This is a genomic window from Saccharothrix australiensis (genome assembly GCF_003634935.1).
Taxonomy (GTDB): Bacteria; Actinomycetota; Actinomycetes; order Mycobacteriales; family Pseudonocardiaceae; genus Actinosynnema; species Actinosynnema australiense.
Genome location: NZ_RBXO01000001.1, coordinates 1951614 through 2065613 on the forward strand (window position 1 = coordinate 1951614; position 114000 = coordinate 2065613).

Below are 114000 nucleotides of genomic sequence, written 5' to 3' on the forward strand. Positions count from 1 at the left end.
GACCGCCTGCGACCCCCGGCTGAACACCCAGCAGTCGCTGGAGCTCGCCTTCCTGGTCGCGGAGATGCTGCGCAGCTGACCCACCCCGCCCCGACCGTGCCCCGGCGGCCCCGGACCCAGCTCCGGACCGCCGGGGCACGGTCGTGTCCGAGGCCCTGAGCGGTCCGCGCACCGATCGCCGCACCAACCGCCGAGGCCGGCTGAGACCGCCGCGACGGCCGAGGGCGACCGGGCGGGACGGGAACCCGGCCGCGGGCCGCCCGGTGGGCGCGCACCGGGCGGCTGCCGAACGGCCGGGCGCGACCCGGCGACCCTCCTCCCGGAGGTGATCGGGCGACGGGACGGACCCCCGGGGCGCGCGACGGCCGGTGAGCGGGCAGTGGCCGGACAGCGGGCTCTGGCCGGAGCGCTCTGCCGGGTGCACGCGGCAGGGCAGCGGCACGAGGCAGGTCGCGCGAGGAACCGCGGGTGGAGTCGCGGCTCGCACCGGTGGCACGTGACCCGAAGGCGGGACACGGCCTGCCGGCGGAGCGCCGCCGGACCACGGCACGCGGCCGGAAAGCAGGAGGCGGACCGGGGGCGGACGGCGGGCAGGACCAGGGAGGACGTGGCCGGCACGGGAGCGGTGATCGTATCCATGCCGCCACGCTAGCCCGAACATGCGTTCGAAACGAGGGCTGGACACGATCGTGTCGGAAGGACCCCCGATCAGGGGGTCCAGACGGCGATGATGGTGATCTTCGTGCCCTTCGGCACCCGCTCACCTGCCCTGATCGACTGATTGATGACCCTCGCCCGGTCGCGCCCGTGGAGCTGGACGTCCACCTCCAGACCGGCCTTCTCCAGGGTCTCCTTCGCCTCCCTGACCCGCTTGCCCTCCACGTGCGGCACGGTCACCCCGCGATCCGCCGCGATGATCACGGTGACCCGCTTGTCGGTCCCGAGCGCCGTGCCCGCCGCCGGGTTGGTGCGGACCACCCGGCCGCCGTCGACCTCGCCCGACGGCTCCTCCGGACCCTCGACCGGCTCGAACCCCGCCGCCGACAGCTCCGCGAACGCCTCGTCCTTCGTCTTGCCCTTCACGTTCGGCACCGGCTTGGGCTCGACGCCCTTGCTGAGCACGACGACCACCGTGCTCCCGATGTCCACGGCCGTGCCGGGCGCGGGCTTGAGCGTCACCACCTTGCCCTTGGGCACCCGGTCGTCGAACACGTCCGCCCCCGCGTCGAGCCGCGACCGCAACCCGACGGAGGTGAGTTCCCGTTCGGCCGCCGACGCGTCGGAGCCGGGCTGCACCTGCGGCACGACGGGCTTGCCGCGCGACACGACCACCCGCACCAGGTCGCCCTTGGTGGTCTCGATCCCGGCGGCCGGGTCGGTGCGCAGCACCTGCCCCCTGGGCACGCTGTCGCTGTTCTCCGTGGTCACCGCCGAGGTCAGGGAGGCCCCCTCGATGACGGCGACCGCGACGTCCTCCTCCTTGCCGATGACGTCGGGCACGGTGGCGACCCGGCCGATCGTCAGCCACCAACTGGTCAGGCCGATGAGGACCGCGGCGACCAACACGACGCTGAGCCACGTGATGAGCTGCTTCTTGCTGCGCGCCCGCATCTCCTCGTAGAGCTGCTCGGGCGTCTTCTTCTTCGGCGGCCGCCTGGGCCGCGCGGGTCTGGGGCGCGCCGGGCCGGAACGGGCCGCGACCTCCGTCCGGGGATCGCCGTGGGCCGCCTCCGCGACGGGCAACCCGCGTGGCAGCGCGCGGGTGCCCCGGGGGCCGACGGAGGCGGGCCTGTGCACCGGCACCGTCGCCTCGGGGTGCGCGACGGCGCCCACGCTCACGGGCAGCACGCGCTCGGTCTTCGGGTCCACGGCCGCCGACCCCGCCGCGGCCTGCGAGAACGCCGGCACCTCCGGGGCGCCCGGCGCGGCGTCGACGGCAGGCACGTCCGCGGACGCGATCCCGAGCCGGGCCCGCACCGTCTCCACCTCGGACAGGAACGCCTCGGCGTCCGCCGGCCGCAGGAACGGCTCCCGCCGCGTCGACCGGCGCACCAGCTCGGCCACCTCGGCGGGCACACCGGTCACCGCGGGCACGTCCTCGTTCACGTGCCGGTAGGCCACGGAGATGGCCGTCTCGCCGACGTAAGGCGGCGCGCCGGTCAGCATCTCGTACAGCAGCACACCGGCCGAGTACACGTCGCTGCGCGCGTCGGCCGTGCCGTTGGCGACCTGTTCGGGCGACAGGTACGCGACCGTGCCCAGGATCGTGGTGTCGCTGGTGATCCCCGGCGTCGCCACCGCCCGGACCAGCCCGAAGTCGGCGACCTTCACCGCGCCGCCGCGGCCGATCAGCACGTTCTCCGGCTTCACGTCCCGGTGCACGAGCCCGGCGCGGTGCGCGGCGGCCAGCGGCGACAGGACCCGCTCCAGCACGGTCAGCGCCAGCGGGACGTCCAGCGTGCCCCGCGCGGTCAGCAGGTCGCGCAGGGTGCCGCCCTCGACCAGTTCCATCACCAGGTAGACGCGGTCCTCGTCGACGCCCTGGTCGTGCACCGCGACGACGCCGGGGTGGTGCAGGCCGGCCGCCGCGCGGGCCTCGCGCTCGAACCGGGCCACGAACTGCGGGTCGGACGAGAACCGGGGGTCCATGACCTTGATCGCCACGGGCCGGTCCAGCCGCGTGTCGACACCCCGGTACACGGTGGACATGCCACCTCGTGCCACCAGGGCGCCCACTCGATAGCGGTGTTCGAGCAGCCCGCCGATCACGTTCGTCGCCGACCTTTCCACAGCCGTGGATCGTACGGTGGGGTCAGGTTGACCGGTGCCGTGCGCCGGGGCATGCCGGGGCGCGCGTGGGGTCCGTGTCAAAGTCCCATGAAACAGGGGGTGTCCGGCAGTCGACCTTCGGGTGTACCGCCACCACCCGGTTGGCGCAGGGCGTTGCTCCCGGCGTTGTGGCATCGTGGCGCACGTGAGTGCGATTCCTGCCGCTGCGGATGTGCTGGCTCCCGACCTGGAGGTCCTGGACCTCGCCGAGGTCGCCGAGCGCCTCGACCTGCCGGTCAACCGTGTCCACCAGTTGCTGCGCGACGGTCAACTCCTCGCGGAGCGCCGGAACGGTGTCCTCGTCGTCCCCGCCCAGTTCCTCGCCGCCGGAGGCGTGGTGAAGGGGCTGCCCGGCACCATCACGGTGCTGCGCGACTCCGGCTACTCGACCGATGAGATCCTCCGGTGGCTGTTCACCGAGGACGAGACGCTGCCCGGCACGCCCATCGAGGCGCTGCGGGGCGACCGGGGCCGCGAGGTGAAGCGGCGCGCACAGGCGATGGGCTTCTAGATCCGACCGGTCGCGTCCGGGCGGTGCCAGACCAGCCGCCCGGACGTGGCACGGGCCGCCCGCGCGGCCACCAGGCCCGGCAGCGCCACCGCGAGCCGTCGCGCGTTCGGCACCACCACGCGCTTGTCCAGCACGTGGTAGTCGACGGACGCGATCCCGTGCAGGATGTCGCGGTACAGCGTGAGCGCCGTGCGCACGCACGGTCGGGCGACGGGCTGGAGCAGCCGGATGCCCTCCTCCGCCTCCCGGTACACCGCGAAGGTCACCGCCGCGAGGTGCGCCATCGCCCGGCGAACCCGCTGGTCCGGCTTCCCGGTGCGCCGCGACCACGCCAGCAGGCCCCGGTCCACGTCGTAGGCGCGCAGGACGTCCTGCGGCAGGTAGACCCGGCCGCGGTCCAGGTCCTCGCCCACGTCGCGCAGGAAGTTCGTGAGCTGGAACGCGCGCCCCATCGCCGCTGCGGCCGGCTCGGCGTGCCGCTGCGGCGCGACGGTGCCGAACACGGGCAGCAGTTGCAGCCCGATGACGGCCGCCGACCCGTGGATGTACCGGTCGAGTTCCGTGAATGACGCGTACTCCGTCACGTCCAGGTCCATCCGCATGGACGCCAGGAAGTCGGTGAACAGCACCGGGTCGATCCGGTGCCGTCGCGCGGTGTCGGCGAGCGCCGCGAGCACCGGGTGCCCGGTGGGGCGTCCCGCCAGCTCGTCGCCGAGCTGCCGCTCCAGCGCGGCCAGCTCGCGCGCCGGGTCGTGGGACGTGCCGCTGTCGACGATCTCGTCCGCCCACCGCGCGAACCCGTACAGGGCGTGCACGGCGGGTCGCTGCGCGGGCGGCAGGAGGCGGGTGGCGAGGAAGAACGTGCGGCCGTGCCGGGCGTTCAGCTCGCGGCACCGGGCGTAGGCCGCGGCCAACGGGGTCACGTGTGCCCGCCGGGCCGCGGCGGACCGGGTCGCCCGGATCCGACGGGTGCGGCGCTCGAACCGGGGTGCAGGGGAGTCGCGGCCATCGCCACGACATCGTCGCACAACGCGGGTGCCCGCCGGCACGTCGCGCCGGCCACACGGCCCGCACCGGGACGCCGGTCAGCGCGTGCTGCCCACGCGCGGTCTCACCGCCGGCCGCCGCCGCGCGCCGACCGGCCCGGTGATCCGCTGCGCCGCCAGCTTCCCCGAGATCAGCACCGGCGGCACGCCCACGCCCGGCGTCGTGCCGCACCCGGCCAGCACCGCGTTGTCCAACACCAGGTTGCGCGGCCGGAACGGACCGGTCTGGGCGATCGTGTGCGCGGCGGAGAACGGGGTGCCCGCGGCCAGCCCGAGGCCCGCCCAGTCCTTCGGCGTGACCAGCGACTCGACCTCGATCGAGGCGCCGAACCCGGTCAGGCCGCGCTGCTCCAGCACCCGCACCAGCTCGTCGCGGTAGGCCGGGCCGACGCGTGGCCAGTCGATCGGGCCCACCCGCAGGTTCGGCACCGGGGCCAGCACGAACATCCCCCCGCCCGGCGGGCTGGTGACCAGCAGCGACGGGTCGCTCATCAGCGTGCCCCGGCGGGTCAGCTCGTCGAACGTCCGCTCCCACGCCCCGCCGAACAGCAGGGTGTGGTGGGCCAGCTCCGGCCACGTCCGGTCGACCCCGGCGTGCAGCACGACCGCCGACGGCGACCACTTGATCGGCACGGGCCGGCGCGGGCGGTGCCCCAGCAGGCGGTACGACATCGGCAGGTCCGGCGTGAGCACCACGGCGTCGCAGGGGATGCGCTCGCCCTGCGCCGTCCGCACGGCCGTGACCCGGCCGCCGATCCGCTCCAGCCACGCCACCTTGGTGCCGTAGCGCAGGTCGGCGCCCGCGTCGCCGGCCGCCGCGGCCAACGCGTCGGGCAGGGCGCGCATCCCGCCACGCGGGTAGTAGACGCCCGCGACGGTGTCCATGTACGCGATCACGGCGTACGCGGCGAGCGCCTTGCGCGGCGGGACACCCGCATAAAGCGCCTGGAACGAGAACACGCGTTGCAGCCGCTCGTCCTTCAGGAACCGCGCCACCGACGGCCCCAGCCGCGAGAAGCCGCGCAACGCCGCCAACCGCGCCAGGTGCGGCGTGAGCAGGCTCAGCGGCGAGTCGAAGTTCGCCCCGATGAACGCGTCCTTCTCGGTTCGGTACAGGTCCGTCAGCCACGTCCGCAGCGCGCGGTACCCGGCGGCCTCGGCCGGTCCCGCGAACCGCCGCACCTCGGCCTCCATCGCGTCGGCGTCCGCGTGCACGTCGAGCACGCCGCCGTCGGCGAACCGGGCCCGGTAGGCGGGCTCCACGGGCATCAGGTCGAGCCGGTCGGACAGGTTCTCGCCGACCGCGGCCAGCGCGTCCTCGACCAGGTCGGGCATGGTCAGCACGGTCGGCCCGGTGTCGAACCGGTAGCCGCCGAGGTCCAGGCGGCCCGCGCGCCCACCCGGCACGTCGTCGCGCTCCAGCAGGGTGACCCGGCGGCCCGCGCCGAGCAGGTGCAGCGCGGCGGACAGGCCGGCCAGGCCCGCGCCCACCACGACGACGTGGTCCGTGCGTCCGGTGACCGTGCGCATTTCAGTAGGTCCGTTTCGTGGCGCTGATCGCGAGTTCGGCGAGGCGTTCGGCGGCGGCGGGCTCGGTGACCGGCGCCTTGTCCAGCGCCGCCAGCGCGGACTCGGTGAGCGCCGCGATGCGCTCCTCCACCGCGGCCACCGCGCCGACCTCGACCAGCCTGGACCGCACCACGTCCACCGCGGCCACGTCCAGGTCGGGCCTGCCGAGCGCGTCGTGCAGCTCGTCCGCGCCGAACCGCATGCCCAGCGCGACCAGCAGCGTCCGCTTGCCCTCGCGCAGGTCGTCGCCCGCGGGCTTGCCGGTCACCGCCGGGTCGCCGAACACGCCGAGCAGGTCGTCCCGCAGCTGGAACGCCACCCCGATGTCGGTGCCGAACGACCGCAGCCCCTCGACCAGCTCCGGCGACCCGCCGCCGATCGCCGCGCCCATGTGCAGCGGGCGCTCCACGGTGTACGCGGCGGTCTTGAGCCGGTCGATGCGCAGCGCGGCGTCCGGCGAGGCGTCGCCGCGGGCCTGGGTGAGCACGTCGAGGTACTGGCCGGCGAGCATCTCGGTGCGCATGTCCCGCCACGGCAGGCTCAGCCGCCGCAGCGCGTCGTTCGGCAGGCCGGCGGCGAACAGCATGTCGTCGGCCCAGGCCAGCGCCACGTCGCCGATGAGCACCGCGGCGGCGAGGCCGAACCGCTCTGGCTCGCCGAGCCAGTCGTGGGCGCGGTGCCGCCGCGCGAACCGGACGTGCACGGTGGGTCGCCCGCGGCGGGTTTCCGAAGCGTCCATCAGGTCGTCGTGGATCAGCGCGCACGCCTGGATCAGCTCCAGCGAGCTGACCGCGGTGAGCACGGCCTCCGCGAGCGGGCTGTCCGGGTCGCCGCCCGCCGCGCGCCAGCCCCACCAGGCGAAAGTGGGTCGAATCCGCTTGCCGCCGCCCAGGACGAAGTCGGCGAGGGCGTCCACGGCGCCCCCGAAGTTCTCCTCCATGCGCGCACCCAGGTCGCGGCGGTCGGCGAGGTAGCCTGCGAGCGCTGCGTCGACGTGCTTGGGCAGGTCAAGGTCCAACGGGTGGGGCGGCACCCGTCTATGGTCACCTCTGGCCCGCCCGCCCGCCCAACCGGGGGGCTGGTCCCATCCAGTGAACCGACCCTCCCACTGGCCGGCACGGGCACTACGCTGGTGGCATGACGACCGTCGTCGAACGCCTGACCGGGGGGAACCCCGTGTTCTCCGTGGAGTTCTTCCCCCCGCGCGACGCCGCCGACGAGCTGGTCCTGTGGCGCGCGATCCGCGAGCTGGAAGCGCTCGACCCGGCGTTCGTGTCGATCACCTACGGCGCGGGCGGCTCCTCCCGCGACCGCACCATCCGCACCACCGGCCGCGTCGTCCAGGAGACGACCCTGGTGCCGATGGCGCACCTGACCGCCGTGGAGCACTCGGTGGCGGAGCTGCGCAACGTGATCGGCTGGTACGCGGCGGTCGGCGTGCGCAACATCCTCGCGGTGCGGGGCGACCCTCCCGGCGACCCCAACGGCGACTGGGTGCGCCACCCGGAGGGCCTGACCTACGCCGAGGAACTCGTGCGGCTGTGCCGCGAGCTGGGCGACTTCTGCGTGGGCGTGGCGGCGTTCCCGTACGGGCACCCCCGGTCGGCGGACCTGGACACCGACACCCGGTACCTGGTGGCCAAGCTGCGCGCCGGCGCGGACTTCGCGATCGCGCAGCTGTTCTTCCGCCCGGACGACTTCCTGCGGATGCGCGACCGCGTCGCCGCCGCGGGCTGCGACACCGTCCTGCTGCCCGGCCTGATGCCGCTGACCACGCCGCGCACCCTGGCCAAGACCGTGGAGCTGTCCGGCGCGCCGGTGCCGCCGGAGGTGGCCCGGCGGCTGGAACCGCACCTGGACGACGCGGCGTCGTTCCGGAAGGCCGGGATCGACCTGGTGACCGAGACGGGGGAGCGGCTGCTCGCGGAGGGCGTGCCGGGGCTGCACTTCTACACGTTCAACCGCTCCAAGGCGACCCGCGAGGTGGTCGGGCGGCTCGGGCTGGTGCCCGCCCGCGCCTGACGCCACCCCGCCTGACACCACCGCGCGGGGCGACGAGGCCGTCCGCGACGGCCTCGCCCCTCGCGACCGGCGGCGGCGCGGTCGGTTCGGCGCGGCCGTTCAGCGCGGTGGGTTCAGCGCAGCCGGCTCTGGGTCGCCGAGTCCATCGTGACGCCGATGCGGTTGAAGGCGTTGATCGAGATGATCTGCGCGAGCAGCCCGGCGACCTGCTGCTCCTCGAACGTCGCCGCCACCTTCTCCCACACCTCGTCCGGCACGCCGTGCTCGCCGAGCCGTGTCACGGCGTCGGTGAACTCCAGCACCACCCGTTCGGTGTCGGTGAAGAACTTCGACTCGCGCCACACCGACAGCGCGAACAGCCGCTGCACGTGCTCACCGGCCTTGATCGACTCGGCCGTGTGGATGTCGACGCAGTACGCGCACCCGTTGAGGATCGACGCCCGGACCTTGATCAGGTGGGCGAGCGCGGGATCGACGTGCTGCTGGGCGTAGGACTCCAGCTGGAGCAGCGGTTGGTAGACCTCGGGTGCGACCTTGGCGAGATTCATCCTCATGCCAGGGGGACGAGGCGGCGCGCCCGGACGTGACGGCGTCGCGTGCGACCCCCGTCACCACCGGCCCGGCCTCAGGCCAGCTGGCTCCGGCGGCGCGCCACGACCGCCAGCACCACGACGATCAGCGCCGCGCCGCCGGTCAGGCCGGCGACCAGCATCGTCCACGCGAAGTACGAGGGCGAGTTCTCCCCCGCGTACCTGATGGTGGCGCTGAGCATGGTCGCCTCGCCGGGTTTCGGCGACCACGCGATGGTCGCGCCGTCCTCCTCCCGCCCGTTCGTGTCGACGACCTCGCCCGGAAAACTGATCTTGACCTGGATGTCGGCGCGCTCGGGCGGCACCTGGGTCAGGTCGACCGAGCCGTTCAGCGTCACCAGGTCGCCGGACCGGCGGAAGCCGAGCTGGTAGCGGCTGGACGAGGCGCTGGTGGCGATCGACAGCGCGCGGACCTCGTCGAAGGTCAGGCCGTTGAAGAACACCTGCGTGCCGGCGTACTTGTCCGCCCGGTACGGCTGGGTGGTGACCCGGTCCGCCAGGTCGTCGGGCACCTTGAGCTGGGGTCCGGCGTCGTTGTCGTCGGTCTCCGGTGTGGCGGCGACGACCTCGCCGGACACGCGGTCGTCCGGCCCCACCGCCATCGCGGCGTGCAGTCGGACGCACCCCGTCAGCGCGAAGGCCGCGAGGAGGAACACCGGCAGGAGGAGCGCGGAGGCCCTGGGCACCTGGCCATCCTGCCGGCCGGGTCAAAAGTTGACCGCTCGAACGCGGTCGTGAGCCTGGCTAAATACCTGTTGGAGGGACGTGACCCGGAGGTAACGTGCGGCGCATGTCAACCTCTTCGGCCGGCGTGCACGGCATCAGCAACCAGTTCGTAGCCGACTACGCGGCGGCCGACCCGTTGATCGCGACCTTCATCGGCGTTCCCGGCCACGACGACCGGCTGACCGACTACTCGCCCGACGGCCACCGCGCCCGCGCCGAGCTGGCCGCCCGCGCCCTCGCGGACATCACCGCCGCCGAACCCGCCGACGAGTCCGAGGCCGCCGCCAAGTCGGTGTTCCTGGAGCGCGTCGGGCTCGACGTCGAGATCCACGAGGCGGGCCTGTGGGACGGCGCGCTGAACGTCATCGCGAGCCCCGTGCAGAGCCTGCGGGAGGCGTTCGACCTGATGCCGACGGCGACCGCCGAGGACTGGGCGACCATCGCCAAGCGGCTCACGGCCATGCCCGAGGCGGTGGCGAACCTGCGCGCGGGCCTCGCCCACTCCGCCGACCGCGGCCAGGTCGCCGCGCTGCGGCAGGTGATCCGGGTCGCCGAGCAGTGCGACACCTGGTCCGGCCGGTCCGGCGGCAAGTCCTACTTCGCGACGCTGGTCGAGGGCGCGCCCGCGGACGCCGCGCTGCGCACCGACCTGGCGGCGGGCGCGAAGGCCGCCGCCGAGGCGTACGCCGACCTGGCCACCTTCCTGCGCGAGGACCTCGCGCCGAAGGCGCCGAAGAAGGACGCGGTCGGCGAGGACGTCTACCGGCTGTGGTCGCGCCACTTCACCGGCGCCCGGCTGGACCTGGCCGAGGCGTACGAGTGGGGCTGGGCCGAGTTCACCCGGATCGAGACCGAGATGAAGCAGGTGGCGAACCGGGTGCTCGGCGGCTCGGGCGGCACCCTCGCCGAGGCCGCCGCCGTGCTCGACGCCGACCCGCGCTACCTGGTGCAGGGCCAGGCCGGGCTCCAGGCGTGGATGCAGCAGCTCTCGGACAAGGCCCTCCACGACGTCCGCGGCGTGCACTTCGAGCTGCCCGACGAGCTGATGCGGCTGGAGTGCCGCATCGCGCCGCCCGGCGGCGGCGTCGGCGCGTACTACACCGGTCCCACCCCGGACTTCTCGCGCCCCGGCCGCATGTGGTGGTCGGTGCCCGCGGACAAGACCGAGTTCTCCACCTGGCGCGAGGTCACGACCGTCTACCACGAGGGCGTGCCCGGCCACCACCTCCAGGTCGCCACCGCCGTCTACCAGGCGGAGAAGCTGAACAACTTCCAGCGGCTGATGTGCTGGGTGTCCGGGCACGGCGAGGGCTGGGCCCTGTACGCCGAGCGGCTGATGCGCGAGCTGGGCTACCTGGAGGACGACGGCGACCTGCTCGGGATGCTCGACGCGCACCTGTTCCGCGCGGCCCGCGTGATCATCGACATCGGCATGCACCTGGAGCTGGAGATCCCGCGCGGCACCGGTTTCCACGAGGGCGAGCGCTGGACGCCGGAGCTGGGCCTGGAGTTCATGCTCACCCGGACCATCACCGACCCGGCGCACGTGCGCGACGAGATCGACCGCTACCTGGGCTGGCCCGGCCAGGCGCCGTCGTACAAGCTCGGCGAGCGGCTGTGGCTGGCGGCGCGCGACGACGCCAAGGCCCGGCACGGCGACGCGTTCGACCTCAAGGCGTTCCACAAGGACGCGCTGGAGATGGGCGCGATGGGCCTGGACACGCTGCGGGAGCGCCTCGCGCGGCTCTGAACGGCGCGACCGTGCGCCCACGGCCCCGGTGACCGCCCTTTACGGCGTCGTCACCGGGGCCGCTGTTGCATATGCTGCGGGCACTTCAGGGGAGGGGGACGCATGGCCAGACGTCTCGGGCGGTCCGCGTCGGTGGTCGCGGCGGTGGGTGCGCTGCTGTTGTGCGCCGCTCCGGCGTGGGCGCAGGACGACATCGCCGACCCGGCCGAGTGGCGGGTGCGGCAGGAGATCGTGGACCACGCGTTCAGCCAGGTCGGGGCGCGGGAGGACGGTCCCAACGGCTATCCGCGGCGGTACCAGGACATCGATCCGGCCGTGCGGCGCCCCGTGGAGTGGTGCGGGGTGTTCGTGAACTGGGCGTGGACGAAGGCCGGTGTGCCGCAGCGGCCGTCGATGCAGGCCGCGCCCGGCGCGCCCGCCGTCGACCAGGGGCACTGGGCGACCTACTGGCAGAAGTGGGGCCAGGCCAACGGCCGCTGGAAGCCGCTGGCGGAGCGGGACGTGGAGATGGGCGACGCCATCGTCTACGGCAACTACCCGTCGATGGTCGCGCACGTCGGCGTCGTGGTGGAGGTCAACTACGACCGCACCGGCCGGAAGGCCACCCACGTGCGGACCGTGGAGGGCAACGTGAGCGACCGGGTCGTCTACACGAAGTGGCGCAAGCTGTCGGACCTGAACGCGGGCGCGGGCCTCAAGGTCTCGGGGTTCGTGTCGCCGTTCTAGCCGGACCGGTTCCGCCGAGCGGGTCGGGGGCGGTCGTCGCGCGACGACCGCCCGGCGCCCCCTACGGCGGCGGGTTCCCGGTCAGTCCAGCGGCAGGGCGCGGCCCAGCACCGCGAACGGGCGCGGGTCGCCGGTGAACTGGTAGTGCCGCAGCACGTCGGTGAAGCCCAGCCGCCGGTACAGCCGCCACGCCTTGCTCGGCCCCTCCGGGGTGGACAGCAGCACGTGCGACGTCGTCACCCCGCCCAGCAGGCTGCGCAGCAGACCTTCGCCGATGCCCCGGCTCTGCGCGCGCGGCAGCACGTGCAGCTCGGTCAGCTCGAAGTAGTCGTGCATCCACTCCTCGACCGCCTGCGGCCCGGCGACCAGGGTCAGGCCGTGCCGCACCTGCTCGTGCCACCACTGGCCCACCGAGCCCCGGTAGCCGTAGCCGATGCCGACCAGCTCGTCCTCCTCGCCCAGCGCCACCACGCAGCGCCAGCCGTCCCGCAGCATGTGCGCCAGCCACATCGGCGCGCGCTGCTCGGCCGTGCCGGGCGGGTAGTTCATCGCGCTGACGTAGAGGTCCAGCGCCTCGCCGAGCCGGGAGTTCAGCTCGCGGGCCGACAGCTCGACCAGCCGCTGCGACGGCGCGGCGGTCATCGGGCGACCCTCGCCGGTGTGCCGCCGGTCAGGGCGACCAGGCCGGCGTAGGTCGTCGGGAACACGGCGTGCGGGTGCCCGGCGGCGGCCCACACCACCTCGTACCGCTCCAGGTCGACGTCGACGAACGTCGGGATCGGCGCGGGGTGGCCGATCGGCGAGACGCCGCCGATGACCTGGCCGGTGTGCTCGCGCACGAAGTCCGGCTTGGCCCGGTCGATCCGGTCCGCGCCGGCGAGCTCGGCCAGCAGGTCGGTGTCGGCCCGGTGCGCGCCGGAGGTGAGCACCAGCAGCGGGGTGGCCACGCCGTCCCGGACGGCGGCGAACACGAGGCTGTTCGCGATGGCCCCGACCGGCACGTTCACCGCCGACGCGGCCTCGGCGGCGGTGCGGACGGCGTCGGCCAGCACGCGGATCCCGTCCGCTGCCTCGTGGTGGCCCGATTCGGACAGGGCCGCCGCCACCTTGCGGATACCGGGGTGGTCAAGTGCGCTCACCTGTTCATGAGACCACGTGCGGCCGGGTTGAGGAGTGCCGGGTTGACGGGTTACGCTGACCGTGCTCGAACACGTGTTCGAGTTATGCCTTGGTGGTGGGGCGGGGGAAGCGCCCCACCACCAAGTGCCGCCGTCTCCCCGCGGCGGTCGTCGCTGTCCCGACGCCGCGAGGAGGCCGCCGATGTCGACTTCGACCGACTTCCCCAGCGCCCGACGGGTGCCACCACCCCCACCACCGGCCGTCGACCTGCTCGCCCGGGCGCGCGACCGCGTGCGGGAGGCGGAGCACGCGGCCGAACCCGTCGACCGGTTCACCACCGCCTACCTGGGCGCGCTGTGCGCCGCGGCGGCCGTCCTGGCGGCGCGCGGTCGGCCCCGCCGGGGACTGGTCGAGCCGGCCGGGGTGTGGGTGCTGCTGCCCGTGCCGGCACCCGGGCTGCGCGAGTGGGCGGAGTACTTCGCGTCCTGCTCGGCGGTCGACGCGGCGGTGCGGGCGGGCGTCACCCGGCACGTGGACCGACGGGCCGCCGACGACCTGGTGCGCCAAGCGGCGCAGTTCATCGGGCTGGCCGACGCGATCGTGCGCGAGGGCGGACGGTGAGCAGGGGACTGGTCGACTACGGCCGGCTGATCGAGACCGTGGCGGCGGAGGCCGAGTCGCTGGCGTCGGCGGCGGAGGGGCAGCGCCCGGAGCGCCAGGTGCCCGCGTGCCCCGGCCTGAACCTGGGCGAGACCGCGCGGCACGTGGGCAGCACGTACCGGATGGTCACGGCCTGGCTCCGCGAGGGGCGGCAGCCCGTCGCGTGGCAGCAGGACCCGGCGCGGGGGCAGACGCTGTCCGACTACCTGCGGGAGGGCGTCGAGCCGCTGGTCGACGCGCTGTCCGAACGCGAGCCGGACGACCCGTGCGAGACGTGGTGGCCGGCGGAGCGGACGTGCCGCTTCTGGGCGCGGCGGCTCGCGCACGAGTCGACCGTGCACCGGATGGACGTGCAGGCGGCGGCCGGGCTGCCGCTGGGGCCGGTGCCCGACGACATCGCCGAGGACGGCGCGGACGAGGTCCTGTCGCTGTGGCTCGGCCACCGCCTGGACGTGCTGGGCGTGCGGGGCACCCGCGAGGGGACGGTGGCGGTCCGCACCGGCGGCCGGGTGTGGATCACCCGCACCGGGCCGGAGCCCGCGACGACGTGGGAGGCGTCGCCGGAGGAGGCCGCGTCGGCGGACGCGGACGTCAGCGGGCCGCCCGTCCGGGTGTACCGGTGGTTGTGGGGCCGCATCCCGGACCGCGAGGTGGAGACGACGGGCGACCACGACGCGATCGCGCAGCTGTGGGCGTTGCTGCGCCTGGCGACGAAGTGATCCCCGGTTCGCCGCGGCGTCATCCGGCGCCGTCGGCCGCTCCCGCGGTCTTCCGGGCGTCGCCTCGGCGGGCGGCCTCCTGGCGGGGCGGTTCCAGGCGGGGTGCCGCGCCGGCGTTCTCAGCTCGCGGCGGCCGTCCTGTCGGTGGCCCCTGGCAGGATTGGTCATCGGGGGGCCCTCACCCTGCCCTCGGAAGCCCTCACCCCGCCCGTGGCCTCACAGCGTGAGGTCGGCGCTGCCGACCAGGCCGTCCGGGGTGGCGGTTTCCAGTCGGTAGCGGGCCTTGCGGCCGACGATCTCCAGGACCGCCACCGAGTTGCCGAAGTGCGGACCGCTGATCTTGGTCCACGCCACGGGGTCGGCCGGCACGCCCGCCCGGTCGGCCCAGCGGCGCAGCAGCCGGGCCAGCGGCCTGGACCAGGACAGGCGGAACACCGGGCGGAAGATCCACGGCGGGTCGTTGTGCACCGGTGAGCAGACCAGTTGCAGCACCTCGGAGCGCGTCGGCTCGGCGAACTCGGCGCGGGCCGCGTAGCTGTGGTGGACGTCCCCGGACAGCACGCAGACGGTGCCCGGCGCGGTCGGGCCGGAGCCGATGCGGTGGATGAGGCGCGAGAGGCGCTCGAAGGACGCGCGGAACGCGGGCCAGTGCTCCAGGTCGCCCGCCTGGCGCACCTTCTCGGCCAGCCGGCCGCGCGGACCGGGGCGCGCGGCGGCGCGCTCGTTGATGGACTGGAAGTGGCTCAGGCCGTGCGGCATCAGCCACGGCAGCGACGACCCGATCAGCAGGTGGTCGACGTCGCCCTCGGCGTTGCGCTCGATCCAGTCGAACTCCTCGTCGCCGACCATCAGCCGCTCCGGGCCGTCCAGGATGCGCCCGCTGCGGGTGTCGACGACCAGCAACCGCACCCGCCCGAAGTCGCGCCGGTAGCTCCACCGGGTGGACTTGCGGCCGTCCACCTCCCGGTCGGCCTGCTCCGCGAAGTCCTCCAGCAGCGGCTGCACGTCGTGCCCGGCGGCCAGCACCGCCGCGAACAGCTCGTCGCGCGCGAGTTCCGCCGGCGAGAGGTTGCCCAGGTGCTGGTACACCCAGTACGACGCCAACCCCGCGCGGATGCGCTCGCGCCACCACGGCTTCCCGGCCATCTGCGCGCGCCAGGCCCGCGAGGTGTTCCAGTCGTCCCGGATGTCGTGGTCGTCGAAGATCATCGAGGTCGGCAGGACGGACATCAGCCAGCGGATCTCCGGGTCCGCCCACGACTCGTGGTACAGCTCGGCGTACTCGCGGAACGACACCACCTCGCCCGCCGGCTCCGGTCTGCGGCGGGCCAGCCACTCCCGGACGCGGGGCGTCGGCTCGTCCGCGTAGACCTGGTCCCCGAGCAGCAGCAGGGCGTCCGGCCACCGCTCCTCGGGCCAGTCCTTCATCCGCAGCGCGAACGCGTCCAACGCGTCCGGGCCCAGCTTGTCCGCCGTCCGCTGGTCGGGCCCGCCCGCCTTGGCGGCCCGGCACGACCCGAACACCAGCCGCGTCACCCGGCCGGTGCGGATCCTCGGCGCCGGGAACGACGAGCCCGGCTCCGGCCAGACGACCCGGCCGTCCAACCGCACGTCGTAGCGCGTGGTGCTGCCCGGTTCGAGCCCTTCGACGACGACCAGCGCGAAGTGCTGCTCACCGACCTGGAACGTGGGGGCGCGGTTGCCCGCGACGGTGACCTCGCAGGACGCGTCGGTCTCCACCCAGACGGTGGCCGACGTGGCGTCGACGTGTCGCAGCACCGGACCGAGCACCAGTTGCGCCATGGGCGCAGACGTTACCTTCGAGGCATGGCGACGAGGTTGTACGACGTGGTCGTGGATTCCGCCGACCCGGCCCGGCTGGGGCGGTTCTGGTCGGCGCTGCTGGAGCGGGAGATCACCGGCGAGAGCGCGGACGAGGTGGACGTGGCCCTGAGCCCCGGCACCGAGCTGGTGTTCGTGCCGGTGCCCGACCCGAAGACGGTCAAGAACCGCGTGCACCTGGACCTGGCGTCGACGTCGGCGGACCACCAGGCGGCACTGGTCGCGCGGGCGCGGGACCTGGGCGCGCGGCCGGTCGACATCGGCCAGGGCGCCATGCCGTGGGTGGTGCTGGCGGACCCGGAGGGCAACGAGTTCTGCGTCCTGGAGCCCCGCGACGAGTACCTCGACGTCGGTCCGGTGGCGGCGGTGGTGATCGACGCCCTGGACCCGCGGGCGCAGGCGGCGTTCTGGTCGCACGCCACGGGGTTGCCGGTGGTGCGCGAGCACGCGGAGTGCGCGTCCTTGCGGCAGGAGTCGGCGTTCTGGCTGGAGTTCGTGCGGGTGACCGGAGCGAAAGCGGTGAAGAACCGGGTGCACCTGGACGTCGTGCCGCCCGCGGACGGCGACCTGCTGATCGAGGTGGCGCGCTTGGAGTCGCAGGGGGCGGTGCGGGCGGACGTGGGCCAGAGCGCGGTGTCGTGGGTGGTGCTGGCCGACCCGGAGGGCAACGAGTTCTGCGTGCTGACCCCGCGCTGAGACGCGGCCGGCCGGGACCGCGCCGGGCCTTCGGGCAAGTCGCGCCGCCCGCCACACCTGTAGCGGCGAATCCCGCGCCCGCCACGCCACCAGCGGCACATCCCGCCGCTCGCTACGCCCGCAGTCGCAAACCCTTCGGCGTGGCGCGGAATCCCGCCTCCTGGAGGACGCCGGCCAGTCGCGAGCCCAGCGCCACCTCCCCGTCCGCCCGCTGCACCGCCAGCTGCCCGAGCCAGCCGTCGCGCACCGCGCGACCCAGGGCCTGGGCGGCCGCGCGCAGCACGTCGTCCTCCTCGCTGAACGACAGCAGCGACCGCCCGCCGCGCTCCACGTACAGCGCCGCCACGCCGTCGACCAGCACCGTCAGCGCACCGGACTTCCGACCCGGCCGGTGCCTGCCCTCGCCGACCGGGTCGGGCCACGGCAGCGCCGCCCCGTACGGCTGGGCCGGGTCGGCGGCGGCCAGCACCACGGCCTCCGGCGCGCCGACGTGGTCCTGGCCGGGCGGGCGGGACAGGGCGCGCAGGCGGTCGACCGCACCGCGCGCCGCGAACTGCGCCGCGCCCAGCCCCTCGACCACGTAGCCGCGCACCACCTGGCCGGACTCCTCCATCGCCCGCAGCACCCGGTAGACGCCGCTGAACCCGCCGGTCACCCGCTCCGTGTCCAGCGCGCCCCTGGTCAGCACGCCGTGCCGCTCCAGGAACGCCTCCGCCCGCGCGTGCGCCCGCCGCGTCGGGTCGGCCGCGGGCACCACCGCCAGCGACCAGCGCCCGCCCGCGGTCGGCGGGCCGGTGCGGCTGGGCAGGTCCGGTCTGCCCGTCCGCATCCGCGCGTACCGGCCGCGCGGCGCGGTGCGGCGCGGTTTGTGCGCGGCGCCACCGCCGGAGACCAGCGCGCGCAACGGCGACAGCGTGTCGTTCGTGACGACACCCGCCCACACCAGGTCCCACAGCGCGCCCACGACCTCGGCGTCCGTCGTCGGTCCCTGGAGCGACACCCGGTCGACCACCTGCCGGAAGAACAGCGCCCCGCCGCCCAACGCCTCCACCACGGCCGTGTGCAGCGAGGAGTCCGGCGTCGCCTCCGGCACCAGGTCGGGCAGCAGCAGGTCGGCCACGTCGGCGGGCGCCAGCGCGATCCAGCCGTCGCCGCCCGCCAGCGAGCCGCAGCCGGTCCACGTCACCTCGCCGGACGCGGTCAGCTCGTCCAGCAGCGCCGGGCGGTAACCCGGCAGCCGGGCGGGCAGCACCAGCGACTCCACGGCGCTCGCCGGCAGCGGCGCGCCCGCCAGCTGCTCCACCACGGAGTACACGTCGTCCACCGTCGGCGCGCCGCGCGGCCTGCGGCCGACACCGTGCCAGGACGGCAGGAACCGGCCCAGCGCCGCCGGTTCCACCGGCTCGACCTCGGCGCGCAACCGGGCCAGCGACGCCCGCCGCAGCCGCCGCAGCACCTCGGCGTCGCAGTACTCGGTGTGGGTGCCGCCGGGCCGCAGCTCGCCGCGCACCAGGCGGCCGGCGGCCGCCATGCGCTCCAGCACGCCGGTGACCACCGCGACGCCCAACCCGAACCGCTCCGCCGCCTCGACCGCCGGGAACGGCCCGTGCGTCCGCGCGTAGCGGGACAGCAGGTCGCCCAGCGGGTCGGCCACCGGCTCGGTGAACGCCTCCGGCACGCCCACCGGCAGCGCCACGCCCAGCGCGTCCCGCACCCGGCCCGCGTCCTCGATCGCGAGCACCCGCTCCTCGCCCGCGATCCGCACCCGGATCGCCCGCCGCTGCGCCACGAGGTCGGCCAGCCACTCGGGCCGGATGCCGCGCTCCAGCGCCTCCGCCTCCGACAGGTCGCCCAGGAACCGCAGCAGGTCGGCCGCGCCCTCGGCGTCCCGCGCGTGCCGGTCCGGGACGAGCCGCTGGAGGCTGCGCTCGACCTCCTCGACCACCTCCGGGTCCAGCAGCTCCCGGATCGCCTCGGCGCCCAGCAGCTCCGCCAGCAGCGCCGAGTCCAGCGACAGCGCCGCCGCCCGCCGCTCGGCCAGCGGCGCGTCCACCTCGTAGAGGAACATCCCGACGTACCCGAACAGCAGGCTGCGCGCGAATGGCGACGGACCCGGCGTCTCCACCTCCACCACCCGCACCCGCCGCGCGCGCACCTCGGCCATCAACTCGCGCAGGCCCGGCACGTCGTACACGTCCTGGAGGACCTCCCGCATCGCCTCCAGGACCACCGGGAAGCTCTCGTACTTCGCCGCCACGGACAGCAGCTGCGCCGCCCGCTGCCGCTGCTGCCACAGCGGGGTGCGGCGCTTCGGGTCGCGCCGGGGCAGCAGCAGGGACCTCGCCGCGCACTCCCGGAACCGCGCCGCGAACAGCGCCGACCCGCCGACCTCCGCGACGACGACCTGCTCGACCTCCTCCGGGTCCAGCAGCACGTCCTCCGCGCTGGCCACCACCTGCGCGCCGTCCAGGTCGACCGCGTCCGGCAGCCGCACCACGATCCCGTCGTCGGAGTGCGCCGCCTGCACCTCGACACCGCGCCGCTCGCGCAGCCGGGCCGCGATCGCCAGCGCCCATGGGGCGTTCACCTGCGCCCCGAACGGCGAGTGCACCACCAGCCGCCAGTCGCCCAGCTCGTCGCGGAACCGCTCCACCAGCACGGTCCGGTCGTCGGGCACGTGCCGGGTCGCCTCCCGCTGCTCGGCCAGGTACGCCAGCAGGTTCGAGGTCGCCCACGCGTCCAGCCCCGCGTCGGCGGCCCGGCGCGTCGCGCCCTCCTCGTCCATCGAGGACACCTCGCGGAGGAACCTGCCCAGCGCACGCCCCAGCTCCAGCGGGCGCCCCGGCGCGTCGCCCTTCCAGAACGGCATCCGCGCGGGCCGGCCGGGCGCGGGCACCACGATCACGCGGTCGTGCGTGATGTCCTCCACCCGCCACGACGAGGTGCCCAGCAGGAACGTGTCGCCCACGCGCGACTCGTAGACCATCTCCTCGTCCAGCTCACCGACCCGCGAGCCCGGACCCCGTTCCGACGGCGGTGTCATGACCGCGAACAGGCCGCGGTCCGGGATGGTGCCGCCGGAGGTGACCGCCAGGCGCTGCGACCCCGGCCGGCCGCGCAGCTCGCCGTTGACCCGGTCCCACGTGACGCGGGGCCGCAGCTCGCCGAACTCCTCGCTCGGGTAGCGGCCCGCGAGCATGTCCAGCACCGCCTGCAACGCCGACTCCGGCAGCGCCGCGAACGGGGCGGCCCGCCGCACCAGCCCCGCCAGCGCCTCCACCGTCCACGGCTCCATCGCGACCATCGCCACCACGTGCTGCGCCAGCACGTCCAACGGGTTGCGCGGGTACCGCACCGCCTCGATCGCGCCGTCGCGCATCCGCTCGGCGACCACCGCGCACGACACCAGGTCGCCCCGGAACTTCGGGAACATCACCCCGCGCGACACCGCGCCCACCTGGTGCCCGGCGCGGCCGACGCGCTGCAGCCCGGAGGCCACCGTCGGCGGCGCCTCCACCTGCACCACCAGGTCGACCGCGCCCATGTCGATGCCCAGCTCCAGCGACGACGTGGCCACCACGCACGGCAGCCGCCCCGACTTCAGCTCCTCCTCCACCGCCGTGCGCTGCTCGCGCGACATCGAGCCGTGGTGCGCGCGGGCGATCGTCGGCGACCGCTGGGTGGTCAGCCCCGACTGCCCGATCGCCTCGGCCGGGAACCGCTCCAGCTCCAGCGCCTCCTCGGCCAGCTCGTTGAGCCGGGCGGTCAACCGCTCCGCCAGCCGGCGCGAGTTGGCGAACACGATCGTGGAGCGGTGCTGCCGGACCAGCTCCAGCACCCGCTGCTCGACCGACGGCCAGATCGACGCCCGCTGCTCCGCGCCCGACGCCGGCCCGGACACCTCGCCGGTGGGCTCCCCGAGCGCGGACATGTCCTCGACCGGGACCTCGACCCGCACCTCGATCGTCTTCGCGGTCGCCGGCTGGACCACCTTCACCGGCCGGCCGCCGGCCAGGAACGCGGCCACCTCCTCGACCGGCCGGACCGTCGCGGACAGGCCGATCCGCTGGGCGGGCCTCGCCAGCAGCGAATCCAGCCGTTCGAGTGACAGCGCGAGGTGCGCGCCCCGCTTGGCGCCCGCCACGGCGTGCACCTCGTCGACGATCACCGTCTCCACGCCGCGCAGCGACTCGCGCGCCGACGACGTGAGGATGAGGAACAGCGACTCCGGGGTGGTGACCAGCACGTCCGGCGGACGGCGGGCGAACGCGCGCCGGTCCTCCGCCGGTGTGTCGCCGGTGCGCATGCCGACCGAGATCGCGGGCTCGGGGAGGGACAGCCGGTGCGCGGCCTGCCGGATGCCGGCCAGCGGCGCGCGGAGGTTGCGCTCCACGTCCACGGCCAGCGCCTTCAGCGGTGAGACGTACAGCACCCGGCAGCGCTGCCGTGGCTCCTCGGGCGGTGGCGTCGACGCCAGCCGGTCCAACGCCCAGAGGAACGCGGCCAGCGTCTTGCCCGAACCCGTCGGTGCGATCACCAGCGCGTGCTCACCCGCCGCGGCGGCCTCCCACGCGCCCGCCTGCGCCGCGGTGGGCGCGGCGAAGGCCCCGGCGAACCACTGCCGGGTGGCGGGCGAGAAGGCGGCCAGAGCATCCATGCCGTCCATACTGGACCAGGGGTACGACAGTGTTGGATGGCCGCGACTTCGTCGCGGCGGCTCGGCCGCCATTTTGTCGGGCTGTCGCGCCTGATTTCCCGTCGATCGAAAAGCGTGATCGACGGGAAATGAGGCGCGACAGCCCGACGCGGCCTCGCGGGGCGGCGTGTGACAGCCCGGCGTGGCCTCGCGGGGCTGCGTGTGATAGCCCGGCGTGGCCTCGCGGGGTGGGGTGTGATAGCCCGGCGTGGCCTCGTGGGCGGGGCGGTCGTGTGCGGGTGAAGTGTTGTTCGCGGGTGTCCGGGTCGGGTGTCCGGAGACGTCGGTGAGATCATGGGCCCGCGAGGCCGTGACCTTCAGGCGGCCGAGCCGAGGCAGTCCAACACAGCGCGATTCCACACACGAACCTGAGGGGTGGCCGTGCGCGTCCTGTCCGTTGACCTGGGCACTTCCAACACCGTCGCGGTGCTCGCCGCGCACGGCAGGCCGCCCAGGGTCGTCGAGGTGGACGGGTCCGCCACCATGCCCTCCGCCGTGTACTGCGAGGAGGACGGCTCGCTGGTCGTCGGCCGCGACGCCGAGCGCCGCGCCCGCCTCGACCCGTCCCGGTTCGAGCCCAACCCCAAGCGGCGCGTGGACGACGGCGCGCTGCTGCTGGGTGACAACGTCGTGCCGGTCGCGGACGCCCTGGCGGCCGTGCTGCGCCGCGTCCTGGACGAGACCACCCGGCAGCTCGGCGGCGAACCGCCGGACGAGGTCCGCCTCACCCACCCCGCCCAGTGGGGCAGCACCCGGCGCAACGTGCTGGTGTCCGCCGCCCGGCTCGCGGGCGTGACCGGCGACGTCGTGCTGGTGCCCGAACCGGTCGCCGCCGCGTCCCACTACGCCTCGCTGTCGGTCGGCCAGGCGCTGGCCGTGTACGACCTGGGCGCGGGCACGTTCGACGTGGCGATCGTCGGCGCGACCAGGGACGGCTTCACGGTGCTCGCCGAGGACGGTCTCCAGGACCTCGGCGGCCTGGACGTCGACCAGGCCCTGCTGGAGCACGTCGGCCGCCAGGTGTCGCACCGCGACCCGGCGAGCTGGCAGCGGCTGCTGCGCCCCGAGTCGACCGCCGACCGCCGCGCCCGCCGCGCGCTCCAGGAGGACGTCCGCGCGGCCAAGGAGTCGCTGTCCCGGCACGCGCACACCGAGGTGCCGATGCCGGAGCCGTTCGAGGACGTGCTGGTCAACCGCTCGGACCTGGAGGCGCTGGTCCGACCGAGCATGTTGCGCAGCGTGGAGCTGCTGGCCTCCACCATCCGCTCCACCGGGCTCGCGCCCAACCAGCTCGCGGGCATCTACCTGGTGGGTGGGTCGAGCCGGATCCCGCTGGTGGCGACCATGATCGCCGAGCAGGTGCGGGTGGTGCCGACGAGCCTGGACCAGCCGGAGACGGCGGTGGCGCTGGGTGCCCACCACGTGCCCAAGGACGGCGTGACGCCGCGCACCAAGGAGCCGGTGAAGGTCTCCAACGAGCCCGCGACGGTCATCACCAAGCCCGTGACGGGGCCGAACCCGGTGCGGAACCCCACCACGAGCGGCCGGTACCAGACGAACCCGGCGGTGAGCGGTCCGTACCCGGTGACCAACCCGGCGGTGAGCGGTCCGTACCAGGTGAACAACCCCGCCGTGAGCGGCCCGTACCCGGTGGGCAACCCGGCGGTCAGCGGTCCGCACCAGGTGAACTACCCGCAGACCGGGCCGCAGCAGTTCAACTTCCCGAGCGTCACGCCGAGGCCGAAGCAGCCGCAGAAGAAGAAGCCGGGCAAGAACGTCCTCATCGCGGCGGGCGCGGCCGTGGTGCTCGTGCTGGCCGTGGTGGGCGGCGTCCTCGCGCTCGGCGGCTCGGGCGTGCCGAGCCCGCAGGACTGCAAGAACGACACCGAGAAGGACGCCCAGGGCTTCACGCAGTGCCTGCGCCAGCTCGCGGGCGCGGTCCCGGAGGGCCACACGTGCAAGGCGGGCGGCTCGGCCGGCGTGTCGGGCATCAGCGCCATCAAGGGCACCGTGGTGAGCTGTTCGGTCAAGGACGACTACTCGGTGCAGTACATCCTCACCGAGACGGTCACGGGCGCGCAGCAGGGCGCGGAGGCCGTCGTCCGGTCGCTCAAGGCCGACGTGGTGCAGGCGGAGTGGGCGGGCAACGGGCTCAAGGGCAGGTACCGGGCCGCGGCCGACGGCGGAGTCGGGCTGCTGGCGTTCACCGCCGACGAACGGCCGCTGCTGGGGATCGTGACCAAGAGCGGCGGCGGGGACCTGACGGCCGACATGGTCGCGGACTTCTTCGAGAACGCCGTCCAGCCGGGCACCTGACCCGGAGGGGGCGCGGCTGCCCGCGGTGTCGCGGCGGACGTCCTGATCAGCGCTTGTGGTGGTACCACCAGGCGCGGATGCCGACCACGATCGCCGCGACCAGCCCGGCGATGATCACGATCTGGCCGAGCGGCGACGACAGACCTGTTGGGTCATCCATGCTTCGAGGCTAGCGCGCGGCGGCGGCGAACTCGCGCACCCGACCGGTTTCGCCCGCCGTGCGCCAGACGAGGCCCCATTCGACCTCGGGGGCGTCCTCCAGCGGCAGGAAGGTGACTCTCGGCCGGGCGAAGTAGCCCGCCGCGTGCGCGCCCAGCGGGCACACGCCCTCACCGTTGGCGATCACCGTCATGAGTTCCTGGAACGTCGTCAGGGCGCGCCCGCGCTCGACGGGACGCCCCAGCGGGGTCGTGTCCCGCCAGTAGGCGGCGCGGAAGACCGTGTCACGGGCCAGGTCCTCCAGCGTCACGCGGCGCTGCCTGGTGAACGGGTGGGTGTCGGCGACGGCCAGCACCATCGGCTCGCGGAAGACGACGGGACCGGCCGTCAGGTCGGGCTCGGCCACCGGGAACAGCGTGACCAGCACGTCCACCTCGTCGTCCCGGAGCAGCGCGAACGGGTCCGCGAGGGCGGCCTCGCGCACGCGGACCTCGCTGCCGGGGTGACGGGCCCGGTAGCGGGCCAGGACGTCCGGGATGAGGTCGGCCACCGCCGGGGCCTCGAACCCGACGCGCAGCAGGCCCGTACCCCGACCGGCGGCGATGGCGCGTTCGACGCCTTCCCGGATGCGCTGGTACGCCGGCGCCACGTCGTCGCGCAGCCGCCGCCCGATGGGGGTGAGGGCGACGCGGCGGCTGGTGCGCTCGAACAGGGGCGCGCCGATGCGGCGCTCCAGCTGCTTGACGGTCTGGCTGACGCGGGCCTGGGAGACGTGCAGGCGCTCGGCGGTGCGGCTGAAGTGCAACTCCTCCGCCAGGGTCAGGAAGATCTCGATGTCCCGCCGTTCCATAACCCGGAGGTTATCGTTCGATGCGTTACCGGCCGTTGTCGGGCGGGTCGGACCGGACGATCGTCGTACCCATGGAAAACGCGCTGCTCGTCCAGGCCGTGAAGCCCGAGAAGCTCACCGCCGACCCCGCCGCCGTCGTCACCCTGCTCGCCGACCTCGACGGGCTGACCGCCAACCGCTCCACGTTCCTCGACGGCGCGGACGGCGCGCCGCCGCACTTCCACACCCGCGCGTCGGAGCTGTTCTTCGTGCTCGACGGGACACTCCAGGTGCTGCTCGACCAGGACGTGGTCACGCTGGAACGCGGTGACCTCCTCGTGGTGCCGCCCCGCGTCCCGCACGCGTTCGGCGCGCCGCGGGGCGCGGACGCCGACGTCCTGTTCGTCTTCACGCCGGGCATGGGGCGGTTCGACTACTACCGCCTGCTGGACCGCGTGCAGCGCGGCCTGGCCGACCCGGCGGAGATCCGCGCGTCGCAGGACCGCTACGACAACCACTACGTCGACAGCCCGGTCTGGGCCGCGGCGCGCTAGCCTGGGACGGATGCGCAACACGGTGTTCCGCAAGCTGATGGCGAACGAGTTCGGCCAGGTCAGGGCGGAGATGGTGGCCAGGGACCACGTGCTGTCCGCCCTCGGCGGGCGGACCCCCGACCAGGCACTGGAGGCGGGGCAGCCGCCCAAGGAGGTCTGGCTCGCGGTCTGCGAGGCGTTCGACGTGCCCGAACACCGGCGGTGACCGGGCGCGTCGACCGGTGGTCGAACACCTGTTCGGCTATAGTCCCCGACACGACCGGGTGACAAAACCCCGCGGGTGACCCGGTCCCCGCCGAGAAATGTCGTACCCCGCCCGTAACGTCGGCCCCGACATCGCTCAGCGAACCCGACACACACCGAGGTGGACTCCAGATGGCACCACAGGCACCCGACCGGGACAAGGCCCTCGAACTGGCCCTGGCCCAGATCGACAAGCAGTTCGGCAAGGGCTCGGTCATGCGGCTCGGCGAGGAAGGCCGCGCCCCGATCGAGGTGATCCCCACCGGCGCGATCGCGCTCGACGTCGCGCTCGGCATCGGCGGTCTGCCGCGTGGCCGCGTCGTCGAGATCTACGGCCCGGAGTCGTCCGGTAAGACGACGGTGGCGCTGCACGCCGTGGCCAACGCCCAGCGCAACGGCGGCATCGCGGCGTTCATCGACGCCGAGCACGCGCTGGACCCGGAGTACGCGAAGAAGCTGGGCGTCGACACGGACGCGCTGCTGGTGTCCCAGCCGGACACCGGCGAGCAGGCGCTGGAGATCGCGGACATGCTGGTCCGCTCCGGCGCGCTGGACATCCTGGTGATCGACTCGGTGGCCGCGCTGGTGCCCCGCGCCGAGATCGAGGGTGAGATGGGCGACAACCACGTGGGTCTCCAGGCGCGGCTGATGAGCCAGGCGCTGCGGAAGATCACGGGTGCGCTGAACTCGTCCGGCACCACCGCGATCTTCATCAACCAGCTGCGCGAGAAGATCGGCGTGATGTTCGGCTCGCCGGAGACCACGACGGGTGGCAAGGCGCTGAAGTTCTACGCGTCGGTGCGCTTGGACGTGCGGCGGATCGAGACGCTGAAGGACGGCGGCGAGCCGGTCGGCAACCGGACGCGGGTCAAGATCGTGAAGAACAAGGTGGCCCCGCCGTTCAAGCAGGCCGAGTTCGACATCCTGTACGGCCAGGGCATCAGCCGCGAGGGCTCGCTCATCGACATGGGCGTCGACCAGGGCATCCTGCGCAAGTCGGGCGCCTGGTACACCTACGAGGGCGACCAGCTGGGCCAGGGCAAGGAGAACGCGCGGAAGTTCCTGCGCGAGAACCCGGACGTGGCCAACGAGATCGAGAAGCGGATCAAGGACAAGCTCGGCATCGGGGCGACCCTCGACGCCGACGAGAGCGCGCCCGCGCCGGTCGACTTCTAGCGTGGTGGGGCGAGGCGGCCGTGGTCGCGGGGCGCCCCGCGATCCCTCGGCCGACCCGTTCGAGGTCGTGGACTCGCCGGCCGGTCCGGCGGTGCCGGGTGACGGTCACGCCACGTCGGTGGCGGGGGCCGAGGCCCGCGCCGCGTCGGCGGGGCGAACCCGCGACGAGTCGGTGGCGGACACCGGGTCGGTAGTGGGCACCGGGTCGGTGACCGATACCGGGTCGGTGGCGGGTGTCGGGTCGGTGGCGCGCTCCGGGGTGGTGCCGGGCGAAGGCGGCTCCGCCGGGGTGGCGGACGGCGACGGTTCCGGGTCGGTGGCAGCGGGCCGGGGTGGAGCGGGGTCGGCGGAGGTCGATCCGTTCGAGGCGTGGGGCGGGCGCAGGAGCGCGACGGGCGAGGCCGTGCCGATCAGGTCCGCGCGCGGCGGGGCCAGTCCGTCGGCCGACCCGTTCGAGGACTGGGGTCGGCGCAGGACCGAGTCGGGCGAGGCAGTCCCGATCGCGCACGCCGAGGTCTTCGCCGACGCCCCGGTGGGCGGCTCTGCCGACGACCTGGCGGGTGGTCTCGCCGTCGAGCCGGTGAGCGGCCAGGCCGACGGTTCCGCGAGCGGACCGGCGGACGGTCCGGGCGGTGGCTCTGGCGGTCGTCCAACGGGCGGTTCGACGAGCAGCTCGGCGGGTGGCTCGACCGATTGCGGTGCGGGTGGCTCGGCGGGCGACGTCGACGGTCCGGTTCCGGTAGGGCGGGGCGTTGCCGACGGCTCGGCTGGTGACCTGTTCGAGGAGTGGGGGCGGCGGCGGGGCGCTGCCGGTGAAGCGGTTGCCCGCGCGGGCCACCGGGGTGGTCCGGTGGCGGCTGATCCGTTCGAGTCCGCGCGGCCGTCCGAGGGCGAGGAGCGGCGTCGGCGTGGTGGTGGGAGCGGTGGTGCCCGTCGGGGGTCCGGTCGTCGGTCCGGTTCCCGCGCCGGCGGGGAAGCCGACCCGGCCGTCGAGGCGGCCGAGCCGGTCGACCCGGCGAAGGAGCAGCGCAAGGCGACCGACCTCTGCTACGCGTTGCTCACCGCTCGTGCCCGCACGCGGGTGGAACTCAAGGAAGCCCTGCTGCGCAAGGGCATCCGCGAGGAGACCGCCGAACTGGTGCTCGGGAAGTTCGACCGCGCCGGGCTGATCGACGACGCCGCGTTCGCCGAGGTCTGGGTCCGGTCCCGGCACACGCACCAGGGGCTGGGTCGGCGGGCGTTGGCCAGGGAACTCCGGCGCAAGGGCGTCGCCGACGAGGTGGCCGCGGAGGCGGTCGCCGCCGTGGACGACGAGGCCGAGCAGGAGCGGGCGCGGGAGTTGGTGCGCAAGAAGCTCCGGGCGATGTCGGGGCTCGACGACCAGGTGAAGATCCGCCGGCTGGTGGGCGCGCTGGCGCGCAAGGGGTACGGCGAAGGCATGGCCTACCGGGTGGTCCGCGAGGAGCTGCGCGCCGCGGAGATCGAATCCCCGCTGGACGACTACCTGCCCGATTAGCCACCGGTACCCGCGCCGTGCACGCCGGCATCCCGTCGGGTCGCGGGGCGGGCCGTCGCGTTCCGGGGGTGGCCGCCCCGGTCGGGAGCTAGTCCTGCTCGCCCTGCTGGCTGAGCCGCCAGAACTGGCGCTTGCCTTCCTCCCGCACGACCACGCCGATCCGGGCCAGCTCGGTGCGCAGCTGGGCCACGTCCTCGGTCTCGCCCTTCTTCAACGCCTTGGCCCGCGCCCGCAGCAAGGCGTTGGCGGCGGGCGGCACGCCCGGCATGTCCTCCACCCATCGGCGGTACTCGTCGCGGTACGGGTCCTCGGGCAGCCACGGGTAGCCGTGGCGCTGGAAGGCGTCCGCGAGTTCGGCGGTGGGGAGGTCCGAGCTCTCCCGCGCCAGCTCCTCGGTGCCCAGCCCGAGCACCACCAGCTTCTTGCCGTCCAGGAACACCCCGGAGATCCGGGTGCGGTCGAGGGCGCGCTCGTCGCCGCCCCGCTTCAGGACCACCGCCTCGTCGGCCACCTCGACCGACAGCCGCTCCGCCGCGGCGAGGAACGCCACCACCAGGCCGACCAGCACACCCAGGCCGAGCGAACCCAACGTCGCCTGCGGCTCGGGGATGGAGGCGACGAGCCGGAACGGCCCGCGGAACGGCGCCCACGGCAGCGACACCACCCAGTCGGCGATGGCCTGCACGCCCCACAGCACGGCCGCGCCCAGCACCGGGAAACCGACCCACACGAGACCGACCTGCCAAGCCGGTTCGGTGACCGGCGTGGTGCGACGCGCGTTCATCCTCGACACCCCTCCCCAAGTGCGACGGCCAACCTATCGCACGCGACCGTCCTGTTCGGACCGGACCGAGCCGGTGGCGCGCTGATCAGCGGATACCGGCCGAGGCGGCTCGGCGACCGATCACCCGCGGCGACGGTGCACCGACCCGCCGCGGTCGCCGACCGCCCAGGAGGCGCGACCGAGCCGGGTGCCGACCGGCCGGTGAGCGGGCGGGGGTGCCCTCCCCGGTCGAGCGGGAGGGCACCCCCAGGAGGTGGGCACCCCGGACGGCCGCGCGCCGTCCGGGGCGGTGTCAGAGCGCTGCCGCCGCCTTGGCCAGCGCCTCGATGCGGTCGAAGTCGCCGGCCGCCAGCGCGTCCTTCGGCGTCAGCCACGACCCGCCCACGCAGCCCACGTTCGGCAGCGCCAGGTAGCGCGGCGCGGTGTCCACCGTGATGCCGCCGGTCGGGCAGAAGCGCAGGCCGGGCAGCGGGCCGCCGACCGACTTCAGGTGGTCCACGCCACCGGCGGCCTCGGCCGGGAAGAACTTCAGCGCCGTCAGGCCGCGCTCGGCCAGCCGCATCGCCTCCGACACGGTCGCCGCGCCCGGCAGGAACGGCAGCCCCGTGTCCTCCACCGCGTCCAGCACCCGATCGGTCGTACCCGGCGTGACCAGGAACGACGCCCCGGCCCGCGCGGCCTGCTCGGCGTGCTCGGGCGCGGTGACGGTGCCCGCGCCGAGCACGATGTCGGGCACCTCGGCCGCGATCCGCTCGATCGAGGACAGGGCGGCGGGCGTGCGCAGGGTCAGCTCGATGACGCGGATGCCCCCGCGCAGCAGCGCCCGCGCCAGCGGCACGGCCTGGGCGGCGTCGTCCAGCACGACGACGGGGATGACGGGGGACAGCTCCAGCAGATCCGCGCTGGTGGTCACCGGGTTACCTCCTGGTTCGCGCGGCCCGCGAAGTGCGAGGCCGCGATGGGGCCGAAGACGCTCGCGCCCCGGTCGGCGGGTCCGACCGACCGGCGCAGCGCGGCGAACAGCTCACGTCCGGTGCCCGTCCACGCCTGCGCGTCCGGCGGGAAGTCCACCAAATCGCGGGCGGCGAGTTCCGCCGGGTCCACCAACGCCTCCAGCGTGCCGCTCTCGGCGTCGAGCCGCAGCACGTCACCGTCGCGCACCCGCGCCAGCGGACCGCCCACGGCCGCCTCGGGCGTGAGCTGGATGGCGGCCGGGATCTTGCCCGACGCGCCGGACATCCGCCCGTCGGTGACCAGCGCCACCCGGAAGCCCCGGTCCATCAGCACGCCCAGCGCGGGCGTCAGCTTGTGCAGCTCGGGCATCCCGTTGGCCTGCGGGCCCTGCTGCCGCACCACGACCACGACGTCCCGCTCCAGCTCACCCGCCTGGAACGCGGCGCTGAACGCCTCCTGCGAGGTGAACACGCGCGCCGGCGCCTCCACGACGCGGTGCTCGGCGGCGACCGCCGAGACCTTGATCACCGCGCGGCCCAGGTTGCCGGACAGCATCCGCAGCCCGCCGTCGGCCGCGAACGGCTCGGACACCGGCCGCAGCACGTCGGTGTCCAGCGAGCGGCCGGGGCCGTCGCGCCAGGTCAGCACGCCCTCGACGAGCACCGGTTCGCGCCGGTAGCGGTCCAGGCCCGCGCCGGCGACGGTGCGCACGTCGGCGTGCAGCAGACCGGCGTCGAGCAGCGTGCCGACCAGGAACTGCACGCCGCCTGCGGCCTGGAAGTGGTTGATGTCGGCGCTGCCGTTGGGGTAGACGCGGGCCAGCAGCGGCACCACCGCCGACAGGTCGGCGAAGTCGTCCCAGCCCAGCTCGATGCCCGCGGCCGACGCGATCGCCACCAGGTGCATCGTGTGGTTGGTCGAGCCGCCCGTCGCGAGCAGCGCGATCACGCCGTTGACCACGGCCTTCTCGTCCACGACGTGCCCGATCGGGGTGTACTCGTCGCCCCGGCTGATCTCCACGGCCCGGCGCGCGGCCTCCTCGGTCAGCGCGCGGCGCAGCTTCGTGCCGGGCGGGACGAAGCTCGCGCCCGGCAGGTGCAGGCCCATCACCTCCACCACGAGCTGGTTGGAGTTGGCCGTGCCGTAGAACGTGCAGGTTCCGGGGCTGTGGTAAGAGGCGGCTTCCGCTTCCAGGAGGTTCTCCCGCGTCGCCTTGCCCTCGGCGAAGAGCTGCCGCACCCGCGACTTCTCCGAGTTCGGCAGGCCCGAGCTCATCGGGCCCGCGGGCACGAGGATCGCGGGGAGGTGCCCGAACGCCAGCGCCCCGATCAGCAGCCCCGGCACGATCTTGTCGCACACGCCGAGCAGCAGCGTGGAGTCGAACATGTCGTGCGACAGCGCGATGCCGGTGGCCATCGCGATCACGTCCCGGCTGAACAGGGACAGCTCCATGCCCGCGCGGCCCTGGGTGATGCCGTCGCACATCGCGGGCACCCCGCCGGCGAACTGCGCCACGCCGCCCACCGCGCGGGCGGCGTCCTTGATCCACGCGGGGTACTGGTCCAGCGGCTGGTGGGCGGACAGCATGTCGTTGTAGGCCGACACGATCGCCACGTTCGGGCGACGCAGCGCTCGCAGCGCCTCCTTGTCACCCCCTGTGATGCCCGCGAAGCCGTGGGCCAGGTTGCTGCACGCGAGGTCCCGGCGGACCGGGCCCTCGGTGTGGGCGGCGGCGAGTCGTTCGAGGTAGGCGGACCGGCTGGCGGCGCTGCGGGCGGCGATACGGGCCGTCACCTCGGCGACGACGGGATGCACGCTCATGGGTTCGCTGTCTCCGGTGGGGATCACGGGCTGTGGTGAGCCCGGTGGGACGACAGCGCTGGCGTCGCACGGACGGACGTGACAGCACCCACACTATGTCACGACGCATGATCCTCACAAAAACGATTCAGGAGTTGAGACGCGACGCGGCGCCTTGTGGTGCTTGTCACAAGCGCCCGGAGCGGGCAGAGTCGGCACACGGACTCCCAACGGAGGTGCTGCCATGACGTCCTCGGAGATCGTGGAGCTGCGCCGAGCGCTCGGCCAGCTGCGTCACTGCGTCGGTTCCCTGCGCACTCGGTACGGCGACATCGCCGCCGTGCAGCGCCTGGCCAACGACGTCGAGCGGATGGACATCGACGCCATCGAGCTGATGGAGCTGGACAGCACGCCCCGTCCCCGTGAGGCGCCCAGGGTGGAGCGCGAGGTGGTCGTCGTGCCCGACACGCCCTACGACCCCAAGCTCTGGCACGACGCCGACGACGAGGGTCTCGGCGGTTACCGCCACACCTGAACGACCGCAGGCCGGCCCCCGCGACTCGACACGCGGGGGCCGGTTTCGGTTTTCCCGACCCCGACCCCGACCCCGACCTGATCCGACCCGATCCCGGCCCAGCCCCGCCTGCCGCGGCCGTCCGACCCGTCCGACCCGTTCGACCAGGCCGGTCGAGCCGACCCGTCCGAGCCGCCCCGCCGGACGCCGGCCGCCCCGATCGACCGTCCCGACCTGTCCGACCGTCCCCGCCACGACGATGTGGAACCGAGGTGAGGTATGAGGGCGCAGATCGCCCGGCGCACGCTGCGCACGGACCGGTGGTGGCTCCCGCCCCTGGTCACGTTCGCGGGACTGCTGCTGATCTCGATCTACGCGGCGGTGCGCACGTTCATGGGCGACTACTACTGGGTGGACGAGTACCGCTACCTGACGCCCATGTACTCGCCCTGCCTGAGCGAGGAGTGCCTGCCCGCGGCGGCGCACTTCGGTCGCCCGCTGCCGGAGCTGCCGGGCTTCCTCACGCCGCCGGTGGTGATCATCCCGTTCCTGCTCGGCTTCCGGGTGACCTGCTACTACTACCGCAAGGCGTACTACCGGGCGGCGTGGCTGTCCCCGCCCGCGTGCGCGGTGGCCGAACCGCACGCCAAGTACACCGGTGAGACGCGCTTCCCGCTGGTCGCGCAGAACCTGCACCGCTACTTCTTCTACGCGGCCTCGCTCCTGCTGCTGATCAACGTCTTCGACGCGTTCTACGCCCTGAGCGCCGGCCTCGGGCTGGGCAACCTCGTGCTGCTGGTGAACGTGGCGCTGCTCGGCGCGTACACGCTGTCGTGCCACTCGTGCCGGCACATCGCGGGCGGGCGGCTGAAGCACTTCTCCCGGCACCCCGTCCGGTACCGGGTGTGGACGTGGATCTCGAAGCTGAACGCCCGCCACATGCAGCTGGCGTGGGCGTCGCTGATCTTCGTCTGCGTCACCGACCTCTACGTCGCGCTGGTCGCCTCCGGGACGATCGCCGACCTCCGGATCATCGACTGAGGAGCTGGTCTTGCCCGAGGTGGAACGGCATTCGTTCGACGTGCTGGTGATCGGCGCGGGTGGGGCCGGCCTGCGCGCGGCGATCGAGGCGCGCGAGAACGGGATGCGCACGGCGGTCCTGTGCAAGTCGTTGTTCGGCAAGGCGCACACGGTGATGGCCGAGGGCGGCATCGCGGCGGCGATGGGCAACGTCAACGCGGGTGACAACTGGCAGGTGCACTTCCGCGACACGATGCGGGGCGGGAAGTTCCTGAACAACTGGCGGATGGCCGAGCTGCACGCCCGCGAGGCGCCCGACCGGGTGTGGGAGCTGGAGACCTACGGCGCGCTGTTTGACCGGACCGGGGACGGGCGGATCAGCCAGCGCAACTTCGGCGGCCACGAGTACCCGCGCCTGGCGCACGTCGGCGACCGCACGGGGCTGGAGCTGATCCGGTCGTTGCAGCAGAAGGTCGTCTCCTTGCAGCAGGAGGACTTCGCGGCGACCGGCGACTACGAGTCGCGGTTGCGGGTGTTCCAGGAGTTCACCGTCACGGACCTGGTGCAGGACGGTGGCGCGGCGGGTGTCGGCGCGGGCCGCGGCGGGCGGATCGCCGGCGCGTTCGGCTACTGGCGCGAGTCCGGCCGGTTCGTCTTGTTCGAGGCGCCGGCGGTGGTGCTGGCCACCGGGGGCATCGGCAAGTCGTTCAAGGTGACGTCGAACTCCTGGGAGTACACCGGCGACGGCCACGCGCTCGCGCTGCGGGCGGGCGCGTCGCTGATCAACATGGAGTTCGTCCAGTTCCACCCGACGGGCATGGTCTGGCCGCCGTCGGTCAAGGGCATCCTGGTCACCGAGTCGGTGCGCGGCGACGGCGGCGTGCTGCGCAACTCCGACGGCAAGCGGTTCATGTTCGACTACATCCCCGAGGTGTTCAAGGACAAGTACGCCGACAACGAGGGCGAGGCCGACCGCTGGTACGCCGACCCGGACCACAACCGCCGACCACCCGAGCTGCTGCCGCGCGACGAGGTGGCGCGGGCGATCAACTCGGAGGTCAAGGCGGGGCGCGGCACCGAGCACGGCGGCGTGTTCCTGGACGTGTCGACGCGCCTGCCCGCGGAGGAGATCAAGCGCCGGCTGCCGTCGATGCACCACCAGTTCAAGGAGCTGGCCGACGTCGACATCACCGCGCAGCCGATGGAGGTCGGGCCGACGTGCCACTACGTGATGGGCGGCGTGCAGGTCGACCCCGACACGGGCGCTTCGTCGGTGCCCGGCCTGTTCGCGGCCGGCGAGGTGTCCGGCGGGATGCACGGCTCGAACCGCCTGGGCGGCAACTCGCTGTCCGACCTGCTGGTGTTCGGCCGGCGCGCGGGTGAGGGCGCCGCCGCCTACGTGACCGGTCTCGCCGACCGCCCGGTGTGCTCGGCCGAGGCGGTCGCCGAGGCGGAACGCGTCGCGCTGGCCCCGTTCGCCGGCGAGGGCGGCGAGAACCCCTACACGCTGCACGTGGAGTTGCAGCAGGCGATGAACGACCTGGTCGGCATCATCCGCCGCGCCGAGGAGATGGAGGAGGCGCTGCGGCGCTTGGCCGACCTGGGGCGCCGCGCGCGGTCGTTGACGGTGGAGGGCCACCGGCAGTTCAACCCCGGCTGGCACCTGGCGCTCGACCTGCGGAACATGCTGCTGGTCAGCGAGTGCGTGGCGCGGGCGGCCCTGCTGCGCACGGAGTCGCGCGGCGGCCACACCCGCGACGACCACCCCGGCATGGACGCGGGCTGGCGGCGGAAGCTGCTGGTGTGCCGGCTGTCCGGCGACGGGGTCGAGGTCGCCGAGGAGCCGCAGCCGCCGATCCGCGCGGACCTGCTGGCGCTGTTCGAGTTCGCCGAACTCCGGAAGTACCTGACCGCCGAAGAGCTGGAGGGCTGACATGGGGTACCAGGGGCGCTTCAGGGTGTGGCGCGGCGATGCGGACGGGGGAGGGCTGGAGGACTTCACCGTGGAGGTCAACGAGGGCGAGGTCGTCCTCGACGTGATCCACCGCCTCCAGGCGACGCAGGCGGCGGACCTGGCCGTGCGGTGGAACTGCAAGGCGGGCAAGTGCGGTTCGTGCTCGGCGGAGGTCAACGGCAGGCCGCGCCTGCTGTGCATGACGCGGATGTCGGTGTTCGCGGAGGACGAGACGGTCACCGTGACGCCGATGCGCACGTTCCCGGTGATCCGCGACCTCGTGACGGACGTGTCGTACAACTACGCGAAGGCACGCGAGATCCCGGCGTTCAGCCCGCCGAAGGGCGTCGCGCCGGGCGACTACCGCATGTCCCAGGTGGACGTGGAGCGCTCGCAGGAGTTCCGCAAGTGCATCGAGTGCTTCCTCTGCCAGAACACGTGCCACGTGATCCGCGACCACGAGGAGAACAAGGCGTCCTTCTCCGGTCCCCGGTTCCTGATGCGGGTGGCGGAGCTGGAGATGCACCCACTGGACGAGGCGGACCGCGTGCCCGCCGCGCAGTCCGAGCACGGGCTGGGGCTGTGCAACATCACCAAGTGCTGCACGGAGGTCTGCCCGGAGCACATCAAGATCACCGACAACGCCCTGATCCCGATGAAGGAACGGGTCGCCGACCGCCGCTACGACCCGATCGTCTGGCTGGGCAACAAGCTGTTCCGGAGGTCGTGACGGAGGGAGATCCGGGGATCGGATGCGGGGGCGAAGCGCCCTGCGCCGAGCGCGTGCTGACGGTCACCGGCACCCGGTGACCGCGCCGTGCCGCCCGTCCGGGGCGGGCCGGGAACCGGGCGTCGCGTGGCACCGCGACACGGCCTGAGGTGTGCGCGGCGAGGGGCTTCGTCCCACGGGGTTCGCGGTGCCGACGTTCTCGTAGACTCCCCATCCGGATTTCCGGATGACCTGGGGGAACGATGACGGCGGAGACGCACGCCACCGCGATCGCCGCCGCACCCGTGCCGCGGCACCCGGCACCCGGCCGGGCCTTCCGGACCGACATCCAGGCGCTGCGCACCATCGCCGTGATGGCCGTCGTGCTGAACCACCTCTCGCCGACCTGGCTCACCGGCGGCTACGTCGGGGTGGACGTCTTCTTCGTCATCTCCGGCTTCCTCATCAGCTCCCACCTCGACCGGGAGATCGCGCGCACCGGCCGGGTCCGCCTCGCGCGGTTCTACGCGCGCCGGATCCGTCGACTGCTCCCGGCGGCGTTCCTGGTACTGGGCGTCAGCCTCGTCGCGGCCTACTTCCTGCTGCCTTACGACCGCTGGGAGACCAACGCGCACGAGGCGCTGGCCGGTGCGCTGTACGCCGAGAACTGGCTGCTGGCGATCAACTCGGTCGACTACTCCGCGTTCACGTCGGTCGCGAGCCTGGCGCAGCACTACTGGTCGCTGTCGGTGGAGGAGCAGTTCTACCTGCTGTGGCCACTGCTGTTGGTGCTGTTGTTCAAGACCGGGCGCCGCACGGCCCAGGTCGTCGGCATCGGCGCGGTGGGCGTGGCCTCGCTCGCGTTCTGCGTCTACTTCACCGAGGTCTCCCAGAGCCAGGCGTACTTCGTCACACCCGCGCGGGTGTGGGAGTTCGCGATCGGGGCGCTGGTCGCGTTCGGCGGGTCGAGGCTCGCGCTGCCCCGCGTGGCCGCCGAGGCGGCGGCGTTCGCCGGCCTGGTGATGATCGTCGGCTCGGCCGTGCTGTTCGACCACGACACGGCGTTCCCCGGCTTCCTCGCGCTCGTGCCGACCGCGGGCACGGCGCTGGTGATCATCGCGGGTGCCGGGGGCGGCCGCCAGTGGCACACCCCGGTCTCGGCCTCGACGCCGTTCCAGTTCCTGGGCGCCACCAGCTACTCCCTGTACCTGTGGCACTGGCCGCTCATCGTCCTCGCGCCGTTCGCGTTCGGGGGCACGCTGGACGAGGGCAGGCTGACCCTGGTGCACCGGCTCGTCATCCTCGTGGTGGCTGTCGTGCTGGCCTGGCTGTCGAAGGTCCTGGTCGAGGACCGGGGCATGGCCTGGGCACCGCTGGCGGGCAGCACCCGGAACACCTTCGTCGCGATGGTCGCCGGCATCGCCGCCGTCGGCCTGGTCGCGGGCACACTGACCTGGACCTACGAGCGGCACGTCGCCCAGGCGGCCAGGGATCTCCGCGAACAGGTCCTGACCGCGTGCCACGGCGCCGCCGCGCTGTTCCCGGAACGGCACTGCGAGGACCCGTTCGGACCGGCCAGGATTCCCCACCTCGGCCCGGCGAACGCGCCCTGGGGCGCGGGCGCGGAGTGGTGCGCGGACGTCGACCGACACCTGGCCGGCGGCCGCAAGACCACCTCGGTGTGCGACTTCAGCGGCGGCGCGGCGGACCCGACCGTGGTGTGGCTGGTCGGTGACTCGCACGGCGAGCAGTGGCAGGCGCCGCTGCTCGACCTGGCGCGCGAGCGGAAGTGGGTGGTCAACATGAGCCTGCTGGGCGGCTGCCCGTTCGCGCGGATCCCGTTCGTCGGGTACCGGGGCGCCGAGTCGCCCGAGATCGTCAAGCGCTGCACGGACTGGGTCGCCGAGGTCGCCGCGGACATCACCGAGACCGCCCCCGACACGGTCTTCATGTCGTTCTACGCCCGCAGGCAGCTCGCCGGCGACACGTCGGGCCGGACGCAGACCGAGTACTACCGCGACGGCCTGGAGCCGTACTGGCGGCAGTGGACCGACGCGGGCGCCAAGGTGGTGGTGCTGGGCGACCCGCCGCTCAACCACGAGGTCAGGGCGCCGGACTGCGTCGGGACGAACCCCGGAAACCCGGCGGTGTGCGCGGTCGACCGGGATCGGGCCCAGCCCGCCGACCCGCTGGCGGAGGCCGCGCGGTCGACCGGGAACACCGGGGTCACCTACGTCGACATGACCGACTACTTCTGCGACGCGCGCAAGTGCTACGGCGTCGTCGGTGGCGTCGTGGTGTACTTCGACGCCAACCACCTCAACCGCGAGTTCAGCCGCACCTTGCGCCCGGTCATCGCCGAAGCGCTCGGGATCGCACCGCGGTAGGCGGCCGCCTCGGGCTCGTCGAGGCCGGCACGGGAGATCCGACGCGCCCGCGGACCTCCGAGGGCGCCTGTGCGCGGGGCCTCGAACCGCGTTCGGTTCGAGGCCCCACGTTCCGCCAGGGAGCTGTCCGGCCGTCAGGGGCCGTCGAGCACCGCGGTCAGCTGCAGCCGGACGTCGAGCCGCAGCCCTCGCACAGGTAGCAGGAGCCCGCCGGGCGCATCTTCGTGCCGCACGTCATGCACAGCGGCGCGTCGGCGGTCGTGCCCAGGTGGAGTTCGAGCAGTTCCGTGGAGCTGCCGACCTTGACGTCCTGCTGGGGCTTCTTCTTCTCCTCCACCTCGGCCGCGGCCTTGGTGGAGGTGGCGTCCACGGAGGTCCGCAGGCCCTCCAGGTCGACGTCACCGCTGCCGTAGTCCTGCGCCACCTGCGCCGTGCGCTCGTCGGCGGTGAAGATGCCGAGCTGGGCGCGCTTCTCGAACGGCAGGTAGTCCAGGGCCAGGCGGCGGAACAGGTAGTCCAGCACGCTGGTCGCGATGCGCACGTCCGGGTCGTCGGTCATGCCGGCCGGCTCGAACCGGAGGTTCTGGAACTTGGAGACGTAGAACTCCAGCGGGATGCCGTACTGGAGGCCGACGGAGATGGACATGGAGAACGCGTCCATCACGCCGGCCAGCGTGGAGCCCTGCTTGCCGAGCTTGACGAAGATCTCGCCCAGGCCGTCGTCCGGGTAGGAACCGGCGTGCAGGTAGCCCTCCGCGCCGCCGACGGTGAACGACACCGTCTGCGACGGGCGCTTCTTCGGGAGGCGCTTGCGGACCGGGCGGTACTCGACGACCGTCTCGGTCTTCGCCTCCGCGGACGCCTTCGCGGCCTTGCCCGCCGACAGCGGCTGGCCGACCTTGCAGTTGTCGCGGTAGATCGCGAGCGCCTTCAGGCCCAGCTTCCAGCCCTGGTAGTAGATGCCCTCGACGTCCTCCACGGTCGCCGACTCCGGCATGTTCACCGTCTTGGAGATCGCGCCCGAGATGAACGGCTGCACCGCGGCCATCATGCGCACGTGGCCCATCGGCGCGATGGAGCGGTCGCCCATCGCGCAGTCGAACACCTCGTAGTGCTCCGGGCGCAGGCCCGGCGCGTCCACCACGTGGCCGTGCTCGCCGATGTACTCGACGATGGCCTCGATCTGCTCGGCCTGGTAGCCGAGGACCTTCAGGGCGCGCGGCACGGTCTGGTTGACGATCTGCATGGAGCCGCCGCCGACCAGCTTCTTGAACTTCACCAGCGCCAGGTCCGGCTCGATGCCGGTCGTGTCGCAGTCCATCATCAGGCCGATGGTGCCGGTGGGCGCGAGGACGCTGGCCTGCGCGTTGCGCCAGCCGTTGCGCGCGCCGATCCGGATGCAGTCCTGCCACGTGCGGGTGGCGACCTTCTGCACCGCGGCGTCGTTGGCGTGGTAGGTGCGGAGCATGTCGTTCGCCGCCGAGTGCTTGCGGATGACCCGCTGGTGCGCCTCGGCGTTGCGGGCGTAGCCCTCGTACGGGCCGACGACGCCCGCCAGCTCGGCGGAGCGCTTGTACGCCGTCGCCTGCATCAGCGAGGTGATGGCCGCCGCCAGCGCACGGCCGCCCTCCGAGTCGTACGCGTGGCCGGTCGCCATCAGCAGCGCGCCGAGGTTGGCGTAGCCGATGCCCAGCTGGCGGAACTTGCGGGTGGTCTCCGCGATCGGCTCGGTCGGGAAGTCCGCGAAGCTGATCGAGATCTCCATCGCGGTGATCACCAGCTCGACCGACTTCGCGAACAGCTCCGCGTTGAACAGGCCGTCGTCCTGGAGGAACTTCATCAGGTTCAGCGACGCCAGGTTGCAGCTGGAGTTGTCCAGGTGCATGTACTCCGAGCACGGGTTCGAGGCGGTGATCCGACCCGACTCCGGCGTGGTGTGCCAGTCGTTGATGGTGCCGTCGTACTGGATGCCGGGGTCGGCGCACTCCCACGCCGCCTGCGCCAGCTTGCGGAACAGCGCCTTGGCGTCGACGGTCTCGATGACCTCGCCGGTCTGGCGGGCGCGCAGGCCGAACCGGCCGCCGTTCTCGTACGCGTGCATGAACTCGTCCGACACGCGGACCGAGTTGTTCGCGTTCTGGTACTGCACGGACACGATGTCCTTGCCGCCGAGGTCCATGTCGAACCCGGCGTCGCGCAGCGCGCGGACCTTGTCCTCCTCGCGCGCCTTGGTCTCGATGAACTCCTCCACGTCGGGGTGGTCGACGTCGAGGACGACCATCTTCGCCGCGCGGCGCGTCGCGCCACCGGACTTGATGGTGCCCGCCGACGCGTCCGCGCCGCGCATGAAGGACACGGGGCCGCTGGCGGTGCCGCCGGAGGACAGCAGCTCCTTCGAGGACCGGATCCGGGAGAGGTTCAGGCCCGCGCCCGAGCCGCCCTTGAAGATCAGGCCCTCCTCGCGGTACCAGTTGAGGATCGACTCCATCGTGTCGTCCACGGCGAGGATGAAGCACGCGCTGACCTGCTGCGGCGAACTCGTGCCGACGTTGAACCACACCGGGGAGTTGAAGCTGAACACCTGGTGCAGCAGCATCCAGGTCAGCTCGTGCTCGAAGACCTGAGCGTCCTCGTCGGCCGCGAAGTAGCCGTGCTTGACGCCCGCCTCGGTGTAGGTCTTCACCACGCGGTCGATCAGCTGGCGCAGGCTGTGCTCGCGCTGCGGCGTGCCGACCGCGCCGCGGAAGTACTTGCTGGTCACGATGTTCGTCGCGTTGACCGACCAGAAGTCGGGGAACTCGACACCGCGCTGCTCGAAGTTGATCGAGCCGTCGCGCCAGTTCGTCATGACGACGTCGCGGCGCTCCCAGGTCACCTCGTCGTACGGGTGCACGCCCTCGGTGGTGTAGACCCGGTTCACCGTGAGGCGCTTGTCCCCCGCACCGTTGCGGGTGGCCGTCTTCTTGCTGGAGCCACCAACGGTCTCCGTCATTCCCCGTTCCTCTTTCCGCGCGTTGTCGAAATTCCGGTGTGCGACCCACGTCCGGGCTTCCGTCCGAGGCGGTCGCGGCAGGCTTGCGAGCCGAGTTCGTGTGGTGCTGCGGCCGGGTCGGGACCCGGCGAAGCGCGGTTCGGGCATCGTCGGCCGGGCACGGCGAACGGGGTTTCCCGCTCAGGGGCCGCCCCGCCCCGGAGGCGCCGTGCCCTGGTCGTCGCGCCCTAGCCGCGTTGCGCGTTGCGCAGGTCGGCGATCTCCTTCTCGAAGTCCTCCACCGAGGAGAACGAGCGGTACACGCTGGCGAACCGGAGGTAGGCGACCTCGTCGAGTTCTCTCAGCGGACCCAGGATCGCCAAGCCCACCTCGTGGCTGGGTATCTCCGCGCAGCCGGTCGAGCGGATCGACTCCTCGACGCGCTGGGCCAGCAGGTGGAAGGCGTCCTCGTCGACCGGCCGCCCCTGGCACGCCCGACGGACGCCGTTGACCACCTTGTCCCGGCTGAAGGGCTCCGTGACCCCCGACCGCTTCACCACGGCGAGCACCGCTTCCTCGACGGTGGTGAACCGCCGCCCACAGCTGGAGCAGGACCGCCTGCGGCGGATCACCTGGCCCTCGTCGACCTCGCGCGAGTCGACCACGCGGGAGTCCGAGTTGCGGCAGAACGGACAGCGCACGACTGGTCACCCCTCCCCGGCGCAGCACCCATCGCGTTAGCCGACGTGGCGAGGAAAACCCCAACCTGTGGACTAACTACAACGGTGTAACCACTAGATGTAGGGGTCAACCTATGCCTGTGGCCCACGTGGTGCAAGTTGGGGTCCGGCGTGTCGCGGACGACACGGGTGGGTGAAACCGGCTGCGACGTGGCGGTTACGCGGCGGGTGTGGTGGTGGTCGCTCGGGCGTGGCGTGGCGTTCTTCGGTGCGAGCGTGCACCCGGTGCCTCCGGTGCGCCCGGTGCGTCCTGCGCGAGTCGGTGCCGTGCGGCTCGGGGTCAAAGCTTCAAGAGCGTCCTCGCCGGACGGGCAGGCCGCCGAGGATGAGGGCGAAGCTTCAAGCGAAGCTTGAAGCTTCGCGTCGCGTGTCATCCCCGTATGGCCTGGTCAAAGACCACCACGCTGGTGCGGCCAGGTCAAGCGAAGGGCGTGCTTGACCTGGCCGCACCAGCGTGGTTGCCCTACGGGCAGGCCATACGGGGATGACACGCTCGGGTGGAGTGTGCGCGGTGGCGCGGTGGCGTGGGTGGGTTGGGTTGTGGCGTGGGGCGGCGGCGTGAGGAGGTGAGGCGTGAGTGGGCGAGGCGTGAGTGGGCGAGGCGTGAGGAGGTGTCGAGGGGGTCAGGGGGAGGTGGTGCCGCCGTCGGGGACCACCAAGGGTTGGCCGGGGGTGATGGAGGTGGTGTCGAGGTCGTTCAGTTGCCTGATGCGGGCGACCACGGCTTCCGGGTCGCTGTTCGGCGCGGTGCGTTCGGCGATGTCCCACAGGCTGTCGCCGATCTGGACGTGGACCACGGTGGTGCGCTCGGGGACGGTCGTGGCGCCGGAGCCGTGCAGGTAGAGCAGGCTCAGGGTGACGGCGGCCACCACGGCCAGGATCGTCTGGACCGCGAGCTGGACGGCCGGGTGGCGCTTGTCCTCCCGCACCCGGCACGCCGCCGCCTCGGGCGCGCCGTGGACCGCCAGGGGGCGGGCGCGCGGGGTGTGCGGGCGGCGGGTGTCGGCGAAGCTGCGCAGGACCCTCGGTCCGGGCCGCAGTGGCTCGCCCCGGCGCACGTCCTCCGCCGCGGCGCCGTCGACCAGCTCGAATCCCGCCCGTGTGCCTATGACCACCACCATGACGTCCTCCACCGCAGGTCAGCAGATCATGATCGAACTGGTGTTCGATCGAACATCCGTGCGATTGTCTACCACCTCGTCCGGCGAAACGCGAAGGACACGCCGACACTTACTTCGAACAGGTGTTTGATCTGGACGTGGAGTGCGGCTACCTTCGACAACTGAAGATCGACGTAACAGCCGGCCTGGGCGATCGGGACCGGTGAGGAGGGGAAGCACAGTGGCTCGCAAGACCGACGACGACCTGCGCACGGCCGCCGATGCGCCCTCCGTGCCCGAACCCGGGGACATCGCGGGCAACGCCGGGTTGACGCTGCGGCAGCGCAAGGTGCTCGACGTGATCCGCGACTGGTTGGACCGTTTCGGTTACCCGCCCAGCGTGCGGGAGATCGGCGAGGCGGTGGGCCTCACGTCCACCTCCTCGGTCGCGCACCAGCTGCGGGCGTTGGAGCGGAAGGGTTACCTGCGGCGCGACCCGAACCGGCCGCGCGCCGTGGGCGTGCTGCCCACCGAGATCGTGACGGGGCTCGACCCGGCCTCCAAGCCGACCCCCGCCTACGTGCCGATGCTGGGTCGCATCGCCGCCGGTGGCCCGATCCTGGCGGAGGAGTCCATCGAGGACGTGTTCCCGCTGCCGCGCGAGATCGTCGGCGAGGGCGAGGTGTTCCTGCTGAAGGTCGTCGGTGACTCGATGGTGGACGCCGCCATCACCGACGGCGACTGGGTCGTGGTGCGGCAGCAGCCGACCGCCGACAACGGCGACGTGGTCGCGGCCATGATCGACGGCGAGGCCACGGTGAAGACGTTCAAGCGGCGTGACGGGCACGTGTGGCTGCTGCCGCACAACCCCGCCTACCAGCCGATCCTCGGCGACGAGGCGTCGATCCTGGGCAAGGTCGTCGCCGTGCTGCGCCGCCTCTGAGCCGGGTCAGGCCCCGCGCCTGCGGGAGCGGCGGACCAGCAGGCCCGTGAGGGCCAGCGCCGCCGCTCCGGCGCCGATGACGCCCCACGGCAGCGGCCGGTCCTCGTCGGTGGTGGGTGGGGCCGCCGCCGGGTCGCCCTGCGGCGGGGGCGGCGGCGTGGTCGTCGTGGGCGGTGGCGTGGCGAGGGCGGTGGCGTTGGCGACCGCCCGGACCGTCGAGCCGGTGCCCCGGTCGCCGAACTCGGACGCCGAGAGCAGGGTGCCGTCCGGGTCGAAGGCGATGGCCTCGCCCTGCGGCTCGTTCGGCAGCGGGACCCGCACCGGGTCGGACTCCAGGGCCTTCGCCAGGTCGCCGTCGGGCACCGGGAACAGGTAGGCGTCGGTGTAGGTCCGCAGCGCCGCCACCTTGCCGTCGGCGGACATCGCGCCGCCCGTCACCACGCGCGTCACCACCGAGCTCTGCAGCGGGCCGCCGGGGGTGTCCGTGCCGCGGATGCGGACCTTCGCCACCTGCTCCATCGGCGTCGGCGCGCCGACGTCCAGGTCGCCCTTCGGCCGGTAGACCAGGGGCGAGCCGATGGACTCCTTCGTGACGACGTGCGGCACCCCGCGCGCGTCCAGCAGCAGCGCCTCCGCGTCGTGCTTCCCGTCCGGGTAGGTCAGGCGGTAGAGCCTGGACGTGCCGTCCGGGGCGACGGCGTGCAGCGCCACCGTCTCCCGCGACCTGCCGTTGTCGCCCGTGTCTGCCAGCCACAGGGTGCCGTCCGGCGCGAGGGCCAGGTCCTCCACGTCGAACGGGTTGGCGGGCGCCTCGATGGTCCGCGTGATCGCGCAGGTGCGGTCCAGGACCTGGATCTCGACGTGCCCGTCGTCGCTGTCGTTGACCGCGTACCAGCGCTCGCCGTCGGACGCCAGCCCGGACAGCTCCTGGAGCCGCTGGTCCGAGATCCGGCAGACGTCGACGACGGCCGGCTCCGCGAGGGCGGAACCGGCCGTCAGGGCCAGTGTCAGCAGTGCCGGCAGCAACGGTCAGGCACGGCTTCCGTTCACGGCGAACTGCTCCAGCACCCCGGCCAGGTCGGGGCGGACCCTGGCGCTCAGCTCGGTGCCCTCCTCGGTGTGCCGCTCCTTCAGGATCTCGCCCTCGCGGTACACGCGGGCCACGATCTCGCCCCGCGCGTACGGCACCAGCGCGTCCACCACGACCTCGGGGTGCGGGATGAGGCTCGCGACGCGCTCCCGCAGCTCCGCGATGCCCTCGCCGGTGTGCGCGGACACGAAGACCGCCGTCGGGAACAGGTGGCGCAGGCGGGCCAGGCCCAGCTCGCCGACCGCGTCGATCTTGTTCACGACCAGCAGCTCGGGCGGCATCGGGTCCTCGCGGCGCTCGCTGATCTCCGAGATCACCTCGCGCACGGCCGTGACCTGCTTCTCCGGCATCCCGTCCGAGCCGTCGACCACGTGGACCAGCAGGTCCGCGTCGGCGACCTCCTCCAGCGTCGACCGGAACGCCTCCACCAGCTGGTGGGGCAGGTGCCGGACGAAGCCGACGGTGTCGGTCAGCGTGTAGGGCAGGCCGTCCGGCGTCTGCGTGCGCCTGGTCGTCGGGTCCAGGGTGGCGAACAACGCGTCCTCCACCAGCACGCCCGCCCCGGTCAGGGCGTTGAGCAGGCTCGACTTGCCCGCGTTGGTGTAGCCGGCGATGGCCACGTTCGGCACCGCGTTGGCGACCCGCGCGCCGCGCTTGGTGTCCCGGATGACGCTCATCGCGGCGATCTGCCTGCGCAGCTTCGCGATCCGCGCGCGGATGCGCCTGCGGTCGGTCTCCAGCTTGGTCTCACCGGGACCGCGCAGACCCACGCCGCCGTTGCCGCCGCCCGCCCGGCCACCGGCCTGCCGGGACAGCGACTCGCCCCAGCCGCGCAGGCGCGGCAGCAGGTACTGCAGCTGCGCCAGCTCGACCTGCGCCTTGCCCTCCTTGGAGGAGGCGTGCTGGGCGAAGATGTCCAGGATCAGCGCCGTCCGGTCGACCACCTTGACCTTGAGCTTCTCCTCCAGCTGCCGCAGCTGGCCGGGGGACAGCTCGCCGTCGCAGATCACCGTGTCCGCGCCGGTCGAGATCACGATGTCGCGCAGCTCGGCGACCTTGCCGGAGCCGACGTAGGTGGCCGGGTCGGGCCGGTCGCGGCGCTGCACGAGCCCTTCGAGCACCTCGGAGCCCGCGGTCTCGGCGAGCAGCGCCAGCTCGGCCAGCGACGCCTCCGAGTCGGCCGCCGTGCCCTCGGTCCACACACCGACCAGCACGACCCGCTCCAGGCGGAGCTGCCGGTACTCGACCTCGGTGACGTCCTCAAGCTCGGTGGACAACCCGGCGACTCGGCGGAGCGCCGCGCGGTCGGCGAGGGCCAGCTCGCCGGCGGACAGCTCGTCGTGGTCGAGCCAGTCGCTGCCGTGGTGCGTGTTTTCCGTCATTTGCCTCTTATCGTCGCACGTGCCGATGCGGGTGCCGAGTGGTCAATCACCCGGGTACGTCGCCAGGTAGATCGCCACGCGTTCCCCGGCCGGGTCGTCCGGCTCGGCTTCCAACTCATCCAACAACGAACGGAGCCGCCGTTTTAGTTCCGCGGGGTCCACGCGGACCACGAGCCTGCTCTGGCTGAGCCTGCCCGGCGGCACCTCGGCGACCTCGGCGAGGAACGCCTCCAGCACCGCCTCGCGGGTCTCCTGCCGTTGTCCGCCGGAGATCTTCCACGACAGACCGGTCGACAGGTAGGGAATTTCGCGGGCGCCCCGGTTGCCGGTGCGCGCGGGCTGGGGCTCCAGGAAGCCCGTGGCGACGAGTTTGCGCACGTGGTGGAGGGTGGTGGCCGGGTCCTTGCCGAGCCGCGCCGCGATCTCCTGGTTCGTCAGGGCGCGGCCGTGGGTCAGCCGGATGATGCGCAGCCGCACGGCTGAGGAGAGCGCGGCGGCCTCCGCCTCGCTCGCGGGACGTCTGTGCACGGGGACAGCATAAGTGATTGACAGTTTCCAATCACTTCGGCGAGACTCGCCCACCGTGTCCCTCTGGTTGCACCGCGACTTCCGGCTGCTGTGGGCGGGCGACACCGTCAGCCAGTTCGGCTCCACCATCGGCCAGACCGTGCTGCCGCTGCTCGCCGCGGGCGCCCTGGCCGCCACCCCGTGGCAGATGGGGCTGCTGACGGCGGCGAACTCGGCCGCGTTCCTGCTCATCGGCCTGCCCGCCGGGGTGTGGGTGGACCGGATGCGCCGCCGCCCGGTGATGCTCGCCGCCGACGCCGTGCGCGCCGCCCTGATGCTGTCCATCCCGCTGGCCTGGTGGCTGGGCACGCTGACGTTCGCGCACCTGGTCGTGGTCGCGCTGCTGGTCGGTGCCGCGACGGTGCTGTTCGACGTCGCCTACCAGTCCTACCTGCCCGCGCTGGTCGGGCGTGACCAGCTCGTCGAGGGCAACTCCAAGCTCACCGCGAGCCACTCCGTGGCCCACGTGTCCGGGCCTGCGGCGGCGGGTGGTGTCGCGCAGGCCGTCGGCGCGGCCAACGGCGTGCTGGCCACGGGCCTCGGCTACCTGTGGTCGGCGCTGTTCCTGCTGCGCATCCGGGCGGTGGAGCCCGAGTCGCCCGCCGCGGCGGACCGGCCGGGGCTGCGGTCGGAGATCGCGGAGGGCCTGCGGTTCGTGTTCGCCGACCGGTCGCTGCGCGCGATCGTCTGCACCACCGGGACGGCGAACTTCTTCGACGCGGTCGGCACGGCCGTCATGGTGCTGTTCCTGTCGCGGGCGCTCGGGCTGTCGGACGGCGTGATCGGGCTGCTGTTCAGCGCGGCCGGCGTGGGCGGCGTGCTCGGCGCGCTGACCGCGAGCCGGTGGAACCGGCGGTTCGGGCTGCGGGCGGTCTGGCTGTCGCTCCTGGTCACCCAGCCGTTCGGGTTGCTGCTGCCGTTCGCGGGCGCGGACTGGCGGCTCGCGCTCGTCGTGGTCGCGGACTTGGCGCTGGCCTACGGGGCGACCGTCTACAACATCGTCCAGGTGAGCTACCGGCAGGCCATCTGCCCCGACCACCTGCTGGGCCGGATGAACGCGTCGGTCCGGTTCGTGGTGTGGGGCGCGCTGCCGCTGGGCGGGCTGGTGGGCGGCCTGCTGGGCGAGCAGGTGGGGATCATGACGGCGCTGTGGGTGGCGATGGTCGGCCGGGTGCTGGCCGCGGGGTGGGTGCTGTGCTCGCCCCTGCGGAGGCGTGACGCCGTGCCCGCATGACGCCGTGCCCGCGTGACCCCGTCCGCGGTGGCGGGTCCCGCTGTCGGGCGCGGGCGTCACCACTGCGGGCGATGCGGTGGCGGACCGGTGATCACTAGCGTCGAGGGGCATGGCGGACACCACGGTCCTGCGTGAGGGCCTTCGGTTCGGCGAAGGGCCCCGGCACGGTCCCGACGGCCGGTTGTACTACTCCGACTTCTACGACCACGAGGTGCGGGCGCTCGACCTCGACACCGGGGACGAGACCGTCGTGTGCACGGTGCCCGAGCAGCCGTCCGGCCTCGGGTGGCTGCCCGACGGGCGGCTGCTGGTGGTGTCCATGAAGGACCGCTCGGTGCTGCGGCTGGAGGGCGGCGCGCTGGTGCCGCACGCCGACCTGGGCGGCATCGCCACGTTCCACGCGAACGACATGCTGGTCGACCGGGCCGGCCGCGCCTACGTGGGCAACTTCGGGTTCGACCTGCACGCGCTGCTCGCGGAGGGCGGCGAGCAGCGGCTGCTGGAACCCGGCTGGACGGCGCCGGGCACGCCGCTGGCGCTGGTCCGGCCCGACGGGACGGTGTCGACGGCCGCCGAGGACCTGAAGTTCCCCAACGGCATGGGCTTCCTCGGCAACCGGCAGGAGGGTCGGCCCACGCTCGTCGTCGCCGAGACGCTCGCGTTCGCGCTGACGGCGTTCGACGTCGCCGACGACGGCACCCTGTCCAACCGGCGCGCCTGGGCCTCGCTGCGGGACCACTACATCGCCCCGGACGGGATCGCCACCGACGACGAGGGCGGCGTGTGGGTCGCGCCGGCGCTCCAGCCGTACGCCTTCCGGGTGGTGGAGGGCGGGGAGATCACCCGGAGGGTGGAAACGAGCCAGGTCTGCTTCGCGGTGGCGCTGGTCGGGGACCGGCTCGTGTGCTGCACCGCGCCCACCTCGCAGCCGGAGGTGGTCGCCGCCGACCGGCTGGGCAGGCTGGAGGTCGTCCGGCTCTGACGGGCGTCTCGCGGGGGTCCGGCTCTAGAGGGCGTCCCACCAGCCTTGGTCGAGTTCCCCGCGAGCGAGCAGCACCGCCGGGCCGGTGAGCGTCGAGCCGTCCTCGCGGACCACCACCGCGACCCGCCCGCCGGGGACGTCCACAGTGGCCTCCCCGGTGGTCCGGCCCTCCTCGTGCAGCCACCCGGCGACCGCCGCGACCGTCCCGGTGCCGCACGACCTGGTCTCGCCCACGCCGCGCTCGTGGACGCGCATTCGCAGCGCGCCGTCGCCGAGCACGTTGACGAACTCCACGTTCACGCCGCGCGGGAACACCTCGTGGTCGTAACCCGGCTGGTCGCGCAGGTCCAGCGCCGCGACCGGGGTCGACGTCACGCACGCCAGGTGCGGGTTGCCGACGTCCACGGCCACGCCGCCGAACGCCTGGCCGCCGACCCGCGCCGAGGACGCGCCGGTGACCCGCGCGGGCCCCATGTCCACGGTCACCGTGCCGTCCTCGTGCGCCACGACGTCCCGCCGACCGGCGCGCGTCGCCACGGCGATCGTGCCGAGCGGGGCCAGGCCCGCCTCCACCAGGTACCGGGCGAACACGCGGACGCCGTTGCCGCACATCTCGGCGATGGAGCCGTCGGCGTTGCGGTAGTCCATGAACCACGGGCCGAGGTCGGGCCGCACGACCCGCAGCACGCCGTCCGCGCCCAACCCGCGCTGCCGGTCGCACAGCGCCCGCACGCGCGACTCCGTCAGGTCCAGCACGCCGTCCGGGTCGGGCAGCACGACGAAGTCGTTCTCGGTGCCGTGGCCCTTCAGAAACTCCACTCCCACGACGGCCAGGCTACTTCGCCACCAGTTCGAGGACGTCGTCGACCAGACCGTCGGCGCCCGCGTCGAACCAGGTGACCCGCCGGTCGCGGCGGAACCAGGACCGCTGCCTGCGCACGAACCGGCGGGTGGCCTGCGCGGTCTCGCGCGCGGCGGTCGCCAGGTCGTACTCGCCGTCGAACGCCGCCAGCACCTGCTGGTAGCCCAGCGCCCGCGACGCCGTCCGCCCGTCCCGCAGGCCGACGGCCTCCAGCGCGCGCACCTCCTCCACCAGCCCGGCCGCGAACATCCGGTCCACGCGCCGGTCGACCCGCTCGTCGAGCTCGGCCACCGCGCGGTCCAGCCCGACCAGCACGGTGCCGTAGCGGGCCGGACCGGGCTTGGGCAGCGTCGCCGAGAACGGCTGCCCGGTCAGCTCGATGACCTCCAGCGCGCGCACCACGCGCCGACCGTTGGTCGGCAGGATCGCCAGCGCCGCCGCCGGGTCCAGCTCGGCCAGCCGCGCGTGCAGCACCTCGGCGCCGAACACGGCCAGCTCGCCCTCCAACTGCGCGCGGACCCGGTCGTCGGTGCCGGGGAACACCAGGTCGTCCAGCACCGCCTGCACGTACAGGCCGGACCCGCCGACCAGGATGGGCACCCGGCCGGCGGCCAGCACCGACTCCACCACGGCGCGGGCTTCCCGCTGGTAGACGGCCACCGACGCGGGCTCGGTGACGTCCAGCACGTCCAGTAGGTGGTGCGGCACGCCCTGCCGCTCCGCGGGCGTCACCTTCGCGGTGCCGATGTCCATGCCCCGGTAGAACTGCATCGAGTCGGCGTTGACCACCTCGCCGCCCAGGGCGACGGCGAGCCGCACGGCGAGGTCGGACTTGCCGGTGGCGGTGGGGCCGACGACGGCGATCGGGGCGTTCACGCCGTCAAGCCTCCCAGACGGCCACGTGGTAGCCGACGCCGAACGGGACCAGCAGCTCCGACCGGGCGCACCGCCAGGCGCCCGGCACGCCCGCCAGCACCTGCCAGGCGGCCCGTCCCCGCGCACCCAGCTCGTCGGCCAGCGCCGGGTCCAGCGCCGTCAGCGCCGCCGCGTCCGCGCCGGCCAGCGCCGCGCGGACGGCCTCGTCGAACGGCCCGGCCCGGTCGTCCGGCCGGCCCACGGCGGCGTCGCCGTGCCGGTGCGACCCGTCACCGAGCACCAGCAGCGCCCGTCCGGGTGACGCGGACGCCGCGAGCCGGGCCCCGAACGCCACGCAGTCCGCGGTCGGCAGGTCCGGCGGCACGAGGTGCACCCGCACGCTGCGCGCCCCCGCGTGCTCCCGCAGCCACCCGGCGACCAGGGCGGGCAGCGGCAACCCGACCTCCACAGAGGACGGCCGCCGGGACAGCGAGACGGGCACGTCGACGCCGTAGCCACGAAACGATCCGGCAACATTTTCCACCGTTCGGGGACCCGTCGGGTCGACCGCCACCGCCGTCCAGTCGGGGTCGTGTTCTGCCAGTTCCCGTGCCGCGGCAAGGCACGCGGCCCGCACCGCGGCGGTCTCGTCCACCGCCCCGCCGACCAGTTCGGGCACGAGCAGCGGGGGGTGCGGCACCACGGCGACACGCGAGATCATGGCAACCAACGCTACTCATCGGCCACCACCAGTACCGATGCGAGCCTTGACCTGTTTGAATGCGCGCGGGGTACTGGGGACTGTCGAGGAGTCCGCGAGACCGGCACGCAGGGTCGAGCTGACGCCCCAGGTACTCGGGTGCTGGGCCCCGCCATCGGCGGGGCGCCCGTGGTCGGCACGGGCACCACGAAGTGGGCAGGCGAGGAGGAAGCCGGCGATGACGGAGCACGAGACGACACCGGAAGCCACTGGCGACAGTGGCACGGGGGCGGTGGTCGAGGAGACGCGGACGGTGAACACCCCTCCGCCGGTCCCCGTGGCGTCGGACCACCCTGACCGCTGGGGGCGCGTGGACGCGGACGGCACCGTCTACGTCAAGACGGCCGACGGCGAGCGGGTCGTCGGTTCCTGGCAGGCGGGCGAGCCGGCCGAGGGCCTGGCGCACTTCGCGCGCAGGTTCGACGACATCCGCACCGAGGTCGAGCTGCTGGTGACCCGGCTGTCGTCCGGGGCCGGCGACCCCAAGCACGCGCTGACCAGCGCCAAGCACGTCCAGGAGAGCCTGGCGGACGCGGCTGTGGTCGGCGACCTGGCGGCACTGGCCGCGCGCGTCGAGTACGTGCTGGCCAAGGCCGAGGAGGGGCTGGAGGCGGCGAAGGCGGCCAAGGACGAGGCGCGTGCCCAGGCGGGCGCCCGCAAGCTCCAGCTGGTGGAGGAGGCCGAGACCCTGGCCAACGAGTCCACCCAGTGGAAGGCCGCGGGCGACCGGCTGCGGGCCATCCTGGACGAGTGGAAGACCATCCGCGGGGTCGACCGGAAGACCGACGAGCAGCTGTGGCGGCGGTTCTCCAAGGCGCGGGACGCGTTCAACCGCCGGCGCGGTTCGCACTTCGCGGACCTGGACCGGCAGCGCAGCGTGGCCAAGACGCGCAAGCAGGAGCTGGTCGAGGAGGCCGAGAAGCTCGTCGACTCCGACGACTGGGGCCCCACGGCCGGTCGCTACAAGGAGCTGATGGTCGAGTGGAAGGCCGCCGGGCGTGCGCCCAAGGAGGCCGACGACGCCCTGTGGCAGCGGTTCCGCGCGGCGCAGGACGCCTTCTTCGCCAAGCGCTCGGAGGCGTTCTCGGAGCGTGACGCCGAGTTCGCGGCCAACGCCAAGCTGAAGGAGGAGCTGCTCGCCGAGGCCGAGCACATCGACCCGTCCCACGACCTGGAAGCCGCGCGGCAGCAGCTCTACAAGATCCAGGAGCGCTGGGACGCGATCGGCAAGGTGCCGCGCGAGCGGGTCCGTGAGCTGGAGGGCAAGCTGCGCGCCATCGAGGAGCGCGTGCGCGGCGCGGTCGACGCGCAGTGGCGGCGCTCCGACCCGGAGGCGGAAGCGCGGGTCGCGCAGTTCCGCGAGCGCGTCGAGCAGTTCGAGGCGCAGGCGGCGAAGGCGCGCTCGGCGGGCGACAAGCGCCGGGCGGAACAGGCCGAGGCGCAGGCGAAGCAGTGGCGCGAATGGCTGGCGGCAGCCGAACAGGCGGTAGCCACGCGCTAGTCACCACAAAGCCGGACCCCTTTCCCGCCACCGACGGGAAAGGGGTCCGACTTCGTTCAGGGGCAGGCCGACCCGGCCACCCGACAGGCACACCACGGCCGGCTGCGTGTCATCCCCGTACGGCCTGCCCGCAGGGCAACCACGCTTGTCAGGCCAGGTCAAGCACGCCCTTCGCTTGACCTGGCCTGACAAGCGTGGTGGTCTTTGACAGGCCGTACGGGGATGACACGCAGCCAAAGCTTTTCAAGCTTCGAAGAAGCTTGAAAAGCTTGCAAAGCTTCGAAGAAGCTTTGCCCTCATCCTTGGTGGCCTGCCTGTCCGGCGAGGACGCTTTTGTTCGGCTGAGATCCGCGCGGAAGTTCTTCGGTTTTGGCGGGTCAAAGCGGAAAAGAAGGGCGCTCGCCGCTGGGCAGGCCGCCGGGGAGGAAAAACAAAAGCCAAGGCGTCGTGTTCTCCCCGCATGGCCTGTCAAAGGCCACCACAGTCGGTCAGGGGGCGCAAGCGGTGAAGCGTGCTTGCGCCCCCTGACCGACTGTGGTCGCCCTGCGGGCAGGCCATACGGGGAGAACACGAGACCACGGGTCTGTGCTGCGCGGTGCAGTGGGTCCGGGTCGGTGCTGCGCGGTGCGGTGGGGCTGGGCCGGGGTCTGTGCGGGGTGGTCCTGGGTCGGAGGTCGGTGTCGGGTTGTGCTACGGAAGGCCGGCGCGGGAGGCGGCTATGCGCAGCCATTTCACCAGCAGCACGACGATGGCGATCACGGCCAGGATGAGGCCCAGTCCCGGTCCCGGTCCGGGTTGGTGGCCGGTGGTCGTCTGCGTCATCCAGATCGACAGCACGCCGCTCACCGATGCCGCGAACGACGCCAGCGCGCAGACCCAGGCGAGTGCCCAGCGCCGAACGGCCAGGGTGATCGCGGGCAGCAGCACGCCGGCCAGCAGCGACGCGTAGGAGAAGAACTTCGGCATCGCGTCCGCCTCGCCGAGCAGCACCCGGAGGCCCGTGCTGTCCCCGACCCAGGGCAGGACGAGGGACAGCAGGATCGCCAGCACGGCGACGGCGATGGTCAGCGCGCCGGTGCCCGGATCGAAGCGCCGCGCCGCCGAGCGGCCGACGCGGTCGATCTCGTCGCGCAGGCCGGCCAGGTCGTCGGGTTCGTCGCTCATCCGGCCGAACACCCGCCGACGGCGGCCGGCAGGGGCTCCGGTGCGCCGAACTTCGGGAGGCCGAGGGTCACGCCGGCGGTCTTCGGCTTGATGCCCGCCTCGGACCGGTCACCCGCCTTGGTGCGGCGGTGGCTGATCAGGTCGCCGTCCGCGATGAGGTTGTGCGGCGCGGCGTAGGTGATCACGGTCTCGACCACGTCGCCGGGGCGGATGTGGGCGTCGCCGGGTGCGAAGTGCACGAGGCGGCCGTCCCGCGCGCGGCCGGACAGGCGGCGCGTCTCCGCGTCCTTGCGGCCCTCGCCGTGCGCGACCAGCACCTCGACCGTCCGGCCGACCTGGAGCTTGTTCTGCTCCCAGGACAGCTCGTTCTGCAGCGCCACGAGCCGGTCGTACCGCTCCTGCACGACCTGCTTGGGCAGCTGGTCGGGCAGGTGGGCGGCGGGCGTGCCGGGGCGCTTGGAGTACTGGAAGGTGAACGCGCTGGAGAACTTCGCCTCGCGCACCACGTCCAGGGTGGCCTGGAAGTCCTCCTCGGTCTCGCCGGGGAAGCCGACGATGATGTCGGTGGTGATGGCCGCGTCGGGCATGGCCCGCCGCACGTTGTCGAGGATGCCCAGGAACTTCGCGGACCGGTAGGAGCGGCGCATCTCCTTGAGCACCCGGTCGGAGCCGGACTGGAGCGGCATGTGCAGCTGGTGGCACACGTTGGGCGTCTCGGCCATCGCGGCGATGACGTCGTCGGTGAAGTCCTTCGGGTGCGGCGAGGTGAACCGGACGCGCTCCAGGCCCTCGATGCCGCCCGTGGCGCGCAGCAGCTTCCCGAAGGCGTAGCGGTCGCCGAACTCGACGCCGTAGGAGTTGACGTTCTGCCCGAGCAGCGTCACCTCCAGCACGCCCTCGGCGACCAGCGCCCGCACCTCCGCCAGCACCTCGCCGGGACGGCGGTCCTTCTCCTTGCCGCGCAGCGACGGGACGATGCAGAACGTGCACGTGTTGTTGCACCCGACGGACACCGACACCCAGCCGGAGTAGGCGGAGTCGCGGCGGGCGGGCAGGGTCGACGGGAAGGTCTCCAGCGAGTCCAGGATCTCGACCTGGGCCTCGCGGTTGTGCCGGGCGCGTTCCAGCAGCACCGGCAGCGACCCGATGTTGTGCGTGCCGAAGACGACGTCGACCCACGGGGCGCGCTTGACGATCTCGCCCTGGTCCTTCTGCGCGAGGCAGCCGCCGACGGCGATCTGCATGTCCGGGTTCGCGCTCTTGGCGGGTGCGAGGTGGCCGAGGGTGCCGTAGAGCTTGTTGTCCGCGTTCTCCCGGACCGCGCACGTGTTGAACACCACCACATCGGGTGGTGTGTCGCCGTCCGCGGGCGTGTAGCCCGCGTCTTCGAGCATCCCCGCGAGGCGCTCGGAGTCGTGCACGTTCATCTGGCAGCCGAACGTGCGGATCTGGTAACTCCGGGTCACTGCACCTAGTCCTTCCGTCGGAACCCAGGGTAGAGCGTGGGCGTGGGACGATGCGCGGGTGTCGGGAACGCTGCCGCGCGTGCGCGCCGTCGGGGTCGTGCTGGCGCTCGCCGCCCTGTTCGTGACGGCCTGCGGCCGTGAGTTCGACCGCGTCGAGCTGACGATGGCGGCGGGCAGCGACACGGGCGTGTACTACAAGCTCAGCTCGGTGCTGGCCGACAGCTGGACGCGTGATCCGGGCATCCCCCGGCCGCGGGTGGTCGAGACGGCGGGGTCGGTGGACAACCTGGAGCGGTTGCGGACCGGCCAGGCGCAGGTGGGCTTCTCGGCGGCGGACGCGGCGGAGGACGCGCAGGGGGCCGCGCAGGGGGGCGCGGGCGGCCACCGGCTGTACGCGCTGGCGCGGATGCACGACGACTACCTCCAGGTGGGCGTGCGCGCCGACCTGGAGGTGCACACGCTGCGGGACCTGAAGGGCCTGCGGGTCTCGATCGGCGCGCGGGACTCGGGCGTGAAGCTCATCGCCGAACGCCTGCTGCGCTCGGCGGACATGTCGCCGACCGAGGACCTGGATGTCCGGTACCTGGACCTGAACGCGACCGCGGACGCGATGCGGAACGACCAGCTCGACGCGTTCTTCTGGTCGGGCGGCGTGCCGACGGCGGGCGTGACGACGCTGGCGTCGACGGTGCGGATCCGGATGCTCGACCTGCGCGACGTGCTGCCCAACCTGCGCCGCCTGTACCCCGTGTACGGCTCGGCGACGGTGCCCGCCTCGGCCTACGAGCTGCCCGGCGGGCCGGTCACCACGCCCATCACGACGCTGGTCGTGCGGAACTTCCTGCTGGTCACCGACGCGATGCCGGCGGACGTGGCGGAGGCGCTGCTCCGGGGCCTGTTCCACGCGCAGCCCGCGCTGGTCGAGGCCAGCCCGGTGGCGAGGTCGATCGAGGTCAGGTCGGCGATCGAGACGACACCGCTGCCGCTGCACCCCGGCGCGGAGAACTACTACCGGGACGCGAAGGTCTGAGGCAGGGGCCGGCGCCGGGGTCCTAGGCGGTGGGGAACGTCACCGTCACCCGCAACCCGCCGCCCTCGGGCAGCGACAGCCGCACGACGCCGTCCACCCGTTCCACGATCTGCCGCACCAGCGCCAGCCCCAGGCCCGAACCCTGGATGTTCTGGTGCGCCGGTGAGCGCCAGAACCGGTCCGTGGCCCGCTCCAGCTCCTCCGGCGACAGGCCGGGCCCCTCGTCGCGCACCGACAGCTCCACGAACGACGACCGCCGTCGCACGTCGACCCGGACCAGGGTGTCGTCGGGCGCGAACTTGAGCGCGTTGTCCAGCAGCGCGTCCAGCACCGCCTCCACCCCGCGCGGCGGGGCGAGCGCCAGGCCGGCGGGCTCACCGTCCAGCACCAGGTGCACCGACCGGGACGCGGCGGCGGGCTGCCACGCGGACAGCCGCCCGGCGACGGCGCGGTCCACGTCGACCACCACCGGGTCCACCGACGGCGAGCCGGCGCGGGCCATCGACAGCAGCTCGTCCAGGATGCGGTTGAGCCGGTCCGCCTCGTCCAGCGCCGCCACCTGGTGCACCACGGCGTCGCCCGACACGTGGCCCTCCAGGTTGGACAGCCGGAGCTTGAGCGCGGTCAGCGGGTTGCGCAGCTGGTGCGACGCGTCCGCCACGAACGCCCGCTGCGCGGCCAGCACGTCGCCCACGTTCGCCGCCATCTGGTCGAACGACCGGGACAGCTGCCGCAGCTCCGGCGGGCCCGACGACGACCCCACCGGCTGCACGGGCCGGCCGGACACCACGGCCGCGAGCAGCGCGCCGGTCGCGTCGTCCAGCCGCCGCACCGGCCCGAGCGTCCACCGGACCAGGGGCAGCGCGGCCAGCACCGCCAGGGCCAGCACCAGCAGGCTCGCGCCGAGCAGCACGCCCCACCACATCAGCACCTCGGACCGGGTCTTGTCGGTGGGGGAGAACGTCACGACCGCGCCGCGCACCTCGCCGTCCACCAGCACCGGCTCCGCCAGCACCAGCTCCGCCGAGTCCCACGGCATCAGCAGGTCGGGCGCCGCCGGCTGCCGTCCCGCCAGCGCGCCCCGGACCAGGTCGGACACCGGCTCCGAGGTGACCTCCACGCCGGGTCCGGACGCCGCGACCACCAGCCCGGCCCGGTCCAGCAGCGCCACCTTGATCCCGTACAGGTCGTGGTAGCGGGCGAACTCGCGCTCGACCAGGGTGGGCTGGTCGTCGGTCAGCGGTCGCTGCGCCACCGACGCGAACCGGGCGGTGTCGGTGAGCCGGTCGAGGAACATCTCCTGCTGCTCGGCGGCGGCCACCCCGCGCCCCAGCGGCACGCCCATACCCACCAGCACCAGCACCACCAGCGTGAGCACGATGCCCAGCAGCCGCGACCGCACTCAGCCCCCGCTCGAACTCAACCGGTAACCGACGCCGCGCACCGTCTCCAGCAGCGCGGGCCGCCCCAGCTTGGTGCGCAGCGTGGCCACGTGCACGTCGAGGGTCCGGTTCGCGCCCGCCCAGGTGCGGCCCCACACCTCGGCCAGGATGCGCTCCCGCGTGCACACCGCCCCGCCCGCCGCCATCACCAGCGCGAGCACCTGGAACTCCTTGCGCGAGAGCGCCACCGGTTCACCCGCCACGGTGACCTCGTGCCGCTTGAGGTCCACCCGGACGTCCGCCGCCTCGAACACCTCGGTGCCGGTGCCGCCGAGGCCGACCGGGTCGCCGCGCCGCCGCCGCACCGCGTGCACCCGCGCCACCAGCTCGCCCACGTCGTACGGTTTGACCAGGTAGTCGTCCGCGCCGGCGTGCAGGCCGAGGATGCGGTCGTCGATCTCGCCGCGCGCCGACACGACGATGATCGCCACGTCGCTGGCCGCCCGGATCTGCCGGCAGAGCGTGACGCCGTCGATGTCGGGCAGCCCGAGGTCGAGCAGCACGACGTCGACGCCGGCCAGCCGGTCGAGCGTCCCGCGCCCGGTAGCCTGGCGGTCGACCGTGAAACCGCGGCGGGCCAGGGCCGGGACCAGCGCTTCCGCGACGCGGTCGTCGTCTTCGACCAACAGCACCCGCACCGGCGTCCTCCCGAGTTATCGTCGCCTGCCTGTGACAGAGTTGAGACCCTAAGTCTTGCTCAACCGCCTGGACTGGTGTGGTGGCGCACACCTAGGTTTCCGCCAACGTCCGAGGAACCCCCACTGGAGGACTTGATGACCGGCCCCACACCTGCTCCGCCGATGATCCGGATGGCGGGCGTGGACAAGTTCTTCGGGCCGCTCCACGTGCTCAAGAAGATCACGCTGGAGGTGCCGAAGGGCCAGGTCGTCGTCGTGCTGGGCCCGTCGGGCTCGGGCAAGTCGACCCTCTGCCGCACGATCAACCGCCTCGAACCGGTGGAGGACGGGACCATCGAGGTGGACGGCCAGCCGCTGCCCGCCGAGGGCAGGGAGCTGGCGCGGCTGCGGGCCGACGTCGGCATGGTCTTCCAGTCGTTCAACCTGTTCGCCCACAAGAGCATCGTGGACAACGTGATGCTCGCGCCGGTGAAGGTCCGCAAGACGCCCGCCGCGCAGGCCCGCAAGACGGCGATGGAGCTGCTGGAGCGGGTGGGGATCGCCAACCAGGCGGAGAAGTACCCCGCCCAGCTGTCCGGCGGGCAGCAGCAGCGGGCGGCCATCGCCCGCGCACTGGCGATGCGACCCAAGGTGATGCTGTTCGACGAGCCGACCTCCGCGCTGGACCCGGAGATGGTCCAGGAGGTGCTGGACGTGATGACCACGCTGGCCAAGGAGGGGATGACCATGCTCGTGGTGACGCACGAGATGGGCTTCGCCCGCAAGGCCGCCGACCGCGTGCTCTTCATGGCCGACGGCGAGATCGTCGAGGACTCGACGCCGGAGCAGTTCTTCTCCGCGCCGAAGTCCAACCGCGCGAAGGACTTCCTTGGCAAGATCCTGACCCACTGAAGTCCCCTGACCGCGGCGCTGAGCCTGGCGCCGCCAGACCCCGAGGAAGAGCAGGAGAAGCACGATGAGGGTACGCACCCTTGCGGTGGCGCTGCTGGCGGGCGGCCTCGCCCTGACCGCTTGCGGCAAGGAGGGCACCCCCGGTGGGTCGGCCGCGGCTCCGACGCAGCAGGTCGCGAGCGACGTCAAGGTCGAGGGCTCCAAGACGTTCGAGGCCATGACCAAGCGCGGCAAGGTCGTCATCGGCGTCAAGGACGACCAGCCGGGCCTCGGTGTCCGGGACGCGACGACGAACAAGTACAGCGGTTTCGACATCGAGATCGCCAAGCTCGTCGCCGCGCGGCTCGGCTTCGACGACACGAAGATCGAGTTCAAGGCCATCGCGTCCGCGGGCCGCGAGCAGGCGCTGATCAACGGCGACGTGGACTACTACGTCGGCACGTACACGATCAACGCCGGCCGCAAGGAGAAGGTCGGCTTCGCCGGCCCGTACTTCACCGCGGGCCAGGACCTGCTCGTGCGCAAGGACGACAACTCCATCACCGGCCCGGAGACCCTGAAGGGCAAGAAGGTCTGCTCGGTCACCGGCTCGACCCCGATCAAGAACGTGAAGGAGCAGGGGCTCACCGAGGCGGAGAACATCAGCGAGTACCAGAACTACTCGCAGTGCGTCGCCAAGCTCGCCGAGGGCGCCATCGACGCGGTGACCACCGACGACGCGATCCTGAAGGGGTACGCGGCCGAGGAGCCCGACAAGTTCAAGGTCGTCGGCAAGCCGTTCTCCAACGAGCCCTACGGCATCGGCCTGGCCAAGGACGACAAGCCGCTGCGCGACAAGGTGAACGACATCCTGGAAGCCGCGATCAGCGGTGGCGACTGGCAGAAGGTCTACGACGCCACGCTCGGCAAGTCCGGTTCCCCGGCGAAGAAGCCCGTGATCGACCGCTACTGATCGCGGCACCGCGTCCCTGATCCAGCCGGACGCCACCGATCAGCACTGATGGTGGCCGGTGACCTCGCCCCCCGCGGCGGGTCGCCGGCCACTCCCGTGACGTCCCTCGGCGAGGAAGTCCCATGAGCGTCCTTTCCACCTACTCCGACCTGTTCCTCAGGGCATTCGGCACGACGATCCAGCTGTTCCTGTTCTCCGCGGTCGGGTCGCTGGTGCTGGGCACGTTCCTGGCGATGCTGCGGGTCAGCCCCGTGCCGGTGTTCCGCGCGGCGGGCGCGGTCTACGTGACCCTGGTCCGCAACACCCCGCTGACCCTGGTCTTCTTCTTCTTCGCGTTCGCCTACCCGCTGCTCAAGATGCTGCGGCTGGAGCCGTTCCAGGGCGCGGTGGTCGCCCTGACGCTGTACACCTCCGCGTTCATCTGCGAGGTGGTCCGGTCGGGCATCAACACGGTGCCGGTCGGGCAGGCGGAGGCTTCCCGCGCCCTGGGCCTGACCTTCGGGCAGATGTTGTTCAACGTGGTGCTGCCGCAGGCGCTGCGCACGGTGGTCCCGCCGCTGGTGAGCACCCTCATCGCGCTGCTGAAGAACACCACCATCGCGGCCGGCTTCTCGGTGTCCGACGCGGGCTCGATCAGCTACGTGCTGTCCGAGGAGGGCGCGAACATGCTCGTCGGCCTCTCCTGGGTGGCGTTCTTCTTCGTCCTCCTGGTGATCCCGTTGACCCTGGTGCAACGCGCCCTTGAGAAGCGCTGGAGCGTGGCCCGATGAGTTCCGTCCTGTTCGACGTGCCCGGACCGAAGGCGCGGCTGAGGCACCGGCTCCTGGCCGTGGTGGGCGTGCTCGCGGTGGTGGGCGTCGTCGGCTTCATCGGCTACCGCTTCTACGACAGCGGCCAGTTCGAGCCGCGGCTGTGGGAGTGGCTCCAGTACGAGACGGTCCAGCTGGAGCTGCTCGCGCGGCTGGGCAACACGCTGAGGGCGTTCGCGGTGGCCGCCGTGCTGGCGGTCCTGCTCGGCGCGGTGCTGGCGGCAGGCCGGCTGTCCGACCACGCGGTGTGGCGGGTGCCCGCCACGGTCGTGGTCGAGGTCTTCCGCGCCATCCCGCTGCTGATCATGATCTTCATCTTCTACTTCGGCCTGCCGACGGTGGACATCAAGCCGTCGCAGTTCGTCGCCGTCGTCGCCGGCCTGACCCTGTACAACGGGTCGGTGCTGGCGGAGGTGTTCCGCGCCGGCGTGCTGTCCCTGCCGCGCGGGCAGGCCGAGGCCGCGTACGCGCTGGGCATGCGCAAGACGCAGGTCATGGTGCAGGTGCTGCTGCCGCAGGCGCTGCGGGCGATGCTGCCGACGATCGTCAGCCAGCTCGTGGTGCTGCTGAAGGACACCGCCCTCGGCTTCATCATCAACTACAAGGAGCTGCTCGACTACGCGAAGTACCTCGGCACGCAGGGCCAGTTCGGCCGCCCGCTGGTGCCGATGACGATCGTGGTCGCCGCGGTCTACATCGCGATGTGCCTGCTGCTGACGTGGGTGGCGGTGTCGCTGGAGAAGCGCAACCGGCGCAACAAGAAGATCGTGGAGCCGGAGAACCGGGCCGCCGAGCAGGTCGTCCTGTCCAACGCGTCCGGCGTCTGACGGCGTACGCGAAGGGGGGCGCACCCGGCCGGGTGCGCCCCCCTTCGCGTACGCGAGGTCGTCAGTGGCGCAGCAACGCGCCCACGCCCTCCCACAGCTTCGTCTCGTCGGTGACGAGGACCTGCGCGCCGGTCGCCGTGGCCGCGCCGGTCAGCGCCTCGTCGGCGGGCAGCTCGTCCACGTGGTCGACGCCGAGCGCCCGCAGGTCGGCCTCCCGCACCGCGACCATCGCCGGGTCCTCGGCCGCCCACACCGTGCGGCGGCCCAGCGCCTGGTCGGACACCAGCAGCGTGGCGACGTTCGCCTCGCGCAGCGCCGCCACGACGCGCTCCATGCCCTGCACGGCCCGTCCCTCGTCCCGGCCGGACTCGGCGGTGAACTCCTCCACCACGTCGTTGTCCAGGTCGTGCTGGTACTGGGCCACGAGCGACCGCACGGCCGCGTCGAACGAGTCGTCGTCGGCCCCGTCGGCGAGGCTGCCGCTGTCGACCTCGATCAGGACGTCCCGGCAGCGGGCGCTCAGCTCCTCGCGGACGTCCGTGCGGGCCTGCACCTCGCCGCCGAGCACCAGCAGCCGCGCGTTGAGCGTGGTCACCAGCCGGTCGACGGCCTCGGCGACCAGCGCGGCGTTGCGCTGGGCGGTCTCCTCGACCTTGTTCTGCATCCGGCGGTGCGACCAGCCGCCCGCGCGCACCTTGTGCAGCGGGTGCGTGTCGCCCTGCACCTCGGTGGCGACCTCGCCGTGGCCGTCGTAGCCGTGCAGGTCCGCGCCCGCGCGGTCGACGACCACGACGACGTGCGGCAGCGCCGTGCCGAGCAGGTTCGCCAGCGGCAGCAGGTGCGGCAGCCGCGACCAGCGCGCCGTGTCGGCGGCGGGTGGGCGGGGCAGCACGCGGTTGAGCAGCAGCTGCCCGTGCGCCGCGATGAGTGCCCGGCCGGCCTTGCCCACCGCCGGCTCCAGGGCCGCCGCGTCGAGGGCGGCGAGCGTGTCGCCGTCCGCACCCTGCCGCGCCAGGTTCTCGCGCAGCCCGCGCCAGCGCAGCTCCAGCGCCTTGGCCGCGTCCTCCGTGTCGTGCGAGGCGTCCAGGTAGACCGAGGCGAACGGGCCGCGGTCCCGGACGAGCTCTCCCAAGGTGGACATGTCCATGCCTCACGGCTACCCGCGTCGTCCCCGCGTAATCTCGGACCCATGGCCGAGGAACCCGGTGCACTGGTGCAGGCGCGACAGAGTGCGGTGGACCACCTGCTGCGGGTGGGCATCGAGGGGTTCGGACCGTTCAAGAGCGCCCAGCAGATGGCCCGTGACCTGCTCGAAGACGGTTTGACGCGGGACGAGGCGGTCCGCGTCCTCGTCCGCAGGCACGTGGCGGCGGCCGGCATCCAGGGCTTCGCGACGAACCTCGGCGGCCTCATCACGCTGCCCGTGACGCTGCCCGCGAACGTCGCCGCCGCGTACCTGGTGCAGACCCACCTGATCGCGTCCATCGCGGCCGTGCACGGGCACGACCTGGAGAGCGACGAGGTGCGCACGGCGATCCTGGTGTGCCTGCTGGGCAACGCGGGAACCGAGCTGCTCAAGAAGGCGGGCATCAAGGCGGGCTCGAAGCTCACCATGAACCTGATCCAGCGCATCCCGGCGCAGCTGATCCGGGAGGTCAACAAGCGGGTCGGGTTCACGCTGCTGGCGAAGTACGGGACGTCGCGGGCGAGCATCACGCTGGCCAAGGGGGTGCCGCTGGTGGGCGGCGTCATCGGCGGCGGGTTCGACGCGGTGACCACGCGCGCGGTCGGCGGTTTCGCGCGGCGCTTCTTCGCGTCGCCGCCGGCGGCCCCGGAGGTGGTGGAGGGCCGGGTCGTGGAGCGCGAGGTGCTCGACGGCGAGGTCCTCGACGTGACCGAGCACGACTGATCGCCGGGCGAGCCGGGGCTTCGCACGCGGGATCGCCGTCCGCCGGCGCGGTGGCGTCGGGGATCGCGCCCGCACCGTCCTGAGTGGACGGTGCGCCGCGCTGTGGTGTCGATCTCCGGGAAAACCCTTGGCAGCGCCGGTGGGACGCGCTAATGTCATCGGCATGTTCTTCCAGATCTACTCCTGAGGACTTCTTCCTCTGCTGCGCCGCACCCGGCCGTTGAGCGGGTGCCGAGCGCTCATTCCCTGGTGGCCCTAGCGGCTCTTTGACGACCCCCTTTTTCTGCTACGGGGTCGTATGCCTTTTGCACGCCTCGAAAATTTCCAGGAGGCGGTCGTATGCCCACCATGCGCACTGAACCACCCGGCGACGGTCAGCCGAACAACCGGCGAGCCCGGCGTTCGCACGGCGCGTCCCAGCCGCGATTCGGCGGCGGACGAGCTGTCGTCAACCCGCGCCACTACGCCATGCGGCGTCGCTGACCAGCGACTTCGCCCACCTCAGGAGGGGTCCGATGATCAACCAGCAGAACGTTCCCGGTGACGACGAGCAGCCCGAACCGGAGCAGCGCGTCGTCCAGAACCGCCGCGAACGCCGCGGCCACGCCAAGAAGAACGCCGGCGTGAACGTGATCCCCGGCCGGCCGCACCAGGCGAATTTCGTCGGGCGCAGGGTGTTCCGCCGCACCGGCGGCTGAATCCCGCCGCGATTCCGGCGCCGCGACATCGCGCGGTGCCGGTGTGCGCGGAATTCCCGGCCGCTCGCGGCCGGCCTTCCCCTCACCGTCGGCGCCGTGCCGAGTCGCGGCGTCGACGGTGAGTTCGCCGTGCCCACCGTTTCGCGGTGGGCTACCGGCGTTTCCGGCTTTCCCTTCCGGGTTCCGGGTCGTCCGGGTGCCGGCGGGTGTCGGCCCGGTGGGTTCCGGGCCCTGCCGCCGGGGCCGCGCGCGAACTAGCCTGGGGCGGGTAGCACCTGGCCGAGCTCGGGGAGGCGCCGCATGAGGATCGCGGACGTGTTGCGGAACAAGGGTTCGGCGGTGGCCACGGTCGGGCCGGGGGCCACCGTGGCGGACCTGGTGGCGGGGCTGGCGGAGCACAACGTGGGCGCGCTGGTCGTCGTGGGCCCGGACGGCGTCGCCGGGATCGTGTCGGAGCGGGACGTCGTGCGCCACCTGCGCGACCGCGGCGCGGACCTGCTGGGCGCGCCGGTCGCGGAGATCATGACCACCGAGGTGCGCACCTGCTCGCCGCAGGACTCGGTGGACAGCCTGACGGTCCTGATGACCGAGCGCAGGATCCGCCACGTGCCGGTCGTGGCGGACGGCGAGCTGGTCGGCATCGTCAGCATCGGTGACGTGGTCAAGAGCCGCATCAGCCAGCTCGAAGAGGACCAGGACCAGCTCACGGCGTACATCGCGCAGGGCTAGCGCTCCCTCTCCCGCTTGCGGTAGTGCCTGCTGACCCTCGCCCGGTTGCCGCACGAGGGCTTGCACCACTGCTGCTGCGGGTGCGCCTTGACGAAGTACCTGATGCACCGGGGAGCGGGGCAGGCGCGCAGTGCTGCCCGCTCCTCGCTCGCCAGGAACTCGATCACGGCCGTCGCGAGGTCGGCCAGGAGCCGCTCGCCCGGCGTCGCCGAGTCGACGTAGCGCACGCGCGGTTGCCCGTCCCACTCCAGCCGCGCCACCCTGGGCACTCGCGCCGCCGCCCCGTTGACCAGGCGCAGCGCCTCGTCCGGCGGCACGAGGTGCGGGGTGTCCATCCGCTCGCCCGCCGCCGCCGCCCGCGCGAACAGCGACCGGACGGCCCAGCGCAGCGCCACGACCTCCTGCCACAGCTCCTCGCTCGCCGCGTCGAGGCCCGCCCACTCGGCCAGGCCCGCCGGGGTGGCGAGGTCGTCGGCCAGCCCGCCGTGCCCGTCGTGGCGGACGGTGCTCGCGAAGTCCAGCGCCCGGTTCATCCCGGCATCCTAATGGACTTCACCCGATCACCCCGCTACTCTCCCTAACGGACTGAGCTACGTAAACCATTAGGGGGAGTCTTGCTGACCGACCACGACGTGACCGCCGCCGCGCTCGACGCGCACCGCAGGCTCGCCGAGGCCATCGCGGGGTTGACCGACGAGCAGGTCGCCGGCCCGTCCGCGCTGCCGGAGTGGACGCGCGGGCACGTGCTGGCGCACGTCGCGAACGTCACCGCCGCGATGGCCAGGCAGGCCGAGCACGAGGGCACGAAGATCGAGGTCTACGAGGGCGGCAGGCCGGCGCGCAACGCCGCCATCGAGGCCGGCGCGGGCCGCTCGGCCGCCGAGCACCGCGCGGCGATCGAGGCCGCCGTCCGCCGGCTGACCGCGGCGTGGGAGGGCGTGCGCGACTGGGGCTCGCCGATCGCCTACCGCGACGGCACGCTCCTGGACACCGCGTACGTGGTCTGGCGGGAGGCGGAGATCCACGCCTCCGACCTCGACCTCGGGCCGTTCCCGTGGCCGCCGGCGTTCCACGACCACGTGGTGGACTTCCTGTCCTCGCGCGTCCCGGACGGGGTGCGGCTCACCCTGGCGTCCACCAGCGACAGTCGTGAGTGGACGATCGGGTCCGGCGCGCCCGTCGTGCTCCGGGGCCGGTCCGACGACCTGGTCGCGTGGCTCGCCGGCCGCACGCCGAAGGGCGAGCTGACCGGCGAGCCGCCCGCGCTCAACCCGTGGCCGTGACCGGCAGTTCGAGGCCGAAGTCCTCGCGCAGCGCGGTGGCCAGCTCGTCGGGGGTCAGGCTGCGCTTCTCGGACCCGCCGTGCGGGGTGGCCACCGTCAGCTGGTGGTCGGTGATCGCGTAGCGGGCGCGTTCGTCGGTGCGCTGCACCAGCAGCCTGCCGACGAACGCGCTCGCCGGGTTGGTCGACAGGTAGTAGCTGAGGATCGCGTAGTCGGCGGGCGTGCGCGGGTCCTCGGTGAAGGCGTACAGCGACACCCACTCGCCGCCCTGGAACGACTTCAGCGTCCAGACGTCGTCGTCGAGGTCGAGCCGGAACGTCCAGTCGCCCTGCTGCTCGAAGGCGCCCTGCGCCAGCGGCAGCGGCGTCAGCAGCCCGCCGCCGCCGAAACCCACGTCCACCAACCACTTCCGGTCGACGCGCAGCAGCGCGTGGGTGCGCGGGATGTCGCCCTCCCGGCCCAGCAGCACCCGCGCGGCCAGTCCCGTGACCTCGTGGCCCAGCCGCTCCAGCACCGCCGCGAACAGCAGGTTCTGCTCGAAGCAGTAGCCGCCGCGCCGGCGGCGCACCATCTTGTCCTGGAGCGACGGCACGTCCAGCGCGAGCGACGCGCCCGCGCCGATGTCCGCGTTCTCGAACGGGATCGCGCCGAGGTGGGCGCGATGCAGCTCCCGCAGGGTGGTCGCCGGGTCGGCCTCCGGGTCGAGCCGGTGGCCGACGCGTTCCAGGTAGGCGTCGAGGTCGAGCAGTTCACCGTTCCACACCCGGCCAGCATGTCAGCTCGCGGTCGGCGCGGCGGATGCGCTGGATCACAGGTGCGCCCGTGCCGGACCGTTGACAGTGCTCGGTGCGCGGTGGTCTGATGCGTGCGATTGGCAGGTGTCTTGCCGAACCGCCGCCACTGCCCGGTCCCTCGCGGTGGAAGGAGCACGACGTGGGCATCACCCGTCGTTCGATCTTGGCGGGCGCGGCGACCGCGCCGCTGCTCGTCGGTGCGGGCGGCGTCGCCTCGGCCGCCTCGTGGCGGCCCAAGTGGCGCGCCCGGCCCGACGTCGACGGCCTCGGCGCGTTCGAGAGCGTCGAGGACGACCGCGCGGACTCGCACCCCGGTGTCCGGCACATCCACGCGCAGGGCGCGCACTACCGGTTCGACATGCACACGCGCGACCGCGACACGTCGACCGACCGGCAGCGCAACGAGGTCGCGGGCATGAGGACCGACGGCGCGGCCGTCGTGCTGCGCGAGGGGGAGCGGTGGCGCTTCACCTACTCGATGTTCATCCCGTCCAGCCTGCGCGCCACCTCGACGTTCACCCACGTCATGCAGACCAAGATGCCCGGCGTGGGCTCGCTGCCGGTCACCGTGATGTCGTTGCGCCGCACCGGCGGCGCGTCGCGGGTCGAGTTCAAGGTGGTGGAGGGCGACGTGCTGGTCGGCGCGACCGACCTGGCCCCGCTCCAGGACCGGTGGATCGACACCTCGGTCGAGATCCGGATCGGTGACGGCTCGGCGGGTCGCGTCCGCTGGGTGGTGCGCGACGGCGGCACGACCGTGCTGGACAAGACCAAGTCCGGCGTCGACACCTGGCTGGGCGACCGGTTGCGCCCCAAGTGGGGCATCTACCGCTCGCTCGGCGACACCTCCGGCGCTCTCCGCGACTGCCACCTGCTGCTGCGCGACCTGCGGGCGGACAAGTTCGAGTGATGCCGCACCAGGTCGCCGAGGCCACCCGCGGCCTGCCGGGGGTGGGGCGCCGGTGACGCCCGAGGAAGCGGTGGCCGAGCAGGAGCGCCTGCGGCCCCTGGTGCGGACGACGACCGATCCGGAGCTCGTGGTGCGGCACGTGGCCGGGCTGGACGTGTCCTACGCCGACGACGACCGGCTGGCGGCCGCCGTCGTGGTGCTCGACGCGGCGACGCTGGAGACGGTCGACTCCGCGGTGTTCCTGGGCAAGGCCGAGTTCCCGTACCTGCCGGGGCTGTTCGCGTTCCGGGAGCTGCCGCCGCTGCTGGTCGCGCTGGACCGGCTGGCGGTGCCGCCGGACCTGCTGGTGTGCGACGGGCAGGGGCTGGCGCACCCCAGGCGGTTCGGGCTGGCCTGCCACCTCGGGGTGGTGACCGACCTGCCGAGCGTCGGGGTGGCGAAGACGCCGATGGGGCGGTTCGACCAGCCCGCCGACGAGCGGGGCGCGACCACGGACCTGGTCGAGGACGGCGAGGTCGTGGGTCGGGCGCTGCGGACGCGGGTCGGTGTGAAGCCGGTGTTCGTGTCCGTCGGCCACCGCGTCGACCTCGACCGGGCGTGCGCCGAGGTGCTGCGGCTGTGCGTCACGCGCCTGCCGGAGACGACCCGCCGCGCGGACGCGTTGGGGCGTGCTCAGCTCAGGTAGGCCAGTCCGGGGTGCCGTCGGACGTAGGTGTCGAGCAGGCTCCGGGCGGCCGCCAGCGAATCGACCAGGGGGTGCACCGCGAACGCCTTCAGGGCCGAGCGCCGGGTGCCTTCCATGACCAGCCGGTCCACGGCCTTGACCGACAGCACGAGCCCGGCGGCGTGGTCGGGCAGCGGGCTCACCGGCAGCGGTGTCGCGCCGGTCGAGTCGACCGTGCACGGCACTTCGACGACCGCATCGGCGTCCAATGTGGACAGCGTGGAGCCGTTGCGGACGTTGAGGATCAGCGTCGCGCGCTCGTTGTTCGCGATGGCGTGCATGAGTCGGAGGGCGACGTGCTCGTACCCGCCGCCCTCCAGCGTGTCGCGGTCCTGCTTCATGTACGTCGCCTCGCGCTCCAGCCGCGTGGTCTCCCAGTCGACCTCGCCGTCGTAGAAGCGCTGCTGCTGCCGCAGCAGGTACGCGCCCCGGTCGCCGCCCAGCGCGTCCCGCGTGTCGTAGTAGTAGTGCAGGTACTCGTTCGGGATCACACCCAGCGCCTGCAACCACTCCACCCCGAACAGCCGGCCCTCCTCGAACGACCCCAGCGCCACCGCGTCGGCGAGCAGTCGGGGCAGCAGGTCCTCCCCGTCCCGGTGGACGCCCTGCAACCAGCCGAGGTGGTTCAACCCGGCGTAGTCGAACCGGGCGTCCTCGACGCCCAGGGCGCCGGCCACGCGGCGGCACAGCCCGACCGGCGAGTCGCAGATGCCGATCACCCGCGGGCCCAGGTGCTCCGCCATGACCTCGGTGATCAGGCCGGCGGGGTTGGTGAAGTTGATGACCCACGCCTCCGGCGCGAGCCGTGCGACCCGGCGGGCGATGTCGCGCGCCACGGGCGCGGTGCGCAGGCCGTACGCGATGCCGCCCGCGCCGACCGTCTCCTGGCCGAGCACGCCGTGCTGGTGCGCGACCTCCTCGTCGATCGCCCGCCCGGCGAGCCCGCCGACCCGGATGGCCGAGAACACGAAGTCCGCGCCGCGCAACGCCTCGTCCAGGTCGGTGGTGGTCTCGACGCGCGGCCCGCCGCGCAGCACCGACCGGATGGCGGCGAGCCGCGCCGGGTCGACGTCGTGCAGCACGAGTTCGGCCACCCGCCCGTCCGCCACCAACGCCCTGTGCACCAGCGGCACGCGGAACCCGCCGCCGCCCAGGATCACCAGCCTCATGCGTCCCATCCTGCCCCGACGAGCAACCCGATGAAGGCCGACGTCAGCGGATCGGGGTCCTTATGGCAGTACGCGACGAGTTCCCGCCGCACCGGCGGGTCCGGGCGCAGCACGACACCGTCGAACCGCTCCGGGAGCACGTTGCGCGGCACCAGCGCGGGCCCGAGGCCGGCCGCGGCCAGCACCGGCACCGTCGCGGTCTGCTCCGTCCGCACCGCCGCCCACGGCTGGAACCCGCGTTGCCGGCACGCCTCGTCCACCACGTCCGCGAGCCCGTTGTCGGGTGCGTAGTGCACCCAGCCCTGGTCCGCGAACGCCCGCAGGTCGACCGGACCCTCGTGCGGCGAGTCCGGCGGCAGGACCAGCACGAACTCTTCCACGCCCAGGCGCCGGACGAAACCGGGCCAGCCCGCGGGCGACGGCCCGATGGCGACGTCCGCCTGGCCCTCGGCCATCGCCTCCCGCAGCTCGTCGGCGTGCCGGTGCTCGAACAGCCTGATCCGCACGTCCGGGTGCCGGGCGCGCCACGCGCTCAGCACGGGCGGCAGCGCGCCGAGGGTCAGCGAGTACACCGTCGCGACGTGCAGCTCACCGCACTCCAGGCCGCCGGCCCGCCGGGCCGCCGTCAGCGCGCGGTCGGCGTCGGCCAGCGCGGCTCGGGCGAACGGCAGCCAGGCGCGCCCGGCGGGCGTCAGCCGGACGGCGCGGGGCAGCCGGTCCAGCAGCGGCGTGCCGACCGCCCGTTCGAGCGCCCGGATCTGGTGGGACAGCGCGGGTTGCGTGACGTGCAGCAGCTCGGCGGCGCGGGTGAAGGAACCCTCGTCCACGACCGTGACCAGGTACTCGAACTGCCGAAGTGTCATGAGTGCAGTTTATGCTTCCAACAAGCAACATGTCTTGGACTTATGGACCGGTCCGGCCGACGATCGTTTCATGGCACTGAACGAGCAAGCCCGCGCGGCGCTGGAGAAGATGGCGGGCGCGCCACCCGTGGAGGAGTCGACCGTCTACGACGCGCGGCAAGCCTTCCTGGGCTACAAGGAGTTCCAGAGCGAGCCGCTGCCGACCAGGATCGAGCACCTGTTCGTGCCCGGACCGACGGCCGACCTGCCCGCGCGCGTCTACTACCCGCCGGGTGACGGTCCGTTCCCGGCCATCGTGTTCCTGCACGGCAGCGGTTTCGTGATCGGGAACCTCGACGTGTACGACGTGCCGCTGCGGGCGTTGGCGCACGCCACCGGGCACGTGGTGTTCGCGGTGAACTACCAGAAGGCGCCCGAACACCCGTTCCCGGTCCCGCTGGACGACTGCTACGCGGCGACCCGGTGGTTCGTCGACCACGCGCGCGGGCTGGGCGTCGACCCCGGGCGCGTCGGCATCGCCGGTGACAGCGCGGGCGGCACCCTCGCCGCGGCGGTGGCGGTGAAGGCGCGCGAGGAAGGCCCGGCGCTGGCGTTCCAGGTGCTGGTGTACCCGCCGCTGGACACGGACTTCACCACGGAGTCCTACGTGGACGAAGGTGGCGGGTACGGGTTGTCGCGCGAGGGGATGCGCTGGTCCTGGTCGCACTACCTCGCCGGCCGGGAGCCGACCGCGCTCGCCGCGCCGCTGCGCGCGTCGGCACACGGGTTGCCGCCCGCGTTCGTGGCGCTCGCGGAGCACGACCCGGTGCGCTCGGACGGCGAGCGGTACGCCGAGCGGCTGGCCGCGGCGGGTGTCCCGGTGCGGGTGCGGCGCTTCGCCGGGACGATCCACGCGTTCATGCTGATGGACGCGGTGCTGGACGAGTACTCGGTGCTGCTCGGCGAACTCGCGGCCTGGCTGGGTGACCTCTGATGCCGCCGGCGCTGGTCGCGCTGGCCGTCGGGGCGTTCGGGATCGGCACCACCGAGTTCGTGATCGTCGGCCTGCTGCCGCAGGTCGCGGCCGACCTCGGCGTGTCGATCCCGTCCGCCGGGCTGCTGGTCTCGGGCTACGCGCTCAGCGTGGTCGTCGGCGCGCCACTGGTCACCGCCGCCGGCTCCCGGTTGCCGCGCAAGCGTTTGCTGGTCGGGCTGATGGGGTTGTTCATCCTCGGCAACGCGGTGTCGGCGGTCGCCGACGGCTACGCCCTGCTGATGGTCGGCCGGGTGGTGGCGGCCCTGTGCCACGGCGCCTTCTTCGGCGTGGGCGCGGTCGTGGCGGCCGGGCTGGTCGCGCCGGACCGGCGGGCGCGGGCGATCGCCCTGATGTTCACCGGGTTGACGGCGGCGAACGTGCTCGGCGTGCCGATGGGCACGGCGCTGGGGCAGGGGTTCGGCTGGCGGTCGACGTTCTGGGCGGTCGCGCTGCTCGGTGTCGCGGGGCTGGTCGGGATCGTCGCGCTGGTGCCGCCGCAACCCGCGTCCGACGGCCTGCGCGGCGAGCTGGCGGTGTTCCGGCGGCCGGGCGTGTGGCTGGCGCTGGCCACCACGGCGCTGGGCTTCGGCGCGGTGTTCGCGTCGTTCACCTACCTCGCGCCGATGATGACCGAGGTCGCCGGGTTCGCGCCGGGCGCGGTGACGTGGCTGCTCGTGCTGTTCGGGGCGGGGCTGTGCGCCGGGAACGTGCTCGGCGGGCGGGCGGCGGACCGCGACCTGCTACCGAGCCTGTACGCGATCCTGGCCGTGCTGGTGGTCGTGCTCGCGGTGTTCGCGTTCACCGCCGGGTGGCAGGTGTCGGCCGCGATCACCGTCGCTCTGCTGGGGGTGGCGGGGTTCGCGACCGTCGCGCCGTTGCAGACCCGTGTGCTGCAACAGGCCGAGGGCGCTCCGGCGCTGGCGTCGGCGGCGAACATCGCGGCGTTCAACCTGGGCAACGCGGTGGGCGCGTGGCTGGGCGGTGTCGCCATCGACGCGGGGTTCGGCTACACCTCGCCGAACTGGGTCGCGGCGGCGATGGCGCTGGCGGCGCTCGGCGTGGCGGTGGCCGGCGGCCGGGTCGGGATGCCCGCTCCGGCGCGGTGATCGCGGGGGAGGGGCCCGGTCCTGTGCCGGCCGGGCTCCTCGCCGGGCGCGCGGCGTGTTCGGGATCGTCGGTGTGGGGACCAGGGGCCTCCCGCGAGGCTTACCCGTCCCAGTGAACGTGTGGCTCCGCCCGGCGGTGAAGCGGTGATGGGCCCACGCGGGGGCGTGGGAGTCTGCATGCCCCGTCGACGCTGGTCAAGGGCCGATCGGCGGGTCTTCCGGGCCGGTCCACAGAGGACTTTCACGACCACTTGACACATCTTGCGGGGTCGGGGAAGGGTCTGCACAAACCTGTCCTGGACATGATGGGGGAACACCCGTGAAGCGTGTTCGGAGAGCCGTGGTGCTGGCGGCCCTGGCCACCCTGCCGCTGGGCGTGCTGCCCGCGGCGGCCACGGCCGCACCGGAGGGCCCGGTGTTCAAGGATGGCGAGGCGCAACCCGTCTTCGACCCGAAGGACGTGGTGAAGGAGAGCGTCTGGGTGCGCGCGCCGGTCGACAGCGACCGCGACGGGCGTGACGACGAGGTCTACACCGAGGTGGTGCGGCAGAAGGCCACCGACCGGGGCCTCAAGGTGCCGGTGGTGTTCCTCAACAGCCCGTACTTCTCCGGCGGCAACGACGTGGCGAACCACAACGTCGACGTCGAGCTGTACGTGCCGAACAAGCGCGGCGGCCACGACAAGCGCGACGGGTCGGTGTTGAAGGCCGAGGCGGACGAGCGGATCGCGGCGGCCGTCGGTCCCCACGCCGGTCCCATCACCTCGACGCGGTACGAGTCCTACTTCATCCAGCGCGGGTTCGCCGTGGTGTACGGGGAGTCGCTGGGCACCGGCAAGTCGTCCGGCTGCCCCACCTCGGGCGGGCGCAACGAGACCATCGGCTCCAAGTCGGTCGTGGACTGGCTCAACGGCCGCGCCACGGCGCGTGACGCGTCCGGCGCCGCGGTGGCGGCCTCGTGGTCCACCGGCAAGGTCGCCATGATGGGCGTGTCGTACAACGGCACCCTGCCCAACGCGGTGGCTTCCACCGGTGTCGAGGGCTTGGCGGCGATCGTGCCGATCGCGGCGATCTCCAGCTGGTACGACTACTACCGGGCCGACGGCGCGGTGGTCGCGCCCGGCACGTTCCAGGGCGAGGACCTGGACGTGCTCGCCGAGTACGTGTACACGCGGTCGGATCGGGAGATCTGCAAGCCGGTGATCGCGGAGGTCGCGCGGAAGCAGGACCGGGTCACGGGTGACTACAGCGAGTTCTGGGACGAGCGGAACTACGTGAAGGACGCCTCCAAGGTGCGTGCGGCGGTGCTCGCCGTGCACGGGCTGAGCGACTGGAACGTCAAGACCAAGCACGTGGCGCAGTGGTACGAGGCGCTGCGGCGCAACGGGGTCGAGCACAAGATCTGGCTGCACCAGTCCGGGCACACCGACCCGGACACGCTGCGGTCCGCGGAGTGGCGGCGCACCCTCAACCGGTGGTTCAGCCACTACCTGTACGGGATCGACAACGGCATCGAGAAGGAGCCGAAGTCGACCATCCAGCGCGAGGACAAGACCACGTGGGTGGACGAGGCCGACTGGCCGGCTCCCGGTGCCGCGACCGCGCGGCTGCACCCGTGGGCCGGTGGTTCGGCCAAGGGCGCGCTGCGGTCGTCGTCGGTGCCCGGCCGTCCCGTGGTGGAGTCGTTGCGCGACGACTCGTCCAAGCTCGCCGAGGACCTGATCGACCTGCCGAGGTCCGGCAACCGGCTGTCTTACGCGACCCGTGCGTCGGCCACGCCGCTGCGGCTGTCCGGGACGCCGCGGGTGGAGCTGGCGGTGTCGTTCGACCAGCCGGCGGCGAACGTGACGGCGCTGCTGGTGGACCGTGCGCCGGACGGGACCAGCCACGTGATCACGCGCGGGTGGACCGATCCGCAGAACCGGGTCGACCCGGCCAAGACCAAGCCGATCGTTTCGGGGCACACGTACCGGATCGACGTGGAGCTCCAGCCGCAGGACTACGTCGTGCCCGCCGGGCACTCGCTGGAGTTCGTGCTGATCTCCAGCGACTACGACTACACGCTGCGGCCCAAGCCGGGCGCGGGCCTGTCGATCGACCTGACGTCGACGGTGGTGGAGCTGCCCGTGGTCGGTGGGCAGCCGGCGTTGCGCCGTTCGGTTGGTTAGGAATTATTTCACCATCTCAAAACCTGGTTAGTCTTCCACCTCGACGGCTGGGCGTGGTCCGATCACCACACCAGTCGTCAAGGAGGTTGGCAGATGCGCCGCGTGCTCGTCACGGTCCTCGTCACGCCGCTGTTCGGCCTCGTCCTTACGCAGGGCGAGGCGTCGGCGGCGCCGAACTTCCAGCTGCCGTTCCCGTGCAACCAGGTGTGGGAGGGGCAGACCCGCACCAACCACAGCCCCGCGAACTCGGTCGACTTCAACCGCGCGAACGACGACGGCGACCCGGTCGTCGCGTCCGCCGCGGGCACCGTGACCAGGGTCGCGAACGAGGGTGGCACCAGTTACGGCCGTTGGGTGGAGATCGACCACGGTGGCGGCTGGCGGACCCGGTACGCGCACCTGTCCGCGCAGCGGGTGACCGTCGGGCAGTCCGTCCGGCTCGGGCAGCAGATCGGCAACGTCGGCACCACGGGCGGATCGACCGGGCCGCACCTGCACTACGAGCAGCGGCTCAACGGCGCGGACCGGAAGGTCGTGTTCAACGGTGCCGGGGCGTACTACTGGGGTACGCGCAGCTACACGAGCCGCAACTCGTGCAGCGGGGTCACCGGGACCGTGGGGACCGACAGCGGGTCGTCGGTGACCGTGCGGTCGGGGCCCGGCACGGGTTACGCGGCCGTGGGTTCGGTGGCGAACGGCTCGTCGGTGACGATCCGCTGCCAGGTCAAGGGGCAGAGCGTCACCGGCAAGTACGGCACGACGGCCTTGTGGGATCAGATCGGGTCCGGCTACATCTCCGACGCGTACGTGTACACCGGTTCCGACGGTCAGGTCGCGCCTGCCTGCTGACTTAGCGTCCTTCACGCCTCCTTACGGACTCCGTAAGGGGGCGCTTTTCCTTATACGGCACCACCCGAACGGGTGACCGGCCTGAGTTATCCACATTTTCCGATCCGCCAGTGGCCCCTCCACCCACCCCAACCCAAGATCGACCCATGACATCCCTCACCGCCCCTACCAACCGCCTCCACACGCCGGGCGACCTGGTCGCCGCACTGCCGTACCTGCTGGGCTTCCACCCCGTCGACTCGCTGGTCCTCCTGCTGCTGGAGAACGGGACGATCGCGCAGACGCTCCGCGTCGACCTGCCCCCTGAACGCAACGACCGCAGGGTCGCCGAAGAACTGGCCGCGCCGCTCGAAGGCCAGTCCCACTTCCGGGTGGTGGCGTTGGTCATCGGCGGCGGGCGGGGCGACCCACCCGAGGAGTTGCCCCGCGAGCACCTCGTGGCGCACCTGGTGGCGGCCCACGCCTGCGCGGGCGTTGCCGTGACGCGCGCCGTGTGGTGCCCGGCCACCGCCAAGGGCGCGCGGTGGTTCGACTACCACGACCTGGGGGAGACCGGAGCCGTGCCCGACCCGATGGCCACGGCCGTCGCCGCCAAGGCGGTGGCGCGCGGGTACGTCACCCACCGGGACCGGGAGGCGCTGGCCGCCACCCTCGCACCGGACTCGGAGGAGTCGCTGTCGCGGAGGTCCGCCCTGCTCGACCACGTGGTGGCGGAGGCGGAGGCGCACGACTACGACGACCCCGGAGTCATGGTCCGCCACCGCGAGCTGGTCCGGCGGGAGGTGGCGAGGGCGCAGGAGCGGACGTGCCCGCTGACCGATCGCGAGATCGTCGACCTGGCCTACGCGCTGTCCGACCCGTGGGTGCGCGACGCCAGCCTGGCCGAGGCGATCGGCGGGCACGCCCTGGGCGCCGAGCGGCTGTGGACGGAGCTGACGAGGGCGACACCGCACCCGGAGATGGCGGAGCCCGCGGCGCTGCTCGCGTTCACCGCGTACATCAGGGGAGACGGTGCGCTGGCGCGGATGGCCCTGGACCGGGCACAGGAGGCCCTGCCGGGCCACCGGCTGTCCGTGCTGCTGCGCATGGCCCTGGACAACGGCATGCCCCCGTCCACCGTGCGCAACCTCGCCGAACGAACCGCCGACGCACCGTGGTTCCCCACCACCCCCACTCGACCCCCAACACCCACACCCACCCCGCCGTCCACACCACCCGCACCCGCTGCACCGACGCCGCCCGCAACGTCAACGCCGCCCTCGGTGCCGCCGCCTCCTGCCGCTCCGCCGCCGTCCTCGGCATCGACGCCTCTCACCGCTCCGCCACCCCCTGCCGCTCCGCCGCCTCCCGCTGCGGCAATGCCGACCGGTGCATCGCCGACACCCACCACCGCCCCCGCTACAACCACTGCCTCCACCACGACCAGTGCCCCGGCGACGGCCCCTGATCACACCCCGACGACAACACCGACCCCAGCCACCGCGCACATCCCAACGAGCGCGCACCACCCACCGGACAACCGCCACCACCCCGCCGCTCCACCGGCGGTCACCAACTCGACCTCAACTGACTCTGGCGCGAACACCGACACCACCACCGAGGCCGCGACCGCAACGGAGAAAGGCGCGACCAAGGCACCCTCCGCTCCCACCACCAACCCATCAGTCAACCCCGCCCCGACCCCGGCCAACCCCGCCTCCACCCCGAACGCTGCCGGTGAGGAGCCCCAAGCCACCTGACCCACCCCGAGGCCCGGCCTCGCGGCTTCCCCCATCCGCGAGGCCGGGCAGTCCCCAGGACGTGGGCATGCGAGGTGGGGCCTTGGCCCTGGATGTCGGACACCGGGCACACTCCGATCCGGACGATCCGGGTGGACAGGAGTCCCGTTCAGACGGCGATGAAGCACCATCCGCCGGAGTTCAAGGCCGAGGCGGTTGTGCTCTACCGGTGCCGCCCCGGCGCGGCGACCACATCGGTGGCCGACGACCTCGGGATCAACCACGAGACGCTGCGCAACCGGATTCGCCTCGGCGATGCACGATGCACCGGCCCCCACACCGCCGTGGCCGTGTCGCCGTCGGGTTCACCGGAGGACGAGAACGCCGCGCTGCTCAGGCGCATCCGCGAACTGGAGAAGGAGCGCGACATCCTGTGCAAGGCGGCCCGGCACTTCGCGGGCGAGACGCGCTGGTGAGCCGCTTCCAGTTCGTTGACGATCACTGGCACCACCACGGCGTGGAGCGGTTGTGCCAGGTCATCGGCCTCGCCCGGTCCAGCTACCACCGCTGGAAGGCCACCGCGCCCGATCGAGCTGGCCGAGCCGCCGCCGACGCGCGCCCGGCCGCCCGCATCCGGGTGATCCACCGCGAGTCGGCCGGCACGGACGGCGTCTCGCGGATCACCGCCGAACTGCACCACACCCGACACCGCGTCAACCACACACAGGCCGCCCGCGTGATGCGCGAGGTCGGCCTGGCCGGGGTGCGGCTGCGCCGCCGGCACCGCACCACCCGCCGGAGTTCCGGGCCGAGGCGGTCGCGCCCTTCCGGTCCCGCCCCGGCGCGACGATCACATCGGTGGCCGACGACCTCGGGATCAACCACGAGACGCTGACAACCGAATCCGGCTCGACGATGCGCAAAGCACCGGATCGTCGATCGCACCTCAGACCGTGCCGCCGTAGGGCATTGCGCGGGAGAGACGTGCTGGTGAACCGCTTGCAGTTCGTTGAGATCATCGGCGCCGTCACGGCGTCAAGCGGCTGTGCCGGGTCATCGGGGTCGCACTGGGTACCGCGTCAACCACAAGCGCATCGCCTGGGTCATGCGCGGCATCGGCCTGGCGCTGCCGCTGCGCTGCCAGCACCGCCGACGGCACCTGCCTTCACCTGTGCGGTGGAGGCCCCAACGCCGCGAACCAACACGCATCCGCCGCGAACGGCATCAACCCTGGACCGAGCACGTGCGGCCTGACCAACCCGGCGGACGTCCCTGGCCACCGACCAAGAACGTTCACCCGGAACGGCGAACCGACCAGGCGGCACCCGCTCCAAGGCCGTGCTCACCGACGTCGGTCCGGTGCAGATCGACCAGTTGACCACCGGAAGGCTGAGCGGTCGACGTGCGATTCATGAAGCGGTCTGGCCGGCCTGTCGACGGGTGCTGTCCGAGCTACCCGTCGGAATTGATGCGTTGGTGGCTTGCGGCCAGTACCGCGTCGGCCAATTCGGCCGGGGTGAGCCGGTCCGAGCGCAGTACGAGCGTCCCGGCCGGCTGGCGGGCCGCAGCGGCCGGGTCCAGGCGGCTCAGGGCCCACTCCAGGGCCGACGAGCCCGACTGCGGGTTGCCGGGGATCGGTGCGCGGGCGGTGATTCGCTTTTTCAGCACGTCGGCGTCCGCTTCCAGGAAGACGTGCAGGATTTCCTCGCCCGCGTCGGCCAGGCCGCCGAGGATTTCGGCCCGGTAGGCGTCGCGGAGGAGCGACATCGGCACGATGAGCGTCTCCGCGTGGTGCCTGCGCAGCGACAGCGCCGTCGCGACGACCAGCTCCCGCCAACTCGGCAGGTCCTGGAAGTCGTCGTTGGGCGGCACCCACTTCCACAGCGTGATGCCCAGGTCTTCCGGGTCGTACACGACCGCGGTCGGGAGTCGCCGGTGCAGTTCCTGCGCCAGCGTCGTCTTTCCCGCCCCGAACCCACCGTTGAGCCAGATGATCATCCCGGCAACGTATCCAGATCGTCCGCGACACCGCCACCTTCTCCCGACGTCCGCCACGCCCGGACGCCTTTCGCGCGTCCGCCGGGAATACGGGCGAGAGCAGGCGGGAACGGGCATTGGGGTTCGGCGGCGTGGCGGATCGAGGGATCGTTGTTCAGGATGGGCGGGTCTCGCGCTCTGCCGGGTGGTGGAGCCCTGAGGCCGCCCACCTCGCGTGGTCACGGGGTCCACGTGGTGGGCGGCCGTCGGAACGTGCCGCGTGGCTGTCGGCGCAGGTCTCCGCTGGGGTGACCGGCCACCGCTGAGGCAACCGATCACCGCTGGGACAGCCGGTGGCCGGTGTGGTGACCGGCCACCGGCTGATCGCCTGTTAGACGAGGTCCGGGCGTTGCCAGGGCTCGCCCAGCACGTGCTCCGCCAGGAACGCGTAGATCGTCTCGTACCAGACCTTCGCGTTGCCGGGGGTCAGGATCCAGTGGTTCTCCGTCGGGAAGTACAGGAACTTCGCCGGCACGCCGTGGCGCACCAGGTCGAAGTACAGGCGCTGACCCTCGCTGATCGGCACCCGGTAGTCCTTGTCACCGTGGATCACCAGCATCGGCGTCTTGATGTCGGCCACGCCCAGGTGCGGCGAGTTCGCGCTGAGCTGCTCGCGCTGCCGCAGCGGGTCGCCCATCTCGCGGATCCAGTAGTACGAGTCGTCCGTCGTGCCGGTGAACGCGTCCAGGTGCCACAGCGACGCGTGGGTCACGATGGCCTTGAAGCGGTCCGTCCTGGTCGCGATCCAGTTCGCCATGTACCCGCCGAACGAGCCGCCCATCGCCGCCGTCCGGCTGTCGTCGATGTCGTCCCGCCGCACCGCCACGTCCGTGATCGCCATGAGGTCGGTGTACGGCTTCGCGCCCCAGCTGCCCCAGCCCTCCCGGATGAACTCGGGGCCGTACCCGGTCGACAGGGCCGGGTCCGGCATCAGCACCGCGTAGCCGCGCGCCGCCATCAGCCACGGGTTCCAGCGCCAGCTCCAGCCGCTCCAGCTCATCACCGGGCCGCCGTGCACCCACAGCAGCAGCGGCGCGGGCTGGTCCGCCGAGCAGCCCGTCGGCAGCACCAGCCAGGCGCGCACCGTCCGGCCGTCGGCGACCACGGTCTCGATCTCGGTCAGCGTGCCGGGCAGCGACTCGACGACGCCCGGCGCGGGCAGGGCCACGGCCTCCTGGTCGGGCTCGGCCAACGCCAGGCGCACGGGCTGCGCGGGCTGGTCGACCGCGTTGCGCAGCGCGTAGACGTGGTCCCGGCCCACCTGCACGTCGGTGTACGCGCCGGTCGCCGTCAGCTTGATCAGCTCACCCGACGCGAGGTCCAGCCGCCAGATCGGCTGGTGGCCCCGGTACGAGCTGGTGAAGTACACCGCCGCGCCGTCCGGGCTGACGACCGGGTGCTCGGCCTCCTCCGCGAAGTCCGGCGCGAGTTCGGTGATCGCGCCGTCCAGGGAGATGCGCACCAGCGCGTTGCGCCACGGCAGGCTGGGTGTCGAGTCGAACGAGCGGATCGCGATCACGCCCGACGAGTCCGGCAGGAACGCCACCTGCGTGAACGAGTGCCCCTCGGCGTCGGCCAGCACCCGGCTCGACGAACCGTCCGCGGCGGCCACCCGCAGCCGCACCCGCGGGCCGTAGGCGGCGCTGACGTCCACCCGCTCGGTGTGCACCACCCACCGGCCGTCGGGGCTGATGACCGCGGGGTCGTCGAGCCTGGTCGCCGCCTCCGGCGTCAGGTCGACCAGGCCGGTCGCGTCCAGGCGCTCGGCGTCCGGGTCGAACGAGCCGGTGAGCAGCCGCGGGTAGGTCGGGCCCAGGTCCACGTCCCAGTACCGGGTCGGGTACGACTCGTACAGGATCGCGGTGACGCCGGCGTCCTCGCGGGCCTTGCGCAGCGCCTCGTCGGCCTCGCCGAACTCCGCCGTCGGGTGCGCGCCCGCCGTCAGCAGCAGCGTCCCCGCGTCCCGCGCCACCGCCACCCGCTCGACACCGCGGGTCGGGCGGCACAGCTCGCGGGCCTCGCCGACCGGCGGCAGCACCCACAGCGCCGTCCGGTCCTTCTTCTTGCCCTCGTCGGGTTTCGCCGCCTGGTCCGGCCGCGCCGACAGGAACAGCAGCGAACCGTCCGGGGTGAACACCGGGTTCGACTCGCCCTTCGCCGCGCGGGTCAACCGACGCGCCGGGCGCACCCCCGCCGGGTCGACCTCCCACAGCGCGCCCTGCCACGCCTTGCCGTCCGGTGTCAGCTCCGCCACCACGGTCACCAGCCGCGTGCCGTCCGGTGACAGGGCGAGCGACCCCAGACGGGGCAGCGCGGCGTACGCGGACAGGTCGGCGAAGTCGGTCGCCTGGATCGTGCCGCTCATCAGACCTCCTCCCTGGACTGGGTGAACTCCCACGCGTCGCGCACGATGCCGGCCAGGTCCACGCGCTCCGGCTTCCAGCCCAGCTCGGTCCGGGCCTTCTCGCTGGACGCGACCAGCACGGCCGGGTCACCCGAGCGGCGCGGCGCGACGTCGGCCGGGATCGCGTGGCCGGTGACCTCGCGGCACGCGTCGATCACCTGGCGGACGGAGAAGCCGAGACCGTTGCCCAGGTTGTAGATCCGGTGCGTGCCGCCGCTCGTGTGCGCCAACGCCTTGAGGTGCGCGTCCGCCAGGTCCGCCACGTGGATGTAGTCGCGTACGCAGGTGCCGTCCTCGGTCGGGTAGTCGTCGCCGTACACGGCGACCTTCTCCCGCTTGCCGGACGCGACCTGGAGCACGATCGGGATCAGGTGCGTCTCGGTCGTGTGCCGCTCGCCGAACCGCCCGTACGCGCCCGCGACGTTGAAGTACCGCAGGCTCACCGCGGCCAGGCCGTGCGACGTGGCGTAGCCGGTGATGGCGTGGTCGATCGCGAGCTTCGTCGCGCCGTAGGTGTTGGTCGGCCGGGTCGGCGCGGTCTCCACGATCGGCGACCCGTCCGGCTCGCCGTAGACGGCGGCGGTGGAGGAGAACACCAGGCGCGGCGTGCCGTGCTCGCGCATCGCGTCCAGCAGGCGCAGGGACGTGACGACGTTGCCCTGCCAGTACTTGGCCGGGTCCTGCTGCGACTCGCCGACTAGCGACTTGGCGGCGAAGTGCAGGACGCCGTCGAACCCCTCGGCGAGCACCGACCCGATCGCGTCGTCGATGTTCTCCGCGATCAGGCGGACGCCGTCGGGGACCGCGTCCGAGTGACCGGTGGACAGGTCGTCGAGCACGACCACCTCGTGCCCCGACTCGACCAGTCGGGCCGCGCACACGCTGCCGACATACCCCGCACCGCCCGTGACGAGCAGCTTCACCGTGATCCCCGCTTTCGTTTGTGCCTGGCTTCTTCCGTGCGCTTGCTGTGGTCGTGCCGGTCGGCGTCGGCCCCGCCGCCCTCCGCGTGGGCCGGGGCTCGCGTTCACCGCGTCCCGGTGCGCCGTGACCCGGTGCGCGGCGTCCCGGCGCGTCGCCGCCGGGTGCGCGTGGCCCCGGTGCGCGTGAACCCCGTGCGCGGAGGTCCGGCGCGCGAAGGTCCGGCGCGCGGGCTGCTCCGGGGCCGCGGGTCAGGCGTCCCGACCCGCGCCGGCCGACGGCACGGCCGGGAACGTCCTGGGTGTGGGCCAGCCGCGCTCCGCGTACGTGGACCGCACCCGGCGCACCACCGCGTCGTGCCGGTCCACGGGCACCAGCGCGATGGCCGACCCGCCGAACCCGCCGCCGACCATCCGCGCGCCCAGCGCGCCCTCGGCCAGCGCCGACCCCACGGCCACGTCCAGCTCCGGGCACGACACCCGGTAGTCGTCGCGCAGGCTCTCGTGCGAGGCGAGGAGCAGCGGCCCGAGGTCGGCCACCGCGCCGGCGCGCAGCGCGTCGACCGCGCGCAGCACCCGCTCGTTCTCCGTCACCACGTGCCTGACCAAAGGGCCCAGCTCCGCGGGCAACCGGGCCAGTGCGCCGGGCAGCTCCCCGCCGGTCACGTCGCGCAGCGCGGGCACGCCCAGCAGCGCGGCGGCCCGCTCGCAGCCCGCCCGGCGCGCCGCGTAGCCGCCGTCGGTGTTCGAGTGGCTCGCCCGCGTGTCGATCACCAGCACTTCGAGGCCCTGCGCGGCGGCGTCGAACGGCACCTGCTCGGACTTGCCCGACCGCACGTCCAGGAACAGCACGTGCGCCTCGGTGCACAGCAGCGAGGCCGTCTGGTCGAGCAGCCCGGTCGGCGCGCCCACGAAGTCGTTCTCCGCCCGCTGCACCCAGCGCGCGATCTCCGGCCGGTCCTCCGGCACGTCGGCCAGGCCCAGCAGCGCCAGCGCCACCGCGCACTCCAGCGCGTGCGACGACGACAGGCCCGCGCCCGCCGGCACGTCGCCCGCGACGACCAGGTCCGCGCCGCCGGTGACGCCCTGCGCGCGCAACGCCCACGCCACACCGGCCGGGTACGCGGCCCAGCCGCCCACCCGACCCGGTTCGAGGTCCGCGACGGCGACCGGGTCGGCGTGCCGGAACTCGCCGTCGTCGCCCAGCGTCGACACCGCCAGCACGCCGTCGGCGCGCGGCGACGCCGCCACCGCCGTGCGGTGGGGCAGCGCGAACGGCAGCACGAACCCGTCGTTGTAGTCGGTGTGCTCCCCGATCAGGTTGACCCGACCGGGCGCCGACCACACGCCGCGCGGCGCGCCGCCGTGCAGCCGGGCGAAGGCGTCCGCGGCACGCCGGGCCTGGTCGTCGCGGCCCGGACTCACCTGGCCTGCACCAGCACCGCGTGCGCGACCGACGGCTCCAACTGGGCCGTCGCGCCGGTGCCGCCGCGCACCTGGACGACCCTCGCCCCGGCCAGCGCGTGGACCTCCACGGTGTTGCCCGGCACCACGCCGGCCGCCTTCAGCTCGGCCATCAGCTCCGGGTCGAGCTGCACGTGCTCGGCGATCCGCCGCACCTCGACCTTGCCGCCACCGCGCCGCGCCACCTCGTCGACGCGCACCAGGTCGGCCTCGGCGGGCGGAGCGGGCTCGCCGTCGCCCAGCTTGTCCAGACCCGGAATGGGGTTGCCGTAGGGGGACGTCGTGGGGTTGCCCAGCAGCTTGACCAGCTTGCGCTCGACGGCCTCGCTCATGACGTGTTCCCAGCGGCACGCCTCCATGTGGACCTGCTCCCACTCCAGGCCGATGACGTCGACCAGGAGGCGCTCGGCGAGCCGGTGCTTGCGCATCACGGCGATGGCCAGGCCGCGCCCCTGCTCGGTCAGCTCCAGGTGGCGGTCGTCGGCGACGACCACCAGGCCGTCGCGCTCCATCCGGCCCACGGTCTGGCTCACCGTGGGCCCGCTCTGGCCCAGCCGTTCCGCGATGCGGGCGCGCAGCGGCACGACGCCCTCTTCTTCCAGTTCGTAGATCGTGCGGAGGTACATCTCAGTGGTGTCGATGAGGTCGTTCACACCCGCTCCCCTTACGTATGGTGCCAATGCTAGTCGCCCGTTGACGGGTGCAGGATGGTGCCGTGCATCCACTGATCAGCACTGAAACCCTGGCCGCCGCGCTGGCCGGCGCCGTTCCCCCGGTGGTGGTGGACGTCCGCTGGCGCCTGGGCGGACCTCCGGGACGTCAAGACTACGAGGTCGGGCACCTGCCCGGTGCGCACTACCTCGACCTGGACACCGACCTGTCGTCCGCGCCGGGCGCGGGAGGGCGCCACCCGCTGCCGTCCGCCGAGCACCTGCAGCGCGTCCTGCGCTCGGTCGGCGTCCGCGAAGGTCACCCGGTCGTGGCATACGACACGGGTGACGGGTCGGTCGCCGCGCGGCTGTGGTGGCTGTTGCGGTGGGCGGGCCACACCGAGGCCGCGGTGCTCGACGGCGGGTTCGCCGCGTGGGTCGCCGAGGGTCGCCCGGTGACCACCGAGGTGCCGTCGGCGGAGGCGGGTGACGTCGTGGTGCGGCCCGGCGGGATGCCCGTGGTGGACGCCGAGGAGGCCGCCGCGCTCGCCCGCGACGGGGTGCTGCTGGACGCCCGCGCGCCGCAGCGGTACCGCGGGGAGGTCGAGCCCGTCGACCCCCGTGCCGGGCACATCCCCGGCGCGTTGAACGCGCCCTCGTCCGGGCACGTGGACGGCGGGGGCCGCTGGCTCGGGCCGGCCGCGCTGGCCGAGCGGTTCCGGGAGATCGGTGTGCGGCCCGGTGCGCGGGTGGGCGCCTATTGCGGGTCCGGGGTGACGGCGTCGTCGGTCGTGCTCGCGTTGGAGGTGGCGGGGGTCACGGGGGTCGACCGGCCGGCGGAGCTGTACGCGGGGTCGTGGTCGCACTGGTGCGTCGATCCGGCTCGGCCGGTGGCGACTGGGGATGGTGTTGAAGGGGGCGGCGAATCGGAGCGGTCCTGAAGTGAGTTGATGCAGGAAGAAAAGAGGGTGCTCGCCGCTGGGCAGGCCGCCGGGGGAAAGCGAAAAGCGCCGCGTTCTCCCCGTATGGCCTGGTCTGAAGACCAGCGCACTTGGTCGGGCAGGTCGAGCGGAAAAGCGTGCTCGACCCGCCCGGCCGAACGCGGTTCCCTGCGGGCGGCCATACGGGAGAACGCTCTGCCGGAGGTGTGGTGTGGGATGGCCGCGTTTCGTGCGGGGTTTCAGGCGTTGGGGATTTTCTCGAAGCCCTTGGTCGCCAGTTTGAGGGCTACTTCGCACGGGTCGAAGGAGTCGATCGGGGTCACGCTGGCCAGGAAGGCGGGGGTGATCTCGGACGGGTCGTCGGTCAGCATGACGACGACCGAGCAGTCGCCGCCCTTCTCCTTCACCTCGTACGCGGTGTTGCCGCCGACCTCGATCTCGCGCGCCTCGCCCTCGTACTCGGCGAACGTCACCATGAACAGCACCACCGCGAACGGGCTCTCCGTGCTCTGCACGCAGCCCTTCTCGCCGGCCTTCTGCGCGCCGATGGCGCCGGCCACGTCCTCGGGGGACAGGATGTCGCAGTCCTCGTAGCCCGAGGTCTTCTTCTTGGTGCCGATCTTGACCTTGCCGGCGGGCTTGGTGCTGCCGGACTCGGGCGCGCCCTTGGTCGAGGTGTCCTTCCGGTCGCCCGTCGACGACGGCTTGGTCGACGTGGGCTTGCCCGAACCGGTCCGCTCGCCGGTCGCGCCGCCCGCCACCGGCACCGCCGAGCCGGTCACCGTCGTGGCGCACGCGGAGAGGCCGAGCGTGGCGGCCAGGGCCAGCACGGCCGTCAGGGCGGAGGCTCGTCGCAGGTGCATGTCTGTCTGACCCCGTTCCGACGCGCGGGGTTCCATCCTCGATGGCCGCAACCTGGCCCGCCTCGTCCAACCAGACTCTAAGACCTCCCGCGCGGGTGGTCCGCGCGCGTCCACCAAGCTGTGATCACACCACCGGGCGTGCCTTGGGTTAGGTTGCCGGACATGGGCGTCGAAACCGGTCCCGAAGCCGCTGTCGTCTGGGACGAGTCGTTCCTCGCCTACGACCTGGGCGGCGACCACCCGCTCAACCCCGTCCGGCTGGACCTCACGGTGCGGTTGGCGGGTGCGCTGGGCGTGCTGGACGGGGTGGGGCTGGTGTCGCCGTCGCCCGCGCCGGACGCCGAGATCGAGCGCGTCCACGAACCGTCCTACCTGTCGGCCGTGCAGGCCGCGCCGCTGGCCGGCTGGGACGTCGGGCACGGCCTCGGCACGTCCGACAACCCGGTGTTCGCCCGGATGCACGAGGCGTCCGCGCTGGTCGTCGGTGGTTCGCTGGTCGCCGCGCGGCAGATCGCGTCCGGCGCGGCGCGGCGTGCCGTGAACATCGCGGGCGGGCTGCACCACGCCATGCGCGACCACGCGGCGGGCTTCTGCGTCTACAACGACTGCTCGGTGGCGATCTCGTGGTTGCTGGACAACGGTTTCGACCGGATCGCCTACATCGACACCGACGTGCACCACGGTGACGGCGTGCAGGACGCGTTCTACGACGACCCGCGCGTGCTCACCGTGTCGCTGCACCAGAACCCGCTGAGCCTGTGGCCGGGCACCGGACGGCCCTCGGAGCTGGGCGGCCGGGGCGCGGAGGGCACGGCGGTCAACGTCGCGCTGCCGCCCGGCACCCGCGACCCCGGCTGGCTGCGGGCGTTCGACGCGGTGGTGCCGTCGCTGCTGCGGGCGTTCCGGCCGCAGTTGCTGGTCACCCAGTGCGGGGTGGACACGCACCGGGAGGACCCGCTGGCGGACCTCGCGCTGTCCGTCGACGGGCACCGCGAGATCTACCGCACGCTGCGCGCGCTGGCCGAGGAGGTCACCGACGGGCGGTGGCTCGCCCTGGGCGGTGGTGGGTACGAGCTGCTGCGCGTGGTGCCCCGTTCCTGGACGCACCTGCTCGCGACCGTGCTGGACCGGGACGTCGACCCGCGCACCCCGCTGCCCGCCGACTGGGTGGCGCACGCGTCCGGCCGCGCGCCGGACTGGCCGCTGCCGACCACCATGTCCGACGACGCCGACGTGGCCTTCGAGCGGTGGGACGGCGACGCGCGGTCGCCGTTGGACGTCGCCGTGCGCGAGACGCGCCGCGCGGTGTTCCCCCTGCACGGCCTGGACCCCGACGACCCGAGGGACTAGCGGTGGACCCCTACGACTACCCCCGGCACTGGGAGGCCGACGTCGTGCTCACCGACGGCGGCACCGTCCACCTGCGACCCATCACGCCGGACGACGCGGAGAAGCTGCTGGCGTTCCACGGCCGCCTGTCCGAGCGCACCCGGTACTTCCGCTACTTCGGCCCCTACCCCCGGATGCCCCGCCGGGACGTCGAGCGCTTCACGACCGTCGACCACGCCGACCGGGTGGCGTTCACCGCGCTGCTCGGCGACGACATCGTGGCCGTCGGCCGCTACGACCGGCTGGGCGGCGGCGGCTCCGCCGAGGTGGCGTTCGTCGTGGAGGACGCCCACCAGGGGCGCGGCCTGGGCTCGATCCTGCTGGAGCACCTGGCGGCCGCGGCGCGCGAGCGCGGCCTGAGCCGGTTCACCGCCGAGGTGCTCGCCGAGAACGGCCAGATGGTGCGGGTGTTCCGGGACGCGGGCTACTCGGTGAGCCGGGCGTTCGAGGAGGGCGTGCTGCACCTGGAGTTCGACATCGACCCCACCGACGAGTCGGTGGCCGTGGCGCGGGCGCGGGAGCAGGCCGCCGAGGCGCGCAGCGTGCACAACCTGCTGCACCCCCGGTCGGTGGCGGTGATCGGCGCGTCCACCGACCGCACCAAGATCGGGCACGCGGTGCTGACCAACCTGCTGGCCGCCGACTTCCACGGCCCGGTGTACCCGGTGAACGCCGAGCACCGGTCCGTGCGCGGGGTGCGGGCCTACCCGTCGGTGCTGGAGATCCCGGACGACGTGGACCTGGCCGTGGTCGCGGTGCCCGCCGCGAGCGTGGACGAGGTGATGGACGCCTGCCTCGCCAAGGGCGTGAAGGCGCTGGTGGTGGTGACGTCCGGGTTCGGCGAGACCGGGCCGGGCGGGCTGAGCGCCGAGCGGCGGCTCGCGGCCGAGGCGCGGGCGCACGGCATGCGCGTGGTGGGCCCGAACGCGCTGGGCGTGCTGAACACCGACTCCGCCGTGCGGCTCAACGCGACCCTCGCGCCGAGCCTGCCCAGGCGCGGCCGGACGGGGTTCTTCTGCCAGTCCGGCGCGCTGGGCACCGCCATCCTCGCCACCGCCGCGTCGCGCGGCCTGGGCCTGTCGACGTTCGTGTCGGCGGGCAACCGGGCCGACGTCTCGGGCAACGACCTCCTGCAGTACTGGGAGACCGACCCGGCGACCGACGTCGTGCTGCTGTACCTGGAGTCGTTCGGCAACCCGCGCAAGTTCGCCCGCCTGGCGCGCAGGCTGGGCCGCACCAAGCCGATCGTGGCGGTGAAGTCCGGGCGGCACGCGGTGACGCCCGCGCTCGCGGCGACCTCCGTGCCGGTGGACGAGTCCAGCGTGCAGGCGCTGTTCGAGCAGGCCGGCGTCATCCGGGTGGAATCGCTGGCGCAGCTGTTCGACACCGCGCTGCTGCTGGCGCACCAGCCGCTGCCGTCGGGGCCGCGCGTCGCCGTGGTGGGCAACTCGACGGCGATCGGGCTGCTGGCCGCCGACACCGCGCTGGCGCAGGGCCTGGAGCTGGCCGGCGACCCGGTGGACGTGGGCGCGCAGGCCGGGCCGGAGGCGTTCGCCGAGGCCGTGCGGGAGGCGCTGCGCAACCCGGACACCGACGCGCTGGTGGTGGTGTTCGTGCCGCCGCTCGCGGTGCCGGGCGCGGCGTTCGCGCGGGCGCTGCGGGACGTGGCGGGCACCAAGCCGATCGTGTCGACGTTCCTGGCGGTGGAGGGCGTGCCCGACGAGCTGGCCGTGCCGGGACCGGGCGGCGTGCCGGGCCGAGGGTCCGTGCCGTCGTACCCGAGCCCGGAGCGGGCCGTGCTGGCGCTGGCGCGGGCCACCCGGTACGCGCGGTGGCGGTCCGCGCCGCAGGGGCGCTTCACGCGGCCGGACGGCATCGACACCGCCGCCGCGCAGGCGCTCGTCGACTCGCTGGAGCCGGCCCGCGACGGCGAGGTGCGCGCGGACGACGACACCGCCGTGCGGCTGCTGTCCTGCTACGGCGTGGAGGTCGTGCCGTTCCGGGTCGTCTCGTCGGCCGAGGCCGCGGTGGCCGCGGCGGCGGAACTGGGCTACCCGGTGGCGGTGAAGTCCACCGACGAACGGCTGCGCCACCGCACCGACCTGGTGGGCGTGCGCCTGGACCTCACGGGCGACGACGCGGTGCGCGCGGCGTTCGAGATGCTCGCCGAGGTGTCCGAACGGCCCGACGTGTACGTGCAGCGCATGGCGCCCAAGGGCCTCTCCTGCGTCCTCGGGCTCCAGGACGACCCGTCGTTCGGCACGCTGGTGTCGTTCGGCCTGTCCGGTGTCGTCAGCGACCTGCTGGGCGACCGCGCCTACCGCGCGGTGCCGCTCACCGAAACCGACGCGAAGGCGTTGGTCCGCGCGCCGAAGGCCGCGCCGCTGCTGGCGGGCTACCGCGGTGGCGAGTCCGCCGACCTGCCCGCGCTGGAGGACCTCGTGCTGCGGCTCGCGGCCCTCGCCGAGGACCTCCCCGAGGTGCGGGAGCTGGCGCTGGAGCCGGTGCTGGCCAGCGCGGCGGGCGCGTACGTCAGCAGCGCCCGGCTCACCCTGGGCCCGCCGCCGTCCCGGCACGACACGGGTCCGCGCCGACTCCGGTCACCCGGCGCACCGCGCTGATCGCCCAGTGTCAGACCAGGCGGGCCGGCATTGCGCCAGGTGCCGAGCTGAACCGATCCCGGTCGCGCGATGTTGTCCGTTTCCCTGGACGGAAACCTTGTCGGAGCCTAGGTTTCCGGCATCTTACGAGGACCCGAAAAGGGGAAGAATGGCACTGGCATCGCTGCGCGCCGCGGCTGCGGCGGTGTGCTCCACCGCGCTGGTCCTCGCCTCCTGCTCACCGGGCGACGACACGACCGTCCTCGGCAAGGCCCGCGCCGACCGGTTGGTGATCGCCGTGAGCTACGACCAGCCCGGCCTCGGCGTGCGCCGGCTCGACGGCGTCTTCAAGGGGTTCGACGTCGACGTGGCGCGGTACGTGGCCAGGGAGCTCGGCACGGAGAACGTCACGTTCGTGGAGGCCACCCCGTCCCAGCGGGAGAAGTTGCTCACCGAGGGCCGCGCGGACCTGGTCGTCTCCACCTACTCGATCACCGACAAGCGCAAGGAGGTGATCGACTTCGTCGGGCCGTACTTCGTGGCGGGCCAGGACCTGATGGTCAGGCTCACCGACACGCACATCACCGGTCCGGAGTCGCTCACCGCGGGCGTGAAGCTGTGCTCGGTGGAGAACACCACCTCGGCGCAGCACGTGAAGGACCGGTTCGCCCAGTCCGTGGAACTGGTGAATTACCCGAACTTCAGCGACTGCGTCACCGCCCTGCTGGCCGAGCAGGTGGACGCGATGACGACCGACGACGTGATCCTCGCGGGCTACGCGGCGCAGAACCCCGAGCTGCTGCGAGTCGTCGGGAAGCCGTTCAGCGAGGAGCGGTACGGCATCGGCCTCCGCCGCGGCGACGCCGCCGGGAAGGCGAAGGTGACCGCGGCCGTCCAGAAGATGATGGATTCCGGCGAGTGGCGCAGGTCACTGGAGGAGAACGTCGGCCAGTCGGGCTACGCCATCCCCGACGCGCCCAAGATCGTCCCGTGACGCGCGACCACCCCGATAGCGGTCTGACCGGCGCGTTCGAGGTCGTAGGCTCGCCGGGTGCCTGCTTCTCACTTCGTTCCCCAGTACCGCGCGGACGGGCCGGTCCGCGCCGGTATCCCCGAGCACGGCCGGATACCCCGCTACTACGCGGTGAAGACCGAGTTGTTGTGGTTGATCGAGGCACTGGGGGAGGGCACCGCCCTGCCGTCCGAGCGGGAGCTCGCCGAGCGGTTCTCGGTGTCCCGCGTGACGCTGCGCCAGGCGGTGGGCGAGCTGGTGCTGGAGGGCAAGCTCCAGCGCCGCCAGGGCAGCGGCACCTACGTCGCGCCCCCCAAGCTGGTGCAGCCGCTGTCCCTGGTCAGCTACACGGAGGGGATGCGGCGGCAGGGCGTGGCCCCGGCGCGCAGCGTGATCACCGTCGAGCACCTGCCCGCGGACGACGTGCTGGCGCGCGACCTGCGCATCACCCGCGGCGACACGGTGGTGCACCTCGAACGCGTGCTGCTCGCCGACGACGAGCGGGTCGGCCTGGAGTCGACCTACCTGCCCGAGGCGCGCTTCCCGACGCTGGTGGAGGTGTTCGACCCGACGACGTCGCTGTACGCGTGCCTGACCGACCGGCTCGGCGTCGTGTTCGCCGAGGCGGAGGAGCGGGTGGAGACGGTGCTGACGACACCGCGCGAGGCGTTGCTGATCGGCACGAACCCGGCGCTGCCGATGCTGCTGCTGCACCGCGTGTCGTACGACGAGGACGGCGCGCCCATCGAGCGCGTGCGGTCGCTGTACCGGGGTGACCGGTTCAGCTTCGTCGCGCGACTCCGCGCGGAGGCATAGCTTCCGACGTTCGGCCGAACGTCGGGCCGAACAGGTCACGGACCGGTAACCCATCTAGTCCACATCTCCAGTTCACTTCCGCGTCGCAGTGGGGACATGGTCGGTTCGTCACGACCACGCACCGTTCGCGGCGTGCGAGTGCTCATCGTTGGTGGTGGCGTGCTGGGGACCATGCACGCCTGGCAGGCCGTGGAACGCGGCCACGAAGTGGTCCAACTGGAACGGGAACCCGAGGCGCGAGGGGCCTCGGTGCGCAACTTCGGCCTCGTGTGGGTCGGCGGGCGCGCGGCGGGCGCGGAACTGGACGTCGCGCTGCGCGCCCGCGAGCTGTGGGAGCGGATCGGGGAACGGGTGCCCGCGCTCGGGTTCCGGGCCAACGGCTCGCTGACCGTGCTGCGGACGCCCGCGGAGGTGGCCGTCGCGGAGGAGACCGCCGCGCGGGCCGACGCCTCCGAGCGCGGCCTGAAGCTGCTCGACCCCGCCGAGGTCCGGGCGCTGAACCCGGCGGTGCGGGGCGACCTGCTGGCGGCCCTGTGGTGCGAGCGCGACGGCGCCGTCGAGCCGCGCACCGCGCAGCCGGCGCTGCGGGCCGCCCTGGAGGCGTCCGGCCGCTACACGTGGCTGCCCGGCCGCGAGGTCCGGTCGGTGTCCGCCGGCCGCGTCCGGGACGACCGGGGCGACGAGCACCGCGCCGACGTGGTCGTGCTGTGCACGGGCGCGTGGCTCGGCGGCGTGGTCCGCGAGCTGACCGGCGGCGTGCCGGTGCGCCGGGTGCGGTTGCAGATGATGCAGACCGAGCCGCTGGGCGAGCCGTTGACGACGTCCGTCGCGGACGGCGACAGCCTGCGCTACTACCCGGCCTACCGGGGTGCGGCGCTGGACGCGTTGAACAGCGGCCAGCCCCAGCCCGACGTGGCCCGCGAGCACGCCATGCAGCTCCTGGTGGTGCAGCGCCTCGACGGCGGGCTGACCATCGGCGACACCCACGCGTACGACGAGCCGTTCCCGTTCGACACCGAGGACGCGCCCTACGACCACCTCGCGGCCGTCGCCGAGCAGGTGCTCGGCCGGCCGCTGCCCCGCGTCGCCCGCCGCTGGGCGGGTGTCTACGCGCAGTGCCGGGACACCTCGCGGGTCGTGCACCGGGAGCAGGTCGAGCCGGGCGTGTGGCTGGTGACCGGCCCCGGCGGGCGCGGCATGACGTGCTCGCCCGCCATCGCGTCCGACACGGCCGACGAGGTGGGCCTGTGACCTCCCTGGTGGTGTTCGACATGGCCGGTACGACCGTGCTGGACGACGGGCTGGTGGAACGCGCGTTCCGGCGGGCGCTGCCGGGCGCGACGCCCGGCATGGTGGACTACGTCCGGGCCACGATGGGCCAGTCCAAGATCGTCGTGTTCCGCGCGCTGCTGCACGACGAGGCCGCCGCGCAGCGGGCGAACGCGGCGTTCGAGGAGGCGTACGCGGCGCTGGTCGCGGAGGGGCGCTGCGCGCCCGTGCCCGGTGCGGCCGACGTGATCGCCGACCTTCGCTCGAAGGGCGTGAAGGTCGCCTTCAGCACCGGCTTCTCGCGCGCCACGCAGCACGTCATCCTCTCCGCCCTCGGCTGGACCGACCTGGCGGACTTCACGACCACCCCGGCCGAGGCGGGTCGGGGCAGGCCGTACCCGGACATGGTGCTCGCCGCCGTGCTCGGCCTGGGCCTGCCCGACGTCCGCGAGGTCGCCGTCGTCGGCGACACGCCCTCGGACGTGCTGACCGGCCTGCGCGCCGGCGCGGGCGTCGTGGCCGGCGTGCTCACCGGCGCGGGCACGCGCGCCGAACTGGCCGCCGCGGGCGCGACCCACGTCCTCGACTCCGTGCTCGACCTCCCCGCCGTCCTCGAAGGGTTGTGACGACAGTGTTCCCGAAGGTCCCCGGCATCCCGAAGGTCCGGGGCGTCCGCGCGCTGCCGGCCGTCGGCCTGCTCCTGCTCACCACCGCCTGCGGCGGCACGGCCGGTGGCGGCACGGCCGACGACCGGACCGTCACCGTCTACACCGTCGACGGGCTCGCCGGCTGGTACGGCAAGCGCGCCGCCGAGTTCGAGGCCAGGACCGGCATCGCGGTCCGGCTCGTGGAGAGCGGTTCCGGCGAGGTCGTGACCCGCGCCGAGCGGGAGAGGGCCAACCCGCAGGCCGACGTGCTGGTGACGCTGCCGCCGTTCATCCAGCGCGCCGAGGCGGCCGGGCTGCTCGCCGAGTACGCGCCCGCCGGCGCGGACCGGGTCGCCGAGCGCACCGGCCGGTACACCGCGATCGTCGACAACTACCTGGGCTTCATCCGCAACCCGAAGCTCGCCGTGCCCGCGCCCACGACGTGGCAGGACCTGCTCGACCCGCGGTTCCAGGGCAAGCTCCAGTACTCCACGCCCGGTCAGGCCGGTGACGGCACGGCGGTGTTGTTGCAGCTCAAGCACGTCTACGGCGACCAGGGCGCGCTGGACTACCTGGCCAGGCTGGAGAAGAACAACGTCGGGCCGTCGTCGTCGACCGGCAAGCTCCAGCCGAAGGTCTCCAAGGGCGAGATCCTGGTGGCCAACGGCGACCTCCAGATGAACCTCACCTCGATCCGGGACGACAAGTCCGAGTTCGAGGTGTTCTTCCCGGCCGACGAGCGGGGCGTGCGCTCGACGTTCGCCATCCCGTACTCCGCCGGGCTCGCCACCGGCGCGCCGCACGCGGACAACGGTCGGAAGTTCCTGGACTTCCTGCTCTCGCCCGAGGTCCAGCGCACCGTCGCCACCGACGCGATGGGGCTGCCCACCCGCTCCGACGTGCCCGCCGAGGGCCCGATCGCGGAGCTGCTCGCCGGCGTCGAGGTGTGGCAGCCGGACTGGACGGCCGTGGTCGCGACCCTGGACGCCGACCTCGCGGCGTACGCCAAGGCGGTCGGCCGGTGACGCCGGCCGTCGAGCTGCGCGGCGTATCCGTCCACTTCGGACGGACCGTCGCGCTGCACGGCCTGGACCTAGCGGTGGCGCCGGGTGAGACCCTGGCGCTGCTCGGCCCGTCCGGCTCCGGCAAGTCGACCGCGCTCAAGGCCGTGGCCGGGTTCCTCCGGCCCACGTCCGGGCGGGTGCTGCTGGCCGGGCGGGACGTGACGGACACCCCGCCCAACCGCCGCGGGCTCGGGGTCGTCGTGCAGAGCTACGCGCTGTTCCCGCACCTGAAGGTCGCCGACAACGTGGCGTTCGGGCTCCGGGCCCGGCGCATGCCGCGCCGGGCCGTCGCCGAGCGCGTGGAGGAGGTGCTGGACCTGGTCGGCATGGCGGGCTTCCGGGACCGCTACCCGCGCCAGCTCTCCGGCGGCCAGCAGCAGCGGGTGGCCATCGCCCGCGCGCTCGCGATCCGGCCGCCCGTGCTGCTGCTGGACGAGCCGCTGTCGGCGCTGGACGCGGCGCTGCGCGAGGAGATGGTCGCCGAGCTGCTGCGGCTGCGGTCGGAGCTGCCCGACACCGCGATCGTGCACGTGACGCACGACCAGGGCGAGGCGCTGGCGCTGGCCGACCGGATCGCCGTGATGCGGGACGCGCGGCTGGTGGAGGTGGGGCCGACCGAGTCGCTCTACCACCGGCCGGCCGAGGCGTTCACCGCGTCGTTCCTCGGCGCGTCGAACCTGCTGCCGGTGGAGGTGGTGGACGCGGACACGGTGCGGCTCGGCGACGTGCGGCTGGCCGCGTCGTCGGGCGGGCTGCCGCCGGGCGAGGCCGTGGCGCTGGGCGTCCGGCCGCACCGGGTCGGGGTGCGGGAGTTCACCGGGCACGGGCTCGCGGCGCGGCTGGTCGCCGTGCAGTGGCGCGGCACCGGTTTCCGCCTCGACCTGGACTTGGAGCTGGGGCACCGGCTGCGGGCGGAGGTGCCCGCCGTCGAGGGCCTGGCCGTGGGCTCCCGCGTCGAGGTGTCCATCCCGGACGGTTGTCCGCTGGTGCGGGTGGCGTGATGCGGCGGTTGGTCTGGCTGCTGCCGCCGGTCGCGGTGCTGGTGGTGTTCTTCGGCTACCCCCTGGCGCTGGTGCTGCACCAGTCCTTCGTGGCCGACGACGGCGCGATCGGCCTGGCGACCTGGCGGGAGGTGCTGACGTCGGCGGAGTTCGGGCGGGCCCTGGGTCGGACGGCCCTGCTGGCGGTCGCGGCGACCGTCGGGTGCCTGGTGCTGGGCGTGTTCCTGGCCCTGGTGATCGCGTTCGCGCCGTTCCCCGGCGCGCGGGCCGTCTCGCGGCTGGTGGACGTCGTGCTGGCGTTCCCGTCGTTCCTGATCGCCCTGGCGTTCACGTTCCTGTACGGCAGCGCGGGCGTGCTCAACGCCGCGCTGGGCAGCGGGTCGGTGGACTTCCTGTACTCGCCGTGGGGCGTGCTGCTCGCCGAGATCACGTTCTACACGCCGTTCGTGATGCGGCCCGCGTTGGCGGCGTTCAGCCAGGTACCGGGCGCGCAGCTGGACGTGGCGGCCAGCTTGGGCGCGTCGCCGTGGCGGGTGCTGCGGCAGGTGGTGCTGCCCGAGGCGCTGCCCGCGCTGGCGTCCGGGGCCTGCCTGACCCTGCTGCTGTGCATGAACGAGTTCGGGATCGTGCTGTTCGTCGGGGCGAAGGACGTCATCACGCTGCCGATGCTGGTGTACACCAAGGCGATCGTGACGTTCGACTACCCGGCCGCGTGCGTCGTCGCCGTGGTGAACGTCGTGTTCTCCGGCGCGCTGTACGCCCTGCACCGGTGGGTGTTCGCGAAGGGAGCGGGCCGTGCTGCTGTGGACGCGGCGTAGTCGCGCGCTGGCCGTGGCGGTGTTCGCGGTGCTGTTCACGGTCGTGGTGGTCGCACCACTGGCGATGATCGTGCTGGCGTCGGTGGCCGGGTCGTGGAACGGCGTGCTGCCCGCGGAACTCACCGGCGCGCACCTCGCCTCCGCCGTCCGCGGCGACGCCGTGGCCAGCGCGGTGGTGAGCGCCCAGACGGCGGTGATCGCGGCGTTGGCGGCGGTCGTGCTGGGCACGTGGTTGGCGCTGGGGTCGGAACGCGCGCCCGGTCCGGTGCGGCGGGTGGTGGACGCGGCGGCGCACCTGCCGCTGGCCGTGCCGTCGGTGGTGGTCGGGTTGGGTCTGCTGGTGGCGTTCAGCCGGCCACCGCTGCTGTTGAACGGCACGCGCTGGATCGTGCTCGTCGCGCACCTGGTGATCCTGCTGCCGTTCACCTTCAGCGTCGTGTCCGCGGCGCAGCGGCGCGTGGACCCGCTCGTGGCGGCCGTGGCGGCGAGCCTCGGCGCGTCACCGGCGCGCGTGCTGTGGCAGGTGCGGCTGCCCGCGCTGCTGCCCGCGATGTCCGCGTCCGCGTCGCTGGGGCTGGCGCTGTCGATGGGCGAGGTGGGCGCGACGATCATGCTGTACCCACCGGACTGGCGGACGCTCCCGGTGAGCGTGTTCGCGCTGACCGACCGGGGCCAGGTGTTCGCGGCGTCCGCGTCCACCGTGCTGCTGCTGGGCATCACGCTGGTCGGGTTGGTGGCCCTGGGTGCGGTCCGGTCCCGCGCGGCGGAACGCTAGCGACGCGGAACGCCGTCGGCGCGGAACGTTAGCGAAGCGTGAGGTGATAGCGGCCATTGGCAGGCACTGCGGCCTGCCCTTGCGGTAGTACCGTTGGTGCTCGGGAAGTGAGTCCTCCTCACCCGCAACGGCGCGGGGGAAGCGGGGGTGCGCCGTGACGTTCAAAGAGGAGTTCCTGGCGGAACTCGAAGACTGCCTGCGCGGCTACGGCGCCGTGCCGGTGTGCGACCCCGGTGCCGTCGCCCGGTTCATCGACTACGTGCGGCGGCTGCCCGAGGACGACCAGCGGCTGCGGTGCCTCGCGGGCGTCGACCAGGGCTCGGGCTCGTTCTGGAACAACCCCGCCGTCTGGTGGGAGCAGGTGCCGAGGTTCGGTGTCGCGGCGCACGACTGCTCCGACCTGCTCGACCGGATGCTGGACGAGGCGATCAGCGACGAGATCGACGTGCTGGAGATGGAGATCCGGGAACTGCCCGGCTGAGCGCGGAAACCACCCGTGGTGCGTCCGGGTCGCCGGACGCACCACGGGGCGTCTCACACCGACAGCAGGCGGTCGAAGAACGAGCGGTAGCGCCGCAGCGCGAGCCTCAGCTCCTCGGTGTCGGCCTCCCCGCCCGCCTGCCACTGGCCCTCCAACGAGCGCTTGTGCTCGGCGAACGTGGTCGCCAGGCTCTGGATCACCTGCGCCACCAACTCGTCCGCGCGGCGCACCGCGTCGCGGGGGTCGTCCACGAAGTCGGCTTGCAGGGCACGCCACTCGCCCTGGAAACCGTCCGCTTCCCCGGTGGTGAACAGGGGTTCGTCGTCATCGCCGCGCGGCGCGGCACCCGTTCCGGGAGCGGTCGCGTCCCGGTTCTCCGCCGTCCTGTGGTGCCCGGCGGTGGCGTCGGCGGGCTCCGCCGCACCCGTCGTGGTTCCGGCCGTGTCGGTGGTCCCGGTCGCGTCCGGGGAGCCGGACGTCCGCGCATCGGCGTCGTGCTCGTCCACGACCCGCTCGGGCCGGTCCTCGTCCGTGACCCGGTCGGCGGCGCCCATACCCGTCGGGTCGGGGAACCGTTCGCCCGTCGGGGATTCACGGTGACCGCGCTTCTCCGGCGGCACGAAATCGTCGGTGGTGAGGCGATCGGTCATCACCGCGCTCCTTCCGCGCGGTCCCGTCGACCGGCGTCGCGGTCGTCCGCGCTGTTCACCAACAGGTCCTCGAACAGGGTGCGGTAGTGCACCATCGCCGTCCGCAGGTCTTCCGTGGACGCCTCACCCCGGTCCTGGCGCTGGGAGATCGCGTGCGCCTCCCGGTAGTGGTCCAGGGTGTTCGCGTGCTCCACCGAGAGCAGCGAAGCCTGGTGCTCGTACCCCTCGGTGGGGTAGCCGCGCTCGGCCATCAGGTCGGTGACCAACCGGTCCGCCTGGGCGACCGCGGTGGTCGGCGCGTCCACGAACTGCTCCTGGATGCGGGTCCAGTTCCGCGCGTAGCTCTCGCGCGTCACCGGGGTCAGCGGGCGGAGTTCGAGCTTCGCGTGCTCGCGCTCCCGCTCGACGAGCTCGCGCTCCGCCGCCATCCGGTTGTCGCTGCGCGCCAGGGCACGGTCGTACTCCGGCCCGAACTTCGTACGCAACCTCTTGCGCTGCAAGAGGAATCGCAGCAGCACGATCGCCGCCGCGACGACCAGCACGACGACGATGACGCCGATGATGGTGCCGGTGGACATCTGTGCCTCCTCGGGCTTGGCTGTCCACCGGGTTCCCTTGCCGCGCAGGGACAAACCTGCCCTAGCCCTTGACGCACACCACCTGCTTGAGCCTGGTCACGACCTCGACCAGGTCGCTCTGCCGCGCGATCACGGCGTCCAAGTCCTTGTACGCGCCCGGAATCTCGTCCACGACGCCGACGTCCTTGCGGCACTCGACGCCCGCCGTCTGCGCCGCCAGGTCGTCGGCGGTGAACGTCTTGCGCGCCTTGGTCCGCGACATCCGCCGCCCCGCGCCGTGCGACGCGGACTCGAACGAGTCCGGGTTGCCGAGACCGCGCACGATGTACGAGCCGGTGCCCATCGAACCGGGGATGATCCCCAACTCGCCCTTCCGCGCGCGGATCGCGCCCTTCCGGGTCACCAGGACGTCCTCCCCGAAGTGGTGCTCCTCCGACACGTAGTTGTGGTGCGCGCTGATCGGCTCGTCGAACGTCACGTGCGGGAAGTGCGCGCGCAGCACGTCGCCGACCAGGTCGGTCATCGCCGCCCGGTTCCGACGGGCGTACTCCTGCGCCCAGTACAGGTCGTGCCGGTAGGCGGCCATCTCCGGCGTGCCCGCGAGGAACACCGCGAGGTCCGGGTCGGGCAGCTCGGCGTTGTGCGCCAACTCCCGCGCGACCGCGATGTGGTGCTGCGCCAACTGGTTGCCGACACCGCGCGACCCGGAGTGCAGCATCACCCAGACCCGGCCGTCGGTGTCCAGGCAGATCTCCAGGAAGTGGTTGCCGCCGCCGAGCGTGCCGACCTGCCGCACCGCCTTGTCCAGCTTGAGGGACGGCGTCAGCCGGTCGAACGCGTCCCAGAACGCGTCCCGCGCCACGACCGGCTCCTCGTGCATGGCGAACCCGACCGGCACCGCGGCCTCCAGGGCGGTGCGCAGGGGCAGCAGGCTGGCCGGCAGGTCCTCGGCGGTGAGCGAGGTCTTCACCGCCGTCATGCCACAACCGATGTCCACACCGACCGCGGCCGGCGACACGGCGTCCTTCAACGCGATGACCGACCCGACCGTCGCACCCAACCCGTAGTGCACGTCCGGCATGACGGCGACGTGCTTGACGGCCCAGGGCAACGAGGCGATGTTGCGCAACTGCCGGAGAGCCTGCTCCTCGACCTCGGCCGGGTCGGCCCAAAGACGGATGTCGACGCGCGCGCCGGAAATCGTGGTAGCAGTCATGGCACAAATGCTAGGTCCAGGCCACTCGACACGCGATCCGATTTACCCGGCCACACATCCCGGCCAAGCACACACCGAACAGGCACCACCCCTGCTCACGCCGAACAGACCCCGACCCCTGCTCATGCCGGACAGACCAAGACCCACCGCACCGCGCAGCACAGACCTGGTCCCTGCACCGCGCCGCGCAGACTTCTGGTCTCGTGTTCTCCCCGTATGGCCTGCCCGCAGGGCAACCACAGTCGGTCAGGGGGCGCAAGCACGCTTCACCGCTTGCGCCCCCTGACCGACTGTGGTGGTCTTTGACAGGCCATGCGGGGAGAACACGACGCCTTTAAAGCTTTTCCTCCCCGGAGGTCTGCCCAGCGGCGAGCGCTTCTTTAAAGCTTGTGCGGGCGCCTTCCGCGCGGAGGTTCTTCGGTTTGAGCGGGTCAAAGCTTAAAGAAGGGCGCTCGCCGCTGGGCAGGCCACCGAGGATGGGGGCAAAGCTTCTTCGAAGCTTTGCAAGCTTTTCACGCTGCGCGTGAAAAGCTTTGGCTGCGTGTCATCCCCGTACGACCTGTCAAAGACCACCACAGTCGCCGAAGGGGCGCAAGCGGTGAAGCGTGCTTGCGCCCCTTCGGCGACTGTGGTCGCCCTGCGGGCAGGTCGTACGGGGATGACACGCAGCCGCCCGAGGTGTGCCCAGCGGGCGCACCTCGGGCGGTGGTGTCCGGTGTCAGCGGCTGACCGCCTTGCGGTACTGGCGGGTCGCCAAGGGGACGAAGACGACCAGGAAGATCACCACCCAGATCAGGGTGGTGAGCACGGGGTGCTGGAGGGACCACACGTCGGGCGGCGGGAACGCCGGGTTCGTGTTGCCGAACAGTTCTCGGGCCGCCTGGGTGACCGCCGAGACCGGGTTCCACTCGGCGAACGTCTTCAGCACGCCGGGCAGCTTGCTCTCCTGCACGAACGTGTTCGCGATGAACGTCAGCGGGAAGATGGCGATGAAGCTGGCGTTGTTGAACACCTCCGGGCTGCGCACCATCAGGCCCACGATCGCCATGCCCCACGACACGGCGTAGGCGAACAGCAGCAGCAGCGCGAAGCCCGCCAGCGCCTCGAAGAACGACGAGTTGATCCGCCAGCCCACGATGAGACCGGTCACCGACATCACCAGGATGACGATGACGTTGTTCGCCAGGTCCGACGTCGTCCGCCCGATGAGCACCGCCGAGCGCGCCATCGGCAGCGAGCGGAACCGGTCGATGACGCCCTTCTGGATGTCCTCCGCCAGGCCGCTGCCGGTGATGGTCGCGCCGAACACCACGGTCTGCGCGAAGATGCCCGCCATCAGGAACTCGCGGTAGTCCATGCCGGGGATCTGGATGGAGCCGCCGAACACGTACGCGAACAGCAGCACGAACATGATCGGCGACAGCGTGGAGAAGACCAGCAGGTCCGGCACGCGCTTGATCTTGATCAGGTTGCGCTTGGCGACGACCGCGCCGTCACCCAGCGCCTGCACGATGGTGCTCATTCCCCCTGCTCCTCCTGCTTCTCCTCGGCCGCGTGCCCGGTCAGCGCGAGGAACACGTCGTCCAGCGTCGGCCTGCGCAGGCCGACGTCGAGCACCTTGATCGCTTCCGCGTCCAGCCTGCGGATGCCGTCCACCAGCACCTCGGAGCCACCGGAGACCGGCACGGTCAGCCGGTGGCCCCGCTCGTCCACCACGAACTCGCCGATCGCCAGCGGGGCCAGCACTTCCCGCGCCCGCGCCACGTCCTGCGCCGAGCCGAGCGACAGCTCCAGCCGCTCGCCGCCGACCTGCGCCTTCAGTTCGTCGGCCGTGCCGAGCGCGATGACGTGGCCGTGGTCGATGACCGCGATCTTGTCCGCCAGCCGGTCGGCCTCCTCCAGGTACTGCGTGGTCAGCAGGAGCGTGGTGCCGCCCGCGACGAGTTCCTCGATGACGTCCCACATGCCGAGCCTGCTGCGCGGGTCGAGGCCGGTGGTCGGCTCGTCCAGGAACAGCACGCTCGGCTTCGCCACCAGCGCGCCGGCGAGGTCGAGGCGGCGGCGCATGCCGCCGGAGTAGCCCTTCACCGGCCGGTCGGCGGCGTCGACGAGGTCGAACCGGTCGAGCAGTTCCCGCGCCCGTTCGCGGGCGCGCTTCTTGCCCAGGTGGTAGAGCCGCCCCACCATGTCGAGGTTCTCGAAGCCGGTCAGGTTCTCGTCGACCGCCGCGTACTGGCCGGACAGGCCGATCTTGCGGCGCAGCGCCTTGGCGTCGGCGACGACGTCCAAGCCCGCGACCGTGGCCCTGCCCTCGTCGTGCTCCAGCAGCGTGGTGAGCACGCGGACCGTTGTCGTCTTGCCCGCGCCGTTGGGCCCCAGCAGGCCCATGATGGTGCCCTCCGGCACCACGAGGTCGAGCCCGTCCAGGGCGACGACCGACCCGTAGCGTTTGACCAGTCCTTCGGCCACGATTGCGTCTGCCATGACGGTCATGATGGACCTCGGGTACGACAGTCACGCGGCAAATATCACTCTTCCAGCGGAAGTTTTCCCGTGACCAGCGCTTTTCGTGACGCTGGGACACCCCTCGACGTCCCCCGCCCGGCGCAACGCGACCGGAACAAGTTGCGGCGTGAAGGCAAACGGTGTGCGCTGCGTGGGTGACGATCCGCCGAGCATCCACATCGGACCTCCCCGCGATCCTGCCCCTCGTGCGCGAGTTCTACGGCGTGGACGGGCACGACTACGACGAGGAACGCGTGACGGCCGCCCTGGGGCCGCTGCTCGCGGACGACCGGTACGGCCAGGTGTGGCTGTTCGACACCGGCTACGCCGTGGTGACGTGGGGCTACTCGCTGGAGTCCGGCGGCCGGGACGCGCTGCTGGACGAGTTCTTCGTGCGCAACCGGGGCGGCGGCGTGGGCGGGCGGGTCATCGCCGAGCTCGTGGCGGCGTGCCGGGCGGCGGGCGCGCGGAAGGTGTTCCTGGAGACCGAGGCGCCCAACGACGCGGCGCGCCGCTTCTACCGGCGGCACGGCTTCGAGCCGGAGGCGTCCACCTGGATGAGCCGGGTGCTGTCAGACCAGTAAGCGGTCCCGCAGTTCGCGGTCGCGCAGCAGGGACAGCACGGGCTCGTCCAGCACCCGCGCCGCGCCCGGCATCAGGGCCAGCCGCAGCATCGACTGGCACACGTCGGCGAACGGCTGCCACCGCACGGTCAGCACGGCCTCGCGCATCTCGTCGGCCGCGCCGCGGTCCCGTCCCCGCGCCCACCGCAGCAGGCTCGCCACCACGACGCGGCGCGCCTGCTCGCGACCGCGCGTCAGCACCGGCCGGTTCAGCCCGCACACGTCGATGGTCGCCTGCCCCTTGGGCGTCAGCGCCACGTACGTGCCGAGCGCGAGCGTGAGCAGCAGGTGGTCGAACGGGTCCTCGGCGGTCGGGTCGACCAGGAGCGGGGTGCCGTCGCCCGCCAGCGGGAACCGGTCGCGCTTGAGGTTGCTGTTGCACGTCGAGCAGGCGAGCAGGTGGTTGAGCCAGTCGAAGGTGCGCAACGGGTTCCGGGACAACGGCTCGAAGTGGTCGATGTCGGTGCCCTGGCTGTCACCGCAGTACATGCACCGCTGGTGGCCGGGCGCCATGTCCTCCAGCAGCCGCCGCAGCGGCGCGTGCACCGAACGCCGCACCGCGGCCCGCTTCCACGCCGCCCGCGCCGTCCGCACCCGGTCCGGCGCGGCGGTGATCTCGTCGGTCAGCGGGACCAGCCGGCCCGCGAGGTCGTCCGGCAGCGCGGTCCGGGACAGCCGGATCACGGCTCCTCCCGCGCGATGCGGGTCAGCACCTCGTGCGCCCGCGCCACCGGCGAGCTGGTGAGCATCCGCTTCAGCTTCTCGTAACGGCGCACGGCGCGGGCGTCGGCCGTCCCGCCGAGCACGGCGACCTCCAGCGCGACCAGTTCCGCGCGCAGCCGCTCCGCCCGTTCGGAGTAGGGCGTGTCGAGCCCGAACAGCTCGGACAGCACGGCGTCGTCACCGCTGCCGTACACGATCCGCTCGTGCAGCGCCCGGTCGACGACCCTGGGCGGCTCCTGCTGGTCCGGGCCGGGCAGGCGGACGAGGCCGCCCGGATCGGCCGCCTGGCACAGGTACGGGCTGTGCGTGGTGACGATGAACTGCACGTTCGGGAAGTGCTCCTTGAGCCACCCGCCGATCCGCTTCTGCCACGACACGTGCAGGTGCGCGTCCGCCTCGTCGATGATGACGACGCCGGGCGCGGTCAGCGCGAGCCCGCCCGCCTTCGTGGGCTCGGTCCGCAGCGCGCCGTAGGACTCGTAGAGCTGCTTGATGAGGTCGACCACGAGCGAGGCCACCGTCCGGTAGCCGTCGCTCATCTCGCGCAGCGGGAAGCGGTGGTCGCCGTTGTGCACCCACAGGCCGTCCGAGTCGACGCCCTCGATGCGGTAGTCGTCGGGCAGCAGGCCGTCGGACAGGACCGCGAGCGCGACCGTCTTCAGCTCCTCAGCGCCCTGCCTGCGCTCCAGCGACCGCAGGTGCTGCTCGATCAGCCAGCCGACGCCCTCGGCGAGCGAGGCGTCCTCGTGGAACAGGGTGGCCAGCCGGGACACGGGGCCGGAGTTCGACATCAGCCGCTGGGCGTCGTTGGTGGCGCCGACCATGCGCCGGAACGGCCCGTAGGCGGCGCAGAACCAGCCGGTGGGGTTGTCCTGCCACGGACCGCGCGTCGCGGCCGTCCTGCTGCCCTCCAGCTTCTCCCTCAGCGACGGCTGGAGGCCGCGCCGGTAGCCGCGCGGCTCGTCGTCCGGCATCGTCCAGACCAGGCCGGCCCAGAACTCGCCGGACGGCCGCCTGCCCTTGCCCGACCAGCGCTCGGCGTGCTCGTCGCGGGTGAACCGGACCTGGGCGACGGCCTCGCGCCGGCCCGCGGTCACCCAGTTCTCGAAGTCCGGGACCAGGTTGCGGGCCACCGCCGGACCGCCGAGCGCCAGGGCGATCGCGTGCAGCAGGGAGGTCTTGCCGGAGCCGTTGCGGCCGGCGATCACCGTCCAGCCGGGCGCGGTGAGCTTGAGGTCCACTTCGCGGGCGCCGTGAAATCCCTTGATGTTCCGCAGCCGGACCTGCGAGATGTACATGCCGCCGACTGTAGTGGGGAGGGGGGTGGCTACCGTCGGCGTCGCGGGCCGGTGGGGCCGTACGGCGTGGCATGCGTCGCGGGCGCCCGAACCCGCGACCGCGCAGCCCCACCGGCGGGGCTCATCTTATCGGGTGAGTATGCACCTTATGAACGTTCGAACGTGTGAACCGGGAAAGGGTGCGCGCGCCCACTAGGGTGTTCGCAGTTCTTTTCAGCGAGGAGCGATCCGAATGGCAGCTGTCCAAACCCGACGCAAGCGCAAGCTCGGGCAGTTCCTCAACGCGCTGCGCAAGCGCGCGGGCAAGACCGAGATCGACTACCACGCGTTGACCCGCAAGACCCAGTCGACCCTGTCGCGTATGGAGAACGGGTACATCAGTCCGAGTTGGACCGAGCTGGGCGCGCTGCTCGGGCTCTACGGCGCGACAGACGACGAGCGGCGCGAGGCCGAGGCGCTGTGGGAGGACGCGAAGCAGGACAGCACGAGGTTGGCCAACGCCGCCGCCTTCACGCCCGAGGCGCGCACGTACGCGCGCCAGGAGGCGGACGCGGCGGAGGTGCTCACGATCGAGATGATCGTCATCCCCGGACTGCTCCAGACCGCCGCGTACGCCGCCGCCGTCCGCCTGGCGGGCCGGCGGTTCCTGGACCCGTCGGTACCGGTTGACCAGGCGGTCGCGGCGCTGGCGAGCCGCCAGCGCCGGCTGCCCGGACTGCGGCTGCACGCGGTGATCGACGAGGCGGCGCTGCACCGCGCCGTCGGCGGGCGCGAGGTCATGCTCGACCAGTTGTCGCACCTGCTGGAGATGGCCAAGCAGCCCAACATCACCATCCAGGTGATCCCGTTCGGCGCAGGCGCGTACGGGACCATGTCGGGCGGCGGCGCGACCGCGCTCAGGTTCGACGCGGGTGATCCCTCCTCCGTGTACCTGGAGTACGCCGGTGGAGGCAAGTGGGTGGACAATCCCGCCGATGTGGAGAAGTACCTGCTTCACTTCGAGGACATGGCAAGCGAGGTCGCTCTGTCGCCCAAGGAGTCGGCTTCACTGATCAGAAAACTGGCAACCGCACTGAAGGAAACATGAACACGACTAAGACGTGGCGTAGAAGCTCTCATTCAGGCGCGGGCAACAACTGCGTCGAGCTGGCCGTCGACCGCGCGGTCACCGTCGTTCGTGACAGCAAGCGTCCCGGCCCCGAGCTGGCCTTTGCGGACCGTCCTTTCCGCGCGTTCCTCACCGCACTGCGGCATACCTGACCGGCTCACCCCTCCCGCCGACCGCCCGCGGTGCCGCGACCACGCGTCCCGCGGAGCGGGCGGCCCGCACAGTGGACGGTGCCGGCACACCGGCGTCCCGTCCGCGTCCCGTAGGACCGCCCACCTGACCCGGGGGCGGTTTTCCCCGGCCGGTGCCGGTTCCGTCCGGCGACGACGTACCCGGCCGACCGCCCGCGTGGTCGCGCCGACGGCGTCGTCGGGGGCATCCCGCGCCGGGTCGCCGGCGACCGCGGTCGGTTCGAGGTTCCGCAGGACCTCGACGGCCGTGGCGTCGGCCCCGGAAGGCCGAGGCGGGGACCGGACCCACTCCGCGTGACGTCGGACCGCGCCCCGATGGGCCGTTCGTGGCGCGCGTCGACCCCGATGGCTCCGCGCCGCCCGGCGTCCGCCGACGCGCCCGGTCGGGTGATCGCCCCTTCGCCCGGCGCCCCGACGGCCGCGATCGGCTTACCCCACGCCATCGCGAGGACTGCTCGCATCAAAGGGCGTGCGCCGTCGCGGTGTACCCGTTGTCGTCCACAGTGGACTCCGGATCGGTCGGCGGGACGGCGCCGGCCACGGCCCGGTGCCCGCCGAGCGTTCCCGGTGCGCGCGAGGTGGTATGGGTGAGCGGTGCACGACGAGCAGCGGGCCGGGACGCCCGGCGGAGGCGGCGGGCCGGCCGGGCGCGCCCGCGGCGTGCCGCCCGCGCCGCTCACCTCGGTCGCGCCGCCGCTCAAGCGCCTCACCGGTCCGGTGCGCGGACGTGCCGACCTGGTCGCCGCCGTGACCGCCGTGCGCGGCGGCGCGGTCGCGGTGCTGTGCGGCGCGGGCGGTTTCGGCAAGACCACGGTCGCGCTGGAGGTGGTGCGCGGGCTGCCGGACGTCTGGTGGGTGGACGCCTCCTCGGCGGGCAGCCTGTCGGCGGGCCTCGCGGAGGTCGCGCTCCAGGCGGGCGCGGACCCGACCGGCGTGCGGGCGGCCTGGTCCGGCGGTGGCGGTTCGGCGATCGAGCTGCTGTGGCGGCACCTGGACCACCTGACCCGCGACTGGGTGCTCGTGCTCGACGGCGCCGACGACCCCCGGGTGCTCGCGGCGGACGGCCACCGCGTCGGCGACGGCAACGGGTGGCTGCGCACCCCGGACGCGCACGGCACGATCCTGGTCACCAGCCGCGCGAGCGCCGGCTGGCCGCCCGACGCGAAGGTGTTCCCGGTGCGCGGCCTGCCGCCCGCGGACGGTGCGCGGGTGCTGCTGGACCTGGCCGACGCGGGCTCGGCCGCGGACGCCGAGGAGCTGTCCCGCCGGCTGGGCGGCCTGCCGCTGGCGCTGCGGGTCGCCGGGTCCTACCTGGCGGTGGCGGCGTCGGCGCTCGCGCTGCCCGGCCTGGAGGCGCCGACGACGTTCCGGGACTACCGGGCGAGGTGGGAGGAGCGGTTCGCCGAGCTGGCCGACGACGAGACCGCGCCGGCACGGGAGTCGCCCGCCCGCACGTGGGAGATGTCGGTCGACCTGCTCGCCGACCGGGGCCGGCCGCAGGCCCGACCGCTGCTGCGGCTGCTGTCGACGTTCGCCGACGCGCCGGTGCCCGCGTTCCTGCTGGACGCGACCGTGCTCGCCGAGTCGGGGCTCCTGCCCGGTGTGACGGCGGCCAGGCTGTCCGTGCTGCTGCGGGCGCTACAGGAGGTCGGCCTGCTGGACGTGGTCGCGGAGCCGGCCCAGTGCCTGCTGGTGCACCCGGTGATCCGCGAGGCCAACCGGCACCGGCCCGACTACGCCGAGCACCGGGCGCGGTACCGGGGCGTCGCGGTGGACGTGCTGGCCCGCGCGGTCGAGCCGCTGGTCGACGGCGACCCGGCCGCGTGGCCGCGCTGGCACCTGCTGCTGCCCCACGTGGCGGCGCTCGCGCCCGTCGACGACCCCGCGCGCGACCTGGCCGCCGCGGCGCTGCTGAGCCGGGGCGCGGACTTCTGCGCCGAGGTCGGCCGCACCGCCGTCGCCGAGTCGCTCTACCGGCGGTCCATCGCGCTCGGCACGGCGGCGGCCGGCGTCGACCACTGGCACGTGTCGAGCGCCCGCCACGCGCTGGGCCACGTGCTCAAGGCGCGCGGCGACCCGGCCGGCGCGGAGCGCGAGCTGCGCGCGCTGGCCGCCGACCAGGCCGAGCGGCTGGGCGCGGCCGACGCGGCGACCCTCAACACCCGCAACTGCCTGGCCAGGGCGGTCCAGGACCAGGGCAGGTGGGACGAGGCGGAGGCGGAGTACCGGCAGGTGCTGGCCGAGCGGGAACGGGTGTTCGGCCCGACCTCGCCCGCCGCCCTGTCCACCCGGCACGACCTGGCGCACCTGCTGGAGGACCGGGGCGACCTCGCGGGCGCGGAGGCCGAGCAGCGCGTCGTCCTCGCGGCGCTGCGGCGGCGGTGCGCCGAGCACGACGCCGAGGTCGTGTCGGCGCGGTCGCGGCTGGCGGACCTGCTACGCCGGCGCGGCCGGTGGGACGAGGCGGAGGCCGAACTGGTCGACCTGCTCGCGCTCTCGCGGTCGGTGCGCGGCGCGGAGCACCCCGACACGCTCGGCGTGCTGCTGGGACTGGCGGCCCTGCTGCGCGAACGCCGCCGGGTGGACGACGCCGAGCGGCACTACCGCGACCTGCTGGCGGCGTGCACGCGCGTGTTCGGCCCGGAGCACCCGCGCACGCTGACCGCGCGGCACGGCCTGGCGCACCTGTGCCAGGAGCGGGACGACCCGGCGGGCGCGGAGGCGGGGCACCGCGCGGTGCTCGCGATCCAGGAGCGGACGGCGGGCGCGGGCGACCCGGCGACCCTGCGCACCCGGAGCTGCCTGGCCCGGCTGCTGGTGGCGCGGCGGCGGTTCGCCGAGGCGGAACGGGAATTCCGGGCGGTGCTGGAGCACCGCGAACGCGCCTACGGCCCGCGGCACCTGCTCGTCCTCGCGGTGCGCCACCAGCTCGCGCACGTGGCGGAGGCGCGCGGCGACCTCGCGGCGGCCGAGGCCGGGCACCGCGCGGTGCTGGCGGACCAGTCGGCGGCGCTCGGCCCGCTGCACCCGGAGACGCTGATGAGCCACTTCTGCCTGGCGGGCCTGCTGCGCGAGCGCGGGCGGCCGGTGGAGGCGGAGGCCGCGTTCCGCGCGACCGTCGAGCTGGAGACGCGGGTGTACGGGGCGGAGCACGCCAACACCCTGGTGAGCCGCCGCTCGCTGGCCGGCGCGCTGGCCGACCTCGGACGGCACGAGGAGGCGCTGGACGCGTACCGGGAGGTGCTGGCCGCGCAGGAGCGCACACTGGGTGCGGACCACCCGCAGACGGCGCGCACCCGCGACCAGTTGGCGGCCCTGCGCGACCAGGGCGGCGCGCCGGCCTGACTCCCGGCCGAAATCCCCATGACCGTCCTCGGTGGACGGTGCGAGGTCAGTGGCCGACCCGGCGGAGCAGTTCGGTGACGGTGCGCGCGCCGTGCAGGAGCGCGTCGACGACCCTCCGCTCGTGCTCCGGGTCGAGCCTGCTCAGCGGCACCGAGCAGCTCATGGCGTCGAGGACGGGGGAGCGGTAGGGCAGCGCCACCGCGAAGCAACCCACGCCCGGCGTGTTCTCCTCGCGCTCGTGGGCGTAACCGGCGGCGCGGACGTCCGCGAGCTGGGCGTGCAGCGCCTGGTGGTCGACCACGGTGCCGGGGGTCAGCGCCGTCAGGCGCGCGGGCAGGATCGCGTCCACCTCCTGCGGCGTGCGCGCCGCGAGCAGCGCCTTCCCCGGCGACGTCGAGTGCGCGGGCAGCCGCCGGCCGACCCGCGAGACGGCCCGCAAGTGCTGCTCGGACTCCCGGCCGGCGAGGTAGACCACGTCGGAGCCGTCGAGCCGGGCGAGGTGGACGGTCTCGTCGACCTCCCGCCGCACCTGCTCCATCACCCGCGTGGCGACCCGCACGACCGGGTCGTGGTCGAGGTAGGACGTGCCGACGAGCAGCGCGCGGACACCGATGCCGTAGGCGCCCCGCACGGGGTCGGGCTCGACCCAGCCGCGGGCGACGAGGGTCTGCACCAGCATGTAGAGGCTCGACTTCGGGTAGCTCAGCCGCCGGTGCAGCTCGGTCAGCGTCAGCGGGCGGTCGGACGCCGACAGCACTTCGAGCAGCTCCACGGTCCGGTCGGCCGATTTGACCGCGTTCGGCCGGGCGGGTGGCGCGGGGTCGGTCACCGGTCCTCCACGGGGATGTCGGGCGGCTGAGGACACGTCGCTGTGACGATCCTGACAGCGCCGTCCCGAGGTTCACAACCACGCCGCGCGTTCAGGTACGTGAAGGCGGAAGGGATCTTCCGCCGGCCCGTCACCACGGCCGTCCCGTTCGCCTGAACGGGTAAACCCGCGTTCGCCTGAACGGGTAACTGTCAAAAGGGCGGGGCAACCCCGCCGCGCGGTGGCTCCGTCCTCACCACATGAGAAGCCTAGGAACCGCGATCGGTGCCGGTGCGCTGCTGCTCGTCGTGCTGACCGGCTGCGCCTCGACCCAGCCCTCGCTCGACGCGGGCAGCGGCGGTCCGACGCTGACCACCGCACCGTCCAGCCCATCGCCCACCACGGAACCGGAGTTCGAGAGCCCCGTGCCGCCGGGCGCCAAGGAGGTGCCCCCGGACAAGCTCGACGCCTCGGCCGTCCCCGAAGGCACACCGCGCACGGTGTGGAGCGAGGGCGACGGCAGCACGCTGGGCCTGATCGGCCAGGAAGGCGGCTGCGGCAAGGCCGGCGTCGAGATCGCCGAGCAGGGCCCGCAGACCGTCAAGCTCGTCATGGTGGAGACCACGCCGGCGGACGCGGAGGTCTGCACGATGGACATCCGCTACCCGCCGCTGACCGCGCAACTGGACGCGCCGCTGGGCGAGCGCTCCGTGGTGCTCAGCACGCGGCAGGACACCAGGTAGACGTTCACCCCTCCCCCCGGTGCCCGGTCGGCCTGCCCCGTCGGCCGGGCACCTCCCCGTGCAACCACCGGGCGCGGCAGTACCGTCCTACCGCTATGAGGAACGTCAGAGCCGCTGTGGTCCTCGCGGCGCTCGCCGTGGCGGGGTGCGGTGGCGACGGGTCGCCCTCGGCCCCGCCCCCGTTCTCGCCCAGCCCGTCGTCCACGCCGTCGGCCGCGCTGCCGACATCGTTGTCACTGCCCGGCGTGCCGACGGCCCAGCCACCGCCGCAGTCGACCGCGCCGCCGTTGCCGCAGGCCAGGCAGGTGCCCGCGGACCGGGTCGACGCCGGCGCGCTGTCCGACGCCTACCGGCGCGACGTCTCGGTGTCGGCGGACGGCCGCACCGTGCAGGTCTTCAGCGTGTCCGGCGGGTGCAAGCGGGCGTCGGCGGAGGTCGAGGCGCAGTCGGCGGACCAGGTGCTGATCACGCTGGTGACGACGTACTACCCGGCGAGCGGCGAGGT

At 73.0% G+C, this 114000-nt stretch carries 104 protein-coding genes (2 of these 104 running past the window's edge); 58 read left to right on the plus strand and 46 right to left on the minus strand.

Annotation, left to right across the window (positions count from 1 at the left end; translation table 11 throughout):
* Positions 1-79 carry the end of a class II 3-deoxy-7-phosphoheptulonate synthase gene (locus tag C8E97_RS09240; RefSeq protein ID WP_121003470.1) on the plus strand. It extends 1310 nt beyond the left edge of the window, so 79 of the gene's 1389 nt are visible here — the last part of the coding sequence; its start codon lies beyond the left edge, outside the window; its stop codon occupies positions 77-79.
* Between the two features lie 629 nt (positions 80-708).
* On the opposite strand, the gene C8E97_RS09245 is transcribed toward C8E97_RS09240, so the two are convergent.
* On the minus strand, positions 709-2790 hold the full coding sequence (locus C8E97_RS09245) for a Stk1 family PASTA domain-containing Ser/Thr kinase (protein ID WP_121003472.1): 2082 nt from the start codon (positions 2788-2790) through the stop codon (positions 709-711).
* A 184-nt stretch (positions 2791-2974) separates the two neighbouring features.
* Between C8E97_RS09245 and C8E97_RS09250 the strand changes: the two genes are divergently transcribed.
* Positions 2975-3340 carry an Rv2175c family DNA-binding protein gene (locus C8E97_RS09250; RefSeq protein WP_170211706.1) on the plus strand — a complete coding sequence of 122 codons (366 nt, stop codon included), beginning with the start codon at positions 2975-2977 and terminating at the stop codon, positions 3338-3340.
* Here C8E97_RS09250 and C8E97_RS09255 read toward each other — a convergent pair.
* The 3 genes from C8E97_RS09255 to C8E97_RS09265 form a co-directional block, all read right to left on the minus strand.
* Positions 3337-4263, minus strand: a complete 927-nt coding sequence (locus C8E97_RS09255; RefSeq protein WP_121003474.1) for a phytoene/squalene synthase family protein — start codon at positions 4261-4263, stop codon at positions 3337-3339. The two genes, C8E97_RS09250 and C8E97_RS09255, sit on opposite strands and share 4 nt — an antisense overlap.
* 162 nt (positions 4264-4425) lie before the next feature.
* Positions 4426-5916 carry a phytoene desaturase family protein gene (gene crtI / locus C8E97_RS09260; protein ID WP_121003476.1) on the minus strand — a complete coding sequence of 497 codons (1491 nt, stop codon included), beginning with the start codon at positions 5914-5916 and terminating at the stop codon, positions 4426-4428.
* 1 nt (position 5917) lies between these two features.
* Positions 5918-6988, minus strand: a complete 1071-nt coding sequence (locus tag C8E97_RS09265; RefSeq protein WP_121003477.1) for a polyprenyl synthetase family protein — start codon at positions 6986-6988, stop codon at positions 5918-5920.
* A 104-nt stretch (positions 6989-7092) separates the two neighbouring features.
* Here C8E97_RS09265 and C8E97_RS09270 point away from each other — a divergent pair, with 104 nt between their 5' ends.
* Positions 7093-7977 (plus strand): methylenetetrahydrofolate reductase, encoded by an 885-nt coding sequence (locus C8E97_RS09270; protein ID WP_121003479.1) that lies wholly within the window; start codon positions 7093-7095, stop codon positions 7975-7977.
* A gap of 113 nt (positions 7978-8090) precedes the next feature.
* Here C8E97_RS09270 and C8E97_RS09275 read toward each other — a convergent pair whose 3' ends face one another.
* Both C8E97_RS09275 and C8E97_RS09280 read right to left on the minus strand, forming a co-directional pair.
* A complete protein-coding gene (locus C8E97_RS09275) occupies positions 8091-8531 on the minus strand; it encodes a carboxymuconolactone decarboxylase family protein (RefSeq protein WP_246018774.1) in 441 nt (146 codons plus the stop codon).
* A 71-nt stretch (positions 8532-8602) separates the two neighbouring features.
* Positions 8603-9253 (minus strand): LppM family (lipo)protein, encoded by a 651-nt coding sequence (locus C8E97_RS09280; protein ID WP_121003483.1) that lies wholly within the window; start codon positions 9251-9253, stop codon positions 8603-8605.
* Positions 9254-9357: 104 nt separating this feature from the next.
* Between C8E97_RS09280 and C8E97_RS09285 the strand changes: the two genes are divergently transcribed.
* Entirely contained in the window at positions 9358-11043 is a 1686-nt protein-coding gene (locus C8E97_RS09285; RefSeq protein ID WP_121003485.1) for a DUF885 domain-containing protein, read from the plus strand.
* Positions 11044-11145: 102 nt separating this feature from the next.
* Positions 11146-11769: a CHAP domain-containing protein gene (locus C8E97_RS09290; RefSeq protein WP_121003487.1), complete on the plus strand. Its 624-nt coding sequence runs from the start codon at positions 11146-11148 to the stop codon at positions 11767-11769.
* An 81-nt stretch (positions 11770-11850) separates the two neighbouring features.
* On the opposite strand, the gene C8E97_RS09295 is transcribed toward C8E97_RS09290, so the two are convergent.
* Both C8E97_RS09295 and C8E97_RS09300 read right to left on the minus strand, forming a co-directional pair.
* Entirely contained in the window at positions 11851-12411 is a 561-nt protein-coding gene (locus tag C8E97_RS09295; RefSeq protein WP_121003489.1) for a GNAT family N-acetyltransferase, read from the minus strand.
* Entirely contained in the window at positions 12408-12908 is a 501-nt protein-coding gene (locus C8E97_RS09300; RefSeq protein ID WP_121003491.1) for a YbaK/EbsC family protein, read from the minus strand. The genes C8E97_RS09295 and C8E97_RS09300 overlap by 4 nt, the downstream gene beginning before the upstream one ends.
* 181 nt (positions 12909-13089) lie before the next feature.
* On the opposite strand from C8E97_RS09300, the gene C8E97_RS09305 reads away from it, so the two are divergent.
* Together C8E97_RS09305 and C8E97_RS09310 are read left to right on the plus strand one after the other, a co-directional pair.
* On the plus strand, positions 13090-13509 hold the full coding sequence (locus tag C8E97_RS09305) for an SAV_6107 family HEPN domain-containing protein (protein ID WP_121003493.1): 420 nt from the start codon (positions 13090-13092) through the stop codon (positions 13507-13509).
* A complete protein-coding gene (locus C8E97_RS09310) occupies positions 13506-14267 on the plus strand; it encodes a maleylpyruvate isomerase family mycothiol-dependent enzyme (protein ID WP_121003495.1) in 762 nt (253 codons plus the stop codon). The genes C8E97_RS09305 and C8E97_RS09310 overlap by 4 nt, the downstream gene beginning before the upstream one ends.
* 216 nt (positions 14268-14483) lie before the next feature.
* Here C8E97_RS09310 and C8E97_RS09315 read toward each other — a convergent pair whose 3' ends face one another.
* Positions 14484-16070 (minus strand): alkaline phosphatase D family protein, encoded by a 1587-nt coding sequence (locus C8E97_RS09315; RefSeq protein WP_121003497.1) that lies wholly within the window; start codon positions 16068-16070, stop codon positions 14484-14486.
* A gap of 24 nt (positions 16071-16094) precedes the next feature.
* Between C8E97_RS09315 and C8E97_RS09320 the strand changes: the two genes are divergently transcribed.
* A complete protein-coding gene (locus C8E97_RS09320) occupies positions 16095-16805 on the plus strand; it encodes a VOC family protein (RefSeq protein WP_121003499.1) in 711 nt (236 codons plus the stop codon).
* A 112-nt stretch (positions 16806-16917) separates the two neighbouring features.
* On the opposite strand, the gene C8E97_RS09325 is transcribed toward C8E97_RS09320, so the two are convergent.
* Positions 16918-21462 carry an ATP-dependent helicase gene (locus C8E97_RS09325; RefSeq protein ID WP_170211707.1) on the minus strand — a complete coding sequence of 1515 codons (4545 nt, stop codon included), beginning with the start codon at positions 21460-21462 and terminating at the stop codon, positions 16918-16920.
* A 420-nt stretch (positions 21463-21882) separates the two neighbouring features.
* Here C8E97_RS09325 and C8E97_RS09330 point away from each other — a divergent pair, with 420 nt between their 5' ends.
* Positions 21883-23817 (plus strand): Hsp70 family protein, encoded by a 1935-nt coding sequence (locus C8E97_RS09330; RefSeq protein WP_121011182.1) that lies wholly within the window; start codon positions 21883-21885, stop codon positions 23815-23817.
* A 169-nt stretch (positions 23818-23986) separates the two neighbouring features.
* On the opposite strand, the gene C8E97_RS09335 is transcribed toward C8E97_RS09330, so the two are convergent.
* The gene (locus tag C8E97_RS09335) at positions 23987-24826 is read right to left on the minus strand and encodes a LysR family transcriptional regulator (protein ID WP_121003503.1); all 840 of its coding nucleotides are present in this window, start codon (positions 24824-24826) and stop codon (positions 23987-23989) included.
* Between the two features lie 71 nt (positions 24827-24897).
* Between C8E97_RS09335 and C8E97_RS09340 the strand changes: the two genes are divergently transcribed.
* From C8E97_RS09340 to C8E97_RS36785, 4 genes are all read left to right on the plus strand, one after another.
* A complete protein-coding gene (locus C8E97_RS09340) occupies positions 24898-25359 on the plus strand; it encodes a cupin domain-containing protein (RefSeq protein ID WP_121003505.1) in 462 nt (153 codons plus the stop codon).
* A gap of 10 nt (positions 25360-25369) precedes the next feature.
* Positions 25370-25564, plus strand: a complete 195-nt coding sequence (locus tag C8E97_RS09345; protein ID WP_121003507.1) for a DUF3046 domain-containing protein — start codon at positions 25370-25372, stop codon at positions 25562-25564.
* Positions 25565-25734: 170 nt separating this feature from the next.
* Positions 25735-26778 (plus strand): recombinase RecA, encoded by a 1044-nt coding sequence (gene recA, locus C8E97_RS09350; protein ID WP_121003509.1) that lies wholly within the window; start codon positions 25735-25737, stop codon positions 26776-26778.
* A gap of 67 nt (positions 26779-26845) precedes the next feature.
* Positions 26846-28294 carry a regulatory protein RecX gene (locus tag C8E97_RS36785; RefSeq protein ID WP_425470502.1) on the plus strand — a complete coding sequence of 483 codons (1449 nt, stop codon included), beginning with the start codon at positions 26846-26848 and terminating at the stop codon, positions 28292-28294.
* 88 nt (positions 28295-28382) lie between these two features.
* On the opposite strand, the gene C8E97_RS09360 is transcribed toward C8E97_RS36785, so the two are convergent.
* The 3 genes from C8E97_RS09360 to edd all read right to left on the minus strand — a co-directional run bounded on the left by C8E97_RS09360 (position 28383) and on the right by edd (position 31853).
* Positions 28383-29078, minus strand: coding sequence for a YqeB family protein (locus C8E97_RS09360; RefSeq protein ID WP_121003511.1), 696 nt, complete (start codon positions 29076-29078; stop codon positions 28383-28385).
* A gap of 292 nt (positions 29079-29370) precedes the next feature.
* Positions 29371-29991 carry a bifunctional 4-hydroxy-2-oxoglutarate aldolase/2-dehydro-3-deoxy-phosphogluconate aldolase gene (gene eda, locus C8E97_RS09365; RefSeq protein WP_121003513.1) on the minus strand — a complete coding sequence of 207 codons (621 nt, stop codon included), beginning with the start codon at positions 29989-29991 and terminating at the stop codon, positions 29371-29373.
* Positions 29988-31853 (minus strand): phosphogluconate dehydratase, encoded by a 1866-nt coding sequence (gene edd, locus C8E97_RS09370; protein WP_170211709.1) that lies wholly within the window; start codon positions 31851-31853, stop codon positions 29988-29990. Before edd ends, eda begins: the two co-directional genes overlap by 4 nt.
* A 223-nt stretch (positions 31854-32076) precedes the next feature.
* Here edd and C8E97_RS09375 point away from each other — a divergent pair, with 223 nt between their 5' ends.
* The 5 genes from C8E97_RS09375 to C8E97_RS09395 all read left to right on the plus strand — a co-directional run bounded on the left by C8E97_RS09375 (position 32077) and on the right by C8E97_RS09395 (position 38416).
* Positions 32077-32367 carry a hypothetical protein gene (locus C8E97_RS09375; protein WP_121003515.1) on the plus strand — a complete coding sequence of 97 codons (291 nt, stop codon included), beginning with the start codon at positions 32077-32079 and terminating at the stop codon, positions 32365-32367.
* A 258-nt stretch (positions 32368-32625) separates the two neighbouring features.
* Positions 32626-33387, plus strand: a complete 762-nt coding sequence (locus C8E97_RS09380) for a hypothetical protein (protein WP_121003517.1) — start codon at positions 32626-32628, stop codon at positions 33385-33387.
* 10 nt (positions 33388-33397) lie between these two features.
* Positions 33398-35299 carry a fumarate reductase/succinate dehydrogenase flavoprotein subunit gene (locus C8E97_RS09385; RefSeq protein WP_121003519.1) on the plus strand — a complete coding sequence of 634 codons (1902 nt, stop codon included), beginning with the start codon at positions 33398-33400 and terminating at the stop codon, positions 35297-35299.
* Between the two features lies 1 nt (position 35300).
* On the plus strand, positions 35301-36050 hold the full coding sequence (locus tag C8E97_RS09390) for a succinate dehydrogenase/fumarate reductase iron-sulfur subunit (protein ID WP_121003521.1): 750 nt from the start codon (positions 35301-35303) through the stop codon (positions 36048-36050).
* Between the two features lie 242 nt (positions 36051-36292).
* A complete protein-coding gene (locus tag C8E97_RS09395) occupies positions 36293-38416 on the plus strand; it encodes an acyltransferase family protein (protein WP_121003524.1) in 2124 nt (707 codons plus the stop codon).
* A gap of 157 nt (positions 38417-38573) precedes the next feature.
* Here C8E97_RS09395 and C8E97_RS09400 read toward each other — a convergent pair whose 3' ends face one another.
* The 3 genes from C8E97_RS09400 to C8E97_RS09410 all read right to left on the minus strand — a co-directional run bounded on the left by C8E97_RS09400 (position 38574) and on the right by C8E97_RS09410 (position 43248).
* A complete protein-coding gene (locus tag C8E97_RS09400) occupies positions 38574-41408 on the minus strand; it encodes a vitamin B12-dependent ribonucleotide reductase (RefSeq protein WP_121003526.1) in 2835 nt (944 codons plus the stop codon).
* 227 nt (positions 41409-41635) lie between these two features.
* Complete coding sequence (nrdR, locus tag C8E97_RS09405) at positions 41636-42088, minus strand: transcriptional regulator NrdR (RefSeq protein WP_121003528.1); 453 nt, start codon at positions 42086-42088, stop codon at positions 41636-41638.
* Between the two features lie 662 nt (positions 42089-42750).
* Positions 42751-43248 (minus strand): LysM peptidoglycan-binding domain-containing protein, encoded by a 498-nt coding sequence (locus tag C8E97_RS09410; protein ID WP_121011191.1) that lies wholly within the window; start codon positions 43246-43248, stop codon positions 42751-42753.
* Between the two features lie 220 nt (positions 43249-43468).
* Between C8E97_RS09410 and lexA the strand changes: the two genes are divergently transcribed.
* On the plus strand, positions 43469-44170 hold the full coding sequence (gene lexA, locus C8E97_RS09415) for a transcriptional repressor LexA (RefSeq protein ID WP_211346952.1): 702 nt from the start codon (positions 43469-43471) through the stop codon (positions 44168-44170).
* A gap of 6 nt (positions 44171-44176) precedes the next feature.
* Here the strand turns inward: lexA and C8E97_RS09420 are convergent, their stop codons facing one another.
* The 3 genes from C8E97_RS09420 to C8E97_RS09430 are packed head-to-tail and all read right to left on the minus strand — an operon-like array spanning position 44177 to position 47170.
* Positions 44177-45196, minus strand: coding sequence for an esterase-like activity of phytase family protein (locus C8E97_RS09420; RefSeq protein ID WP_121003532.1), 1020 nt, complete (start codon positions 45194-45196; stop codon positions 44177-44179).
* 3 nt (positions 45197-45199) lie between these two features.
* Positions 45200-46642, minus strand: a complete 1443-nt coding sequence (gene hflX / locus C8E97_RS09425; protein ID WP_121003534.1) for a GTPase HflX — start codon at positions 46640-46642, stop codon at positions 45200-45202.
* Between the two features lie 42 nt (positions 46643-46684).
* A complete protein-coding gene (locus tag C8E97_RS09430) occupies positions 46685-47170 on the minus strand; it encodes an ArsR/SmtB family transcription factor (RefSeq protein ID WP_121003536.1) in 486 nt (161 codons plus the stop codon).
* A gap of 55 nt (positions 47171-47225) precedes the next feature.
* Here C8E97_RS09430 and C8E97_RS09435 point away from each other — a divergent pair, with 55 nt between their 5' ends.
* Together C8E97_RS09435 and C8E97_RS09440 are read left to right on the plus strand one after the other, a co-directional pair.
* The gene (locus C8E97_RS09435) at positions 47226-48443 is read left to right on the plus strand and encodes an MFS transporter (RefSeq protein WP_121003539.1); all 1218 of its coding nucleotides are present in this window, start codon (positions 47226-47228) and stop codon (positions 48441-48443) included.
* Positions 48444-48552: 109 nt separating this feature from the next.
* Complete coding sequence (locus C8E97_RS09440; protein WP_121003541.1) at positions 48553-49425, plus strand: SMP-30/gluconolactonase/LRE family protein; 873 nt, start codon at positions 48553-48555, stop codon at positions 49423-49425.
* 24 nt (positions 49426-49449) lie between these two features.
* Here C8E97_RS09440 and dapF read toward each other — a convergent pair whose 3' ends face one another.
* Genes dapF through C8E97_RS09455 form a run of 3 tightly spaced genes read right to left on the minus strand, consistent with a single transcriptional unit; the run spans position 49450 to position 51863 of the window.
* Positions 49450-50250: a diaminopimelate epimerase gene (gene dapF / locus C8E97_RS09445; RefSeq protein ID WP_121003543.1), complete on the minus strand. Its 801-nt coding sequence runs from the start codon at positions 50248-50250 to the stop codon at positions 49450-49452.
* 10 nt (positions 50251-50260) lie between these two features.
* Entirely contained in the window at positions 50261-51163 is a 903-nt protein-coding gene (gene miaA / locus C8E97_RS09450) for a tRNA (adenosine(37)-N6)-dimethylallyltransferase MiaA (protein WP_121003545.1), read from the minus strand.
* A gap of 4 nt (positions 51164-51167) precedes the next feature.
* Positions 51168-51863: a class III extradiol ring-cleavage dioxygenase family protein gene (locus C8E97_RS09455; protein ID WP_121003547.1), complete on the minus strand. Its 696-nt coding sequence runs from the start codon at positions 51861-51863 to the stop codon at positions 51168-51170.
* Between the two features lie 217 nt (positions 51864-52080).
* On the opposite strand from C8E97_RS09455, the gene C8E97_RS09460 reads away from it, so the two are divergent.
* Complete coding sequence (locus C8E97_RS09460) at positions 52081-53403, plus strand: DUF349 domain-containing protein (protein ID WP_121003549.1); 1323 nt, start codon at positions 52081-52083, stop codon at positions 53401-53403.
* A gap of 690 nt (positions 53404-54093) precedes the next feature.
* Here the strand turns inward: C8E97_RS09460 and C8E97_RS09465 are convergent.
* Both C8E97_RS09465 and miaB read right to left on the minus strand, forming a co-directional pair.
* Complete coding sequence (locus C8E97_RS09465; RefSeq protein ID WP_121011194.1) at positions 54094-54567, minus strand: Rv2732c family membrane protein; 474 nt, start codon at positions 54565-54567, stop codon at positions 54094-54096.
* Positions 54564-56033, minus strand: a complete 1470-nt coding sequence (gene miaB, locus C8E97_RS09470) for a tRNA (N6-isopentenyl adenosine(37)-C2)-methylthiotransferase MiaB (protein ID WP_121003551.1) — start codon at positions 56031-56033, stop codon at positions 54564-54566. The genes C8E97_RS09465 and miaB overlap by 4 nt, the downstream gene beginning before the upstream one ends.
* Positions 56034-56091: 58 nt before the next feature.
* Between miaB and C8E97_RS09475 the strand changes: the two genes are divergently transcribed.
* Entirely contained in the window at positions 56092-57063 is a 972-nt protein-coding gene (locus C8E97_RS09475) for a TAXI family TRAP transporter solute-binding subunit (protein ID WP_246018775.1), read from the plus strand.
* 22 nt (positions 57064-57085) lie between these two features.
* Here the strand turns inward: C8E97_RS09475 and C8E97_RS09480 are convergent, their stop codons facing one another.
* Both C8E97_RS09480 and C8E97_RS09485 read right to left on the minus strand, forming a co-directional pair.
* Positions 57086-58465, minus strand: coding sequence for a sensor histidine kinase (locus C8E97_RS09480; RefSeq protein ID WP_121003553.1), 1380 nt, complete (start codon positions 58463-58465; stop codon positions 57086-57088).
* Complete coding sequence (locus C8E97_RS09485; RefSeq protein ID WP_121003555.1) at positions 58466-59143, minus strand: response regulator transcription factor; 678 nt, start codon at positions 59141-59143, stop codon at positions 58466-58468.
* Positions 59144-59305: 162 nt separating this feature from the next.
* On the opposite strand from C8E97_RS09485, the gene C8E97_RS09490 reads away from it, so the two are divergent.
* The 4 genes from C8E97_RS09490 (at position 59306) to C8E97_RS09505 (ending at position 62622) form a co-directional block, all read left to right on the plus strand.
* Entirely contained in the window at positions 59306-60034 is a 729-nt protein-coding gene (locus C8E97_RS09490) for an amino acid ABC transporter ATP-binding protein (RefSeq protein WP_211347213.1), read from the plus strand.
* Between the two features lie 64 nt (positions 60035-60098).
* Complete coding sequence (locus C8E97_RS09495; RefSeq protein ID WP_121003559.1) at positions 60099-60986, plus strand: glutamate ABC transporter substrate-binding protein; 888 nt, start codon at positions 60099-60101, stop codon at positions 60984-60986.
* Positions 60987-61108: 122 nt separating this feature from the next.
* Positions 61109-61756, plus strand: coding sequence for an amino acid ABC transporter permease (locus C8E97_RS09500; protein WP_121003561.1), 648 nt, complete (start codon positions 61109-61111; stop codon positions 61754-61756).
* Positions 61753-62622, plus strand: a complete 870-nt coding sequence (locus tag C8E97_RS09505; protein WP_121003564.1) for an amino acid ABC transporter permease — start codon at positions 61753-61755, stop codon at positions 62620-62622. Before C8E97_RS09500 ends, C8E97_RS09505 begins: the two co-directional genes overlap by 4 nt.
* A gap of 61 nt (positions 62623-62683) precedes the next feature.
* On the opposite strand, the gene C8E97_RS09510 is transcribed toward C8E97_RS09505, so the two are convergent.
* Complete coding sequence (locus tag C8E97_RS09510; RefSeq protein ID WP_147455038.1) at positions 62684-63763, minus strand: Rv2629 family ribosome hibernation factor; 1080 nt, start codon at positions 63761-63763, stop codon at positions 62684-62686.
* Between the two features lie 48 nt (positions 63764-63811).
* On the opposite strand from C8E97_RS09510, the gene C8E97_RS09515 reads away from it, so the two are divergent.
* The 3 genes from C8E97_RS09515 (at position 63812) to C8E97_RS09525 (ending at position 65958) form a co-directional block, all read left to right on the plus strand.
* Entirely contained in the window at positions 63812-64531 is a 720-nt protein-coding gene (locus C8E97_RS09515; protein WP_121003567.1) for an EcsC family protein, read from the plus strand.
* A gap of 515 nt (positions 64532-65046) precedes the next feature.
* The gene (locus tag C8E97_RS09520; RefSeq protein ID WP_121003569.1) at positions 65047-65229 is read left to right on the plus strand and encodes a hypothetical protein; all 183 of its coding nucleotides are present in this window, start codon (positions 65047-65049) and stop codon (positions 65227-65229) included.
* A 300-nt stretch (positions 65230-65529) separates the two neighbouring features.
* On the plus strand, positions 65530-65958 hold the full coding sequence (locus tag C8E97_RS09525) for a CBS domain-containing protein (RefSeq protein ID WP_121003571.1): 429 nt from the start codon (positions 65530-65532) through the stop codon (positions 65956-65958).
* Here the strand turns inward: C8E97_RS09525 and C8E97_RS09530 are convergent.
* A complete protein-coding gene (locus tag C8E97_RS09530) occupies positions 65955-66491 on the minus strand; it encodes a CGNR zinc finger domain-containing protein (RefSeq protein ID WP_121003573.1) in 537 nt (178 codons plus the stop codon). The genes C8E97_RS09525 and C8E97_RS09530 overlap by 4 nt on opposite strands.
* Before the next feature lie 81 nt (positions 66492-66572).
* Here C8E97_RS09530 and C8E97_RS09535 point away from each other — a divergent pair, with 81 nt between their 5' ends.
* Positions 66573-67241, plus strand: coding sequence for a maleylpyruvate isomerase family mycothiol-dependent enzyme (locus tag C8E97_RS09535; RefSeq protein ID WP_121003575.1), 669 nt, complete (start codon positions 66573-66575; stop codon positions 67239-67241).
* Here C8E97_RS09535 and C8E97_RS09540 read toward each other — a convergent pair.
* Complete coding sequence (locus tag C8E97_RS09540) at positions 67225-68004, minus strand: arylamine N-acetyltransferase family protein (protein ID WP_121003577.1); 780 nt, start codon at positions 68002-68004, stop codon at positions 67225-67227. The two genes, C8E97_RS09535 and C8E97_RS09540, sit on opposite strands and share 17 nt — an antisense overlap.
* Positions 68005-68174: 170 nt before the next feature.
* Between C8E97_RS09540 and C8E97_RS09545 the strand changes: the two genes are divergently transcribed.
* Together C8E97_RS09545 and C8E97_RS09550 are read left to right on the plus strand one after the other, a co-directional pair.
* Complete coding sequence (locus C8E97_RS09545) at positions 68175-68945, plus strand: Tat pathway signal sequence domain protein (protein ID WP_121003579.1); 771 nt, start codon at positions 68175-68177, stop codon at positions 68943-68945.
* A 52-nt stretch (positions 68946-68997) separates the two neighbouring features.
* Complete coding sequence (locus C8E97_RS09550; RefSeq protein ID WP_121003581.1) at positions 68998-69630, plus strand: endonuclease V; 633 nt, start codon at positions 68998-69000, stop codon at positions 69628-69630.
* Here C8E97_RS09550 and C8E97_RS09555 read toward each other — a convergent pair.
* Entirely contained in the window at positions 69618-70838 is a 1221-nt protein-coding gene (locus C8E97_RS09555; RefSeq protein WP_121003583.1) for a 6-phospho-beta-glucosidase, read from the minus strand. The genes C8E97_RS09550 and C8E97_RS09555 overlap by 13 nt on opposite strands.
* Positions 70835-71701 (minus strand): LysR family transcriptional regulator, encoded by an 867-nt coding sequence (locus C8E97_RS09560; RefSeq protein ID WP_121003585.1) that lies wholly within the window; start codon positions 71699-71701, stop codon positions 70835-70837. The genes C8E97_RS09555 and C8E97_RS09560 overlap by 4 nt, the downstream gene beginning before the upstream one ends.
* A gap of 70 nt (positions 71702-71771) precedes the next feature.
* Between C8E97_RS09560 and C8E97_RS09565 the strand changes: the two genes are divergently transcribed.
* The 7 genes from C8E97_RS09565 to C8E97_RS34385 all read left to right on the plus strand — a co-directional run bounded on the left by C8E97_RS09565 (position 71772) and on the right by C8E97_RS34385 (position 79451).
* Entirely contained in the window at positions 71772-72674 is a 903-nt protein-coding gene (locus C8E97_RS09565; RefSeq protein WP_170211712.1) for an alpha/beta hydrolase, read from the plus strand.
* On the plus strand, positions 72674-73822 hold the full coding sequence (locus C8E97_RS09570; protein ID WP_121003589.1) for an MFS transporter: 1149 nt from the start codon (positions 72674-72676) through the stop codon (positions 73820-73822). The genes C8E97_RS09565 and C8E97_RS09570 overlap by 1 nt, the downstream gene beginning before the upstream one ends.
* A gap of 319 nt (positions 73823-74141) precedes the next feature.
* Entirely contained in the window at positions 74142-75989 is a 1848-nt protein-coding gene (locus C8E97_RS09575) for a Xaa-Pro dipeptidyl-peptidase (RefSeq protein ID WP_121003591.1), read from the plus strand.
* A 93-nt stretch (positions 75990-76082) separates the two neighbouring features.
* Positions 76083-76838 (plus strand): M23 family metallopeptidase, encoded by a 756-nt coding sequence (locus C8E97_RS09580; protein WP_121003593.1) that lies wholly within the window; start codon positions 76083-76085, stop codon positions 76836-76838.
* Positions 76839-76984: 146 nt separating this feature from the next.
* On the plus strand, positions 76985-78577 hold the full coding sequence (locus C8E97_RS09585) for a DUF4192 domain-containing protein (protein ID WP_121003595.1): 1593 nt from the start codon (positions 76985-76987) through the stop codon (positions 78575-78577).
* Positions 78578-78669: 92 nt separating this feature from the next.
* The gene (locus C8E97_RS34380) at positions 78670-79032 is read left to right on the plus strand and encodes a transposase (protein WP_170211714.1); all 363 of its coding nucleotides are present in this window, start codon (positions 78670-78672) and stop codon (positions 79030-79032) included.
* Complete coding sequence (locus tag C8E97_RS34385) at positions 79029-79451, plus strand: IS3 family transposase (RefSeq protein ID WP_170211716.1); 423 nt, start codon at positions 79029-79031, stop codon at positions 79449-79451. Before C8E97_RS34380 ends, C8E97_RS34385 begins: the two co-directional genes overlap by 4 nt.
* Positions 79452-80008: 557 nt before the next feature.
* Here the strand turns inward: C8E97_RS34385 and C8E97_RS09595 are convergent.
* The 5 genes from C8E97_RS09595 to C8E97_RS09615 all read right to left on the minus strand — a co-directional run bounded on the left by C8E97_RS09595 (position 80009) and on the right by C8E97_RS09615 (position 86034).
* Complete coding sequence (locus tag C8E97_RS09595) at positions 80009-80554, minus strand: P-loop nucleotide/nucleoside kinase family protein (protein ID WP_121003600.1); 546 nt, start codon at positions 80552-80554, stop codon at positions 80009-80011.
* 370 nt (positions 80555-80924) lie between these two features.
* Complete coding sequence (locus tag C8E97_RS09600; protein ID WP_121003602.1) at positions 80925-82958, minus strand: S9 family peptidase; 2034 nt, start codon at positions 82956-82958, stop codon at positions 80925-80927.
* On the minus strand, positions 82958-83920 hold the full coding sequence (galE, locus tag C8E97_RS09605) for a UDP-glucose 4-epimerase GalE (RefSeq protein WP_121003604.1): 963 nt from the start codon (positions 83918-83920) through the stop codon (positions 82958-82960). The genes C8E97_RS09600 and galE overlap by 1 nt, the downstream gene beginning before the upstream one ends.
* 249 nt (positions 83921-84169) lie before the next feature.
* Positions 84170-85342 carry a galactokinase gene (galK, locus tag C8E97_RS09610; protein ID WP_121003606.1) on the minus strand — a complete coding sequence of 391 codons (1173 nt, stop codon included), beginning with the start codon at positions 85340-85342 and terminating at the stop codon, positions 84170-84172.
* Positions 85339-86034: an iron-dependent transcriptional repressor DtxR gene (locus C8E97_RS09615; RefSeq protein WP_121003608.1), complete on the minus strand. Its 696-nt coding sequence runs from the start codon at positions 86032-86034 to the stop codon at positions 85339-85341. The genes galK and C8E97_RS09615 overlap by 4 nt, the downstream gene beginning before the upstream one ends.
* 62 nt (positions 86035-86096) lie before the next feature.
* Between C8E97_RS09615 and C8E97_RS09620 the strand changes: the two genes are divergently transcribed.
* Entirely contained in the window at positions 86097-86972 is an 876-nt protein-coding gene (locus C8E97_RS09620) for a sulfurtransferase (protein WP_121003610.1), read from the plus strand.
* A gap of 239 nt (positions 86973-87211) precedes the next feature.
* Here the strand turns inward: C8E97_RS09620 and C8E97_RS09625 are convergent, their stop codons facing one another.
* Complete coding sequence (locus C8E97_RS09625; protein WP_170211718.1) at positions 87212-87835, minus strand: DUF3558 domain-containing protein; 624 nt, start codon at positions 87833-87835, stop codon at positions 87212-87214.
* Between the two features lie 162 nt (positions 87836-87997).
* Between C8E97_RS09625 and C8E97_RS09630 the strand changes: the two genes are divergently transcribed.
* The 11 genes from C8E97_RS09630 to C8E97_RS09680 all read left to right on the plus strand — a co-directional run bounded on the left by C8E97_RS09630 (position 87998) and on the right by C8E97_RS09680 (position 99707).
* Complete coding sequence (locus tag C8E97_RS09630; protein WP_121003614.1) at positions 87998-89185, plus strand: acetoin utilization protein AcuC; 1188 nt, start codon at positions 87998-88000, stop codon at positions 89183-89185.
* 2 nt (positions 89186-89187) lie between these two features.
* Positions 89188-91845 carry a bifunctional acetate--CoA ligase family protein/GNAT family N-acetyltransferase gene (locus C8E97_RS09635; RefSeq protein ID WP_121003616.1) on the plus strand — a complete coding sequence of 886 codons (2658 nt, stop codon included), beginning with the start codon at positions 89188-89190 and terminating at the stop codon, positions 91843-91845.
* Between the two features lie 148 nt (positions 91846-91993).
* The gene (locus C8E97_RS09640; protein WP_121003618.1) at positions 91994-92818 is read left to right on the plus strand and encodes a glutamate ABC transporter substrate-binding protein; all 825 of its coding nucleotides are present in this window, start codon (positions 91994-91996) and stop codon (positions 92816-92818) included.
* Positions 92819-92875: 57 nt separating this feature from the next.
* Positions 92876-93652, plus strand: a complete 777-nt coding sequence (locus C8E97_RS09645) for a GntR family transcriptional regulator (protein ID WP_121003620.1) — start codon at positions 92876-92878, stop codon at positions 93650-93652.
* Between the two features lie 132 nt (positions 93653-93784).
* Positions 93785-94903 carry a TIGR03364 family FAD-dependent oxidoreductase gene (locus C8E97_RS09650; RefSeq protein WP_121003622.1) on the plus strand — a complete coding sequence of 373 codons (1119 nt, stop codon included), beginning with the start codon at positions 93785-93787 and terminating at the stop codon, positions 94901-94903.
* The gene (locus C8E97_RS09655) at positions 94900-95547 is read left to right on the plus strand and encodes a phosphonatase-like hydrolase (RefSeq protein ID WP_121003624.1); all 648 of its coding nucleotides are present in this window, start codon (positions 94900-94902) and stop codon (positions 95545-95547) included. The genes C8E97_RS09650 and C8E97_RS09655 overlap by 4 nt, the downstream gene beginning before the upstream one ends.
* Entirely contained in the window at positions 95544-96593 is a 1050-nt protein-coding gene (locus tag C8E97_RS09660) for a 2-aminoethylphosphonate ABC transporter substrate-binding protein (protein WP_246018776.1), read from the plus strand. The genes C8E97_RS09655 and C8E97_RS09660 overlap by 4 nt, the downstream gene beginning before the upstream one ends.
* Complete coding sequence (locus C8E97_RS09665) at positions 96590-97633, plus strand: ABC transporter ATP-binding protein (RefSeq protein ID WP_121003626.1); 1044 nt, start codon at positions 96590-96592, stop codon at positions 97631-97633. Before C8E97_RS09660 ends, C8E97_RS09665 begins: the two co-directional genes overlap by 4 nt.
* Positions 97633-98451, plus strand: coding sequence for a 2-aminoethylphosphonate ABC transporter permease subunit (locus tag C8E97_RS09670; protein ID WP_121003627.1), 819 nt, complete (start codon positions 97633-97635; stop codon positions 98449-98451). The genes C8E97_RS09665 and C8E97_RS09670 overlap by 1 nt, the downstream gene beginning before the upstream one ends.
* Complete coding sequence (locus tag C8E97_RS09675) at positions 98429-99226, plus strand: ABC transporter permease (protein WP_121003629.1); 798 nt, start codon at positions 98429-98431, stop codon at positions 99224-99226. The genes C8E97_RS09670 and C8E97_RS09675 overlap by 23 nt, the downstream gene beginning before the upstream one ends.
* Positions 99227-99380: 154 nt before the next feature.
* Positions 99381-99707: a hypothetical protein gene (locus C8E97_RS09680; RefSeq protein WP_121003631.1), complete on the plus strand. Its 327-nt coding sequence runs from the start codon at positions 99381-99383 to the stop codon at positions 99705-99707.
* Between the two features lie 53 nt (positions 99708-99760).
* Here the strand turns inward: C8E97_RS09680 and C8E97_RS35875 are convergent, their stop codons facing one another.
* From C8E97_RS35875 to C8E97_RS09705, 5 genes are all read right to left on the minus strand, one after another.
* Positions 99761-100357, minus strand: coding sequence for a hypothetical protein (locus C8E97_RS35875; protein ID WP_246018777.1), 597 nt, complete (start codon positions 100355-100357; stop codon positions 99761-99763).
* Complete coding sequence (locus C8E97_RS09690) at positions 100357-100935, minus strand: hypothetical protein (protein WP_121003633.1); 579 nt, start codon at positions 100933-100935, stop codon at positions 100357-100359. Before C8E97_RS09690 ends, C8E97_RS35875 begins: the two co-directional genes overlap by 1 nt.
* Positions 100936-100996: 61 nt before the next feature.
* Positions 100997-102151, minus strand: coding sequence for an RtcB family protein (locus tag C8E97_RS09695; protein ID WP_121003635.1), 1155 nt, complete (start codon positions 102149-102151; stop codon positions 100997-100999).
* 718 nt (positions 102152-102869) lie between these two features.
* Positions 102870-103673 (minus strand): ABC transporter permease, encoded by an 804-nt coding sequence (locus tag C8E97_RS09700; RefSeq protein ID WP_121003637.1) that lies wholly within the window; start codon positions 103671-103673, stop codon positions 102870-102872.
* Complete coding sequence (locus C8E97_RS09705; protein ID WP_121011203.1) at positions 103670-104635, minus strand: ATP-binding cassette domain-containing protein; 966 nt, start codon at positions 104633-104635, stop codon at positions 103670-103672. Before C8E97_RS09705 ends, C8E97_RS09700 begins: the two co-directional genes overlap by 4 nt.
* Positions 104636-104862: 227 nt before the next feature.
* Between C8E97_RS09705 and C8E97_RS09710 the strand changes: the two genes are divergently transcribed.
* Positions 104863-105240, plus strand: coding sequence for a GNAT family N-acetyltransferase (locus C8E97_RS09710; RefSeq protein ID WP_246018778.1), 378 nt, complete (start codon positions 104863-104865; stop codon positions 105238-105240).
* Here C8E97_RS09710 and C8E97_RS09715 read toward each other — a convergent pair.
* Positions 105229-105963, minus strand: a complete 735-nt coding sequence (locus C8E97_RS09715) for an HNH endonuclease (protein WP_121003641.1) — start codon at positions 105961-105963, stop codon at positions 105229-105231. The two genes, C8E97_RS09710 and C8E97_RS09715, sit on opposite strands and share 12 nt — an antisense overlap.
* Positions 105960-107300: an AAA family ATPase gene (locus C8E97_RS09720; RefSeq protein ID WP_121003643.1), complete on the minus strand. Its 1341-nt coding sequence runs from the start codon at positions 107298-107300 to the stop codon at positions 105960-105962. The genes C8E97_RS09715 and C8E97_RS09720 overlap by 4 nt, the downstream gene beginning before the upstream one ends.
* A 232-nt stretch (positions 107301-107532) precedes the next feature.
* On the opposite strand from C8E97_RS09720, the gene C8E97_RS09725 reads away from it, so the two are divergent.
* The 3 genes from C8E97_RS09725 (at position 107533) to C8E97_RS09735 (ending at position 111944) form a co-directional block, all read left to right on the plus strand.
* Complete coding sequence (locus C8E97_RS09725) at positions 107533-108387, plus strand: helix-turn-helix domain-containing protein (protein ID WP_121003645.1); 855 nt, start codon at positions 107533-107535, stop codon at positions 108385-108387.
* Positions 108384-108560: a DUF397 domain-containing protein gene (locus tag C8E97_RS09730; RefSeq protein WP_121003647.1), complete on the plus strand. Its 177-nt coding sequence runs from the start codon at positions 108384-108386 to the stop codon at positions 108558-108560. The genes C8E97_RS09725 and C8E97_RS09730 overlap by 4 nt, the downstream gene beginning before the upstream one ends.
* 633 nt (positions 108561-109193) lie before the next feature.
* Entirely contained in the window at positions 109194-111944 is a 2751-nt protein-coding gene (locus C8E97_RS09735; RefSeq protein WP_121003649.1) for a tetratricopeptide repeat protein, read from the plus strand.
* Positions 111945-111990: 46 nt separating this feature from the next.
* On the opposite strand, the gene C8E97_RS09740 is transcribed toward C8E97_RS09735, so the two are convergent.
* Positions 111991-112773 (minus strand): IclR family transcriptional regulator, encoded by a 783-nt coding sequence (locus C8E97_RS09740; RefSeq protein ID WP_121003651.1) that lies wholly within the window; start codon positions 112771-112773, stop codon positions 111991-111993.
* A 239-nt stretch (positions 112774-113012) separates the two neighbouring features.
* Here C8E97_RS09740 and C8E97_RS09745 point away from each other — a divergent pair, with 239 nt between their 5' ends.
* Together C8E97_RS09745 and C8E97_RS09750 are read left to right on the plus strand one after the other, a co-directional pair.
* Entirely contained in the window at positions 113013-113495 is a 483-nt protein-coding gene (locus C8E97_RS09745; RefSeq protein ID WP_121003653.1) for a hypothetical protein, read from the plus strand.
* A 95-nt stretch (positions 113496-113590) separates the two neighbouring features.
* Positions 113591-114000, plus strand: partial view of a hypothetical protein gene (locus C8E97_RS09750; RefSeq protein ID WP_147455040.1) — the 5' portion only. 100 nt of this gene lie beyond the right edge of the window; only the first 410 of its 510 coding nucleotides appear in the window; it begins with the start codon at positions 113591-113593; its stop codon lies off the right edge, out of view.

Bases quoted from the DNA above. Each gene is read 5' to 3' on its own strand.
- C8E97_RS09340 (WP_121003505.1), top strand. From the start codon at position 24,898: ATGGAAAACGCGCTGCTCGTCCAGGCCGTGAAGCCCGAGAAGCTCACC.
- C8E97_RS09730 (WP_121003647.1), top strand. From the start codon at position 108,384: ATGAACACGACTAAGACGTGGCGTAGAAGCTCTCATTCAGGCGCGGGC.
- C8E97_RS09570 (WP_121003589.1), top strand. From the start codon at position 72,674: ATGCCGCCGGCGCTGGTCGCGCTGGCCGTCGGGGCGTTCGGGATCGGC.
- C8E97_RS09345 (WP_121003507.1), top strand. From the start codon at position 25,370: ATGCGCAACACGGTGTTCCGCAAGCTGATGGCGAACGAGTTCGGCCAG.
- C8E97_RS09745 (WP_121003653.1), top strand. From the start codon at position 113,013: ATGAGAAGCCTAGGAACCGCGATCGGTGCCGGTGCGCTGCTGCTCGTC.
- C8E97_RS09305 (WP_121003493.1), top strand. From the start codon at position 13,090: ATGTCGACTTCGACCGACTTCCCCAGCGCCCGACGGGTGCCACCACCC.
- C8E97_RS09375 (WP_121003515.1), top strand. From the start codon at position 32,077: ATGACGTCCTCGGAGATCGTGGAGCTGCGCCGAGCGCTCGGCCAGCTG.
- C8E97_RS35875 (WP_246018777.1), bottom strand. From the start codon at position 100,357: ATGACCGATCGCCTCACCACCGACGATTTCGTGCCGCCGGAGAAGCGC.
- C8E97_RS09585 (WP_121003595.1), top strand. From the start codon at position 76,985: ATGACATCCCTCACCGCCCCTACCAACCGCCTCCACACGCCGGGCGAC.
- C8E97_RS09295 (WP_121003489.1), bottom strand. From the start codon at position 12,411: ATGACCGCCGCGCCGTCGCAGCGGCTGGTCGAGCTGTCGGCCCGCGAG.
- recA (WP_121003509.1), top strand. From the start codon at position 25,735: ATGGCACCACAGGCACCCGACCGGGACAAGGCCCTCGAACTGGCCCTG.
- C8E97_RS09285 (WP_121003485.1), top strand. From the start codon at position 9,358: ATGTCAACCTCTTCGGCCGGCGTGCACGGCATCAGCAACCAGTTCGTA.
- C8E97_RS09640 (WP_121003618.1), top strand. From the start codon at position 91,994: ATGGCACTGGCATCGCTGCGCGCCGCGGCTGCGGCGGTGTGCTCCACC.
- C8E97_RS09625 (WP_170211718.1), bottom strand. From the start codon at position 87,835: ATGCACCTGCGACGAGCCTCCGCCCTGACGGCCGTGCTGGCCCTGGCC.
- C8E97_RS09390 (WP_121003521.1), top strand. From the start codon at position 35,301: ATGGGGTACCAGGGGCGCTTCAGGGTGTGGCGCGGCGATGCGGACGGG.
- C8E97_RS09270 (WP_121003479.1), top strand. From the start codon at position 7,093: ATGACGACCGTCGTCGAACGCCTGACCGGGGGGAACCCCGTGTTCTCC.
- C8E97_RS09325 (WP_170211707.1), bottom strand. From the start codon at position 21,462: ATGGATGCTCTGGCCGCCTTCTCGCCCGCCACCCGGCAGTGGTTCGCC.
- C8E97_RS09400 (WP_121003526.1), bottom strand. From the start codon at position 41,408: ATGACGGAGACCGTTGGTGGCTCCAGCAAGAAGACGGCCACCCGCAAC.
- C8E97_RS09720 (WP_121003643.1), bottom strand. From the start codon at position 107,300: ATGTACATCTCGCAGGTCCGGCTGCGGAACATCAAGGGATTTCACGGC.
- C8E97_RS09290 (WP_121003487.1), top strand. From the start codon at position 11,146: ATGGCCAGACGTCTCGGGCGGTCCGCGTCGGTGGTCGCGGCGGTGGGT.
- C8E97_RS09395 (WP_121003524.1), top strand. From the start codon at position 36,293: ATGACGGCGGAGACGCACGCCACCGCGATCGCCGCCGCACCCGTGCCG.
- C8E97_RS09315 (WP_121003497.1), bottom strand. From the start codon at position 16,070: ATGGCGCAACTGGTGCTCGGTCCGGTGCTGCGACACGTCGACGCCACG.
- C8E97_RS09360 (WP_121003511.1), bottom strand. From the start codon at position 29,078: ATGAACGCGCGTCGCACCACGCCGGTCACCGAACCGGCTTGGCAGGTC.
- C8E97_RS09380 (WP_121003517.1), top strand. From the start codon at position 32,626: ATGAGGGCGCAGATCGCCCGGCGCACGCTGCGCACGGACCGGTGGTGG.
- C8E97_RS09455 (WP_121003547.1), bottom strand. From the start codon at position 51,863: ATGATCTCGCGTGTCGCCGTGGTGCCGCACCCCCCGCTGCTCGTGCCC.
- C8E97_RS09700 (WP_121003637.1), bottom strand. From the start codon at position 103,673: ATGAGCACCATCGTGCAGGCGCTGGGTGACGGCGCGGTCGTCGCCAAG.
- C8E97_RS09530 (WP_121003573.1), bottom strand. From the start codon at position 66,491: ATGAACCGGGCGCTGGACTTCGCGAGCACCGTCCGCCACGACGGGCAC.
- C8E97_RS09505 (WP_121003564.1), top strand. From the start codon at position 61,753: ATGAGTTCCGTCCTGTTCGACGTGCCCGGACCGAAGGCGCGGCTGAGG.
- C8E97_RS09560 (WP_121003585.1), bottom strand. From the start codon at position 71,701: ATGACACTTCGGCAGTTCGAGTACCTGGTCACGGTCGTGGACGAGGGT.
- C8E97_RS34380 (WP_170211714.1), top strand. From the start codon at position 78,670: ATGTCGGACACCGGGCACACTCCGATCCGGACGATCCGGGTGGACAGG.
- C8E97_RS09500 (WP_121003561.1), top strand. From the start codon at position 61,109: ATGAGCGTCCTTTCCACCTACTCCGACCTGTTCCTCAGGGCATTCGGC.
- C8E97_RS09525 (WP_121003571.1), top strand. From the start codon at position 65,530: ATGAGGATCGCGGACGTGTTGCGGAACAAGGGTTCGGCGGTGGCCACG.
- C8E97_RS09600 (WP_121003602.1), bottom strand. From the start codon at position 82,958: ATGAGCGGCACGATCCAGGCGACCGACTTCGCCGACCTGTCCGCGTAC.
- C8E97_RS09515 (WP_121003567.1), top strand. From the start codon at position 63,812: ATGGCCGAGGAACCCGGTGCACTGGTGCAGGCGCGACAGAGTGCGGTG.
- C8E97_RS09460 (WP_121003549.1), top strand. From the start codon at position 52,081: ATGACGGAGCACGAGACGACACCGGAAGCCACTGGCGACAGTGGCACG.
- C8E97_RS09520 (WP_121003569.1), top strand. From the start codon at position 65,047: ATGATCAACCAGCAGAACGTTCCCGGTGACGACGAGCAGCCCGAACCG.
- C8E97_RS09695 (WP_121003635.1), bottom strand. From the start codon at position 102,151: ATGACTGCTACCACGATTTCCGGCGCGCGCGTCGACATCCGTCTTTGG.
- C8E97_RS09555 (WP_121003583.1), bottom strand. From the start codon at position 70,838: ATGAGGCTGGTGATCCTGGGCGGCGGCGGGTTCCGCGTGCCGCTGGTG.
- C8E97_RS09335 (WP_121003503.1), bottom strand. From the start codon at position 24,826: ATGGAACGGCGGGACATCGAGATCTTCCTGACCCTGGCGGAGGAGTTG.
- C8E97_RS09465 (WP_121011194.1), bottom strand. From the start codon at position 54,567: ATGAGCGACGAACCCGACGACCTGGCCGGCCTGCGCGACGAGATCGAC.
- C8E97_RS09320 (WP_121003499.1), top strand. From the start codon at position 16,095: ATGGCGACGAGGTTGTACGACGTGGTCGTGGATTCCGCCGACCCGGCC.
- crtI (WP_121003476.1), bottom strand. From the start codon at position 5,916: ATGCGCACGGTCACCGGACGCACGGACCACGTCGTCGTGGTGGGCGCG.
- C8E97_RS09705 (WP_121011203.1), bottom strand. From the start codon at position 104,635: ATGGCAGACGCAATCGTGGCCGAAGGACTGGTCAAACGCTACGGGTCG.
- C8E97_RS09725 (WP_121003645.1), top strand. From the start codon at position 107,533: ATGGCAGCTGTCCAAACCCGACGCAAGCGCAAGCTCGGGCAGTTCCTC.
- C8E97_RS09410 (WP_121011191.1), bottom strand. From the start codon at position 43,248: ATGGTGGTGGTCATAGGCACACGGGCGGGATTCGAGCTGGTCGACGGC.
- hflX (WP_121003534.1), bottom strand. From the start codon at position 46,642: ATGACGGAAAACACGCACCACGGCAGCGACTGGCTCGACCACGACGAG.
- C8E97_RS09595 (WP_121003600.1), bottom strand. From the start codon at position 80,554: ATGATCATCTGGCTCAACGGTGGGTTCGGGGCGGGAAAGACGACGCTG.
- C8E97_RS09630 (WP_121003614.1), top strand. From the start codon at position 87,998: ATGGGCGTCGAAACCGGTCCCGAAGCCGCTGTCGTCTGGGACGAGTCG.
- edd (WP_170211709.1), bottom strand. From the start codon at position 31,853: ATGAGCGTGCATCCCGTCGTCGCCGAGGTGACGGCCCGTATCGCCGCC.
- C8E97_RS09670 (WP_121003627.1), top strand. From the start codon at position 97,633: ATGCGGCGGTTGGTCTGGCTGCTGCCGCCGGTCGCGGTGCTGGTGGTG.
- C8E97_RS09510 (WP_147455038.1), bottom strand. From the start codon at position 63,763: ATGTCCACCTTGGGAGAGCTCGTCCGGGACCGCGGCCCGTTCGCCTCG.
- C8E97_RS09495 (WP_121003559.1), top strand. From the start codon at position 60,099: ATGAGGGTACGCACCCTTGCGGTGGCGCTGCTGGCGGGCGGCCTCGCC.
- C8E97_RS09275 (WP_246018774.1), bottom strand. From the start codon at position 8,531: ATGAGGATGAATCTCGCCAAGGTCGCACCCGAGGTCTACCAACCGCTG.
- C8E97_RS09580 (WP_121003593.1), top strand. From the start codon at position 76,083: ATGCGCCGCGTGCTCGTCACGGTCCTCGTCACGCCGCTGTTCGGCCTC.
- C8E97_RS09690 (WP_121003633.1), bottom strand. From the start codon at position 100,935: ATGTCCACCGGCACCATCATCGGCGTCATCGTCGTCGTGCTGGTCGTC.
- C8E97_RS09565 (WP_170211712.1), top strand. From the start codon at position 71,772: ATGGCACTGAACGAGCAAGCCCGCGCGGCGCTGGAGAAGATGGCGGGC.
- C8E97_RS09440 (WP_121003541.1), top strand. From the start codon at position 48,553: ATGGCGGACACCACGGTCCTGCGTGAGGGCCTTCGGTTCGGCGAAGGG.
- C8E97_RS09490 (WP_211347213.1), top strand. From the start codon at position 59,306: ATGATCCGGATGGCGGGCGTGGACAAGTTCTTCGGGCCGCTCCACGTG.